Consider the following 94,590-nt stretch of genomic DNA (forward strand, 5'->3'; position numbering starts at 1 on the left):
GCCGGCGCTTTCTTCGCCGCCGAAGCCGAGCGAACCGTCGAACAGGCCGTCAGCGAACCACTTGAAGCCCACCGGCACTTCGTACAGACGACGGCCCAGACGCTTGGCGACGCGGTCGATCAGCCCGCTGCTGACCACGGTCTTGCCCACGGCGGCATCGGCGCGCCATTGCGGACGGTTCTGGAACAGGTAGTCGATGGCCACGGCCAGGTAATTGTTCGGTGCCAACAGGCCACCGCTCGGGGTGACGATGCCGTGACGGTCGTGATCCGGGTCGCAGGCGAACGCCACGTCGAAGCGTTCCTTGAGGCCGATCAGGCCTTGCATGGCGTGGCTGGAGGACGGGTCCATGCGGATCTGGCCATCCCAGTCGACAGTCATGAAGCGGAAGGTCGAGTCGACCTGCTTGTTCACCACCTCCAGGTCCAGACGGTAGTGCTCGGCGATCGCCGACCAGTAGCGCACCCCTGCTCCGCCCAACGGATCGACGCCCAGGCGCAGCTTGGCTGCGCGGATCGCGTCGAAGTCGATGACGTTGATCAGGTCGGCCACGTAGGTGTTGACGTAGTCGTGGCGGTGGGTGGTGTCGGCCTTGAGCGCTTGCTCGTAGCTGATGCGTTTGACCCCGGCCAGCTTGTTGGCCAGCAGTTCGTTGGCCTTGGCTTCGATCCACTTGGTGATGTGGGTGTCGGCCGGGCCGCCGTTGGTCGGGTTGTATTTGTAGCCACCGCTTTGCGGCGGGTTGTGCGACGGGGTGATGACGATGCCGTCGGCCAGACCGGACGTGCGTCCGCGGTTGTAGCAAAGGATCGCGTGGGACACCGCCGGGGTCGGCGTGTATTCGTCGCCGGCGGCGATCATGACGGTCACGCCGTTGGCCGCCAGCACTTCCAGGGCGCTGGCGCCCGCCGGGGTCGACAGCGCATGGGTGTCGATGCCGACAAACAGCGGCCCGGTGATGCCTTGGGCTTCACGGTACAGGCAGATGGCCTGACTGATGGCCAGCACGTGCCACTCGTTGAAACTCAAGTCGAAGGAGCTGCCCCGGTGCCCGGAAGTGCCGAACGCCACACGCTGGGTGGAGACCGATGCATCCGGTTGACCTGTGTAATAGGCCGTTACCAGTCGCGGGATGTCGACCAACAGATCTGTCGGTGCCGGTTTGCCCGCAAAAGGACTGAGTGTCATGCAAAACCTCTGAGAGAGAGTGGTTCAGGAAATACCGCGCAGTTTACTGGCACTTCGACCGCAGTGCGATGGGATCTATCCTGACAACATTTAATGTTTTTTCCGCTCACCGCAGCGGCGCCAGACGCAGCGCATCCGCCAGCAGGCCTACCGTGCCCGAGGCATCCCGGGCATCCAGGCCGAGGGGGCTCAAACGCAGGTGCTGGGCATGCAACCCTTGCAGACTGAACAGCTCTCCGGGCGCGATCACCACCTGCTGCTTGAGCAGGCGCCGAAAGACGTCGCGCATGTCCACCGGGCGCCTGGCGCGCACCCAAAGCGTCGCCCCGCCCTGGGGCTCGACCACCTGCAGACTCTCCCCCAGCCGCTCGCGCAACAGCTCGACCATGGGCGTGCGGTGCTCTCTCAAGCGGCGGCGCAACGACTCCAGGTGCTGATCGAGCCGCCCACTGTCATACAAGCGTGCGATCGCCTTCTGGCGGATAGGCGACAGGCGGAACGAACGCAACAGGAAATGCCGCTGCAGCTCCGTGCGCCACTGCCGTGACAGCAGGTAGCCGTACGGCGCCTCCGCACCGATGAACGTCTCGAAGCAGGAGAACACCAGCAGGCGGTCAGGGTCGAGCAAGTCGCGCAGGCGCAAGCGGTCGAGGCCTTCGTCGAGTTCGCTGTAGCAATCGTTCTCCAGCACCCAGGTGCCGTGCCGGGCCAGCAGGCGCGCGATGGACTGCCGGTTGTCCGCCGGCACTTGGCTGCCCCGGGGCATGCTCAACCCGGAAGACAACAGGATCAGCGCCACCGACCGGGTCTTGAGCAGATCCTCCAGCCGCTGCGCATCGAGCCCGCCTGCGGCCTGCAACGGCAACTCGATCACCTGCACCTGCGCCGACTGCAGCAGGCGCAGGATCACCCAGTCGCACGGCGACTCGACCACCAGGGTGGCATGCCTGAGATCCAGCACGGCGATCAGAATCTCCAGCACCCCGCGCAGGTCGGCGCCGACGTACACGTCGTCCGCGTGCCAGCAGTGCCGGTGCGACGTGGTGTAGCGGGCCGCCACGGCTGCCCGCAACTGCTGCTCGCCGCAAGGAGGCGCCAGCCACTGCGACGGCCGGGGATACTGGCGCAGCAGCTCCCGCTCAAGCACCAGCAGCGGGCTGTCCAAAGGCTGGATCGACGCGGGCTCGTCACCGCTCAGCACTTTCATGCCCGGCCAGCGGGCACTGACATAGACGGTCTCCAGCAGGTCGCGGTCGTCGTCCGGCGACGGCACAGACGAGACGGCGCGGGCGAAATAGCCGGACTTGGCGACCGAATACACCCGCCCTTCCTTCTCCAGCAGCGAGTAGGCGCACTGGATGGTCGATATCGACACGTTCAGACGGTCGGCCAGTTGCCGCAGGGACGGCAAACGGATGCTTTCATCCGGGCCACAGCCGGCCATCAGTCGGGTCAGGTAGCGGTACACCGCCTGATACGCAAAGTCGGTCTCCCGCCGCGCCTTCATGGGCGCCCGCCCGGCGCGATCCAGTCATTGTCGTGTGCGCCGCCCATCCTAACGTTCCTGGGAGCGGTCGCCCCCGAACGCGTCGTCACTCGTCGGCGACGCCGTTTCAAGCGGCCGCTGCGGTAGCGCCGGGACGGGCTCCATGGCATACAGCCGGCCGATGAGCCTGACGGGCAATCCGCTGACCTCCGTCATCCACTGCAACACCTGCTCCGGCGCGTGCAGGCCCTGCATCGCGCGGTGCAGATCCGGAATCGCCACCAGCATGCCGGGGTGGCAGGCCCGCAGGAAACGCTCAAGGCCTGCGCCGCTGTCGGTGAACGGCGCAAACAGCAGGCAGACGATCTGGTTTTCGTTGAGCCCGAAACGCGCCTGCAGGCCGGCCAGGGCCTTTTGCCTCAACTCTTCATACCCCTGGGGCTTGGCGAAGGTCGCGGCCAGATGCTCACAGACCGGTTCCGGCACCTGTCGGCGCCGCATGGCCGCCAGGCTGCGCTGCACAAACGCCTGGACGCCGGCCTCGTAGCTGTGCCCTTCCACGAACCGGGCCTGGAGGCCGCACAGGTAAGCGGCCACCAGCGGATCCGGGCATTCGTCGTCGAACAGCGCCGCGGACCATTCGTCCGCCTTGAACCCGAGGAACTCGCTGAGCAGGGGCCAACGGTCATCGAGCTTGGCGACGAGCATGTCGTGGACGTCGATGAACACCGTGCGCCGGCAGGCCTCGAACTGCCCTTCCGGACGCCAGGGCATGCGCTCGGGCTCGGTGTAGAGCCGGCGGTAGCAGTCGCCGTCGAGGCCGTCGAGCAGCGCGAACAATTGATCGTAGCTGCCCGAGTTGTCCGCCAGCGGCCCGATGCCGACCTTGCGCACCGCACGGTCCAGCCCGTCGATGAAGCGCCTCTGGCGCGCGGCGGAGTCGCAGCCGGCCAGCACATCGACGCCGTTGTTCCAGCGCGCCACCTGCCCATGGAACTCCGCCGTCGCCAGGTAGCGGTCGTCCCACAGCTCCAGCGCCTCGTTCCAGGTCCGGCGGTGCCCCACCATCAGCAGATTGATGCGGTTGGCCTCACTGCCGCCTTCGCTGATGGGCGCCTGGTGATCGAAAGGCATCACCTCGCGGTGATCGACCATCAGCAGCTCGACCCGCGGATCGTCGCAGAGAAACAGCGCGGCATGGCTGCGGTGCATGTTTTCGAGCGCGGCCAGGTCATTGCCTTCGTAGCGCAAGGTCGCCACCCGCAGCTGAAAGGTGGCCGGCGCGCGCCCGGCGATGCTCAACTGAGCGGCCCGCAGCATCGCCAGGGCGTAGCAACTGTCACGGGTGCCGGTCTGGACGGCCAGCACCTTGAACTCGCCGATGCGCTCGCTGCCGCCGGCCGCGACGACGAGCCGTTGAATAAGAAGTTGCAGCGCCGTGCGTTCTGCGCGGGAGAAAAAACTCAACAAGCGTTGCAGCACTTGCTGGTAGACATAATTCATTGCCTGATCATGGATTGTGCTCATCGGTCTCTTACCCGGTGCAGAAAAGTTTCATACCCCGCCGCCAAACTCAGTGGCACGGAATAATGGATCACTAATAAATAGACGCTGAATCCTAACACTTAAGATTTCGTAGTTATTTGAAACACTTGAGTGCCGCTCACCCCATGAAACCAGCGCAGGCCAAGGGCCGCAAGGGTTTTCCGGGAGCAAAAGAGAGTCCTAGGAAACTTCTTACGCAGTCCCACAAACAGTGACCACAAGAAATAAAGAACGCTTTTTGCAACCCGCCTACAACTTTTAAACAAGAATCGGCATATCGCAAAAAGACAAACAAGAGTGTTCGCCCAGAAAAAACAGAATGCACAGCCATGGCTCATTCCTTGAGATGAAAGTAATCATTCAATTATCAGGGCTTGAAGGACGATTAGAAGATACAGATCCCAGGCAAAAACCGGTTCAGTTGCTGAACGGTTGCGGGCAGACGCCGGTGAGAGTCCGGCCAGGGGCGTGAAGCAAAGGAAGGAGTCCGTGGCGGCACGGACTCCTGGGCTTGAAGATCAGGCCGTTTCGACCTGCAGGGCCACGCGTTCGCGGCAAGGGCACTCATCCATGTAGCGGTGGGCCTCGACGAATTGGTCGAACGGGAACACCCGGGTCTTGAGCGGCACCAGCACGCGGTCGGCGGTGAACTGGTTGATGTCGCGCAGGGCCCGCTGCAGCGCGTCGCCGTCCTGCTTGATGCCCAGCTCAGGCTTGCCGGTGAAGTTGCCGATGCAGTGCACGAAGAACTGGATGTTCTTCTGAAAGGCGGCACAGGCCGGGAACGGCGTCTGGTTGCCGCCCTGCAGGCCATACAGCACCAGGCTGCCGCGCGGCGCCAGCACATCACCGAGCAACGACATCTGCGGACCGCCGAGGCCGTCGAACACCATCTCGACGCCACGGTTGTCGGTGATCTTGTTGACGCGGGTCAACAGGTCTTCCTCTTCGGTGACGATGACCTTCTCGGCCCCCAGCGACAACAGGTATTCACGCTCTTCGGCCGTCTTGGTCGCGGCGATCACCTTGACGCCCAGCGCCTTGCCCAGCTGGACAAAGGAAGGCCCCGCGCAGTGGCTGGCGTCGGTGACCAGGGCGAACTGCCCGGGCTTGACCCGCGCCAGGTCCATGTAGGCGAAATAGGCGATCAGCAGCGGCGTGTAGTGGACGCTGGCCTCGATCGGCGTGAGCACGTCCGGATAGCGGGTCAGCGCGGTGCGCGGCATCACGATCAGCTCACCGTAGACCGGGTAGTCGTTGGGGCTCTCGGCCGGGAAGCTTGCGACCTTGTCGCCCACCGCCAGGTCCTCGATGCCTTCGCCGACGGCCGTGACCACGCCGGCCATTTCATGGCCCAGGCCCGAAGGCAGGCGGGCCTGGGACGACGCCAGGTTCTGGCGCCACAAGGTGTCGTACCAACTGATGCCGATCGCCTCGACGCGCACCTGCACTTCGCCAGGACCTGGCTGAGCGGCCGCATGCTCTTCGCACTTGAGCACCTCGGCCGGACCAAACTTGTGAAAACGGATCGTGCGGGACATCGCAAACCTCGTCAAAGTAACCTCTAATGCCCTGAACTCTATCTGGGCTTTCCGGCCAAGACCATCAGCGGCCATTAATAGTCGACATGCCTGTCATTGATTCCGCAGCATGGGCGGCATTGGCAAAATCCATGGGCATAAGACCGGAACCCGCTCAGTAAAGCTCAATTTTCCGGTGCAGAGTACCAGCCTTTCCCCGTACTATTCATGCCGGCCATTGTTCTCATATGGTCGCTCTCGTCAAGCTTGATGACTCTGCCAGGACTCCAGATGAATCGTAATGACCTGCGTCGTGTCGACCTGAACCTGTTGATCGTTTTCGAAACGCTGATGCACGAACGCAGCGTGACCCGCGCCGCGGAAAAACTGTTCCTCGGCCAGCCGGCCATCAGCGCCGCGCTCTCGCGCCTGCGTGGCCTGTTCGACGATCCGCTGTTCGTGCGCACCGGCCGGAGCATGGAACCGTCCGCCCGCGCCGTGGAAATCTTCGCCCTGCTCTCCCCGGCCCTGGACTCGATCTCCACGGCGGTCAGCCGTGCGGCCGAGTTCGATCCGGCCACCAGCACGTCGGTGTTCCGCATCGGGCTGTCGGACGACGTCGAATTCGCCCTGCTGCCCATGCTGCTCAAACGCCTGCGCGCCGAAGCACCGGGCATCGTGCTGGTGGTGCGCCGGGTCAACTACATCCTGATGCCGAGCCTGCTGGCCTCCGGGGAAATCTCCATCGGCGTCAGCTACACCACCGACCTGCCGGCCAACGCCAAGCGCAAGGTGCTGCGCCGCAGCCAGCCGAAACTGCTGCGCGCCGACACCGTGCCGGGGCCGTTGAGCCTGGACGACTACTGCGCGCGCCCGCACGCGCTGGTGTCGTTCGCCGGCGACCTCAGCGGCTTCATCGACGAGGAACTGGAAAAGCTCGGCCGCAAGCGCCACGTGGTGCTGGCCGTGCCGCAGTTCAACGGCCTGAGCACCCTGCTGGCCGGCACTGACATCGTCGCCACCGTGCCGGACTACACCGCCGACGCCCTCACCGCCGCCGGCGGCGTCCGGGCCGAAGACCCGCCACTGCCCACCCGCACCTTCGAACTGCACATGGCCTGGCGCGGCTCGCAGGACAACGACCCGGGCGAGCGTTGGTTGCGGTCGAGGATTCAGATGTTCTTTGGGGATCCGGATAGCCTCTGAACACCCTCCATCACCCCTCCCCAGCCTCCAGCCCCTTGGCGGCCACCCACGGTTTCAAACCTCACCAGGAACCGCCGGCCGCCACCGCGCAAGCTGGCGTTCAAGCAGCGCGGCCAGCGCCAGGAGGCGCTGTTCCTTCCAGTGAGGGCCGATGATCTGGAGGCCGATCGGCAGGCCCAGTTCCGGGTCGAGCCCCACCGGCAGCACCACCACGGGCGAACCGGAGAGGCTGAAGGGGAACACGTAGCCGTACCGTGAGCGGCCGTCCAGCGATTCGCCCGGCTTGAACGCGACGTCCGGGAAGACCGGGCAGATCAGCACGTCGTGGTCGCGGAAGAAACTGCTGAGGCCGCGGCGGAAGGTATTGATGTAGGCCAGGTCGACCTTGAACTGATCGACGCTCAGTTCCGTCTCCCTGCTCGCCTGCACCAGGCCCTCCAGGCATGCCGAGAATTTGTCGCGCCCAAGGCTGGGCAGGAATTTGTCCCAGGCCCGGGCGGCATCGCCACCGGAAAGGAAGATGTTCCACAGGCTATCGCAGGCCTGCTCCATGCCCGGCGGCGCGACCTGGCTCACTTGCCCGACCTGCGGCTCCAACAGGCCGGCGACCCGTTGCAGCGCATCGCGCACCGAAGCGCGCACCGTCACGCCCGGCAGCTCATGGAACAGCGCGACCCGGGCCTTGGCGAGGGGCAGGTCATCCTCGAACGGTACGTCGACGGTGTCCGGGTCATGGCCGTCCGCCCCGGCGATCAGTTGCCCCAGCAGCTTGATGTCATCCACGTAGCGCCCCATGACGCCATAGGCCGATGTCATGTGGATCAGGCCGGTACGCTCCACCGGGTATTGTCCGGTCAGGGGGACACGGCCCTGGGTCAGCTTGAACCCGCACACGCCGTTGAAATGCGCCGGGATGCGCAGGCTGCCCCCGGCATCCGAACCCAATCCTGCCGGGCTGCAACCTGCGGCGATGCCGGCGGCTTCCCCACCGCTGCTGCCGCCGGGGCTTCTGGACAGGTCGAAGGGGTTGAGGGTGCGTCCGTACAGGAAGTTTTCCGTCTCGAAGGACATGCACAGCTCCGGGACATTGGTGATCCCCAGGATCAGCGCCCCGGCCTCGCGCAGCCGCCGCACCACGGTGGCATCGGCCGGGCTCGGTGCGCCGTGCCATTCGGGCATACCGCAGGACATCTTGAAGCCCTCGACATGACAGACGTCCTTGATGGTGATGGGCACGCCATGCAACGGCCCCAGCGCCTCCCCCGCCGCGACCCTGCGGTCCGCCGCCTGCGCCTGTTCGAGCAACCGGGCCGGATCGGCCGGCTGGACGATGGCGTTGATCGATCCGTTGCGCTCGGCGATGCGGCGCAGATAGAACTCGACAAGCTGTCGGCTGGTGACGTGTCCCTCACGAATGGCCCGTGCCATCTGGGCAATACTCAGCGCGTCAAAGTCCGTCATGAATGGCTTCCGTAAAAACACTGTTTGAAGGGTGCGGCGGGCATCGCCGGTGCCGCCATGGCCCCCGCACGGCGGGTCGGATGGGGCGAGCGTGCGCAAGAATAGGGGAAAAACCGGCCGTCACAAAAACCGGGCCACCCAGCCGACCGAACGTCGCGCATCGGGCAAATGCCCGTGTTTGCTGGGCGAGAAAACCGAACTGATTTTTTTCTCTTTTTTGTCCGCCAAAAGAGAAATAAAAATCCCGAAGCCTTTGTCATGGCGGCAAAAAAAGCAAAAAACCTCTCACGCGGATTCAGATAATAGAGCTACAACACTTGCCGCCGGCAGCGGTTCACATGTCGGCGGCTCATAAATACTCAGGGCTCGCCTTATCGGACCGTGCCCCTGCCAGGATGGAACCTCTTCTCGCAACTTCTGCCCTTCTTCGATCATGCCGCTGCCTCATCAGCGAACGGCATCGGGCAACGTTGTCTCGCGAAAAGGCGCCACACAAGGAGTGGACATGCTTCAAAGTAAAGTCTTCAGGTACTCGTACTGGGATCTTGCGTGCTGCCTGGTGATTCCGTTCCAGATCGCCGTCTATTGGCTGCTGGCCCTGAACTACCAACACCTTTCCCTGATCGCGCTGCTGGCCATGGTGCCTGTGCTGTTCGCCTTGTCCTTGCAGAATGCCGGCGCCAACCATAACCACTACCACACCCCGTTCTTTCGCATCCGCTGGATGAACACCCTGGTGCGGATGGGCTTTTCCATGACCGAAGCGCCCAAGACGCCCTACAACATCGGGCACGGCATTCACCATGTCACCCACCAGTCGTGGAACGACACGTCCATCCTGCGCATCCTCGGCCTCAAGCGCTCGTTGCCCGGGCAACTCGTCAACTTCGGCCTGTTCGTTCTCGAATCGGTGGGCCTTAAGTATTTCGTCCTGCTGATCCTACTCAAGCACTGGCCCCTGGAACGCGTCGCGGCGCTGGCCTCGCCCGACGACCCTGAACTGGGTGTCCGGGCGCTGAAGAAACTGCTGGAGCCGTCGAAGCTGAAAGCGGCGAAGTACGACCTGGCGGCCTGGTTCCTGTTCCGTCTGGTGCTGTGCCTGACCGACTGGCAGTTCTTCTTCTTTTATTTCATCCCGGTCACCTACCTGATCGACAGCCTGCGCCAGGGCGAGAACTACTTCCAGCACTGGGGCGCCACCGACCCCTTCGACCCCAAGCGCGACTCGGTCAGCTGCTACGGCAAGCTCTACAACTGGCTGACCTTCAATCTCGGCTACCACCAGGAACATCACTACAAGCCGGGCGTGCATTGGCTGAAGCTGCCCGAGCTGACCAAGGACCTGCCCAGCGACCGCCATACCGTGCCGTACTCGCACTACCTCAATGCACCTTTGATGTTTCCGCAACGCTCGGCCCAACTGAGGGCAGAGCGCGCCGCCCAGGCGCCTCAATGAGCTGAAGGCGGCCGCGCGCCGCCGTACCACGCTCCTCAACGAAACCGCGAATTCTTCAGAGTCGTGACATGGACAAGTCCCCGATGCACACCTTCGCCACCCTCCTCGATGTCGTCCGGTTCAGGGCCTCGCCAGGCGAGCCGAGCGCCGAACGCCTGGCGTTCACCTACCTGGATGACGGGGATTCGGTCAGCGGCTCGCTGACCTACGCCCAACTGGACCACAAGGCCCGCAGCCTGGCGGCGCACCTGCAGCGCCTGACCCGCCCGGGCGACCGGGTGCTGCTGGTGTATCCGCCGTGCCTGGAATACATCATCGCGTTCTATGCCTGCGTCTATGCCGGTGTCATCGCGGTGCCGGCCCTGTCGCCGGCCAACGCCAAGACCCTGCCGCGCCTGCAACTGCTGGCGGTCGACTCGCAACCTGCCCTCGCCCTGACCCTCGACAAGGTGTCCGGCGCCCTTGACCGCATGACGGCGGACAGCGAGGCGGACTGCCCGCTGACCGGCCTCACGTGGCTGGCCAGCGACACCCTGGACGATGCCAGCGAGCACTGGCAGCACCCGCCGACCGTGGCGAGCGACATCGTGTTCCTGCAATACACTTCCGGCTCGACCGGCGCCCCGAAAGGCGTGATGGTCAGCAACGCGAACCTGTTGGCCAACGTCGAACTGTCGAAGCGCACCTACGGGATCCGCGAGCAGGACGTCTTCGTTTCATGGCTGCCCCCGCATCACGACTTCGGCCTGATCGGCGCCATCATCCTGCCGGTCTACCTGGCCAGCCACTGCGTGCAGTTCCCGCCGGCGGCGTTCGTGATGCGCCCGTTCCGCTGGCTGAAACTGATCGCCGACTACCGTGCCCGGGTCACCGGCGGGCCCAACTTCGCCTTCCAGCTGTGCGTGCAGCGCATCAGCGCGGCGCAGAAGCAGTCCATCGACCTGAGTTGCCTGGACATCGCGGTCAACGGCGCCGAACGCATCCGTCCGGCGACCTTGCGCTCGTTCGTGGAAGCGTTTGCCGAGTGCGGGCTGCAACCGCAGTCGATGATTCCCGCCTACGGCATGGCGGAGTCAGTGTTGTTGGTGAGCGCCAACACCCGCACTGCCGCCGGGCAACTGCCGAAGATCCGCAGCATCAGCAAAAGCGCCCTGGAAAGCGGCCGGGTGGAACCTCAGCCGCACGCCGCGGACGCCGTGGAAGTCGTCGCCACCGGCACCGTGGTCACCGCCGACCACCAACTGGCGATCTTCCATCCGCAGACCGCCGTCCGGCTCGGCCCGGAACAGGTGGGCGAAGTCTGGATCAGCGGGCCGTCGACCGCCCGGGGCTACTGGCGCCGCGAAGAAGAGAGCCGCGTGTTTCACACCCGCGCCACGGATGACGATGCGCGCTGGTTCCGCACCGGCGACCTGGGTTTCGTCAGCGAGGGCGAGCTGTACATCACCGGTCGCCTGAAGGAAGTGATGATCTTCAGCGGCCGCAACATCTACCCCCAGGACATCGAAATCACGGTCGAAGCCCTGGACCCGGCATTCCGCGCCAACGGTTGCGCGGCCTTCTCCATCGAGGACGGCGAGTCCACCCAGTTGGTGGTGGTGCAGGAGCTGGAAGCGCGGCATCAGCCCGACACCGACACGCTGGTGGCCCGGTTGCAGGCGGAGCTGGCCGAGCGGCATGAGGTCTTCGACCTGTCGGCGCTGCTGCTGGTCAAGACCGGCGCCATTCCCCGCACGTCCAGCGGCAAGATCCAGCGCGCCCGCTGCCGGCAACTGTTCCAGGACGCTGCCATCAGGGCCGTTTGGGCCTGGCACCGGCAAGACCGGGCCGACGACCAGGAGGCCCAGGACGACCCGGCGCTGGCCGACATCGAGGCGGCGCTGTCGGCGATCTGGCAAGCCACGCTGGATCGGCCGGAGATTTCCAGCAGCGACAGCTTCTTTCAGTTGGGCGGACACTCGCTGCTGGCCACGCAGATGATGCTGGAGGTGCGCAAGCGGTTCGACGTCGAACTGCCGCTGAGTACGCTCTTCCACTCGCCGACCCTGCGCGCCATGGCCCGCGCGATCGCCAGCGCATCGGCGCATTCGGCCCCCGCCCTGCCCGCCATCGTCCGCGCAACGGGCAACGATCCGTTGCCGTTGTCCTATGCCCAGCAGCGCTTCTGGTTCCTCGACCAATACCAACCGGAAAACCCGTTCTACTCATTGCCCTTGGCGTTGGACATCGAGGGCCCGGTGGATCCGCAGATCGTCCAGCAGGCGCTGGATCGGCTGGTGGAGCGCCACATGCCGCTGCGCACCCTGTTCGACAGCGAAGGCGGTGTGCTGCGGCAACGGATCCTCCCGGCGCTGCACATTCCCCTTGAGCGGATCGACCTGAGCCGACCGGCCGACATCGACGACGCCATCCGCCGCGAAGCCCACCGCCCCTTCAACCTCTCCCAGGGGCCGCTGATCCGGGCGTGCCTGCTGCGCAGTGCGCCGCAACGGCATGTGTTGTTGCTGACCCTGCACCACATCATTTGCGATGGCTGGTCGAGCCAAGTGCTGGAGAGGGAGTTCCTGGCGATCTACGACGCGCTCGCGCGCGGCCATGCCGTCGCGCTGCCGCCGCTGGCCATCGACTATGCCGACTACGCCGTCTGGGAGCAGCAGCACCTGACCGGCCAATGGCTCGAACAACGCCTGGCGTTCTGGCGGGAACACCTGTCGGGCGCCCCGACCGCGCTGGATCTGCCGACCGATTTTGCGCGTCAGGACGGCCACACCCAGGAAGGCGCGGTGAAAACGGTCGAGGTGCCGCCGGCGCTCGCCCGTCAGCTCGAAACCTTCGCGCAGCGCCATGACGCGACGCTGTTCATGGTCTTGCTCAGCGCCATGACGGTGCTGCTGCAGCGCATGACCGGGCAGGATGACCTGTGCCTCGGGGTGATGTCCGCGAACCGCCCGCAAGGCACCGAAGGCCTGGTGGGCAACTTCATCAACGTGGTTCCGCTGCGCAGCCGTGTGCCGGCCGACGCGTGTTTCGCCGCACTGCTGGAAAGCACCGCGCAGCGCTTGCTGAGCACCTACGACCAGCAGATTCCCTTCGAGCTGATCCTCAAGCATCTGGCGCCCTCCCGGCAGGCGACCGGCACGCCCTATGCCCAGGTGGTGATGAACTTCCACAGCGAACTGGCCCAGACCCCGCCACGCCAGGCCGGCCCGGAGGACCGCCGCATCAGCCTCACCGGTCATCACGCCGGCAGCATCCACCACGCCGCTTTCGAGCTGAAGATCGAAGTGCACAACGCGGGCGGCCGCCTGGAACTCGCGTGCGAGTACAACACCGGGCTCTACAGCGCGCAGAGCGTCGAGCGCCTGCTGGATCACTACCTCCTGTTGCTCGACGGCGCCACCACCCGGCCGCAGGTGCCGGTCGGCCACCTGCCCCTTTTGCGCGACAGCGAGAAGCAACGGCTGACGCAGCAATGGAACGACACCGCCAGGGACTACCCGACGGGGAAAACCCTGCACGCCCTGTTCGAGGCGCAGGCCGAACGCAGCCCCGACGCCATTGCCCTGGTCTTCGAGGGGCAACCGTTGAGCTACGCCCAGCTCAACGCCTCGGCCAACCAGTTGGCCCACCACCTGGTCGGGTGCGGGGTCACGCCTGATTCGTTGGTCGCTTTGTGCCTGGAGCGCGGCCCGCAAATGGTCATCGGCCTGCTGGCGATCCTCAAGGCCGGCGGCGCCTACGTCCCCCTCGACCCGCACTACCCGGCCGAACGCCTGGCCTACATGCTCGAAGACGCCAAGCCTGTGGTGCTGGTCTCCGAGCAAAGCCTGCGGCACTGCCTGCCCGCACATGCATTGCCGACCCTGTGGCTGGACACCGATCAGGCACTGATCGCCAGCCAGCCCACCGCCAACCTGCAGCGCGGCGACGCCCAATGCCTGGCGTACTGCATCTACACCTCGGGGTCGACGGGCCGTCCGAAAGGGGCGATGAACAGCCATGCCGCCGTGGTCAACCGGTTGCTGTGGATGCAGGAACAGTACGGCCTGTCCAGCGATGACCGGGTGCTGCAGAAGACCCCCTTCGCCTTCGATGTCTCGGTCTGGGAATTCTTCTGGACGCTGCTGCACGGTGCCCGGCTGGTCATCGCCAAGCCCGAGGGGCACAAGGATCCGGCCTACCTGACGGAGGTGATCCAGGCCCAGGGCGTGACCACCCTGCACTTCGTGCCCTCGATGCTGCAGGCCTTTCTCGCCGCCGGGAACGCCCCGCACGCCAGCCCGTTGCGTTTGGTGTTCAGCAGCGGCGAGGCGCTGCCTGTCACGGTGGCCAACCAGTTTCTCGCCCGCTACCCGCAAGCCCGGCTGCACAACCTGTACGGCCCCACCGAAGCGGCCGTGGACGTCACCTACTGGCAATGCCAGCCCGACTATCGCCACGCGCTGGTGCCGATCGGCCGGCCGGTGGCCAACACGCGGATGTACATCCTGGACGAAGCCTTGGCGCCCGTGCCGGTCGGGGTCATCGGCGACCTCTACATCGCCGGGGTGCAGCTCGCCCGTGGCTACCTGGGGCGTCCCGACCTGACCGCCGAGCGCTTCCTGCCCGACCCGCACGGTGCCGACGGCGGGCGCATGTACCTCACCGGGGACCGCGGGCGCTACCTGCCTTCGGGTGATATCCAGTACCTGGGCCGCAGCGACCATCAGATCAAGATCCGGGGCTTTCGCATCGAGCTGGGGGAAATCGAAAACGCCCTGCTCGACTTCCCCGCCGTGCGCGAGGCCGTGGTCGTGCCCCGCGACGATGCCAGCGGCGCCCCCTGCCTGGTGGCGTTCGTCGCCGCCAGCGCCAGCGAGGCCGACAGCGCCCGCTTGCGCCAGCACCTGGCCAAGACCTTGCCCGACTACATGGTGCCGAGTTTCTTCGTGGTGCTCGATGCCCTGCCGCTGAACGCCAACGGCAAGATCGACCGCCAGGCGCTGCCGGCCACGGACGTGCGCCTGGCCTCCTCGGACGAACGCTACGTCGCGCCCGGCACGGCCACCGAAACGGCACTGGCCGAGATCTGGCAAGACGTGCTGAAGGTTCCCCGGATCGGGGTCAACGACAGCTTCTTCGAGCTGGGCGGGCATTCGTTGCTGGCCACACAGATCCTCGCCAGAACCCAGGCGCTGTTCGCGCTGAGCCCGCCGCTGAAGGTGCTCTTCGAGTCGCCGACGGTGGCGGCCATGGCGGCCTGGCTCGACGCCCAGAAACGCACGCCGCGCGCATCGGCACCGCCGATCAAGCGCCTGGCGCGCAACCAGGCCGTCGACTGAGCAATGCCTTGAACGCCGATCCGGGCCTTGGCCTCGCCCGCCAAGGCCCGGAGGTGCCCCAGGCACCGCAAACGCCCAGCACAAGAAACCAGATGAGAGTGTGAGTCATGTCGTCAGATCAATTCAGTACCTCCTTCGCTCAACAGCGTCTGTGGTTTCTTGAGCAATATGAGCCGGGCACTGGCCTGTACAACATACCGGCGGCCTGCCGGATCGAGGGCCCGCTGCGCCTCGACGCGCTCGAACACAGCCTCAATGCGGTCATCGCACGCCACGAGGCATTGCGCACCCGCTTTGACGTGGCCGACGACCTGCCGGTGCAGGTCATCGAGCACCACGCACCGGTGCGGATCGAGTGCATCGACCTGCAAGCGTTGCATGACCGGCACCTAACACTGCAGCAGTACATCGATGAAGAAGCGGCCAAGCCCTTCGATCTGGCCCAGGCCCCGCTGATCCGCGCCAGCGCGATCAGGGTCGGCCCCCACGAGCACATCCTGCTGCTGACCCTGCACCACATCGTCTCCGACGGGTGGTCCATGACGCTGCTGCTCAACGAGTTGAGCGCGCTCTACAACGCCCGGCTGCGCGGCGACGATCCCGTCCTGCCGGAACTTGAGGTGCACTACGCCGACTACGCCCACTGGCAACGGGACTGGCTGCAGGGCGAAACCCTCCAGGCCCAGCTCGACTACTGGGCGAGCCGGCTCGAAGGGGCGCCGGGCGTGCTGGAGCTGCCGAGCGACCGCCCTCGCCCGCCTCGCCTGGACCACGCCGGCGAGCGGGTGCATTTCGAGTTGCCCCGCGACCTGACGGAGCGCCTCCAGCAGCTCAGCCAGCGCCACCAGGCGACCCTGTTCGCCACGCTGCTCTGTGCGTTCAACAGCCTGCTGTTCCGCGTGAGCAACCAAGCCGACATCAGCGTCGGTTATCCGGTCGCCAACCGTAACGACGCGCAGACTCAGGCGCTGATCGGTTTCTTCGTCAACACCCTGGTGTTCCGTAGCCAGGTCGGTGCCGGACAACCCTTCGCCGACTACCTGAAACAGGCCCAATCGCGCCTGCTCGATGCCGACGAGCATCAGGACGTGCCGTTCGAGCGGCTGGTGGAAGCCTTGTGCCCTACCCGCGAGCTCAACCACTCACCGCTGTTCCAGGTGATGTTCTCCTTCTTCAACCAGGACATCGCCCAGGCGCTGACGCTCGACGCCACCACCGCGAGCGTGCTGCCCCAGAACAGCCGCTTCGCCAAGTTCGACCTGTCGCTGGAAATGCACATACGCGACGGTGTGCTGGGCGGCTTCTTCGAGTACCGCACCGCGCTGTACGACCGGGACAGCATCGAGCGTCTGAGCAGCTACCTGCACGTCTTGCTGGCGTCCATCGTCGCCGACCCGGGCCGCCCCATCGGTGACCTGGAACTGCTGCCGCCGGCGGAGCGCCTGTCCCGGCTGGCGCCCCAGCCCGACGCCGGATTCGCCCTGTCGGCCGAGCGCTGCGTACACGACCTGTTCCTCGATCAGGCACGGCTGACACCCGACGCCACGGCCATCGTCTGCGCCGGACAGCACGTGAGCTATCGCCAGCTCGAACAGCAGGCCCAAGCCATCGCCGCCCACCTGCTGGAGCTGGGCGCCGGGCCGGACAGCTGCGTGGCCGTGTGCCTGGACCGCTCCGTCGGCATGGTGGCGGCCTTGCTCGGCACCTGGATGGCCGGGGCCGCCTATGTCCCCATGGATCCCGCCTATCCGCACGCCCGCCTGCTGCACATGCTCCAGGACTCGCAGGCGCCGATCTTGCTGACCGAGCGCCAGCACGCCGAAGCCTTCGCCGGGCACGCGTCCGCCGTCGTGACCCTGGAGGACCTTGATCCGAACCGGGCCGCCGTCGTCACCCGTCCTCCCGTCGCGGCCCTGAACACCGCTTACGTGATCTACACCTCGGGCTCCACCGGCCTGCCCAAAGGCGTTCAGGTGCCCCATCGCGCGGTGGTCAATTTCCTCCGCTCGATGACGGCGAAGCCCGGCATCGGCGCAACGGATCGCTTGCTGGCGGTGACCTCCATTTCATTCGATATCAGTGTCCTGGAGCTGTTCTTGCCGCTGGTGAGCGGCGCCAGCATCGTTCTGGCCGAGCGCGAGGCGGCGGCGGACGGGCATGCGCTGATCAAGCTGGCGATGGCCCATGACGCGACGGTCATCCAGGCCACGCCCTCGACCTACTGGCTGATGCTCGAAGCCGGTTGGCCGAGCACGCTCAAGCTCAAGGCCCTGTGCGGCGGCGAGGCCCTGGCGCCGGAGCTGGCGGACAAACTGCTGCAACGCACCGAGTCGTTGTGGAACATGTACGGGCCGACCGAAACCACCATCTGGTCGGCCGTCGGCCGGGTGACCTCGACCCACTGCCCGATCGGCGAACCGATCGCCAACACGGTGCTGCGGATCCTCGATGAAAGCGGCCACCTGTGCGCCATCGGCAGCCCGGGCGAACTGCACATCGGTGGCGAAGGGGTCAGCCGCGGCTACCTGAACCGCGCCGAACTGACCGCACAGAAGTTCGTCCCCGATCCGTACGCCAGCGAGCCGGGCGCACGGCTGTACAAGACCGGCGACCTGGTTCGCTGGCTGGCCAACGGTGACATCGAGTTCCTCGGACGGATCGACAACCAGGTCAAGGTGCGCGGGTTCCGCATCGAGCTGGGGGAAATCGAGCAGCAGCTGGATCGCCACCCCGCGGTGCTCCAGGCCGTGGTCGCCGTTCGGGAGGACGTGCCCGGCGAGCGGCAGATCGTGGCCTACCTGCGCCTTGCCGAGGGCCACACGCTGGATCCGGCGATCATGCGCCAGCACCTGGGGCTGACCTTGCCCGGCTACATGATCCCCAACCATTTCGTGGCGCTCGAACAGCTGCCGTTGACCCCCAACGGCAAGATCGACCGCAAGCGCCTCCCCGCACCGGAGCCGGTCGCCCGGACGGCAGCGGGCCAGCCGCCCTCCACGCCCCTGGAAAAGGCCATCGCCGACATCTGGCAACAGGTCCTCAAGCGGCAGGACATCGCCGTCACCGACAACTTCTTCGAACTGGGCGGGCACTCGCTGCTCGCGACCCAGGTCATCTCCCGGATGCGCAAGCACCTGAAGATCGACATCCCGGTCCGCAGCCTGTTCGAAACGCCGACCATCGCCCAACTGGTCGACAACCTCGACGCGCAGGCGGGCCGAGAGAGCCCGCCGATCCTCGCCTACACGCTGCCGCAGACGCTGCAGCCGTTGTCCTTCGCCCAGGAACGCCTGTTCTTCCTCAGCCATTTCGAACCTGACAGCGCGGCCTACAACATCGCGCTTGCCCTGGAGCTGAACGGCCCGCTGGACGCAGCGGTGCTGCAGCGCTGTCTGGATACGCTCATCCAGCGTCACGCCAGCCTGCGCACCACGTTCATCCTCGACGAGAACGGCAAGGCCCAGGCGCAGGTCCATCCGGCCGCTCCCGCCGCGCTGGCCTGCCTCGATCTGCGCCAGCACGGGCAACCGCTCGAAGAGGCCCGCCGCCTGGCGGAGGCCGAGGCCCGGCAACTGTTCGCGCTCGAACAAGGGCCGTTGCTGCGCACCACCCTGCTGCAGCTCGGCGAGCAACGGCATGCCTTGCTGTTCACCTTGCACCACATCGTCGGCGACGGCTGGTCCATCGCCCTGCTGGCCCGCGAAGTCATGGCCCTGTACCGGGCCTTCGCCCAAGGCCAGCCATCCCCGCTGCCGGCGCTGGAGATCCAGTACAGCGACTACGCCTTCTGGCAGCGTCAATGGCAGGCCCCCATCGAGTTCGAGCCCCAGACCGCCTTCTGGCGCGAGCACCTGGCCAACGCCCCCACCACCCTGGAGCTGCCCACCGACCGCGTGCGGCCGGCGATCCAGACCTACCGCGGGCACGTGATCCAGCGGTCGCTGGACGCGCAAGTGTCCGGGCAGATCGATGCCTTGGGCCAGCGCCACGGCGCCACGCCGTTCATGACCCTGCTGGCCCTGTTCAACCTGCTGCTGGCCCGCTACAGCGGCCAGCACGACATCGTCGTCGGCACCCCGATCGCCAACCGCACCCGGGCCGAGGTCGAGCCGCTGATCGGCCTGTTCGTCAACACCCTGGCCTTGCGCACCCGGCTGGAAGGCAACCCGAGCTTCAGCGCATTGCTTGAACAGGTCCGCCAGACCACCCTCGGCGCCTACGCCAACCAGGACGTGCCGTTCGAGAAAGTCGTCGAGGCCCTGGAACTGCCCCGGGACATGAGCCGCTCGCCGTTGTTCCAGGTGATGTTCGTGCTGCAGAACGCGCCGACCGAGGCGTTCACGTTGCCGGGCCTTGAGATCGCGCAGCTGGCGGTCGAGGCGACCACCGCCAAGTTCGACCTGACCCTGGAGCTGACGCCGTCGGACCAGGGCTACCGCATGCGCTGGGAATACAACCGCGACCTCTTCGACGCCGCGACCGTGGAACGCATGGCCAGCCACTTCGAGACCCTGGCCCGTTCGGCCGTGGCGGCGCCAGACCAGCCGCTGCGGCGGATCGCGATGATCACCGAGGCGGACAAACAGCAACTGCTCCACGGCTGGAACGCGACGCAGCAGGCTTTCCGTCCGCTGCCGGTGCACAGTCTGTTCACGGAAATGGCCGAGCGTTGCGCCGACCTGCCGGCGGCGGTCTTCGGCGACGAATCACTGAGCTACCGCCAACTGGAAGCGCGCTCCAACCAGTTCGCCCGCTACCTGCAACGCGCCGGTGTCATGCCTGACACCCTGGTGGGCATCTGCCTGGAGCGCTCGCTGCACGTACCGGTCGCGATTCTCGGCATCCTCAAGGCCGGTGCGGTGTGCGTGCCCATGGACCCAAGCTATCCGACCGAGCGCCTGCGCTTCATGGCCCAGGATGCCCGGGCCGACCTCATCGTCACCCTCACCAGCCTGCGCCACCGCGTCGAGGGCTGCTGCGAAACCCTGGTCTGCATGGACCGCTGCGACGACGCCTGGAACGAGTCGTCGGTCAACCCAAGCCAGCCGCAACACCTGCTGAGCCTGTGCTATGTGATCTACACCTCGGGCTCGACCGGCCAGCCCAAGGGCGCAGCATTGACCCACGAGATGCTGACCAACCTGGTGCAATGGCAACTCACCGAGTCGCAACTGGGCCAAGGCGACAACACGCTGCAATTCTCGCCCCTGAGTTTCGACGTCAGCTTCGACGAGTTCTTTTCCACCTGGGCCAGCGGCGGCACGCTGGTGATGGTCAGCGAAGAGACCCGCAAGGATCCGGTGCTGCTGCTCGAACTCATCGAGCGGCAACGCATTGCCCGGCTGTTCATCCCGTTCGTGGCCTTGCAAGGGATCGCCGACGCCGCCGCCGATCTCGATCAGTTGGCTTGCCTCCGGGAAATCGTCTGCGGCGGCGAGCAACTGCAGATCACCCAGGAAGTCGTCGAACTGTTCCAGAAGCTGCCCGCCGCGTTGCTGCACAACCAGTACGGCCCCACCGAGTCGCATTTCGTCACCGGCTACCGTCTCACCGGCGACCCGACGCAGTGGCCGGCGCTGCCCCCGATCGGCAAACCGCTGTTCAACTCACAGATGTACGTGCTCGACGCCGACCTGGAGCCGGTGCCCGTGGGCGTGCGCGGCGACCTCTACATCGCCGGCATCCACCTGGCGCGCTGCTACTGGGAGCGCACGGACATCACCGCCGAACGCTTCATCCCCAACCCCCACAGCCCGGCGCCGGGGGCGCGGATGTACAAGACCGGCGACGTCGCACGCTATCTGCCGGACGGCAACATCGAGTACCTGGGACGCTCCGACCACCAGGTCAAGATCCGCGGTTTCCGCATCGAGCTGGCCGAAGTGGAACAGGCCCTGATGACCCTCGACGGCGTGGCCGCTGCGGCGGCCACGGTCAGGGAGGACCGTCCGGGCCTGAAGAAACTGGTGGGTTATCTGGTCGCCAAGGGTGGCGATACGCTGGACATCGCTGCGCTCCGGGAACAGCTCAAGCAACGCCTGCCGGACTACATGGTCCCAAGCGCCTTCGTCTGCCTCGACACCTTGCCGCTGACCCCCAGCGGCAAGGTCGACAAGCGTTCCTTGCCGCGTCCCCAGCACGAAGCGCTGGAAGACGACCACGTCGCCCCCCGCAATGACGGCGAGCGCCAACTGGCGCAGATCTGGGCCGATGTCCTGAACCTGCCGCGGGTCGGCGTCACCGATGACTTCTTCGCCCTCGGCGGACATTCGCTGCTGGCGACCCAAGTGGTGTCGCGCATCCGCCGGCAACTGCAAGTGGACCTGGCCCTGCGCACGCTGTTCGAGGCCCCGACCATCGAACAACTGCTGCCGCGGCTGGGCCAAAGCCCGGCGGCCAACGGCCTGGCGATCCCCGCGGCCCATGCCGGCCCCGGTGCGAGGAGCGCGTCTTTCGCGCAAGAGCGCCTGTTCTTCCTGAACCGGCTTGAGCGCTCCAGCGCCGCCTACAACATCGCGCTGGCCCTGGAGCTCAACGGAGCGCTGGACCGAACGCTGCTGCAACGCTGCCTGACCGAGCTGACCGCGCGTCACGAACCGCTGCGCACCACCTTCGCCCTCGACAGCGACGGACAGGTGCTGGCGAAAGTTCATCCGGCCGGCCCGGCCGCGCTGACCTGCCTCGATCTGCGCCAGCACGGGCAACCGCTCGAAGAGGCCCGCCGCCTGGCCGAGGCCGAAGCCGGGCATCTGTTCTCTCTTGAGCTGGGCCCGTTGCTGCGCACCACCCTGCTGCAGCTCGGCGAGCAACGGCATGTCTTGCTGTTCACCCTGCATCACATCATCAGCGACGGCTGGTCCATCGCCGTGCTCAGCCGCGAGGTCATGGCGCTCTACCAAGACTTCGCCCAGGGACAGCCGGCGTCCTTGCCGCCGCTGGAGATCCAGTACGCCGACTACGCCGCCTGGCAGCGCCAGTGGCAGGCGCCCCGCGTGTTCGCGGCGCAGGCGGACTATTGGCGCAAACAGCTGGCCCACGCCCCCGCCAGCCTTGACCTGCCGACCGACCGGCCGCGCCCGGCGATCCAGACCTACCGCGGGCACGCGCTCAGCCTGTCGCTGGGCCGTCAGCTGTCCGGGCAGATCGACGCCTTGGGCCAACGGCACGGCGCCACGCCGTTCATGACCCTGCTGGCCCTGTTCAACCTGCTGCTGGCCCGCTACAGCGGCCAGCACGACATCGTCGTCGGCACCCCGATCGCCAACCGCACCCGGGCCGAGGTCGAGCCGCTGATCGGCCTGTTCGTCAACACCCTGGCCTTGCGCACCCGGCTGGAAGGCAACCCGAGCTTCAGCGCGTTGCTCGATCAGATCCGCCAGACCACCCTCGGCGCCTACGCCAACCAGGACCTGCCGTTCGAGAAAGTCGTCGAGGCCCTGGAGCTGCCTCGGGACCTGAGCCGCCCGCCGTTGTTCCAGGTGCTGTTCGTGCTGCAGAACACCGTCCCGCAGGCCCTGCAACTGCCGGGTGTGGAAGTCGCACCGTTCGACATCGGAACGACCACCGCCAAGTTCGACCTGAGCCTGGAACTGACGCCCTCGGACCAGGGCTACCAGATGCGCTGGGAATACAACCGCGACCTGTTCGACGCCGCCAGCATCGAGCGCATGGCTAGCCATTTGATCAACCTGGCCTGCGCTGCGGTGGACGATCCGGAACAGCCTATCGCCAGCCTCCCGCTGCTGTCTGCGGCGCAAAGGCACGAGATGCTTGAGCAGTGGAACGCCACCGAGGTGGATTACGAGCCCGTGGCCGCGCTGCATCAGCTGTTCGAGCGCCAGGTCGAGCGCACGCCCGATGCCGTTGCGCTCACCTTCGAAACGCAATCGCTCAGCTACCGCCAGCTCAACGAGCGGGCCAACCAATTGGCCCGCTACCTGATCGACCAGGGCGTGAAGAACGATGACCTGGTCGCGGTGCACGCCCACAGAAGCCTGGAGATGACCATCGGCTTGCTGGGCATCCTGAAGGCGGGGGCCGCCTACGTGCCGGTCGACCCGGACTACCCCGACGAGCGGGTCGCCTACCTGCTGGCCGATGCGGCGCCGGTGATGGTCCTGACCCAACAGGCCTTGCAGGCGCGCGCACCGCTGCGTGCCTTCCGGCAGGTGTGCCTGGACGCAGACGCCGCGCGGCTGGCCGAGCTGCCGCGCAGCAATCCGCAGCGGACGGTCGATCCGTTGGGCCTGGCCTACTGCATCTATACCTCCGGTTCCACCGGCAAGCCGAAAGGTTCGCTGAACACCCATCAGGCGATCATCAACCGCATCCAGTGGATGCAGGCCCAATACCCGCTGGACGCTGCGGACAAGGTCCTGCAAAAGACGCCGTTCTCGTTCGATGTCTCTGTCTGGGAGTTCTTCTGGCCGTTGAGCGTCGGTGCCCGACTGCTGGTGGCCCGCCCCGATGGGCACAAAGACCCACGCTACCTCGAAGCGTTCATCGAACGGCATGGGATCACCACGGCGCACTTCGTGCCTTCGATGCTCAGTGCCTACATGGCGTATACCCAGGCCGGCCATTGCCGCTCACTGCGACGGGTGTTCAGCAGCGGCGAAGCCTTGTCCACGGCGGTGCAGAATGACTTCTTCGCACGCTTTCCGGCGACCGCGCTGCACAACCTGTACGGGCCGACCGAGGCGGCGATCGACGTCACCTTCTGGCCATGCAGCCCCGACGAAAGCCGCCATGCCGTGCCGATCGGCCGGCCAGTGGCCAATACCCGCACCTATCTGCTCGATGCCCGTCTGCAACCGGTGCCCGTCGGCGTGACCGGCGACCTGTACATCGCCGGCGTGCAGCTCTCGCGCGGCTACCTCAACCGGCCGGAACTGACCGCTGAGCGATTCATTCCCGACCCCTACGGCGCACCGGGCAGCCGCATGTACCTGACCGGCGACAAGGCCCGTTACCTTGCCAGCGGCGACATCGAGTACCTGGGCCGCAACGACCAGCAGATCAAGCTGCGCGGCATGCGTATAGAGCTGGGCGAAATCGAAATGCAGCTGTGCGCGCACCCGCTCGTCAGCCAGGCCGTGGTCGGCGTGCAAACCCAGGGCGGCGACGCTTGCGGCCTCACCGCCCACCTGGTGTGCGTCGCCGGCGCGCAGCCGAGCGCCGCCGAACTGCGGGACTTCCTGTCCCGCACCCTGCCCGGCCACATGGCGGACATGAGCTTCAGCTTCGTTGAGCGACTGCCGCTGCTGCACAACGGCAAAGTCGACCGGCAAGCACTGTCCGCCCTGGCGGGCACGCCCCGGCAGAGCGAGCCGTCGACGCAGGCGCCGGCCACGGCACTGGAAAAGAGCGTGGCCCACATCTGGAAGTCGACCCTCAAGCTCGACGCGATCGGCCTGAACGACAACTTCTTCGAGAAAGGCGGTCATTCGCTGCTGGCCATGAAGATGGTCGATCAGGTCAACCGGGAACTCGGCCTCGCGGCCGAGGTGCGACAGGTGTTCGAGTCGGCGGACCTGGGAGCCTTTGTGCGCAAGATCAGCCAGGGCGATGCCGAACGCAGCTCGACACGCATGCAGCTTAAGGAAGGCGGGAGCAAGCACCTGTTCCTGGTGCATGCCGTGGGCGGAACCGTGTCGCCCTACATCCGGCTGGCGCACCTGTTGCCCGACGACTTCACCGTCCATGCGTTCCAGTCCGCCGGGCTCGAAGAAGGCACCTCGCCCGGCGACAGCATCGAAGCGCTGGCCACGGCCTACATCGAGCAGATGCGCCGGGTGCAGCCGACCGGGCCGTACTACTTGGGCGGCTGGTCGATGGGCGGTGTGATCGCCTTCGAAATGGCGCGCCAGCTCGAAATGCACGACCAGCCCGTGCGCCGGTTGCTGCTGATCGACGCGCCTGCCCCGGGCCTGGCGTCGCCGGCCCAGGCGTGGCCGCTGGGCGCCTACCTAGTGGATCTGGCCCGTTCGCTGTCGATGGACCTGCCGTTCTCGGCCGAGCGCCTGAGCCAGCTCATGGCGCAACCGGACCGGGACGCGGCGACCGTCGCGGCGGCCCGCCGCACCGGCCTGATCCCGGACAGCCTGGACGACGCCCAACTGGAGCGGCGCCTGGCGGTCTTCGCGGCCAACCAACAGGCGCTGTCCACGTATGCCCCCCGGAACGGGGTCAACAGCCCCGTGAACCTGCTGCACACCCAGGACAACGCGGCCAGCGAGACGCATTGGCGCCGATGGTGCGGACAGTCGTTCGCCGGCCAGGCGCTGCAGGCCGACCACTACAGCATTCTCGAAGCCGCCACCCCCTGCATCTACAAGCTGCTCGGATAAAAAAAATGATCAAGATCGGTTCGATAAGGAGTGTCCATGACCAACTTCAACAATGATGCCTATCTCCAGGCAAAAGCAGCCGAGCCACAGCAGCCTTGCGACCTGCGTGCAAACCCGGCCCACTCGGGCGGCCTGTTCATGGAGGCGCCTCACAGCGAGCTCTGGAGCCGCAATTTCGGCGCGCCCGTCACCGGTCTCTGCCTCACGGCGGATGCCGCGTGGCTTGCCGTCGCCTGCCGCAACCGCACCCTCACGGTGCTGACCCGCGATTGCCGACCGTGCTGGTCGCAGCAGTTCGCGGATGAGCTCACGTGCCTGGCGATCAGCTCCACGCCTTGCGTCGCGGCGGGTACGCAACGGGCGGCAGACGGCAGCGGTACGGTCAGCCTCTTCGATGCCGACGGCCAAGCGCTGTTCAGCGTCCCCCTGGCGTCGGCGCCCTACGACATCAGCCTCTCGGCCGACGGCGAACGACTGGTCGTCCTCTGCCAAGACCAGACCCAGCACATCGTCACCCGCAGCGGCAGCGGCTACGAGCTGCGGCAAGCCGACGCCCGCCACCTTGAGCCGGCCGCTGCATCGGCGGCTTCGAGCCACAGCGCCAGCCTGCTGAAGGTCAAGGAGCGCCTGATCAGCGTGCTGGACCGGGACGCCGGGATCGTGGCGCTGCACGAGCTGCCGCGCACGGCGGTCAAATGCGCGGTCTCCCACACTGGCCGCGCCGGCATCGTCGCCCTGGAAGACGGCTCGGCCCTGCTGCTTGAGGGCGACGGCCTGCGGCAGTGCAAAGCCACCGCCGTGGTGGCCGCGCCGGGCATCTGCAGCGTCGCGATCTCTGCGGGCGGCACAGCCGTCATCGGTTCGCCCGACGGCACCCTTCGCCTGCTCGATCGCCAAGGCAAGCCGCTCTGGGCCTGCAAGGCGGGCGGTGAGGTCTGGGCCGCCGGCATTTCGCAAGACGGCTCGATCGTCGTGTCAGGCTGCACCGACGGCACGGTCAAGCTGCTGGTCAACCATGCCCACGACAGCCACAACCAGCACATCGGCCTGCTGCAACTGAACGCAGAACAACTGGCCGACGAGGCCGAACAGCGCAACGCGGCCGAAGCGCTGCTCGCCCAGCTCGGGCAAACGGGGCTGATCGAATATGCCGTGGACTGGCTGAACGGCGGATCGCTGCGACTGAGCCAGGCAGACCGGGAGGCACTGGCGATCAAACTGCTGGCCGAGGATGTGCGGCTGTTCCCCAGCCACTGCACCAGCCATTTCCTGTTGGCGCAGGCCTACCAGCAGCGTCAGGAATGGCACCAGGCGGCGCGGCACTTCACTTGGGCGGGCCAGGACGACCGGATGAAGCTCAAGAGCTTCACCCAGGCCGGCGAGAGCTTCCTCATGGCCGGTCATCACTTCGCGGCGAAATCGGCCTTCCGACGCGCCCGCGAACTGACCGTCAGCGAAGAGGCCAAGAAAACCCTCTACACCCTGGGGCGCATCCATCAGGAGCAGGGCTCCTTCGCCGAGGCCCAGAAATACTACGAAGTGGTGTTTACCCTCTGCCCCGACTACCTCGATACCGACACCCGACTGCAGCAGCTCAGCCGCCAGGCCGCGCAACCTGACGGCCTGCGCAGCGACGACAAGGACTGGTACGCCAGCCTGATCCTGGGGCTGCTCGACCCCGCCGCGCAACGCGGTTTCGCCCCGGGCACCGCACGGGCCACCCAACTGGCGGGCGTGGCCGAACAGCGCGGGCGGCTGCTCTCGGTGATCGATGGGTTCGCGCTGGACAAAGCCGACAAGGCCGCCGATGCCGCACTGGACTACGACGTGGCGGCCTACATGCGCTACGACTGCTCCGTGCCCGAGGACGAAGCCAAGAAATCCCTTGAGCTGGTCAACATGCTCGATTGCCTCAAGCATTACGGCCCGTTCCGCAAAAGCCTGGACATCGGCGCCGCGACCGGCCGCTACCCGACCCTGCTGGCCCAACAAGGCATCCAGGCATTCGGCGTCGACCTGGAACCAAGGGCCGTCGAGTATGCCCGGCAGAAAACCGGCGGCGCGCTCAATCCGGACTTCCGTCAGGGCGATGCCAGGGCGCTGCCGTTCGAAAGCACTCAGTTCGACCTCATCACCTGCATGATGGGCACGGCAGCGCACTTCCCGAGGCAGGACTTCTCCAAGGTCATGTCCGAAATCCATCGCTGCCTGGTGCCGGGCGGGTTCTGCGTGATTTCGACCTGGGACATCGAATGCCCGCACCTGACCTACCTCTCGATCTACTCCCACGAGCAGAAGGAACTGATGCGACAGAACGCCCTCAGCCGTGGCGAGGCCAGTGAGATCGCCCGGGCGCAGGGCTTCGCGGTCGAGGAGATCCGTCCGCTGGGGCTGCTCCCCGAATCGCTGGGCTACGAACTCGACCTGCAGCAGGACGGGCCTGCCCGGATCCGCAACCTGCTGGACATGGATCTTGCGCTGAAGGCCAAATTCCCGAGCCTGCACGGCCAGATGTACATGTTGATCATCCGCAAGACCTAAGCCTGGCCGATCGCAAAACACTAGCCTTCAACTTTTCAAGGACGTTCAACCATGACCACCGAAGAACAAGACACCGGCCTCTATCTCGTCGTGATCAACGACGAAGAGCAGTACTCCCTCTGGGCGGCCGAGCGCCCCCTGCCCGGCGGCTGGCACGCGACAGGGCAACAGGGCGACCGTTCGCAGTGCCTGGCCTACATCAAGGACACCTGGACCGACATGCGGCCGCTCAGCCTGCGCCAGCGCCTGCAACCCTAGCGCCGGACAAGGCTCGGGCTCACCCGGGCGGCGCCTTGTGCGTCGTCCGGGCGGGCGAGAGCCACCGGCTGGCGCCGCTTCTCTCTCTAAAGGAATAGCCTGATGTCTGTACGCAGTCGCTTCTCCAACAAGGCACCGGTCTCGCACGAGCGTGCCTCTCTTTTGCTATTGCTCATTGCCTTCGTCGATGCTTCCGGGCGTGGCCTCTTCCTCGCCGGCGCCACGTTCTTCTATACCCAGGTGGTCGGCCTGAGCACCGTCCAGGTGGGCATCGGCCTGGCCCTGGCGGGGCTTTGCGGGCTTGTCTGCACGGTGCCCATCGGCCGGATCGCCGACCGCTTCGGCGCTGCCCGGGTGCTGGCGGTGCTGCAGGTCTGGCGCATGCTGGGCTTCCTGATCTACCCGTTCGTCAACGACTTCTACGCGTTCCTGCTCATCGCCTGCTTCATCGGCTGCGTGGAACAGGCGGTGTGGCCGATCATCCAGACCCTGGTGGGGGCGGCGGTCAAGTCCGATGCCTACGTCAAGACCATGTCCAAGGTGGCCATCGTCAGGAACGTCGCCTACATGCTCGCCGCAGGCGTGTTCGCCATCGTCGTCGGCGTCGCCAGCAGCGCCAACGCCGTGATCGGCCTGCTGATCGCCAATGCGCTGGCGTTCCTCATCTCGGCCGTGCTCCTGGTGGTGGCCAAATTGCCTCAGGCGGCTGCCCGGGAACAGGTGGACAGCGCGCCGGCGGCCGCCGCTGCGCATCCGCTGAAAAACCTCAACTTCCTCTCGCTGTCGCTGTGCAACGGCATCCTTTCGCTGCACCAGGCCGTGATGACCATCGCCGTGCCTCTGTGGCTGCTGACCAAGACCCAGGCGCCCAAAGCCCTGATCGGCCTCATCCTGGTGGTCAACGGCATCATGGCCATCACCCTGCAACTGGCGTTCAGCAAACGCGGCAACGAAGTGGTGCACGCCGCGCGCAAGCACCTCTACGCCGGGATCACCTTGGCGCTCTCCTGCGCCATGGTCGCCATGACCACGGCCGATCAGTCGCCCTACCTCGCGGCAGGGATTCTTCTGTTGGGTTGCGTGGTGATGACCTTCGGCGAACTGTGGCAATGCGCGGGCGCCTGGGGGATTTCCTATTACCTGGCGCCGGCCGAGAACCGGGCCTACTACCTGAGCGTGTATGCCTTGGGGGCGAACCTGATGACCGTGGTCTTCCCCGCGATCTTGCCGATCGCCGTGGTGGAACGCGGAGCTGCCGGATGGATCGGGCTGGGGGTCGTGTTTGCGATTGCCGGCATCGCCACGCCCCTCCTCGCCCGCGCCGCCAGCCGCCAGCGCGCAGGAACCCGTGGCGATGACCTGCAGGCCCAAGGCGCGGAGGCCTGACACACGACGCTGACCAACCGGCCATTAAAGGACGCACTATCCAAACAGCTCATTAGTTGACCGGTTGTTTTGGCGCCATATGTAACCATCCCGTGACATTCAATATAAGCCACGGGAAGGACGGCCGTGCCCATTTCAAAATGTTGCGCACCCTATCCGTTGCTGGCACCATGGCAAAGTTATAAGGACTGCACTTGCTCATGGCACGCCAGAAAGGACTCTGATTTGAAAAAGAACTCTACGGTGCTCGATGCGATCGATCTGAAGATCCTGAACATCATGCAGACCGACTGCCTGACCACCACTTCAAAACTCGCGGAAGTTCTTTCCATGAGTGAAACGCCTTGCTGGCGCAGGCTCAAACGCCTTGAGGAAGAAGGCTTCATCCAGGGTTACCAGGCCATCCTGAACAAAGAGGCCCTGGGCTTCGAAGTCACCGCCTTCGTTCATCTCTCCGTCGATACACATACCGAAGACGTCACCCGAAAACTGGAAGAAAAGATTACTTCCTGCCCGGAAGTCGTCGCTCTTTACAATGTGACTGGGGACTATGACTTCTTGATAAAGATCGTCTGCAAAAGTATTTCCCTGTACACCGAGTTCATTGAAAAGACACTTCGCAAGATCCCCTGCATTACTCAAATCAAGACTTCCATCACACTTCGGGAGGTCTATGATTCCCGACTGTTGCCTTTATCGGCACGCACATAACTTGCACACGCCACTGCTACGAACGCATACACGCCCAGGCGATCGCCCTGGCGACGACCCAGGCGCGGGCGAATCCCGTAACGATTGGCTACAGTGCATCTTCCGATGCCGCGAACGCACGGTCGCGGTCTGACCTCAGCAGTGATCCATCAACAGGATGTTCAAAGGAGCAGGATTTCATGGCAGCACTGGATACCGTTTTTCATGATCTTCATCGGCAAGGCCTGCTGATGCTCGCCAACGTGGGCGATGCCGGCGGCGCGCGCCTCGTCGAGCGCCTGGGCAGCAAGGCCGTGGCCACCAGCAGCGCAGCGATGGCCTGGTCCCATGGCTACCAGGACGGCAACAAACTCCCGCTGGAATTGCTGCGCTCCACCATCGCCTCGATGACCCGGGTGCTCAGCGTTCCCCTGACCGTGGACATCGAAGGGGGCTATTCGGATGAACCCGAACAAGTCGCCAACGTCATCGACGCCGTCCTCGCCGCCGGTGCGGTCGGGGTCAACATCGAAGACGGCGTGGGCTCCCCCGACCTGCTCATCCGCAAGGTCGACGCCGCCAAGAAAGTCGCCGACCGGCACGGGGTCAACCTGTTCGTGAACGTGCGCTGCGACGTCTACCTGAAGAACCTGCTGCCCGCCGAGCAGCGCCTGGAAGAACTGCTCAAGCGCGCCGCGCTGTATGCCAACGCAGGTGCAGACGGGCTGTTCGCCGCCGGCGTGGTCGAACCTCATGAAATCGCTGCGGTGTGCCGGGAATCGAAATTGCCGGTCAACCTGCTGTGGCGCGCTGGCCTGGCCGCTCCCGATGAACTGCAACGCCTCGGCGTCAGGCGCCTGAGCGCCGGCTCAGCCATCGCCGAGTTCCTGTATGGCGCCATGGGCGGGTTGGCCAGCAGCTTCCTGGAGCACGGGCATCTGGACACCCATGCCTTGAAGGCCCACACCTACGGCGAACTGAATTCGCTGATGGCTCCCCGGGCGCAGTGATCCAGTCCGGCTCGCTGACGCCGGCACAAGCCAAGGACATCGCCGGCAGCGAGCTGCCGGCCTACGTCACCGTGTTGTTCAATGCCGGCGAACGCGCTTCATGACGGGATGTGCCCGCTGCCTTTCGCGGCCCTGTTGCGCGAACGCAGCGCTTCGATGCCGCTGAAGAGCAACATGCCGCCGAGCATCGCGGCCACGAACAGCCAGGCCTGCCAATCCCCACCCGGCAGCAGCACCAGCGCCGGCCCCGGACAGAGGCCGGCCAGCCCCCACCCCACGCCGAACGTCAGGCTGCCGACGACGAGACGGCGGTCGATGTCGCGCCGGTCAGGCAAGTGCATCTTGGCGCCCAGCAAGGCCACCGGATGGCGACGCGCCCAGGCCATGGGCAACGCCGCCGCCCCGATGGCCCCGACCATCACCAGCGCCAGCGACGGATCCCATTCTCCGGCAAGGTCGAGAAAGCCCAGCACCTTGGCGGGGTTCGCCATGCCGGCCAGCAACAGGCCCACGCCGAACAGCACGCCTGCGAAAAAACCGATGATCCGGGTCATGTCATCCTCCTTGCATCAGATGCCGGGCAACGAAGACGGTGATGAACCCCGCCGCCATGAAGCACAGCACCGCCACCGCCGAGCGCGATGACAGCCGGGACAGGCCGCACACGCCATGACCGCTGGTGCAGCCGCTGCCATAGCGCGTCCCCACGCCCACCAGCAGGCCCGCCGCCACAAGCGTCAAGGCGCCTGCGCCGAAACGGGCCGGCGGCACCGGCGCAAACAGCTGCCAGAACAGCGGCGCGGCGATCAGTCCGAGCAGGAAACCGCCCTTGTCTCCCCGCCCCTCCCCGCCGCGCTGCAACAGCGAGCCGAGCAACCCGCTGATGCCGGCGATCCGACCGTTCGCAGCCACGAACAACCCGGCCGCCAACCCGATCATCACGCCTCCCGCCAATGCCGACCACGGCGTAAAAGCAGACATCGCAACCTCCTCCCCTCTATACAGAAAAACGGATACGCCTGCGCCTCAGGGCTCGGCCCTGCGGCTCAGCCGGCCCACCCAGGCCCATGCGCTCACGCCGTGCAATATAACGCTGAGCACGACGCAGGCAATGGTGGCGGAAATGAGCGTGTCGCGCGCCTGTAACGGCACATCCAGCACCAATACCGCGAAGACAATGGAGGCCAGGCCCCGCGGCCCGAACCAACCGATGAACAAACGGCTCTGCGTCGCCAGGGCACTGCCCGCCAGGCTGACCCAGACGGGCAGCATCCGCACCAGCGACAGGCTCAACAAGGCGTAGAGCCACACGGAAGGCGACAGGATCTGCGTGGCCTTGGGCGCCACATAGGCGCCGAACACCACCCAGGTGATCAACGAAAGCGCCTCGCCGAGGGACTCCCCAGCCTGCAGCAACGCGTGGGTTTCCCGCCTGAACAGGCAGCCGGTCAGCAGCCCCGCGCAGAACGCGGCGATGAACCCGCTGCCGCCCAATGCCTGGGCGCAGGCGAAGCTCAACAACGCCAGGCCCGGCATCACCAGTTGCTGCCATGAAGCGATCGGCGCGATATCGCGGCGCGCCCAGCGCAGCACGCCCCCCGACACCAACGCCAGGCCGACGCCGGTCAGCAGGCCGATCCCCAGCTCTTCCAGAAAGAGGTGCCCGGCCAACGTGAAAGGCAACGCGGTGTGCTTTTCCGCCACCAGCGCCATCAACAGGAGCATCAACGGCACGCAGATGCCGTCGTTCAGGCCGCTCTCGACGTTCAGGCTTTCCCGGATATCCGCCGGCACGGCGGGGTTGCTCACCACGGCCTTGCCGAGGGCGGCGTCCGTGGGCGCCAAGAGGGTCGACAGCAGGGCCATCTCCAGCCATGGCATCGCCGGGAACAGCCACCGGGCGACCAGCCAGCCGGCGATCAGGGTCAGGGGCAAACCGATCAGCAGCAGACGCAACGGCAAGTTGCGGTGCAGGCGCAACTGGGCAAGGTCGGCATTGGCGGCATCGGTGAACAGCACGATGGCCAGGGTCAGCTCAGCCAACTGGCGCAGGTCGTGACGATCCATCGCCAGGTTGAGCAGGCCCAGCCCGGCAGGGCCGGCGGCGACACCGGCCAAGAGGAACAAAAGCGGCCCGTTGACGGGTTTGGCCTCAAGCGAACCGGCGAAGGCCGCATACAGCACCAGCAATGCGCTCAACACGGCCAGGTTCTGGTACATGGCAACGCTCCTTGATCGCAACGTCTGTGCCTGACGCTATCACCGGGGCCGCGGCGCGGCGAGGCGAAACCCGGCAGAAGTTATCTCAGGTCAAGGAATCGTCGAATAAACCGCTGCGCCCTTTGCGCGCCGACCGTCGGCCGCAACCGGGCGCTCAGGAACGGAAGATCTCGAAAGGCTCGACCCGCAGCACCTTGCCGATGCCCAGGTAGCTGGACACCCCGGCGATCAGCAGCACCAGGCCGAACGCCAGGCCCAGGTTCCAGAACGTGATGATCGCCGCATAGTTGGGCAAGTACGTTCGCCCCAGCGCAATCACCACGGTGACCAGGCCCACCCCCAGGCCATAACCGGTCAAGGCCGTGGAGAGCGCCATGTACAGGATCATCAGGAGCAGGTCCCGGGGGTTCGCCCCGATCGCCTTGAGCGCCGCGAACTTGTCCAGGTTCTCGAGGATGAAGCTGTAGAAGATTTGCCCTGAAATGGATAACCCGACCAGGAAGCTGATGGTCGTCATCAACAATATGTTGGTGCCGACCCCGGTCTGGTAGATGTAGAAGTCTGCGATGCGTTGGTTGAACTGCGCCCGGGTCAGCGCCACATAGCCCAGCCGGGCGACGCTTTCCTGAATGCGCGCCACCGCCTGCTCGTCCCTGGGCTTGACCAGGATGTAGGAGATCTTGAATCGGGCGGTCGGCACGTATTCGATCGCCCGCCGATAGGTGGTGTAGAGGGTCGGCACGCCGATCAGCCCGCCGGTCAGCACCTTGGCGATGCCGACCACGGTGCCGCGGTGGTCGTTGAGCTCGAAGTCGGTGCCGATGCCAGGGCTTCCGAGCTTTGCGTATTCGGCGTCATGCACGATGACAAAGCCGTTCTCGGCGTAGAGCGCCTCGATGGCGCCCTGCTCCAGGTCCGGGCGGCCGTACAGGCTGGTGTCGTCGAGGCCTACGACGCTGACGATCTGATAGGTGCCGTCGGCCAGGCGGGCCTGGGCATTGCCGACGAACAGCGGGACTGCATAGTCCACCTGATCCAGGCTGCGCACGGCGTCCAGCAGGTAGTCCGGTAGCGCAATGACCGCGGTGGGCGTGTTCACCGCCGGATCGATCACCCACATGGGCGCGCCGATATTGGTGACCGTCGAGTAGGCCCGGGTCAGGATGCCGGCGAACATCGCCGTCATCTGCATCATCAGGAAAACCGAAAAGGTCAGGCCCACCAGCAAGGCGGAGAACTTCGCCCGGTCGCTGACCAGCAGCTTGAACCCGATGCGCAGAATCCCGGTGTATTTCATGGTGTCTCCTTGCCGGCCTGCGCCGCCGGGCCGTTCCACCCGCCACCGCCCAGGGCCACGAACAGCGCCGCTGTCGCCTGGCGGCGCTGGGCCGTCGCCTCCAGCAACGCGATGTCAGCCTGTTGCAGCTGCACATCGGCCACCAGCACATCGATGTAGGGCACCAGCCCCGCCCGGTAACTGACCTGCAGCGCCTGCAACGCAGCGTCGGCCGCCTGCGCCGCCTCGCTGCGCTTCTGCAAGGCCAGCGCATCGAGCTGCAACGCGTCGAGCAGGTCCGCCACCTGCGAGAACGCGCTCAGCACCACTTGCCGATAGGCCGCGTCCGCCTGCCGGTAAGCCTCCAGCGCCGCCTTGCGTTCGAACCACAACCGCCCGCCTTGGAACAACGGTATGTCGACGGTGGGCCCGATGGACCAGAAGCGTCCCGAAAACAAGGAACCGAGCGAAGTGCCGCCGGTGCCGTAGCTGCCCGTCAATTCGATGCCGGGAAACAGGGCGGCGGTGGCGACCCCGATGGCGGCGCTGGCCTGATGCAGCTGCGCTTCGGCCATGCGGATGTCCGGGCGCTGGCGAACCAGCTGCGAAGGCAGGCTCACCGACAGGTCGTGCGGCAGGCGCAAGCTGTCCAGGGGGATGTCGGGCAACGTCAGCTGGTTCGGCGCCGCGCCCGCCAGGCTCGCCAGCAAGTGCCCCGACTCGATGAACCGGAGGCGGACATCGGCCAGTTGCGCCTCGTTGGTCGCGATCAGGCTTCGCAGGCCTGCCTGCGCCGAGTCCGCCAGGGTGCCGCCGCGCACTTGCGCATCGGCGACGCTCAACTGCTGTTGCAGCAATCCGATCAGCCGCTCCGTTGCCTGCACTTGCGCCCCGTAGGCGGCGCGGGCGATCGCCGTGTTGACCACATTGCCCGTCAGCGCCAGGTACGCCGCCTGCAAGCGGAAGGTCTGCAGATCGGCCTGCGCCTGCAGCCCTTCGACCGCCCGCCGCTGCCCTCCGGCCACGTCGAGCACATAACGGACGGTCGCCCCCAGCGTCACGACGCTGAAGACCGAATCCGCCACCGCCAGCCCCGGCTGCTCGGCGCTGCCGCGTTGCCGGCGGCCGGCAAGGCTGGCGCCGACCTGCGGGTAGTAGACGCCCTGCCCGGCCTGCAGCAGGTCGTGGCTCTGGCGCAGGCTGGCCTGCGCCGCCTCCAGGGTCGGGTTGCGCTCGATGGCCTGGCGGACGAGGCCGTCGAGCGGCGGCGAACCGAACAGCGTCCACCAGTTCCACGCCAGGTCGCCGCCTGCGACGAACCGTTGGCCCTGCCCCTGCACCGTCTGCGGGTCGGCGAGGGTGCCCTGCCAGTAAGGCTGCCGCTCGGGGGCCTGGGGCGGCGTGAAGTCGGGCCCCACCGTGCAGGCGGCCAGCAGCGACAGCCCGCAGAGGATCGCGTACCGCAGGCCCAGGGCGCTCATGGCGTCTTCCGGCTGATGAACACGTCCACCAACTGGCCGGGATAGATGGTCGGCAGCCCTTTGCTTTCGAACCGGAACAGCACCGGCAGCACCCTCAGGTCCACCCGTTCCTGCCGCTGGTTGGACAGTTCGATCTTCGGAGTGACATAGGGCTGTATCCGCCAGAACTGCAACGGCACCCTGGTCTGGGTGCCGCGGATCGCCATTTGCGCCTCCATCTGGTCGGCCGGCGGCAACTTGTCGATCAGGATCTCGTCGACGTAACAGCGGACCACCAGGCGCTCCTGGCCGCCGGTCATGACCACCAGCGGCGTGAACCCCTGCGTGTGCAGGCTGTAGACCCCTTGCGGCGACACGTAGCTGCCCACGGCCCCGTTGAGGGTCACCACCGTTCCCTCGGCCGGCGCCTTGATCACGTAACGCGCCAGTTCGGCCGCCGATGCCTTGAGCGCCGCCCGGGCCTGCGCCGCCTGGTTCTTCGCCGTGTCCAGGGCGTCCACGCTGATCGACCGAGCATCCATGCGGTAGGCCGCCAGCCGCTTGGCGTATTGATCGGCGGCGACCGCCAGGTTGGCCTCGGCCAATTCGAGGTTCGCCCGCGGCACCGCGTCATCGAGCGCCACCAACGGCGTCCCGAGGCTCACGGGCTGTCCTTCGCGCACCAGGATCCGCGTCACGGGCGCCGCGACTTGGGGAAAGATCACGATGTCGCTGCCCCCGGCCTGTTCGCTCTCGACGATGCCGTTGGCGTAAATGGCCGCCCGCTCGCTGCTGGTCGGCGGGAAGACCGGGGGCAGCGGCTCGGGCGTGCGGCCGAACAGGTAGGCCGCGCCCAACCCGGCCAGCGCCCCCAGGAGCGCGACCGCCTGCAGCCATGGGCTTTTCATGGCATCGTCCGGTCGCGCTCGATGACCCGGCCGTCTTCCATATGCACGACGCGGTCGGCGAACATTTCGATGCGGGCATCGTGGGTGACGATCAGCACACAGCACTGCGCCGTGAGGATCTGCTGCCTGACGAACGCGATGACCATTTTGCCGGTGTCGCCGTCGAGGGACGCGGTCGGCTCGTCCAGGATCAGCAGGCTCGGGCTGCCGACGATGGCCCGGGCGATGGCGACCCGCTGCTGCTCGCCGCCCGACAACTTGGCCGGAATGAGGTCGGCGCGGCCTTCCAGCCCGACCACCGCCAGGCATTGCCGGGCCGCCGCCAGCGCATCGTTCCAGGGCCGGTGCCGCAGGATCAGCGGAATCGCGACGTTCTCGGCGCAGGTCAGCCGCGTGAAGAGGTGGTAGTCCTGGAACACGAACCCGAAATGCGCCAGGCGCACCTGCGCCAAACGCTCGCCGTCGAGGCTCCAGATGTCCTGGCCGTTGATGGCGACGGTGCCGGCGTCGGGCCGCAGGATGCCGGACAGCATGCTCAACAGCGTGGTCTTGCCGCTGCCCGAGGGGCCCACCAGATAGACCATCTCGCCGAACCGCGCGGTGAAGTCGACACCGTCCACGGCCTTGACCCGCGCGGCGCCCTCCCCGAACCCTTTGCTCAGTCCGCGTGCGGCGATGGCGGGCATGGCGTTGCGATCGACCGACAGGTTGCTCATGGGCCCTCCCGCGCAAGACCTGTGACGCAGCCATCAAGGTAGGCCGGCGGGATCCGCCAGGTTTGACCTGGATCAGGTCCGCCCAAGGCAGGCCGAATAAGGTCAGGGCGAATACCGTCACGCCCCGGCAGGTGACCCATGAGCCTCTCCGTTCCCTCAAGGCTTCGTCTGTACGATGAAGAAGACCTCGACCGCATCCTGCGTGAAATGGCCTGCCAGGCCCTGGCCCGGATGCCCGCGTCGCGGATGGCGCTGATCGGCATACAGCGGCGCGGCGAACCCCTGGCCCGGCGTCTGCAGGCTCACTTGCAGTCAATGGCCGGCGGGCCGCCGTTGCCGCTCTACCCGGTCAAGGTCAAACGTTACGCGGATGACCTCAGCGTGCTGCATGCCCAGGCGCAGCTCACGGAGAACCCCGAACTGGCCCGGCTGAACCTGGCCGAGACGTCCTTGCTGGTGGTCGACGACGTGCTCTACGAGGGACACTCGCTGCTGCGCACCTGCGCCTACCTCGCCGGGCTGGGCGCACGGCATGTGCTCAGCGCCGTGCTCGTGGACCGCCATGTGTGCCGCCAGCCCGTGCACGCGGACATCGTCGGCATCCACCTGCAGGTCGCCGCGAAAGACATCGTCGAGTGCCACGTCCCGCCCTACGAGGCAGACTTCTGCGTGGAGGTGGTGCGCCACGGCCGACCTTGACAAATATCAAGGCCCGCCGGGCCCGTCGCGTCACGCTGGGGCCTGCCGCTGCGCCTGCACCGAGGCGGCCATCGCGGCGGAGGCCATCATGAATGAATTTTCGCGACTGTTACTGATCTGCCATCCGGACCTGCACCCCTCGCCCGCCCTGACGCGGGCTCAACTGCTGGCCAAGGCCACGGGCGCCACGCTGCACCTGGTGGCCCTGAGCCAACTGCCCCCACACCTGGCGACCCTGGACCGGGTCCTGCGCAGCCACGCCCGCCAGCAGGACGCTGAGCACCGCGGCGCCTGGCTCGATGGACAGGTCCGGGCGCTGGCCAGGCAAGGCATCGACGCCTATGCCGAAACAGTGGATGACGAAGACCCGCTCAACGACCTGATCCGCCTGGCCCGGGAGCAACGGGTGCACATGGTGATCAAGGACATCCGCCACGAGACCGCCCTGAGCCGCGCCCTGCTCACACCGCTGGACTGGCACCTGCTGCGCGCCTGCCCGCTCCCGCTGCACTTGGTGGCCCAGGCCGCCCCGCGGCTGCCGGAGCGCGTGCTGGCTGCGGTGGACCTGGCCGAAGACGATCCGGCCGTCGAGACACTCAACGAACGCGTCCTGCAAGCGGCACAGGCACTGGCGCAGCGCTGCAAGGCGCCGCTGCACCTGCTGCAGGCCTATGAGCCCAGCAGCAGCTTCGTCGCCTATGCCGCCGCGCCGGTGGCCTGGACCCAAGAGCTGGTCGAGGACATCTGCGGCCGCGCCCGCGAACGCATGGCCCGGTTCGGCAGCCGCTGGGGCGTTGCACCCGAGCGCCAGCACCTGTTGCAGGGCCCTGCGCGCAGCGTCATCGGCGAATTCGCCGACCAACACAGCTTCGATGTGGTGGTGATGGGCACCCTCTACCACGAAGGGGTGGCCAAGATCATCGGCAGCACCACCGAACAGACCCTGTACAGGATCCGCTCCAGCCTTCTCGCGATCCCCGGCTGACCGCGCCGCAGCCCGCCGGCCACGGCCTTCGGGCCATGGCCGGCGGGCATCTTTCAGTCACGGTGCCAGTCGACGCTCAGGTACACCTCACTGTCGCTGTAGCGGTAGCTGCAGGTGCCGTCATAGGCGGCCTTGAGCTCATGGCCGATGAGATTGGCCAGGTGGGTGCCGGTGGTGGTCGCCACCAGGGCGTCCGGCCGGCAGTCGATGTCGATCAGCCGTTCCAGCACGTGCGTCTGCCGCTCCTGCTGCTCGGCGTTGTGCATGAGCTGGCGGATCTCGGCCTCATGCCCGGCCAGGAAATGCCCCGTCACCCGGACCTGGCCGGCAGCGGCCCGGTCCTCGATGCGCCGGCATGCCGGACAGACCGTCGATTCCACCGCCCCGGCCTCGGCCGGTGCGTGCCAATGCCATTCGCCCTCATGGTAAACGGCGCCGCATTGCGGGCAACGCGCCTTGCCGCCGGGGCGAAGCGGCGTGGCGTAGGGGTCGAACCGCTGCGGCTTGAACAGTTTGTCCTTGCGGCTTTTCTGGAATTTATCCATGGGCGTGCTCGCTGTGCAGGTGATGAGGGGCGCAGGCCCAGGCCTGCGTCGTCCTGCCCAGTGTCCGTCCCGCAGGCAGGGCCGACTTGATAATCGTCAAACCGGGGCGCCGCACCGCGCCTATGTCGGGCGTGAACTTCTTGCGGAGCCGACGCTGATGAAAGAACCGCTTGCGTTACTGTTCGCCCTGCACGGCAGCCAGGCCTACGGCGATGCCGTGGCGCGGCGCCGCGCACGGCTGAGCCGTTGCTGGCGCCTCACACCGCCAGGATGTTGCAGGGCACCTGGTACAGCACGTGTTCGGTGGTGCTGCCGAACAGGCGCTCAAGCCCCCGCGCCGCCGGCCGGCCCATGACGATCACGTCCACCGGGTGGGCCTCGATGTAGTCGTTCAGCACCGGCACCGGACGCCCGATGACGAAATGGCGGCGCTTGCCCGGCGCACCGTGGCGGTCGGCCAGTGCGTTGAAGTCGTCCTCAAGCTCTTCGCGCAAAGGCTCGGTGATGTCGTCGACGGCCCACGCGCCGTAGGCCATGTCGCCCATGTAGGCCACCGACAAGTCACAGGCATGCAGCAGGTCCAACTGCGCACCGGTCTGCAGGGCCAGGGCGTTGGCCTGCTGCACGATCGCCTCGTTGCGTGCCTCGCCTTCGGCGGTATTGTCGGCCACGTCCACCGCCGCCAGAACCTGGTGCGGCAAGGCAGGCCCGGCGGCGCCCAGCAAGTAGACCGGAATCGGACAATGGCGCAGCAGTTTCCAGTCCAGCGGCGTGAAGAAGGCGCGCTTGAGCGCCGGTTCACGCTCGACTTGCTTGAGCAACAGATCCGGCTTCATTTCCAGGGCATGCGCCAGGATGTCCTCCTCCAGGTCATCGCTCCAGGCCACCTCGACGGTCACCTCCACGCCCTTGGCGCGCAACGCGCCCGCTTTTTTTTCGAGCTGCGCCTGCCTGACTTGCAGAAGCGCCTGGCGCTTGGCCTGGTGTTCTTCGGTGTCCAGCAATCTGGGCCGGTCGTGCGCCGCCAGCAGGCCGACGATGTGCAGATGGGCCGAACTGGATCGGGCCAGGGCACCGGCCTGTTCCAGGGCGTTGGATTGATGCAGTGCCGGATTCAGGATCAGCAGCAGGGTTTGATAGTGGCTCATGATGGACTCCCGTGATCGGGCGCGCCTGACCGTTCAGGCTGCGCGGTTGCATCCGCTTTGCGCCGGACAGGACACCGCCCGGCAGGCGGGTCAGGGGCAAAGGGCCGGTGCTGGCAGCGTCCCCCAGCGCGCGCCCTGACGCTTGATTTTTATCAACCGCGCGCAGGCGCTACTTGCGCAAGGCCTGGCGCAGTTGCCGCACCTGCGCCTGGGCGTCGTCCGCCCTGCGCAAGGCCTCGTCGGCGGTCCGCTCGACCCGGTCGAGGCGGTAGCACACCTGATCGGCGCGCAGCCGGGCGGTGGCCGCGTTGTCCTCCGCCGACTCCAGGCGCGCGTCGTATTCCTGCGCACGCCAAGGCGTGCATCCCGAGGCCGCCGCCAGCAGCAGCCCCGACAGTCCCACCCACAGCAAGCATTGCATGGCCGTGTCTCCGTGCATGCCCAAGATGACCCGAGTATCGGCGCCGGCACCGGGCGGGGCCTGACATTTATCAATCGGCCCGGTGCCCGCGGAGTTTGACCTTTGTCAATCGCGCTGCCGCGCCCGGGCGTAAAAACAAAGTCCCCGGGCGATCCGGCCCGCCTTTGAACCCGATAGCGGAGACCCTCATGAACGACCTCGACTTGCGCGACCTGGTGCTCGAAGAGCTGCAGTTCCAACCCGACATCCACGCCGCCAGCATCGGCGTGGCGGTACAGGATGGCGTCGTCACCCTGTCCGGCCACGTCGACAGCTACGCCCAGAAAGTCAGCGCCGAGCGCACGGTCAAGGCCATGAAAGGCGTGCGCGGCCTGGCCGAGGAAATCGAAGTGCGGCTGAACAGGCTCGAAGGCACCGCGGACGACACGATTGCCGCCCGCGCCCTGAAGATCATCGCCTGGAGCTCGGACGCCAATGTGGAAGGCATCCAGGTCACCGTGCACAAGGGCACAGTGACCCTGGAAGGTGAACTGGACTGGCAATACCAGAAAGAAGTGATCGAGCAGGCGGTGTGGCGCCTGTCCGGCGTGGTGCGCGTGCACAACCGCATCACCCTGAAGGCCCGCGCCGATGCGGGCGACATCAAGCGCCACATCGAGGATGCGCTCAAGCGCAGCGCCGAAATCGAGGCCGACGGCATTCGCGTCACCGTCAACGGCAGCGTGGTCCGGCTCGAAGGCAAGGTGCACCTGCTGCGCGAGCGCGAAGTGGTCGAGCGCGCGGCCTGGGCGGTGCCCGGCGTGAGCAAGGTCGAAGACTTCCTGCTGATCGCCTGATCCGGCAGGTCACCGGGAGGCCCGGCCATGAACAAGGATCAACCCTGGAAGCTTTATCTGGCGGTGATCGGGGTGTCGCTGCTCGTGGCCGTCCAGCTCGGCCTGTTCAACCGCCAGGCCGAGCAGGTCATTGCCTACAGCCAGTTCCTGCAGTTGCTGGATCTGCAGAAGGTCAGCGACTTGCGGATCGAGCGCGACCGCATCGTCGGGCGGTTGCAGGAACCCGTCGACGGGCGCACGCAGTTCTCCACGGTCCGGGTGGATCCGGCGTTGAGCGGGCAGCTCGCGCACTCGGGCGTGGCCTTCAGCGGAGTGGCCGAGGACAGCGTCCTGTCCGCCCTGATCGGGCTGTTGCCGCTGCTGGTGATGTTGGTGCTGTGGTATTTCCTGCTGCGCGGGCCGGGCGAAAGGCGCGGCCTGGGCGGACTGATGAATGTCGGCAAATCCCGAGCGCGGGTGTACGTGGAGCGCGACATCAAGGTCACCTTCGCCGACGTGGCCGGCCTGGACGACGTCAAGGACGAGCTGACCGAGATCGTGTCGTTCCTCAAGGACCAGGCCTGGTATGGACGCCTCGGCGCCCATGTGCCCAAAGGCACCTTGCTGGTCGGGCCGCCGGGCACCGGCAAGACCCTGGTCGCCAAGGCCATCGCCGGCGAAGCCGGGGTGCCCTTCTTCTCGATCTCCGGCTCGGAATTCGTGGAAATGTTCGTCGGCGTGGGCGCCGCGCGGGTCCGCGATCTCTTCGAACAAGCCAGGCTGGCGGCGCCCTGCATCATCTTCATCGACGAGCTGGACGCGCTGGGCAAGATGCGCGGGCTCGGCAACCTCGGCGGCAACGACGAGAAAGAGCAGACGCTGAACCAGTTGCTGGCCGAGCTCGACGGCTTCGATCCCCGCGAAGGCGTGGTGCTCCTGGCCGCGACCAACCGGCCCGAGGTGCTGGATCCGGCGCTGCTGCGCGCCGGTCGGTTCGACCGGCAGATCCTGATCGACCGGCCCGACCGCAAGGGTCGCCTGGCGATCCTGAAGGTCCACCTGAAAAAGATCCTCAGCCAGAACGGCCTCGACTGCGAACGCATCGCCGCGATCACCCCCGGCCTGACCGGCGCCGACCTGGCCAACCTGGTCAACGAGGCCGCCATCATCGCCACCCGCCGCAACAGCCAGCAGGTCGAACTGCCGGACTTCACTGCGGCGCTCGAACGCCTGGTCGCGGGCGTGGAACGCAAGGGCAATGTCCTGCGCGAGGACGAGCGCCGGGTGGTCGCCTACCACGAAATGGGGCATGCCCTGGCGGCCAGCAGCCTGCCGGCGATGGATCCGGTGCACAAGGTGTCGATCATTCCCCGGGCCGCCGGCTCGCTGGGCTACACCCTGCAACGGCCCACGGACGACCGCTTCCTGATCAGCGCGCAGATGCTGCGCGACCGCATCGCCGTGCTGATGGCCGGGCGCGCCGCCGAAAGCCTGGCGTTCGGCCAGGTCTCGACCGGGGCCGCCGACGACCTGGGACGCGCCACCGACATCGCCCGGCAGTTGATCACCCGCTTCGGCATGAGCGCGGAACTGGGTCAGGCGGTGCTGGAGCGGCAATCGACCCGCTACCTCGGCGACGCGGTCATGCAGCAGGAGCACAAGGACTATTCCGAACAGACCGCCCGTGAAGTCGACCTGGGCATCCGCCACTTGCTCGATGAGGCCTACGGCCGCGCCCGTGCGCTGCTGGAGCAGCGGCGGCAGGATCTCGACGCCGGGGCCCGCCTGCTGCTCGCCCGGGAAACCATCACCCCCGAAGAGTTTCCGGCGCTGCTGCCCCAGGCCGGCGAACCGGCCGCCTGCACGCTGGTGAACGAAGCCAGATGACCGACCGATCCTGCCCGGGGCACCGACCATGCTGACCGTCACGCTGATCAACACGCTCGTGGTGATCCTGGTGGTGGTGATCCACTACGAATGCCTGCTGCGCCTGAACGACTGGCTGCCGCGCCTCAAGCTCTGGGCCCGGTTCCGGATCGTGGTGGGGGTGTTCGGCGCGTTGCTGGCCCATGCCATCGAAGTCTGGTGCTTCGCCCTGGTGTACTACCTGATGGCGCACGCCGAAGGCTGGGGCACGCTGAGCGGCAATTTCGACGGCAGCCTGCTCGACTGCGTGTACTTTTCCTTCACCACCTACACCACCATCGGCTTCGGCGACATCGCCCCCACCGGCCACCTCAAGTACCTGACCGGCCTGCAGGCACTGACGGGCCTGGTGCTGATCACCTGGACCGCCTCGTTCCTGTTCCTGGAAATGCAGAAGTACTGGAAGGCCAAGTAACGGCGGTTCACCGGCCTGGGCGTGCGCTCCAGCGCCACTGCGCGACCTCCGGCAGGTCCTCGCCGTGCCCGATCAGGTGCAGCTTGTGCCGCTCCATCATCGACCAGTAGCGGCTGCGCGCCTGTTCGGCCTGCGGCTGCAGGCGCGGCACGCGCTCGAACACGTCCAGCAGCAGTTGGTAGCGGTCCAGGTTGTTGATGACCGCCATGTCGAAAGGCGTGGTGGTGGCGCCTTCCTCACGGAAGCCGCGCACATGGAACCGCTCCGGATTGGCCCGCCTGTAGATCAGCCGGTGGATCAGCGCCGGGTAGCCGTGGAAGGCGAAGATCACCGGGCGGTCCGCGGTGAACAGCGCCTCGAACTCGCTGTCCGGCAAGCCGTGGGGATGCTGTTGCGCCGACTGCAAGGCCATCAGGTCGACCACGTTCACCACCCGGATCCGCAAGTCGGCGGCGCACTCGCGCAGCAGCGTCACCGCCGCCAGCGTCTCCAGCGTCGGCACGTCGCCGGCGCAGGCGAGGATCACCTCGGGATGGTCATCTTCATGGCCGGCCCAGGCCCAGCGGCCGATGCCGGCCTGGCAGTGCAAGGCCGCCGCCTCGCCGTCGAGCCATTGCCATTCGCGCTGCTTGCCGGCGACGACCACGTTGATGTAGCCGCGGCTGCGCAGGCAATGGTCCGCCACCGACAGCAGGCAGTTGGCGTCCGGCGGCAGGTAGATCCGCGCCACGTCGGCCTTCTTGTTGGCCAACAGGTCGAGAAAGCCCGGATCCTGGTGCGAGAAGCCGTTATGGTCCTGGCGCCACACGTGGGACGTCAACAGGATGTTCAGCGACGCGACCGGCTTGCGCCACGGCACCTCGGCGGCGGTCTTCAGCCACTTGGCGTGCTGGTTGATCATCGAATCGACGATATGGATGAACGCTTCGTAGCACGAGAACAGGCCATGGCGGCCGGTCAGCAGGTAGCCTTCGAGCCATCCCTCGCACAGGTGCTCGCTGAGAATCTCCATCACCCGGCCCTGCGCGCCGAGATGAGCGTCGTCGCTGCCGTGCGGGTCGAGCCAGACCTTGTCGGTGGCCTCGAACACCGCGTCCAGGCGGTTCGACGCCGTTTCGTCCGGCCCGAACAGGCGGAAGTTGCGCGACACGGCGCTGTTTTTCATGACATCGCGCAGGTAACCGCCCAGCACCCGGGTCGCTTCGGCCCGCACCTGGCCGGGGCCGTCCATCTGCACGCAATAATCGGTGTGGCACGGCAGATCCAGCGCGCGCAGCGTCAGGCCGCCATTGGCATGGGGGTTGGCGCTCATGCGCCGCCGCCCGGACGGAGCCAGCGCGGCCAGTTCCGGCAGCAGCGCGCCTTGGGCATCGAACAGTTCTTGCGGTCGGTAGCTTTCCAGCCATTGCTGCAGTTGCAGCAAGTGCAGCGGTTTGGCCAAGTCCGCCAGCGGCAGTTGATGGGCGCGGCAGGTGCCTTCTATCCGTTGCCCGTCGACGAACGTCGGCCCGGTCCATCCCTTCGGGGTGCGCAATATCAGCGCCGGCCACAGCGGCCGTTCGACACCCTCCCCGGCCTCGGCCTGACGGGCCAGGCGCTGGATGCGGCAGATTTTGTCGTAGATCACCTCCAGAGTGCGGGACAACGCCCGGTGCACCTCCATGGGTTCGTCGCCTTCGACGAAATAAGGGTCGTAACCATAGCCGCACATCAGGCTGGTGAGTTCGTCCTCGCTGATCCTGGAGAGCACGGTGGGGTTGGCGATCTTGTAGCCGTTGAGGTGCAGGATCGGCAACACCGCCCCGTCGCCCGCCGGATTGAGGAACTTGTTGCAGTGCCAGCTCGCCGCCAGCGCACCGGTCTCCGCCTCGCCGTCGCCGATCACGCAGGCGACCAGCAACTGGGGGTTGTCCAGCGCGGCCCCGTAGGCGTGAACCAGGGAGTAGCCCAGTTCGCCGCCCTCATGGATCGAGCCGGGAACATGGGGGCCGACGTGGCTGCCGATACCGTAGGGCCAGGAGAACTGGCGGAAAAGCCGGGCCATCCCCTGGGCGTCCCGCGACACCGCCGGATTGAGCTCGGTGTAGGTGCCGTCGAGGTAGGCCTGGGCCACCATGGCCGGCCCGCCATGGCCGGGCCCCGCGACGAACAGCACGTTGAGGTCGTGCTGGCGGATGAGCCGGTTCAGGTGCGTGTAGATCAGGTTGAGGCCCGGCGAAGTCCCCCAATGCCCCAACAGCCGGGGCTTGATGTCGGCCAGTTGCAGCGGGCTGGCCAGCAGCGGGTTGGCCTGCAGGTAGATCTGTCCCACCGTGAGGTAGTTGGCCGCCCGCCAGTAGGCATCCAGCCCCTCCAGTTCCTCGGTGCCCGGATAATCGCTCATGATCGCCCCCTCGGGTGATGGCCTCGGCGCGGCCGCGTTCAGATGTCTTCGGCGCGGATGTCTTCCTCCCGCAGGCTCTGTTGGCGGATCAGCAAGGTCAGTTCGTGCAGGCGGTCGGACAGCAAGGCCACCAGATCGTCCGCCGTGGCGATCCCCACCAGCAGGCCGAAGTCGTCCACCACGGGGATCCGCCGGATGTTGGCGCGGCGCATGTTCAGGATGACGTCGAACAGATCCTCGTTCTGGTTGGCCGTGATCAGCGACCGGGGCAACACGTCGACCGCCCTCAGTTCGTCCTGGTCCGGCGGGTTGCGCGCCACGATCCGCAAGGCCAGGTCCCGGTCTGTGATCAGGCCGACCGGCCGGAAGACATCGTGCTCGCGGTCGACGGGCTCGACGAGCACCAGATCGCCGACGTGGTACTGGCTCATCATGCGCGCGGCGGCATAGATGGAAATGCCGGGCGGGGCCACGACCACATCCCGGTTGCAGTATTTGCCAATGGACATGAAGTTCACCTCGGGTTGAAGGTACGGAGCCTCCCTGCTCCTGAAACGGTGTGACGCGCCGGTCATTTGCCGCCTTTGATCGGGATCACTTTTTCCGGATGGATGGCCTCGGCGCGTTTGGGCAGGTGCACCAGCAGCACCCCCTTGGCGAACTGGGCATTGATCTTCTCGGCGTCGACTTCGCGGGGCAGTTGGAAGACCCGTTCGAAGCTGCCGTAATGCCGCTCGGACAGGTGGTACTCCTTGCGCTTTTCGTCGACCTCTTCTTGCTTCTCGCCACGGATCACCAGGTTGCCGTTGGCGAGCTTGATTTCGATGTCCTTGTCGTCCACGCCGGGCAATTCGGCGCTGATGCGGTATTCCTCGGCCAGTTCGCTGATGTCCATCGCCGGCATGCCGTGGGAGAACAGGTCACGCCGCCAGAAGGGCTCGAGATCGAACGGCGTATGGCTGAACGGCATGCGCATCGGACGCCGCCCGAAATCATCGAACAGGCTGTCGATCTGGCGCCGCAACTGCTGGAACGGCCGCCACAGGTCCGGGGCTTCGACGCTGGGCGGCGACGCTTTGGCTGGCTGGGCGGCAACGGGGGTGACAGGGACTTTTTTGGCTGCTTCGGACATGACGACCTCCTCGTTTGAGTGATGCCTCCCTTGGAGACGCTTCGATCTTGCGCGGCGCCCACCCGCCCCGTTTGATCTTTATCAACCTGCGCAACGCTGCGCCCGCCCCGCGATTTGATCGCGATCAAAGTCATGCCCAGGCATGCGCCTAGGCTGGACGAACCGTGGTCAACCCCCGGCGAGCGGCGAGGTGTCTATGGATCGGGAAGACAGCGGATCCGTCCGCGTGCTGCAGACGTCATCGGGGCCGGGCGTCCAGCAATGTCTGGGCCTGGCGCTTTGCGGCCCGCCCACCGCCGAACCGATGCCGGGGCAGTATTGCTTGCTGGGCGACGGCCGGCAGCGCTGGCCTTGCAGTTATGTGAGCCTGCCGGGCGCGACCGGACGGTTCATCGTGACCGTCCACGCGGCCCGACCGCTGGCGCGGCCGGGTGAGCGGCTGGCCTATTCCGGCCCGCTGGGCAGCGCCTGGCCGCTCCCCTTGCAGAGCACGCGGCTGTTGGCCATCGCCCGGGGCGAAGGGGTGCTGACGCTGCTCGGCGCGCTGGATGAGGTGCGCTGCTGGCTGCCTGCGCTGCAACTGCGGCTGCTGCACGATGGCTTCGCTCCCGGGAAACTGCCCGACGAATGCAAGACGTGGTTCTCGGCGCTGCCTCGCGTGCCGCGCACCAGCAGCAGCGGATGGCTGCAACTGATCCACCTGCTGGACACTTACAGGCCGGACACGGTGTTCTGCTGCGCGCCGTCGCAGGTGGCCCGCCAGGCCGCGCGCCTGTGTTGGCGAAAGGGGGTGTCGCCGCAGCGCATCTGGCTGCGGCCGGATCAGGTGCAGCGCCCCACGTGGGCCGGGCCGGTGCAGCGTTATGACCGGGTGCTGGCGATGCTCAAGTGGGTTCCTCCAGATGGCTGAGGTCGATCAGGCCCTGCTCGTCGACCAACGTCACTTCACGGCCGGCGCAGCGGATGAGCCCGGCCTGGACGAACCGGGTGAAGGCCCGGCTGACGGTTTCCAGGGTCAGGTCGAGGTAGTTGGCGATGTCGCCGCGCGACATGGGCAGGGTGAAGATGTCCGCCCGCAGCCCCCGGGCGTGGTAGCGCGTCGACATGCCCAACAGGAAGATCGACAGCCGTTGGTCGACCCGTCCGTGGCAGCAGCGCAGGTGGTCGTCCTTGCCCTGGATCCCCAGGCTGAGCATATGCAGAAGTTGGTAGCGCAGGCCGGGGATGTGGCCGGACAGGTCGACCAATTGATCCAGCCTGATCGAGCAGACCAGCGAGATGTCCAGCGCCACGGCGTAGCTGCGGTAATGACTGGCGCCGATGGCGTCCAGCCCGAGCATTTCCCCCGGCAGGACGAAACCGGTGATGCGCTCGTTGCCTTCGGCATCGAGCAGGTAACTCTTGACGGCCCCTGAGCGCAGGGCGAACACATGTTCCATGGGTTCATCGGCCTTGAACAGGTATTGCCCGCGCTTCAGGGGCCGGTTGCGGCGGACGATCCGCTCCAGCCTGTCCACTTCCTCGGCGCTGAGGCTGGCGGGCAGGCAGAGCCGGCTCAAGGAGCAGGCAAGGCACTTCACATGGGGCCTTGCACCCGTGTCGGAAATGCCTGACATGGCAATGCCTCCGCTTTGATGTGCGGGCGTTCTTTCACATTAGCCCCTCGGGCCCATGTTACCGGGCATTCCGACCAAGGGTCAGGCCCGGCGCGCGAGGGTTTGACGAAGGTCAAGTCGGTGGGGGAACAGGCACCGAAACTGGCCCTGTTCATTCCGACACACGAGGACATTGCCATGGCTCCCGCCGATACCGGTCTTCAACCTTCCATCCCTGCGTTCCCGACGCCTGCGGGCGAACACTGGATCGAGTCCCTCGACAACGGCACCCACGTGCTGATCAGGCCCCTGCGGGCCGCGGACCGGCAACGGGAAAAGGCTTTCATCGAACGCCTGTCGCCGGAATCCCGGCACTTCCGCTTCCTGTGCCAGTTCAGGGAACCTGGCGAAGCGATGCTCGATCAACTGATGAAGGTCGACCAGGACCGCCAGGCGGCGTTCGTCGCCCTGGCCCATGTGAATGGTGAGCTGCAGGAAGTGGGGATCTCCCGCTACGCCGCCGGTGCCGGCAAGGATGAGTGCGAATGCGCGGTCACGGTGCTCGACAGCTGGCAACACCACGGCCTGGGCCGCCTGCTGCTCAAGCATTTGACCGACCACGCCAGGGCCAAAGGCTTCCGGCAGATGTATTCGATCGATGCCGCCGCCAATCACCCGATGCGCGATCTGGCCAAGGCCGCCGGGTTCAGCACGGCCACCGACCCGGACAACCCCAGCCAGGTCATCCACCGCCTCGCGCTGGCCTGATCCCTGGCCTCGCCCTGGCGCGCTCCGGAGCGCTTGCCCTCCAGGACCGCGCCAGGGCGCATTCGCGCCCCCCCCTGAAGGAGGATGCCCCCATGAACGGTCCTTCGCAGAAACTGATGGAAAGGCTCTACGGCAAACCGCATCAGGTCGACGCCGCCGAGATCGCGCCCCTGTTGCGCCAATATGCCGAGCCACTGCCCGATCCCGACTCGCCGGCCTTCGCCGACCTGTTCGACCGCTACGCCGACGCCCGCGTCGTACTGCTGGGCGAAGCGAGCCACGGCAGCAGCGAGTTCTACCGCGCCCGGGCGGCCATCACCCGCCGACTGATCGAGCGGCATGGCTTCAACATCATCGCCGTCGAAGCCGACTGGCCCGACGCCGGTCATGTCGACCAGTATGTCCGGGGCCTGGCCCATACGGCCTGGAAGCGCCACATCTTCAGCCGCTTCCCCACCTGGATGTGGCGCAACAGCGAGGTCAAGACCTTCGCCCATTGGCTGCACGGACACAACCATGCACTGGCCAATGACCGGCGCGTGGAGTTCCGCGGGCTGGACGTCTACAGCCTGCGCAACTCCATCCACGAGGTGCTGGCCTACCTGGACCGGGCCGATCCGCACCTGGCCCGTGAGGCCCGACGCCGCTACGGCTGCCTCACCCCCTGGCAGGACGACCCGGCCCTGTACGGCCATTTCGTCGAACGCGGCGGCGTGATGCCTTGCGAACAGCCCGTGATCGAGCAATTGAACGTAATGCTGGCCGAACAGCTGGGCGGCCTCATCCGCAACGACGAGGCGTTTTTCAACGCGACCCGGAACGCCCGGGTGATCATCGCCGCCGAACAGTACTACCGCGCCATCTACCGCGGCTCGACCGCCTCGTGGAACCTGCGCGACCGGCACATGTTCGAGACCCTGCGCTCGCTGCTGGAGCACCGCGGCCCCGACGCCAAGGCCGTGGTCTGGGCGCACAATTCGCACATCGGCAATGCCGGCGCCACGGAGATGGGCTGGAAGGGCCAGTTCAACATCGGCCAACTGTGCCGCAACGCCTTCGGCCGCGACGCCGTGCTGATCGGCATGGCCACCGACCGCGGCCAGGTGGCCGCCGCCGATGACTGGGACGGCGACATGCGGATCAAGGACATCCGGCCCGCCCGGCCCGACAGCTGGGAGCACCAGTTCCGCCTGGCCGGCGTGCCCGCCTCGCTCACCGATTGGCGCGACCCGCAGCGCCAGGAGCTGCGCCGGGCCTTGTCCACGACGCTGCTGGAGCGGGCGATCGGGGTGATCTACCGGCCGGACAGCGAACGCCTCAGCCACTATTTCGAAGCCACGCTGGCCGAGCAGTTCGACGCCTTGGTCTGGTTCGAGCAGACCCGGCCTGTCGCCGCCCTGCCCCTGCCGCAACGGGAACAGATGGAACCCGAGGACGACACCTATCCGTTCGGCGTCTGACGCGTCCGCCGGCCGGCCTCAAGGCCGCGAGGGCTTCAGGCCCCGGCCTGCTGCATCAACGCGACGACCTCCTGATCGGAGGTCTGGGGAAACGCTTCATACCAGTAGCCGACCGAGACCATCCGTTCAGGCACCAACGGGCAGACCACCTCATCCACCTCGTTGCGCAACACTTCCAGGGTGTCCGGCGGCGCAACCGGCACCGCGACCACCAGGCGCGCAGGCCCTTGCCGGCGAACGGCCTCGACGGCCGCCAGCATCGAGGCGCCGGTCGCCAGGCCGTCATCGATGAGGATCACCACCTGGTCCTTGAGGTTCAGCGGCGGGCGGCCTGCGCGGTAGGCCTGCTCCCGGCGGGCCAGTTCGCGGGTCTCCCGGTCCAGCACGGCGGCGAACGCGTCCCGGTCGACCGTGAAGGTGCGCAGTGCATCGTCGTTGAGGATCTGCACGCCGCCCCCGGCGATGGCGCCCATGGCGTACTCGGGATGGCCCGGTGCGCCGAGCTTGCGCACCACCAGCACGTCCAGGCGCACCTGGAGGGCGGACGCGACTTCGCAGGCGACGGGCACGCCGCCGCGGGGCAACCCCAGCACGATCACGTCGGGCCTTGCGCCATAGCGGCTCAGCGGCTCGACCAGGCGCCGCCCGGCCTCGCTGCGGTCGAGAAACCGGTTTTTCAACACGGGGATCTGTGACATGGGAGCACCTCCTGCGCACCGACGGGAGCGCATCGTTCAACGCACGGTCAGGCGTGCCGAGCCCTTCACGGTTCGTCCGCGCCGGACTCTTCCAGCAGCAGGTCGTACTGCGTCAGGCAATGCCGCTCATCCGCCGGCATCAGGGCCTTGAAGCCGCTGACCTCACGCAGCGGCGTGCCGAACAGCGCCAGGCGCAGCACCCCGTTGCGGTCGAGGAACGTCTGCGCAAGGCAGGTGCACACCGGTTTGCCGACCAGCGCGGTGAGCTGTCCGTCGACGGGGGTCTGCACCTGGGCCTGCAGATTGGCCTCGCAGTTGTCCACGATACGCGCCACCGAGCGGCCCGCCAGCCACAGGGTGCCCCCGCCGACCACCGCCAGCAGCACCAGCACACCCAACGCGATGTTCGACTCCCGGGTGACCGACCGGATGAAGCCAAGCCTGGCCTGCCAGCCGTTGCCCTGCCCGTCGAAGATCGTCCGTGCCACGGTGCGCTTCACCCCACGCTGCACCGTCCAGCCCAGGGCGACGCTCAAGGCCAGCAAGGACAGCAGCACCACCGGATCCTGCATGGGCAAGCGCCATGTCGGGCTGAGCGCCCGGTAGGCGGCGGCCGCGACAAGCAACGCGACGATGGCCACGATCCATCCCAGGCTGCCCTTGGGCCGGTGCCTCCAGGCCCGCAGTTTGGCCCTTGCCTGCGTTTCCATGTGAACCTCCCGCGCCCTTCTAGCGCATAGGGTCTAATGAGACGGTTTCCTGATGCTCGGGCACGCAGACCTGCCAACCCAGTTCCAGGCTGATGCGCCGGCGCAGGGTGTCGGCGGCATGCGGCTCGCCATGGATCACATAGGTCTGGCGCGGCGGCCGGGTGAACCCGCGCAGCCACGCCATGATCTCGTCGGCGTCGGCATGGGCCGACAGGGTGTCCATGGCATGCACCTGTGCCCTGATCGGCACGTCTTCGCCCTGCAGCCGCACGCTGCGGGCGCCGGCGACGATATCGGCGCCGCGGGTGCCGCCGGCCTGGAAGCCGGAAAACAGGATGCTGTTGCGCGGATTGGGCGCCAGCGCCTTGAGGTGGTGCAGCACCCGCCCTCCCGTGGCCATGCCGCTGGCGGCGATGATCACCGCCGGTTCGCGCAACTGGTCCAGGTGCCGGGACTCGTCGACCGTGCGCACGATACGCGTGCCCTTGCACATCGCCACGCATTCGTCCGGGGTCAGCCGGTGTTCGTTCCGAAATTGCAGGTACAGGCTGGTGGCATCGGTGGCCATCGGGCTGTTGAGGTACACCGGAACATCAGGTATCAGCCCGTCGCGCTTGAGTTTGTACAGGTAATACATGAGCAACTGGGCACGGCCGACGGCGAACGACGGCACCAGGGTGATGCCGTGGCGCAGGAGCGTCTGGGTGATGACCTGGGCCAGGTACTGCTCGGTCGACTCCGTCGGGTGCCGACGGTCGCCGTAGGTGGACTCGACCAGCAGCACGTCCGCCGCCGACACCGGTTCCGGCGCGCGCATGATCGGATCCTGCGGGCGACCCAGGTCGCCGGAGAACAGCAAAGTCTGGCCGTCGACGCCGAGCTGCACCGTCGCCGCCCCCAGGATGTGCCCGGCCGTGCGCAACAGCAGTTCAATGCCGGGCGCGATCGGGGTGGCCTGATGCAGTTCGACCGGACGGAGCAGCGTCAGCGCCCGCTTCGCGTCCTCTTCGGTGTAGAGCGGCCGTGCGGGCGAGTGCTTGGAGTAGCCGTGCCGGTTGGCATGCTCGGCCTGCTCCTCCTGCAGCCGGGCGCTGTCGAGCAAGAGGATCTGCGCCAGGGCGCAGGTCGCCGGGGTGGCGTAGATCGGCCCGCTGTAGCCTTCCCGCGCCAGCACCGGCAAATAGCCGCTGTGGTCGAGGTGGGCATGGGTCAGCACCACCGCATCGAGTTGACGCAGCGCCGGCGGCAACGGTTCCCAGTTGCGCAGGCGCAGTTGCTTGTAGCCCTGGAACAGTCCGCAGTCCACGAGAACCCGGGTGCTGTCGCGGGTCAGCAGGAATTTGCTGCCGGTCACGGTGCCGGTGCCGCCGAGAAAAGTCAGTTGCATGGCCAGGGCTCCCAAATGTCGGTCGCGTGAGGATGAACCGCCAGCACGCTGCAAGGCGGATGGCTGATGATGCGTTCGGTGGTGTCGCCCAGCAGCTTGTCCAGGCCCTTGGGCTGCACGACGCCCATGACCGCCACATCGATGTGCAGCGCCGCGACCTGGTCGCGGATCACCTGCGCAGGGTCGCCTTCGATGAAGTGCCGGCACGCCGGCGCGACGCCTTCCGCGTCCGCCAGGCGGTCGAAGGGTTCTTGCAGGGCAACGCGCATTTCATCGATCCACGCCTGGGTGACGTTCATGTCGGAGGCGAAGACCCCGATAAAGTCGTAGGCCGAGAGCAGGTGCAATTGAGCGTCGCATTGCAGCGCCAGGGCCTGGGCGGCCCGCACCAGTGCGCGGTTGAAGCGCGCCTGGGCATCCGGCGCATCGACCGCCGACGTGTCCACGGCCACCAGGATGCGCTGCGGCAGCGACACCGCGCCCGCCGGCACAAGGTGCGTGAGCCCCTTGAGGCCGCGCATCAGCGCGCAGTCCAGCGGCGTGCTGAACAGCCGCGCCAGGGCCGACGCCCCTTCGCTGTCCTTGATGACCATGTCGGGCTGCAGTTCGCCGATGTAATCGATGGCCTGGCCGCGCAGATCCTCCGCCCGCAGGCTGTCGACCGTCAGTGCGCAACCGCTGCCGCGGTGCCGTTCGACCAGGCTGGCCAGCCGTGCACGGTAATCCTCGAACTGGCGCTGGATCTCGGTCTCGTTCAGGCGCTCCTCGCTGAGCAGGTGCGCCTCGGACGGTTCGAACAGCCCGAGCACGTGCACCCCGGCACCGCTGGCATGCGCCAGGGCCAGAGCCCTGCGCAACGCGGCCGAATGCGGATCCACCTCGGTGAGCAGCACCAGCAGTTGTCGATATTGACCCATGGCGGACCTCCGGGCCTGCGCGGCAGGCGTGTCGATGCCTGCGATTGTCGGAACCCGGTCGTGCGTCGGCTTGACGAAGATCAGAAAATGGCCACCTGCGCCGCAACTTGACGATTGTCAGAAACGGGCCGCTGCGCCACGGTACAACGGCTTCACCCCTATCGGGCCGAGGGCCGGGAGGCGACATGGCGAGGCAGCGGATTGAACAGCCAGAGGCTGGCGAACACTGGGTGGAACAACTGGCGGACGGCGCGACCGTGCTCATCCGCCCGCTGCGGGAGGAAGACCGCGAGCGGGACAAGCGCTTTCGCAGCACCCTCGCCTACGAATCCCGGCGCTTCCGTTTCATGACCGGGCTCAGCGGCGGCCTGGCGGGGCTGGAGATGCAGCGCACGGCGCACGACCTTCCGCCCGGCCTGGCCTACGTAGCGCTGGCCCATGCCGATGGCCAGCTCCGGCAGGTCGGCGTCTGCCGTTGCGCCGCCATCCCCGGTGGCCGCCATTGCGAATGCGCGGTCGCGGTCAGCGAAGACTGGCAACGCAAGGGGCTGGGCCGTCTCCTGCTGCAACGCCTGGTCGCGGCGGCGCAACGCAACGGCTTCGAATGCATGGTCTCGATGGATCTGGCGAACAACTACGCCATGCACCATCTGGCCAAGGCGCTGGGGTTCACGTCCCGCTACGTACGGGGCGACGTCAGCGAAATTTTCCACGAACTCGATCTGCGCCCCTGAAACACCGGGCTGACGAGCGGCACGTCACGGCAGCGCGCAAATTTGACGCGGATCAAAGATCGGGGGCATCGACGGCGCACAGTAGCCCCACATCACGCCCGATCACCGTCCCCGGAGGCGAGCCATGGCACAGAAGATGAAAGCGGCAGTCTTCGTCGAGAGGCACCGCATCGTACTGGAGGAAAAGCCCGTCCCAGACATCGGCCCGCTGGATGCCTTGGTGCGCATCACCACCACGACCCTTTGCGGCACCGATGTGCACATCCTGCGGGGCGAATACCCGGTGGCCAAGGGCCTGACCGTGGGGCACGAGCCGGTGGGCGTCATCGAAAAGCTGGGTTCGCAGGTGCAAGGCTTCCATGAAGGGCAACGGGTAATCGCCGGCGCCATCACGCCCAGCGGCCACAGCAACGCCTGCCTGTGCGGGTGCGCGTCCCAGGACGGTGCCGGCACGCCGCACGGTTTCAAGGCCATCGGCGGCTGGAAGTTCGGCAACATCATCGACGGCTGTCAGGCCGAGTACGTCCGCGTTCCGGACGCCATGGCCAACCTCTGCGCGATCCCCGACCACCTGAGCGACGAGCAGGTGCTGATGTGCCCCGACATCATGTCCACCGGATTCTCCGGCGCAGAACGGGGCGGCGTGACCGTCGGCGACACGGTGGCCGTGTTCGCCCTGGGGCCCATCGGCCTGTGCGCCGTCGCCGGTGCCCGGCTGCTCGGCGCCACCACTGTCATCGGCGTCGATACGGTGGCCGCGCGTATGAGTGTGGCCCGCCAGCTCGGCGCCGATCATGTGATCGACTTCCGGCAAGGCGACGTGGTCGATCAGGTCATGGCCCTGACCCACGGCCGCGGCGTGGATGTGGCCATCGAGGCCCTGGGCACCCAAGGCACCTTCGAATCGGCCCTGCGCGTGCTGCGACCCGGCGGCACCCTGTCCAGCCTCGGCGTGTACAGCGCCGACCTGCGCATCCCCCTGGGCGCCTTCGCCGCGGGCCTGGGCGACTACCGCATCGTCACCACCCTGTGCCCCGGCGGCAAGGAACGCATGCGCAGGCTGATGGAGGTGGTCGCCAGCGGCCGGGTCGACGTGTCGCCCCTGGTCACCCACCGTTTCCGGCTCGATGACATCGAAGCCGCCTACGAACTGTTCGCCAACCAGCGCGACGGCGTGATGAAGGTGGCGATCACACCCTGACCTGTCCCGCCGGCGGCAGGGATGCCCTCGCTTTGCACCGCTTTGCAGTTGTCATGCTCATGCACGCTCAGGAGGCTCCCATGAAGGTCTACGTCGAAAAGAACACCGAACAGAACGGCTGGTGGGTCCGCCTGGACGACTGGCGGGTACGCTTCAACACCGCCGCCGAGGCCGAATCGTTCGTCGAACGCCTGACTGCCCGGCTCGATGCGCCGCATAGCCGGGACATGCTGGCCGGCGGATCACCGCTGGCCGACGCGGCGAACACCTCGCTGCCGGCAGCCCTGCGATGCGTGCAGGAGGCCTGACCATGACCCGCCAAACGACCGCCGCCCGGCTTGTCCACCCCGTACCGGACCACGGCGCTGCACCGATCCGTCTGCAACCCTTGCCCCCTGCCTGCGCAGCCTGCCGGGTCAGCGGCCTGTGCCTGCCGACCGGACTGCCGGTGGACGACAGCCAATGCCTCGGCGCGCTGATCGGCCCGCGCATCCGTATCCACAAGGGCGCCCCGCTGTTCAACGCCAATGACCCGCTGACCACCCTGTACGCCGTGCGCTGCGGCAGTTTCAAGACGAACCTGAACAACGCCGAAGGCCAGGGCGTGGTGATCAATTTCTGGATGCCCGGCGACGTGCTGGGGCTCGATGCCATCGCCACCGAACACCATGTGTGCGACGCCATCGCTCTGGAAGACAGCGAGGTCTGTCCGATCCCCTATCGCCGGCTGCAGGCCCTGGCCCGCGACTTCCCGGTCCTGCAGCAAAGCCTGAACCGCCTGATGAGCCGGGAAATCGTGCGCGAGCACGAGCGGGTGCTGATGCTCTGCAACCTCACCGCCGAAGAGCGTCTGGCCAATTTCCTGATCGACCTGTCGCGCTGCTTCGTGGATCGCGGCTACTCGGCCCAGAGCTTCATCCTGCGCATGTCCCGCGAGGACATGGCGTCGTACCTGGGGCTGCGCCTGGAGACTGTGTGCCGTTCTGTCGCCCGCCTGCGTGCCCAGGGCATCGTCAACCTGCAGGGCCGGCTCGTGGAAATCCTCGACATGACCGCGCTGCGGGCGCTCGAACAGGGCGTGGGCGACATTGACCGCAAAAGCGGCCCCAAACCCCCCGACCACCTGCCCCCCGGATAGGCTCTCGCACGGCAGGGGCACCGGACGGTTGCCCCCCCGTTGCGCGCCACGCAAGACTGTATTGCCGCCGGAACGATTGATAGCCACCTAACGAAAGGCGCATGCTAGAGGGCTTGCGCGCTGCTTATATCATTCCGAATGATAGTTACCTTCGCGCCATTCGATTCGTTTGCCATTACCCTGCCGATCATCATCCGCCCATCTTCAATACTTTGGCGGATGTATCCATGGAACAATCACTCAAACATTTGCGCTTCCCCTTGGCCCTTCTGGCCGTGCTCGTGATGAGCGCCTGCGGCAAGGCGCCGCAGACCGCCGCCAACATGCCGGCCGCCAAGGTCAGCGTGGCCAAGGTGCTGGAGCAGCCGGTCAACGAGTGGGACGAGTTCACGGGGCGCCTGGAGGCGCCGGAAACCGTCGAAATCCGTCCGCGGGTCTCCGGCCAGATCGACGAGGTCGCCTTCACCGAAGGCGCGCTGGTCAAGAAAGGCGACTTGCTGTTCCAGATCGACCCTCGCCCGTTCCAGGCCGAAGTGCGCCGCCTCGAAGCCCTGGTCGCCCAGGCCCGCGCCAACGCCACCCGCAGCGAAAACGAAGCCGTGCGCGGCGAACGCCTGCGTACCAGCAACGCCATTTCCGCTGAACTGGCCGACTCGCGCACCAGCGCCGCCCAGGAAGCCCGCGCCGCCGTCGGTGCCCTGCAGGCACAACTGGACCTGGCCAAGCTGAACCTGAGCTTCACCCGCGTCACCGCACCGATCAGCGGCCGCGTCAGCCGTGCCGAAATCACCGCCGGCAACCTGGTGACCGCCGACACCACGGCGCTGACCAGCGTGGTCTCCACCGACAAGGTCTACGCCTACTTCGACGCCGACGAGCGCGTGTTCCTCAAGTACACCCAGCTCGCCCGCCAGGGCCAGCGCGGCGCCACCACGCCGGTGTACATGGGCCTGTCCAACGAAGACGGCAACCCGCACCTGGGCCAGATGAACTTCGTCGACAACCAGGTCAACCCCAAGACCGGCACCATCCGCGGCCGTGCGGTGTTCGACAACACCGACGGCACCTACACCCCCGGCCTGTACGCCCGCCTGAAGCTGGTCGGCAGCGGCACCTACAACGCCATGCTGATCAACGACGAAGCGGTCGGCACCGACCTTGGCAAGAAGTTCGTGCTGGTGATGGATGCGGACAACAAGACCGCCTACCGCCCCGTCGAACTGGGGCCGAAGATCGAAGGCCTGCGCATCGTGCGCAACGGCCTGAACAAGGACGACACGATCATCGTCAAGGGGCTGCAACGGGTGCGTCCGGGTTCGCCGGTCTCCCCTGAAGTGGTTCCGATGGCCAGCGAGCAGACCCTCGCGGCCCTCGCTCAACAACGACAAGCGCTGGAAGCCAGCAACCTGCCCAAAGTCGCACCCGCCAAGGGCGCGCAGGGTTCGGTTGTGAAACTGGCTGCTGCGACCCCACGCGGTTAAGGGACAACAACTCCGATGAATTTCTCCAGATTCTTCATTTCACGGCCGATCTTCGCAGCGGTGCTGTCGCTGCTGATCCTGATCGCCGGTGCGATCTCGCTGTTCCAGCTGCCGATCAGCGAATACCCGGAAGTCGTGCCGCCGACCGTCGTCGTGCGGGCCAACTTCCCGGGCGCCAACCCCAAAGTCATCGGCGAGACCGTGGCCGCTCCGCTGGAGCAGGCCATCACCGGCGTCGAGAACATGCTGTACATGTCCTCGCAGTCCACCGCCGACGGCAAGATCACCCTGACCATCACCTTCGCCCTGGGCACCGACCTGGACAACGCGCAGGTGCAGGTGCAGAACCGGGTGACCCGCACCGAGCCCAAGCTTCCCGAGGAAGTGACGCGCATCGGCATCACCGTCGACAAGGCCTCGCCCGACCTGACCATGGTTGTGCACTTGACCTCGCCGGACAAGCGCTACGACATGCTCTATCTGTCCAACTACGCGATCCTGAACATCAAGGACGAACTCGCCCGCCTGGGCGGCGTCGGCGACGTGCAGCTGTTCGGCATGGGCGACTACTCCCTGCGGGTGTGGCTGGATCCGAACAAGACCGCTTCGCGCAACCTGACCGCCACCGACGTGGTGACGGCCATCCGTGAGCAGAACCGCCAGGTGGCCGCCGGCCAACTGGGCGCGCCGCCCGCGCCGAACGCGCAAAGCTTCCAGCTGTCGATCAACACCCAGGGCCGTCTGGTCTCTGAGGAAGAGTTCGAGAACATCATCATCCGCGCCGGCGAAAACGGCGAGATCACCCGCCTCAAGGACATCGCCCGCGTCGAGCTGGGCTCCAGCCAGTACGCCCTGCGCTCGCTGCTGAACAACCAGCCGGCGGTGGCGATCCCGATCTTCCAGCGTCCGGGCTCCAACGCCATCGAGATCTCCAACGAGGTGCGGGCGAAGATGGAAGAGCTGAAGAAAGGCTTCCCGCAAGGCATGGACTACAGCATCGTCTATGACCCGACGATCTTCGTGCGCGGCTCCATCGAAGCGGTGGTTCACACCCTGTTCGAAGCGCTGATCCTCGTAGTGCTGGTGGTGATCCTGTTCCTGCAGACCTGGCGCGCCTCGATCATCCCGTTGGTGGCGGTGCCGGTGTCGCTGATCGGTACGTTCGCCGTGATGCACCTGTTCGGCTTCTCGCTCAACGCCCTGTCGCTGTTCGGCCTGGTGCTGGCCATCGGCATCGTGGTGGACGACGCCATCGTGGTGGTGGAGAACGTCGAGCGAAACATCGAGCTGGGGCTCAACCCGTTCGAGGCGACCCAACGCGCCATGGGCGAAGTGACCGGCCCGATCATCGCCACCGCGCTGGTGCTGTGCGCCGTGTTCGTCCCGGCGGCGTTCATCTCCGGCCTCACCGGTCAGTTCTACAAGCAGTTCGCCCTGACCATCGCGATCTCCACCGTGATCTCGGCGTTCAACTCGCTGACCCTGTCGCCGGCACTGGCTGCCGTGCTGCTCAAGGGCCACGACGCGCCGAAGGACCGCTTCTCGCGCATCCTCGACAAGCTGCTGGGCGGCTGGCTGTTCCGTCCGTTCAACCGCTTCTTCGTGCGGGCCAGCCATGGCTACGTCGGCACCGTGCGCCGGGTCATCCGCAGCAGCGGCATCGCCCTGCTGCTCTACGCCGGCCTGATGGTGCTGACCTTCTTCGGTTTCTCCAGCACGCCGACCGGTTTCGTGCCCGGCCAGGACAAGCAGTACCTGGTGGCCTTCGCCCAACTGCCGGACGCCGCCAGCCTGGACCGCACCGAAGACGTGATCAAGCGCATGTCCGACCTGGCCCTGAAACAGCCGGGCGTGGAAAGCGCCGTGGCCTTCCCGGGCCTGTCGATCAACGGTTTCACCAACAGCCCGAACGCCGGCATCGTGTTCGTGACCCTCAAACCGTTCGACGAGCGTAAGGATCCGAGCATGTCCGCCGGCGCCATCGCCGGGGCCCTGAACGGCCAGTACGCGGGGATCCAGGAAGCCTACATGGCGATCTTCCCGCCGCCACCGGTACAGGGGCTGGGCACCATCGGCGGTTTCCGCCTGCAGATCGAAGACCGGGGCAACCTGGGCTACGAAGAGCTGTACAAGGAAACCATGAACATCATCGCCAAGAGCCACAACGTGCCGGAGCTGGCCAACCTGTTCACCAGCTACACCGTGAACGTGCCGCAGGTCGATGCCGCCATCGACCGCGAGAAGGCCAAGACCCACGGCGTAGCCGTCAGCGACATCTTCGACACCCTGCAGATCTACCTGGGTTCGCTGTATGCCAACGACTTCAACCGCTTCGGGCGCACCTATCAGGTCAACGTTCAGGCCGAGCAGCAGTTCCGCCTCGAATCCGACCAGATCGGCCAGCTCAAGGTACGCAACAACAAGGGCGAAATGATCCCGCTGGCGACCTTCATCAAGGTCAGCGACACCTCGGGGCCGGACCGCGTGATGCACTACAACGGCTTCATCACCGCTGAAATCAACGGCGCGGCAGCCCCGGGCTACAGCTCCGGCCAGGCCCAGGCCGCCATCGAGAAGCTGCTCAAGGACGAACTGCCCAACGGCATGACCTACGAGTGGACCGACCTGACCTACCAGCAGATCCTGGCCGGCAACACCGCGCTGTTCGTGTTCCCGCTCTGCGTATTGCTGGCGTTCCTGGTGCTCGCGGCGCAGTACGAAAGCTGGAGCCTGCCGCTGGCGGTGATCCTGATCGTACCGATGACCCTGCTGTCGGCCATCACCGGTGTCATCGCCTCCGGCGGCGACAACAACATCTTCACCCAGATCGGCCTGATCGTACTGGTGGGCCTGGCGTGCAAGAACGCGATCCTGATCGTCGAGTTCGCCAAGGACAAGCAGCAGGAAGGCCTCGATCCGCTGGCTGCGGTGCTGGAAGCGTGCCGTCTGCGTCTGCGGCCGATCCTGATGACCTCCTTCGCGTTCATCATGGGTGTGGTGCCGCTGGTGATCTCCACCGGCGCCGGCGCCGAGATGCGTCACGCCATGGGTGTGGCGGTGTTCTCCGGGATGCTCGGGGTGACCTTCTTCGGTCTGCTGCTGACGCCGGTCTTCTATGTACTGATCCGCAACTTCGTGGAGCGCGGTGAAGCCCGCAAAGCGGCCAAAGCCCTGCAATTGGAGGCGCAACAATGAGTCTGAAAGTCTTCCTGCCGAGTCTGCTGGTGCTGGCCTTGAGTGCCTGCGCCGTCGGCCCCGACTACAAGACCCCAGCCACGGAGGCGGCCAACATCACGGCCGCCACCGATGGCGCCGCCGGCCAGAAGAACTTCGACCGTTCGAAGTTCGAAGGCATCTGGTGGCAGCAGTTCGACGACCCGACCCTCAACCAGTTGGTGACCCAGTCGCTGCAAGGCAACCGCCAGCTGCGCGTAGCGTTCGCCCGCTGGAAGGCTGCCCGGGCGATCCGCGACGACGTCAGCAACGACGCCATGCCGACCATCACCAGCCGCGCCAGCAGCGACCTGGCCAAGGGACAGATTCCCGGCCAGACCACCCGCCGGGTCAACAGCGAGCGCTATGACCTGGGACTGGATATGGCCTGGGAAGTGGACCTGTTCGGCCGCATCCAGCGCAACCTGGAAGCCAGCGAGGCCGACCAGCAGGCGGCCGAAGCCGACCTGTACCAGTTGCAGGTGACCATGATCGCCGAACTGGTGGACGCCTACGGCCAACTGCGCGGCGCGCAACTGCGCGAGAAGATCGCGCTGGCCAACCTGGAGAACCAGCAGGAGTCGCGCAAGATCACCATCAGCCTGCGCGATGCCGGCGTGGGCGATCAGCTCGACGTGGAACGCGCCGATGCCCGCCTCGCCTCCGTGGAAGCCAGCGTGCCGCAACTGCAGGCCGAGCAGGTTCGCCAGAAGAACCGCATCGCCACGCTGTTGGGCGAGCGTCCGGACAAGCTGACCGTCGACCTGAGCCCCAAAGACCTGCCGGCGATCGCCAAGGCGCTGCCGATCGGCGATCCGGGCGAACTGCTGCAACGCCGTCCGGACATCCTCAGCGCCGAACGCAAACTGGCATCCGCCACGGCGCGCATCGGTGTGGCCAAGGCCGACCTGTTCCCTCGGGTCAGCCTCAGCGGTTTCCTCGGCTGGACGGCCGGGCGCGGCTCGCAGATCGGCTCATCGGCGGCCAACGCCTGGGCGCTCGGCCCGAGCATCACCTGGGCAGCGTTTGACCTGGGCAGCGTGCGGGCCCGCCTGCGCGGCGCCGATGCCGACGCCGAAGGCGCCCTGGCGACCTACGAGCAGCAAGTGCTGCTGGCCCTCGAGGAATCGGAGAACGCCTTCAGCGACTACGGCAAGCGCCAACAGCGCCTGATCTCGCTGATCCGTCAAAGCGAGTCGAGCCGCAAGGCCGCCGACCTCGCCGAGATCCGCTACCGCGAAGGCACCGCCGATTTCCTGGTGCTGCTCGACGCCCAGCGTGAGCGCCTGGCCGCCGAAGACAGCCAGGCCCAGGCCGAAGTCGACCTGTACCGCGGCATCGTCGCGATCTACAAGGCCCTGGGTGGCGGCTGGCAGCCGGAGACCGTCGCCAGCAAGTAATTCCGTTTTTTTAAAGAGCTCCTTTGGTTGGCCGCAACCAACCAATTCTTTGCCCCGCGTATCATTCGGTCGCGGGGCTTTTTTGTTTCTGAGGGTTCGGTTTTGGGTGATGCCCTTTGCGGCGCCAGGTCAGCCTGCGGTGTCGTTTGGACGGACCTCATCGCTGGCAAGCCAGCTCCCACAGGGGGCCGTGGGTACATGCAGAAACTGCGGCTACCGCAATAACTGTGGGAGCCGGCTTGCCGGCGATGGCGGTGGATCAGGCAATACAGATATCAGCAGTGCCGGCCTCATCGCTTGCAGGCAAGCTCCTACAGTTTTTGTGGTGTGCCTGGATATTGCGGCCACCGATGATCCCCTGTGGGAGCCAGCCTGCTGGCGATGGCGGTGGATCAGACAGCGGCAATGCCGTCTCACCAAGTTCACTTGTGCTCCAGCACCGTCACCGTCGCAGTCGTCCCCGCCCGCAGCCGGTCTTTGCCGGCATAGTCGCCGTCGATCGCAATCCGCACCGGCACCCGCTGCGCCAGCTTCACCCAGGTGTAACTGGGGTTGATGTTGGCCAGCAGCCGGCTGCCCGGTGCGTTCTCACGGTCGGCGATGGCAAAGGCGATGCTCTGCACGGTGCCCTCGAACCGCTCACCGCTCATCAACTCGACCCGTACCCGGTCGCCCTCGCTGATCCTGGGCAGTTTGGTTTCCTCGAAATAGCCGCTGACATAGAACGATTCGCTGTCCACCAACGCGACCAGTGCGCCGCCCGTCACGGCATAGTCGCCTTCGCGGGTCAGCAGGTTGGTGACGTAACCGCTGACCGGCGCCTCCACCCGGGTGCGCTGCAGATCCAGCTCCGCCTGGGTCAGCGCCGCCACCGCCAGTTGCACATTGGCCTCGGCCAGGCCGAGATTGGCCTGGTTGCGCAACAGGTCGGCCTGGGCGACGGCCACTTCGGTGCTGGACTTCTCCCATTCCTCCCCCGAGATGGCGAAGCCTTGCTTGAGGGTGCGCCGTCGCCGCTCTTCGCTTTCGCGCTGCTTGAGCAGCGCCCCGCTGGCGACGATGGCCGCCTGGGACTGCCCCAGCGCTGCCTTGGCCACCTCCACCGAGCGCCGGGCATGCTCCACCGCCAGGCTGTAGCGTGCCGGGTCGATCTCCAGCAGCAGTTGACCCTTCTGCACATGCTGGTTGTCCTGCACGGCCAATTTGACGATGCGGCCCGACACGTCCGCCGACAGCGTCACCACATCCGCCCTCACCCTCGCGTCACGGGTCCACGGGGCGCGGGTGTAATGCTCCCAGGCGAACCAGCCGAGCACGATGGCCAGCGCCACCACCGCCAATGTCGTCAATCGGGCAAGCAATGTCTTCAAGGCCTCAGGCTCCCATCAGCAGAATCAACGTCGCGCAGACGCAGGCGTACAGCGCACCCTCGAACAGCGCCTCGTGCCAGACCCGACGCAGCACGCCCAGCCGGCGCAGCACCCGGTCCAACAGGAGAAAGACAGGGATGGCCAGCAACAGCGCCTGGGCAATCGGCGGCAGGTAGACCCCGCCTATCTCGAAATCAATGGGCAAGGGCCGGCTCTCCTTCAGGGACAGGGTGTTGCAGGCGCTCACCGTGCCGTTCCAGGAACGAGACGACGATCAACAGCGCCACGCGCATGCGAAACACCGACCACACGTGTTCATGGCTGGCGACATGCAGGTCGTCGAGACCGTCGCCCAACGCGTGCAGTTCGACCAGCAACGGCTTGAGCTGCACATCCGGGCGGCCCACGACAAATCGCCCGGCTTGCCGCACCGCCGCCGTCAAACGACGGCTGAAGGTTTCCGACAGCAACGTATTGCCCTGCGCCTGCTGCCTGAGCTGATGCATCGCCACCCCCGCCGCCACGCAGGCCAGGCTGGTTTCGTACAACGCCTGCATGGCCCGGTCATTGGCCGCCGGCAGCAGCCCCAGCATCGTGGTCAACCGATCCACCATGCGGCTTTCGAACTCAAACTGTTGTTCGTCGGTGGCCGCCCCCTTCGTCAGGGCATAGACCTGCTCCCGCGCCTCGTTGTAGAAGCGACGAATCCGCAGCACCGGCCGGAACGGAAAGATCCAGGCATAGACCATGAGGGCGAGCATGGCCGCACTGACGTAGGCGCCCGCGAATTCGAACCATTGGATGGCCGAGTTCTGCCCGGTCCCGACGTTCTGCGGGCCGAGCATCAGGAAGCTCGACAGCCCCAGCCCCATGCCGATGCCGGCCGTCGCCGGGCTGGCGAGGCCGACCGCGATCACATAGAGCAACGGCGCCAGCAGCAACGCCAGCGGTTCGAAATCGCTGACCGCCGGCACCAGCATGAATTGGTAGAACGCCGACACCACGAGGGCCAGGCCCAACCCGCGGGCATAGCTCTGCGCGGCGATCAGAGGGCGCGGAAAGGTCGCCATCAGCGAACACAGGATCCCCACCAGAATCATTCCGCCGCGGGCACCGTCCCAGGCCGTCTCGATCCAGATCAGCCCCGCGATCATCAAGGCGCTGAAGGCCCGGATGGCGTTCATCGTGGCCAGCGTGAAATCCAGGTGCAGGGGGTTGGCCTGACCGCGGAACACGCAACTGGCCTCCCTTCCCTCCTGGATCGCGTCGCTCAGTTCCAGGATCTGTTCCAGTTGCTGCAACAGGCGCGCCTGTTCCCAGCGCAACGCCCAGGCCAGCGAACGCAGGGTCGCGCTCATGTCTTCGGTCAGTTGCTCGGCCTTATAGGCCAGTTCGTCGAACTGCTGTTGCAGGGTCACGAAGTGGTGACGCGCCTGGGCCGGCAGCGCACGCCCCTGCTGCGCCAGTTGGTCGAGAAAGGCCAGTTCCTCGGCGCGCAGACGCTGGATATCCGGCGGCAGTTCACCCTCCCAGCGCGCCGTGAGCAATTCGCGCTGGTGACGCAACGCGGTCAGGCGTGAGGTCAGCAGCATCAGTTGGTTGCCGAGCAGCAGCACCAGACCGTCTGCGCTGCGCAGTCTCGGGGCATCGAAATAGAGGTGGCGGCGCAACCCTTCCAGGGCACTGATCTCCCCCAGCAGGCGCATCTGCCGCTGCTGGAAGGCGGCCTCGTCCTCTTCGGTGCGCAGCACCGCCGCCGAATGCAGGGCCGCAAGCTTGATGACCTGATCGACCTTGTCGAAATAGCCCCGGGTGACCGCCTCGGGACGGGCCGTCAACAGGCTGACCACGCAGACGCAGGCCACCGCCAGCAAGGTTTCGGTGACGCGGGTGACCGCCAGCAGAAAGGTGCCGTCCTGATCCGGAATCGCCAGCAAGGCCACCACCACGGCGGTGTATCCGCTGAGCACGAAGGCCTGTGAACTGGTGTAGCGCAGCAGCGTACCGCCGGCGGTGCACAGGGCCAGCCACAGCGCCAGGGTGGCGATGAACGGCAAGGGCGCCTGGGGGAAGATCGCCATGATCAGCACCGCCACCACCGCGCCGAGCGTCGTGCCGATGACCTGGCCGAAGCTGCGGGCCAGGGCCATGCCGGCCAACGGCTGGCTGATGATGACCACCGCCATGATCGACCACTTGGGCTGGTCCAGATCGAACAGGAACGCCAGGTACAGCGTCAGCAGCCCGGCGGCGACGGTACGCAGGCCGAACAGCAGCACCGCCCGACCGGGATGGAGCACCGAATTGAAGTAATTGACCAAGGCTTGCATGGACACGCTCATCCAGACGACTCCTGCAAGCGTAGACACTGCATCGAAGGCTCGACAGGTAACGTGGTCGACACAGTCTGTAGGCCGATTCGTGCGAAGTGAAATGCCGGTCCGTCGGCATAAACGGCCACAGGGTTTGACTCATGGCGCGCACTGACCGAAGCTTGCCCCTCGCCCGTCTCCGGATCCCTGCATGCCACCGTCTCGCCGCTACCTGCTCATCAGCCTCGGTCTCGTGCTGGCGCTCGGCGTTGCCTGGCTGTCCCTGCGCAGCACCGCACCGGTCATCCCCGAAGCGATCAAGCACGGCTACAGCGAAGCCTTGTCCGCCGCCCGCGCCGGCAAGCCCGGCGCCGCCCGGGTGCTTTACCAGCAGTTGGCGCGTCCGGACCTGACGGTCAAGCGGCGCGTCTGGCTGCACGCCGAGCTGCCCAACTATCCGAGCCCCCAGGCGCTGAAGCTGGCGGATGCGGACCTTCAGAACGAGTCGCCGGACGTGCGGCTGGCGGCGATCAAGAGCATCGTCGGCCTGGTGCCCGGCGGCCAACGCAGCCTGTTGCTCGGCCCATTGCTGGACGACGAAGACCAGACGGTGCGCTTTGCGACGATCAACGCCCTGCTCGGCCTGACCCCGGACGAACTGGGCCTGTATTTCGCCCCGCTGCAGCAAGGCATCGACAGTTGGGAACAGGCCCTCAAGCTTGAGCCCGAAAGCGCCGACCGCTACGCGCAGCTGGCCCGCCTGCACCTGCACAATGCGGAACTGAAGCAGGCGCAGGAGGCGCTGGAGCAGACATTGCGCCTGGATCCGGCCAACCTGCCCGCGCTGGTGATGCAGATCGAAGTGCTGGACCGCCAGGGCCAGAGTGACGCGGCCCGGCAATTGCTGGCCAAACAGTTGAAGGCCCAGCCCGACTCCGCCTACCTGCAACATGCCCTGGGCCTGTGGCTGCTGCATCACGACCAACGCGAATACGCGCTGCTGGGCCTGTCCAGGGCGGTGGAGCTTGAGCCCGACAACAAGGATTACCGCTACGACCTGGCCACCACCCTGCACGGGGCCGAGGAACTGGAGGCGGCGCAGAAGCAGTTGCAGGAAGTCGTCCAGCGCCATCCCGCCGACCGCAAGGCCCGGGTGCTGCTGATCAGTTACTGGAAGGAAAGCGGCCAACTGCAGAACGTCCAGATCCTGCTGGCCCAGCTGGAGCAGATGAATCCGGACGACCCGTCGTTGCAGCAAGGGCTCTGAGCCCGCCGTCAGCCCTTACGCCAGCAGCTCGCGGATCTTTTCCTGCAGCACGTCCAGGTCGAACGGTTTTTCCAGGATCGGCGCCTTGCGCGTGATCGGGCTGTCGGTCTCGCGGATCTCCTGCGGGTAGCCGCTGATGAAGATCACCTTCAGGTCCGGCCTCAGCTTGACGGCCGGCTCTGCGATCTGCACGCCGTTGATGCCGCCGGGCAGACGGAAATCGCTGATCAGCAGGTCCAGATGCGGCTTGCTCGCCAGGATCTCGAAGGCCTGCTCGCCGTTTTCCGCCTCCAGGACGTGATAACCCTCGCCCCTCAGGTAGTCGGTGAGGATCATCAAGATAACGGGTTCGTCCTCGACGACGAGTACTACATCTTGTGCATCTGTGCTCATGGAAAGCCTTTGTTCGGTCAATAGCTGCTGAGTACGACCGTGCGGTCACTCAGAGGTTGCGTCCGGTTCGCCGTTTTCGCCCAGCGGCAGGCAGACGCGAAACAGCGCGCCTTCGTTGATCCGGCTCTGGACGGTGATCGAACCGCCATGGGCCGCGACGATCTGTTCGGAGATGAACAGCCCCAGGCCCAATCCGGCCACCACGGTCTTGGCCGACACCCTTTCGAACTGCTGGAAGATCCGCTTCTGGTTTTCCTCGCTGATGCCGATGCCGTGGTCGGCGACCTCGACCCGCGCCTCGTCGCCTTCGCGGTACACCCGCACCTGGATCGGGCTCTTGCCGCCGTAGCGCAAGGCGTTGGTCAACAGGTTGGAGACCACCTGCTCGATGCGGAACTCGTCCCAGTGCCCTTCCACCGGCTCCGGTGCGCTGAAGCTGACCTCGGTTTCCGCCGCTTCGATCTGCTGCGCGAAGTTCTGCAGCAGGTTGCCCACCAATTGCGCCAGGTCGAAACGGCTCGGCCGGATCGACAGCTTGCCGGTGCGGATGCGCGACACGTCGAGCATGTCTTCGATCAGGCGGATCAGGCTCTGGATCTGCCGCTCGTCGCGCTCGACCATGGCGTTCATCTTGTCCAGGGTGAACGCGGCGGCGTTGTCCCGGGCCAGGTGCATCTTGCGCAACTGCGTTTCGAGGATAAGGCCATTGAGCGGTGTGCGCACTTCATGGGCGACGATCGACATGAAGTCGTCGCGCATGCGCACCGCTTGCTGCAGTTCCGCCTGGGTGCTCTGCAACTGCTCCAGCAGCACCTGCTGTTCGCGCCGGCTCTGCTCCAGCGCTTCGAGCTGCTGCTTGAGGGCCTTGCTCTGGCGGTACAGGTCGACGAACACGTTGACCTTGCTCTTGACCGCCTGCACGTCCAGCGGCTTGTGCAGGAAATCCACCGCGCCGCTTTCGTAGCCCTTGAACGCGTAGTTCAGTTCACGGCCGGCGGCGCTGACGAAGATGATCGGGATGTTCTTGGTCTTTTCGGTGCTGCGCATCATCTCGGCCAGTTCAAAGCCGTTCATGCCGGGCATCTGCACGTCCAGGATGGCCATGGCGAATTCGTGCTGCAGCAGCAGCGACAACGCCTCGTCCGCCGACAACGCCTTGTGGACGATGCGGTCTTCGCGCTTGATCAGCGCTTCCAGGGCCAGCAGGTTTTCCGGCAGATCGTCGACGATCAGCAGTTTTGCCTGGATATTACTCAGCATGCGATTCGTTCCAGCTCGACAAGCAAACGGCTGATGCCGTGCAGGGGGAGAATGTGGTCGGGTTGATGAAGGCTCAGCGCGGCCAGGGGCATGGTGGCCACGTGTGCCTCCTGCGGATCCTGGACGACGGTCAGCCCGCCGTGGCGCTTGACCTGGGCCAGGCCCTGGGCGCCGTCGTGGTTGGCGCCAGTCAGCAGGACGGCGGCCAGCGCCGCGCCGTAGACGTCGGCGGCGGACTCGAACAGGTAATCGATGGAGGGCCGGGAATGGTGCACCCGGTCCTCCAGGCTCAGCGAAAGGCTGCGGTCCTGCTCCACCGACAGGTGATAGCCGGGCGTGGCGAAGTACACGGTGCCGGGGGCGATCTGCTGCTTGTCGATGGCTTCGACCGCCGGCAGCGACATCCGCCTGGCGAAGACTTCGGCCAGTTGGCTGCGCCGCTCTTCCGGCAGGTGCAGCACGACAATGATCGGCAGCCTGAACCCCTGGCGCAGCGGCGCCAGCAACGTCAGCAAGGCTTCGACGCCTCCGGCGGAAGCGCCCACCGCGATGGCCTCGATCCGGGGCAAGCCCGTGGCGCCGTTCATGATTTGCGGTAGATCCGTTCTTGTTTCACCAACGGGTCGAACCGGTTGGCGTAACTGGAGAAATCCAGCGTCTCTTTGCTGCCCAGCACCAGAAAGCCCCGGTGGCACAGCGACTCGTGGAACAGGCTGAAGGCCCGGTCCTGCAGCTTCTTGTTGAAATAGATCAGCACGTTGCGGCAAGAGATCAATTGGGTCTCGGAGAACACGCTGTCGGTCGCCAGGCTGTGGTCGGCGAACGTCACGTTCTCGCACAGGCTCTTGTCGAAGATCGCGTAGCCGTAGGCCGCCGTGTAGTAGTCGGCGAACGACCGCTGGCCGCCCGCCTGCTGATAGTTGGCGGTGTAGGCACGCACGTTTTCCATGGAGAAGATGCCCTGCTTGGCCTTGTCCAGCGAATGCGGATTGATGTCGGTCGCATAGATGATCGTGCGCTCCAGCAACCCTTCCTCACGCAGCAGGATCGCCATCGAATACACCTCTTCGCCGGTGCTGCACCCGGCGATCCAGATCTTGATCGACGGATAGGTCTTGAGCAGCGGCACCACTTCGCGCCGGATCGCGAGAAAGTGCGACGGGTCGCGGAACATCTCGCTGACCGGGATCGTCAGCAACTGCAGCAGCTGCATGAACGCGGTCGGGTCGTGCAGCACCTTTTCCTGCAGGGCGGAAATGGTGCTGCACTCGAACTGGCTCAGCGCGTGCAGCACCCGGCGCTTGATCGAAGCGCCGGAGTAATCGCGAAAATCATAGCTGTACTTGAGGTAGATAGCCTCGATCAACAGCCGAAGCTCAATCTCACTGTTGCGCTCGACTGAATAATGTCGTTCCACTAAATGCGTTCCATCTTCGGCAACCACACCCGAATCAACGAGAACAGGCGATCCAGGTCGATGGGCTTGGCCAGGTAGTCGTTGGCGCCCGCCTGCAGGCAGCGCTCCTGATCGTCCTTCATGGCCTTGGCCGTCACCGCGATGATCGGCAGCTTGCGCCAGCGCGGATCCTTGCGGATTTCCATGGTGGCTTCGAAGCCGTCCATTTCCGGCATCATCACGTCCATCAGCACCAGATCGATGTCCTCGATTTCATTGAGCCGTTCAATCGCTTCACGGCCGTTACGGCCGATCACCACCACGGCACCCTTGTGCTCCAGCGCGCTGGTCAGGGCGAAGATGTTGCGCACATCGTCGTCCACCAGCAGCACCTTGCGGCCCTCGAAGACCTTGTCGCGGCTGCGGGCGGTCTTGAGCATCTTCTGCCGCTCATGGGACAACTGCGATTCGACTTTGTGCAAAAAGAGTGTGACCTCATCCAGCAGGCGTTCCGGGGAGCGAGCGCCCTTGATGATGATCGAGCGCGAATACTTGCGCAGGTCGGCCTCTTCGTCGCGGGTCAGGTTGCGCCCGGTGTAGACGATCACCGGCGGGAACGAGCGGATGTCTTCGGTGGACATCCGCTTGAGCAGATCGTTGCCGAGCATGTCCGGCAGCTTCAGGTCGATGACCATGCAATCGAACACGGTGGTGCGCAGCAGCTCCAGCGCATCCTGGGCCAGCCCCACGGCGGTGATCTCGATGTCTTCGTCGCCGATCAGGCGGGCGATGCTTTCGCGCTGCAGGTCGTCGTCCTCGACCAGCAGCACGTGCTTGACCTTCTGCGTCAGCTTGGCTTCCAGGCGCGCGAACACGTCCTTGAGCTCGTCGCGGGTGGTCGGCTTGACCGCATAACCGATGGCGCCCATGTGCATCGCCGCTTCGACCCGGTCCTCGACCGAGATCACGTGCACCGGGATGTGCCGGGTTTCGGGGTGTTCCTTCAAGCGCTGCAGCACGGTCAGCCCCGAGTGATCCGGCAGGCGCATGTCCAGCAGGATCGCGTCCGGCAGGAACTCGCGGGCCAGGTCGTAGCCTTCGTCGGCGCCGTGGGCGACCAGGCAGCGGTAACCCAGTTCGTGGGCCAGGTCGTACAGGATGTTGGCGAAGTTCGGCTCATCCTCCACCACCAGGATGCTGCGGCTGTCGAACGGGGCCTTGTCGCGGTCGTCGTTGAACCGCGGCAGGTCCATCGACGGCGGTGACGCCGGCTCGGGCGCCGCCTCGGCCGGTTCGATGGAGACGGGATTGAAGTTTACCGGCACGGCCGGCGTCTCGCTGTTCTGGCGGTAGTGCTGCGGCACCACCAGGGTGAACACGCTGCCGCGACCCGGCGCGCTGCTGACGCTGATGAAGCCGCCGAGCAGGGCCGCCAGGTCGCGGGAGATCGACAGGCCGAGCCCGGTGCCGCCGTATTTGCGGTTGGTGGTGCCGTCGGCTTGGTGGAACGCCTCGAAGATGCTTTCCTGCTGGTTGGCCGCGATGCCGATCCCGGTGTCGCGGACGATGAACGCCACGCCGTCGTTCGGCTGGCCGGCGATGGTCAGGCTGACCGAGCCCTGCTCGGTGAACTTCACGGCGTTGGACAGCAGGTTCTTGACCACCTGCTCCAACCGCTGCCGGTCGGTGAACAGGGTCTGCGGCGCATCGGGCTGCACCACGACGTCGAACGCCAGGCGCTTGTCCGCCGCCAGCGGCTCGAACACCCCGCGCAGGCCCTCGGCCAGGCGCTCCACGCTGGTGCTGTCGGCCACCACTTCAAGCTTGCCGGCCTCGACCTTGGCGATGTCGAGGATGTCGTTGATCAGGTTGAGCAAGTCGTTGCCGGCCGAATAGATCGACTCGGCGAACTTGACCTGCTCGGCCGACAGGTTCTCCTGGGGGTTCTCCGCCAGCAGCTTGGCCAGGATCAGCGAGCTGTTCAGCGGCGTGCGCAGTTCGTGGGACATGTTGGCCAGGAACTCGGACTTGTACTTGCTGGAGCGCTGCAACTCTTCGGCGCGTTCTTCCAACTGCGCCTGGGCCTGGTTGAGTTCGGTGTTCTTCAGGTCCATGGCGTCGCGCTGCTCGGCCAGGATCTGGGTCTGCTCGGCGAGCTGTTCGTTGGTCTGCTCCAGCTCGACCTGCTGGGTCTCCAGATGCGCCTGGGACTCCTTGAGGATCCGTGACTGTTCCTCCAGCTCCTCGTTGGCAGTCTTGAGCTCTTCCTGCTGCACCTGCAGCTCTTCGTTGAGCTGCTGGGTCTCGGCGAGCACCTCCTGCAGGCGCTGACGGTAACGGGCCGCCTCGATGGAGATGCCGATGTTGCCGGCGATCAGCTCCAGCAGCTCGACGTCGCGCTCGTTGAGCGGGCGCAGGAAGCCCAGTTCGACCACACCGTTGACCCGGTCATCGTCGCTGGTCGGCACCACCAGCACGCTGCTCGGCACGCCCTCTCCCAGGCCCGAACTGACCTTGAAGTAGTCGGAGGGCACCGGTTCCAGACGGATCAGGCGCCCCTGCTGCGCGGCCTGGCCGACAATGCCTTCGTCGCTGTAGATCGATTGTTCCTGCGCTTCCTGGTCGCGGGAGAAGCCGTAGGTGGCCACACGCTTGAGGCCGCCGTGCTCTTCGCGCACATACAGCGCCGCCACCGCGACGCCCAAGTACTGGGCACAGAACTGCAGGATGTTGCGGCCCAACAGGTTGAGGGTGAGTTGCCCCAACACCTGCTCGGCCAGCTCCGACTGCCCGCTGCGCAGCCAGGCCTGCCGCTCCAGGCGCTGGGCGCTGGCCTGCTGGGCGTCGAGGTTGGCGCCGTAGTTCTGCGACAGGTTGAGCAAGTCCCGGCGGCCGACATAGGCCAGCAGGCCGCTGATGGCCGCGACGAACAGGATGTACAGGCTGATGCTCCAGATCGTGGTGCGGCGCACGTCTTCGTTGCGCGCGGTGCGCAATTGCTGCTCGGTGTCGATCACGTCCTCGAACTGCTTGCGGATCTCGTCGGTCAGGCGCTTGCCGCGCCCGGCCTTGACGGCGGCGCGGTAGTCGCCGCTGCTGCGCTGCAGGTCGATCATCGATTGCGCGTAGGTCGCCCACTCGGCCTGCAACGCTTGCAGGCGGCGTATGCGGTCGGTCTGCACCGGGTTGTCGGCGGTGAGTTCGAGCAAGGTGCCGAGCGCCACGGCGATCCGCGGCTTGGCCGTCTCGTAGGGATCCAGGAAGTGCTCGTCGCCGCTGAGCAGGAAGCCGCGCATCCCGGTCTCCAGGTCGACCGTGAGCTTCACCGCTTCATTGGCGTTGTTGATCACCCGGTCGGTGTGCTCCACCCACTTGATCACCGAGAGCAGATACGTGATCAGCACCACGAAGAACACCGCGCTGAGCGCGCCGACCGCCAGCGGCAGGCTGACGTTGCGGGTCAGGAGTTTACGGAACCGTAGTTCATCGACCGAAGACGTAGAGGTCATTGGACAGCCTTGTCGAACTGTTGAAATTCAGGGAGTTTGCCCGAAAACGGCAACATGGATCCATTTTTCTCTCAGCTTTAGCAGCAATTGTCCCGGTTTGCCTGCGCGATTTCGCAAATCAGCCGTTATCCTTGACGGCCGACCCGCATTCGCACCTTTTTGAGCGATGCCGGGGAACTTGTGGCATTGCGCCATTTACTCATGCTAAAGCGCGGTTGTTTCGCAAGACCGCGCTCCCCTGTCCAGTCCTTGAGAGCTTAGATTATGCCCACCATCCTAGTAGTAGAAGACGACGCCATCGTGCGCATGCTGATCGTCGATGTGTTGGCGGAACTGGACTTCCGCGTGGAGGAAGCGGACGGCGGCGAGCAGGCGCTGGACATCCTCCAGGATCCCGGCCGCCGGGTGGACCTGATGATGACCGACGTCGGCCTGCCGGACATGGACGGCCGGATCCTCGCGGAGCAGGCCCGTCTGCTGCGCCCTGACTTGCCGATCCTGTTCGCCAGCGGCTACGCCGAGACCCTCGAAGTGCCGCCCGACATGCACGTCATCGGCAAGCCGTTTTCCATCGATCAACTGCGGGACAAGATCAAGTCGATTCTCCCGGACACCTGCCGGGAACGACTCCCGGACAGCCTCAATCCCGGTTGATCGGCGCTTCTTTCTCATGTTCGGGAAGCAATGCCTCGGCCCCCTCTCCAACCTGCTTGCCGATCTCGCGGCCCAACCCTTTTCCCGGCTCGCCGCTGGCCTCGATCGCCAATCGCAGGGCTGAGGGGTTGGGTATGAACCTGCCGGCGCTGTCGTAGGCGCCGAGAATCAGGCGCGGCGAAATGTCGACGGCGTAGTTGATTTCCAGAGGCGGCAGCTGCCTCAGGCCCGATTCGGGACGGAACATCAGTTCAGTGTTGGCGTACAGATGAAAGCCTTCCAACTGCCTGGCGTCGATGAAGTAGGTGAAGCCGCCCTTGGCGCCACCGTAGACATAGGCGCCCGCACCGTCCTTTTTGTAGAACGCGGACGTGGAGATGCCGGCGCCGTCCGGCGCCAGGGCATCGTGCGCCCCGCCGTAGCCGCCCTTGAACCCGTTGACCTGATTCAGATCGGTGATGACCGTGCGCTGCCGGAAGCCTTCCTTGAACACCACGGACGTGTCACGTGTGTCGCCCCTGAAGGTGAACCCTTGATAGACAAAGCCTTTTTCCGGCCCCGCGTACCGCACCAGTTGCGTGTCCGAGGCGATTGTCTGGGCGACGCCGGGTCCGCCCGCCAGCTCATGGAGTCGACCTGCTACCAAGGCGCCTTTCGCCGACTCCGGTATTTCCTTGCCTACGGTACTGGCCAATTGATGAGAGATGCTGCCCGATGGCCGACGCAACGATGAAGGGTGATTGATCAGGTTCATTGCCTGGACGACGCGCTGCCCCAATCGTTTCTTGGTTGCCACCGACAACGCCTTGCCGAGCAGCCGTTCCCCGATCGGGCCGGCGAGTTCCGCCAGCGCGCCGATTGCGGCGGCGATGCGCAGCCGGTCTGTTTCGGCGGGGTCATCGGAGATTTCCGCGCGGATCAGGTCCGTCGCCGAGGCGCCCAGCCCCAGCAACATGGAAGCCAGGATCTTCAAGGAGGCCGACGCGAGCACCCCGCTCCCGCCCCACGGCAATGATGCGGCGAACGCCAGACATTGCAGCAGATAACCGGTTGCTTCCAGGGCCGTGTCGGTGAGCCGCTCCTCGGCGGTCGAGACCAGCGTGTCGATGTCAGCCAGCGCTCGGTCGATCTGCAAGGTCAAGAGGGTATCGGCGATGTCATTGCTGGCGAAGAAGGCGATTTGCCGACGCACCGGGCGCGTAGCGAACAGAGGGAACTCCAGACCGCGATACTTGAAGTCACGGACATGGGGCTTTTGCTGCTCACTGAGCGGCACCCGCTTGAGCAGCCTTTTCTGCAGATCCGGGTTGTTTTCCACGAACCTCCCTCTTTCGTCGGGCCCCTCCGGATACTCGATCGCTGCCTTGTCCTCTCCCAAAAAGAAGAGAATGCCCCGGCTCAGGTTGTTGGCGCCGATGAAAACGGCGTTATCGACCTTGAGCTCCGGGCGGCTGTGCAGAATCATCGTGCGTGCAGGCACCAGCCCCCTGAGGTAGTCGAAGGCCAGTTGCCGGTCCTCCATGTCCCGGGACTCGTCCTTGATGAACCGGATGACCAGATCGTGCAGCTCCGCCCTTTTCAGAAGCTTGCCGAACAGCTTGGCCGACTTGGGCTTCAGGCCATCGGTGAGATGATCCTTGAAGCCACGCTGATAATCCGCATCGGTGAACGCCTGAACCAGATCCCGAGGATACGACGAGGGCCAGAGTATCTGTTTGTATCCCACGTCCTTGAGCACTCGCAGGTGGTGATCCGTGCAGATCTCCGCCAGGGTGAACGGCTTGGTGACCCACTGCTTCGCCGGCGCCTCTCCGTTGCGCCAGTCACTGGGCCTGACCGATTCATTGGCCACGTACTTGATGCCGATGGTGGCGTCATGGGTGATCTGCGCCAGAAGCTTCTGCGACGTCACATGCCGACGCGCCGTCTTTTCGATCTGCGCCCGAATGAAGAGGATCGGATCGAACGTCCCGGGATCCATCATGGCGGCGCAACCTGCGGCAATTTCACTGCTCAACGCCTTGAGGTCGATGCCGTCGACGATTTCGTCGGATGTATCCTTTGCGGTGGTCAAGGCCCCCGTCCGCGGCAACCGGTTGTCGGAACTGGTGCCCAGAGGATCCAGCAATACAGACAAAGAGGGGTTCTCAACACTGGCATCCGCCAGATCAAATACAGGTAACTTCATGCAATAGCTCTTATTCATTGAAAATGTCGAATACATGCACTCGCAGATAAATCGCGTCGCGCCAAAAAAACACTACTCGACATTCAAGAACGCCCACACTCATCAAATGTTGAATATGTTTTCCTCGTCACCAGCAGAGACAAACAATACACAAACTTACAACTCACCCACGAACAGCAATAACGCATCGACCGAAAGTTGACGTGAGTTTCCAACGTTTGAAGCAGTCCCGCCGTTCCATGAGTTCCGGGATCCATCCAGAGTCGGCTGTGGTTTAATGACGCGCTTATTCGCACCCACCTGCCTCAAGGAATGCCCGTCCATGCATCAATCCCGCACCACTCAGGTTCTGGTCATAGGCTATGTCTGGCCCGAACCCCGTTCCTCGGCGGCCAGCGGGCATGTCATGCAGATCCTCGAGGCATTCCTGCAAGAAGGCTGGGACATCACCTTCGCCAGCCCCGCCGGCCCCGGCGAACACAAGGCGGACCTCACGGCCATGGGCATCCGCGAGGTGCCGATCGAACTCAACAGCGAAAGCTTCGATACGTTCGTCCGTGAACTGGCGCCGGACATTGTCCTGTTCGACCAGTTCATGATGGAGGAGCAGTTCGGCTGGCGCGTCGAGAAGCAGTGCCCGGACGCTCTGCGGATGCTGGAGACCTCCGACCTGCAAAGCCTGCGTCACGCCCGCCATCAGCGCCTCAAGGAGCGTTTGAAGGCCAGCGACGACGCCAACGATTTCACCGGACTGTTCGCGCCGGCCCTGCGCGAGGAGTTCGAACGGATGGCCGATACCGATCTGGCCCGCCGTGAGATCGCCGCGCTGTACCGCTGCGATCTGAACCTGATGGTGTCCGAGGTTGAGATCGAGTTGCTGGTGGAACAGTTCCACCTGCCGCGGGAGGCGGTGCACTGGTGCCCGTTGATGGTGGACGCACCCGCCGAACCGGCAAGACCGTTCGGCGAGCGGGCGCACTTCCTGAGCATCGGCAACTTTCGCCACGCACCGAACTGGGATGCGGTGCTCTGGATGAAAAACACGCTCTGGCCGCTCATCCGCGCCCGGTTGCCGAGCGCTCAACTGCATGTCTACGGGGCCTACACCCCGCCGAAAGCGACCGCGCTGCACAATGCGGCGCAGGGCTTTCATGTCATGAACTGGGCCGAGGATGCCTTGCAGGTCATGTCCGCCGCCCGGGTCTGCCTGGCGCCGCTGCGCTTCGGCGCCGGCATCAAGGGCAAACTGGTGGACGCCATGCTTTGCGGCACGCCGAGCGTGACGACCCCGATCGGCGCCGAGGCCATGCATCGCGAACGTCCCTGGCCCGGCGCCATTGCCTGCACCGCTGAGGATCTTGCCGAGCAGGCGGTGCAACTCTATTCGGATGAGTCACGCTGGCAGAACGCTCAGGCACACGGCAACACGCTACTGGCGGAACATTACCGGCGCTCGACGCATGCGGCCGCACTGATCGAGAAGATCGCTCAATGCCGGCAAAACCTGGCAAAACTAAGAAGTCACAATTTCATTGGCGGCATGTTGCGTCATCACACATTGAAGAGCACCCAGTACATGGCGCAATGGATCGAAGAAAAGAACCGCAACAAGTTACATGCCGAACAATAAGCCAACAACTTGAATCAACAACTCAATTGGCATGCCTCCCCAACCAACTTATAAATCCCTGCAAGCGCCGAAAGACAAATCGGCGCATTCATCAAACCATGAATTGCAGGAGTCGCTTCATGAGCCCCCCCTACACAAACAACGCCTGGATGGCGGCCACCCCCCGCCTCGACATTCTGTCGCTCAATGAACTTTCGCTGCCCGGCACCCACAATGCCGGCAGTGACTGGAGGGCTTCCTACCCATTCTTCGGCCCGCCCGCCCACTGGCTGGCGTGCCAGCACGACAGGTTCTACCGGCAACTGCACAACGGCGCGCGGGTGCTGGACATTCGCCTGATGGCCGACAGCAAGGAGTCGGGCCTTGAGCGGTTCCGAATCCACCACAATGGCTTCCCCAACTCTCGCCGGCTCGGCGACCTGATCACTGACGTCAAAAACTTTCTGAACGAAAACCCGGATGAGTTCGTCATCCTGGACTTTCACAAGACCGATGGCGACAGCTTCGACTATGCGTACTTCAACAAGATGATGATCCAGTTGCTGGGTCATCGGTTGATTCCGGCCACTAACGCCAACCTCAGCCTGGGCACCCTGAAACGCCTCAGCGACAAACAACGCGTGCTGGCCGCGGTCCGCCGGCATCCGGACATCGACCATTCCGTGTTCATTGATGAAATCCGCCACGAATGGAGCGGAAGCGGCACCACCAACACCCAGGAACTGTATCAGCACATCACCAACGTGCTGCGCAATCCGCCCGGCAACTGGCGCCCCTGGTCCTTGTCCGCCACCAGCTACAGCGCGCTGGGCGGGCCGGTGGACATCCATGACAAGCTCAACGAATGGTTCGACCCGGACACCAGCGACTGGGCCCGGCAGTGCAACATCATCAATGTCGATTTCATCGAGGAAACGAGGATCGTCGACTATTGCCGGACGATGAACCTGATCAAGGCCGACCAGCGCCAGCGGCAGTTTGCGCGCGAGCGCGCTGGCGCAACCGCTGTCTGACGGGGCATGATCCGCGGGCAATGACCACAAAGGCGTCCAGCCATGACCCGAACCGCTCGCGTGACCGACCCTTCCTATGAGCTGATGGATGACCACAACGGGTTGTCCATCATCTACCGCCAGCACGGGTTCCCGTGTCCGCTGGTGCGCTGGCACTTTCACAAGGAATACGAGCTGCACCTGATCGTCGCCAGTTCGGGCAAGGTGTTCATCGGCGACTACATCGGCAACTTCCACCCCCAGACCCTGTTCCTCACCGGACCCAACCTGCCGCACAACTGGATCAGCCAGGTCGCCGAGGACGAGGTGGTTGAGAAGCGCGACATGCTGGTCAACTTCACCGACGAGCTGTTCGAAAGCGGCTTTCAGGTGTTCGCCGAACTCAAGAGCCTCACCCCGTTGCTGGAACGGGCGCAGTACGGCATCGAGTTCCGCTGCCCGCACACGATCCGCCAGGCCATGCCGCTGATGCAGAAGATCGCCGACAGCCGCGGCACCACCCGCCTCGGCCATTTCTTCATCTTGATGGAGCTGCTGGCGACCTGCGACGACTATCAGCTGCTGTCCGGCGCCACCACCCCGCAACTGGCGGACGAGCACAACATCGACCGCACCAACCGCGCCGTGGACTACATCTTCGCCCACTACGCCCGGGAACTGACGCTGGAGGAAGTCGCCGACCACCTGGGCCTCAAGCCGACCTACTTCAGCCGGGTGTTCAAGCAGGCCACGGGGCGCAACTTCATCGAGTTCGTCAATCGGCTGCGGATCAGCAAGTCCTGCGAACTGCTGGCCGACGGCGACAAACCGGTGACCGAGGTGTGCTTCGAGTCGGGCTTCAACAACATCTCCAACTTCAACCGGCGCTTCCAGCAGCTCAAGGGCATGACGCCTTCGCACTACCGCCGGCTGGTGGTGCAGCGCCTGACCGAGCAGAACCTGGGCTGATTCCCGCAGGTTCAATCTTTGGCGCATCCCGGCCTCAACCGCCAGTGCAAAAAAGTATCGGTCAGAGTGCTAGGGATGATTTGTCTGCCCTGCGTTTGAAGGTTGTAATCAGTGCACATTCTTCCTGCCTTCGGAAGACACAAAAACAATAACCGTCCTTCTGCCGCCCGCCGGGCGCAGAAAAGGAGTGCACGATGCAACCCACCGCAAAAGCCCTGCTGGCCCTCACCTGCCTGACCCTGAGCGGCGTCAGCCTCGGCGCCCAGACCCTCACCATCGCCACCGTCAACAACAGCGACATGATCCGCATGCAGCGGCTGTCGAAAACCTTCGAGGCCGAGCACCCGGACATCAAGCTCAATTGGGTGGTGCTGGAGGAAAACGTCCTGCGCCAACGCCTGACCACCGACATCGCCACTCAGGGTGGCCAGTTCGACGTGTTGACCATCGGCATGTACGAAGCCGCACTCTGGGGGGCCAAGGGCTGGCTGGAGCCGATGAAGGACCTGCCGGCCAGCTACGCCCTCGACGATGTGTTCCCGTCGGTGCGCGAGGGGCTGTCGGTCAAGGGTTCGCTGTACGCCTTGCCGTTCTACGCCGAAAGCTCGATGACCTACTACCGCACCGACCTGTTCAAGGACGCCGGCCTGACCATGCCCGAACGCCCGACCTGGGAGCAGATCGCCGAGTTCGCCGGCAAGCTCAACCACCCGGACAAGGAACAGTACGGCCTGTGCCTGCGGGGCAAGGCCGGCTGGGGCGAGAACATCGCGTTGATCACCACCGTCGCCAACGCCTACGGCGCGCGCTGGTTCGATGAGCAGTGGAAGCCCGAATTCAGCGGCCCGGAATGGAAGAACGCGCTGAACTTCTACGTCGACACCATGAAGAAATCCGGCCCGCCGGGGGCCTCCAGCAACGGCTTCAACGAGAACCTGGCGCTGTTCAACAGCGGCAAATGCGCGATCTGGGTCGACGCCAGCGTCGCCGGCTCGTTCGTCACCGACAAGTCCCAGAGCAAGGTGGCCGACCACGTCGGCTTCACGTTTGCGCCGCACCAGGTCACCGACAAGGGTTCGGCGTGGCTGTATTCCTGGGCGCTGGCGATCCCGACCAGTTCCAAGGCCAAGGACGCGGCCAAGGCCTTCAGCGCCTGGGCCACCTCCAAGGAGTACGGCGCGCTGGTCGCCGAGAAGGACGGGATCGCCAATGTGCCGCCGGGCACCCGCGCCTCCACCTACAGCGACGCCTACATGAGCGCCGCGCCGTTCGCCAAGGTCACGCTGGAGTCGCTCAAGGCCGCCGATCCCGGCAAGCCGACCCTCAAGCCGGTGCCGTACATCGGCATCCAGTTGGTGACCATCCCTGAGTTCCAGGCCGTGGGCACCCAGGTCGGCAAGCTGTTCTCGGCGGCGCTGATCGGCCAGAGCACGGTCGACCAGGCGCTGGCCGCCGCCCAGCAAACCACCGAACGCGAAATGAAGCGCGCCGGGTATCCCAAATAGCCCGCGCCACCCGTTTCTGCCTCCTGTGGGAGCAACTGTCTTGCCCGGCGGACTGACGCCATCGCCGGCAGGCCGGCTCCCACAAGATTCTCCATAGGTCTGTATGACTCGGTTCCCGATGCCATGAATACTTCAACCGCCAAAGCCCATCTCGAGCTGTCCCGCCCCACGCGCAAACCGCGGGTGGCCAACCCCGGCTGGTTCCTCGTCAGCCCGTCGGTGGCCCTGTTGCTGCTGTGGATGATCGTGCCGCTGGGCATGACCCTGTACTTTTCGATGATCCGCTACAACCTGCTCTACCCCGGTGAAAACGAATTCACGGGGCTGGAGAACTTCACCTACTTCCTGACCGATTCGGGCTTCATGCCGGGCGCCGCCAACACGCTGTTGCTGGTGGGCAGCGTGCTGCTGATCAGCGTGGTGTTCGGCGTGCTGATCAGCGCCCTGCTGGAGGCCAGCGAGTTCTTCGGCCGGGGCCTGGTGCGGGTGCTGCTGATCTCGCCGTTCTTCATCATGCCCACGGTCGGCGCACTGATCTGGAAGAACCTGATCTTCCACCCGGTGTCCGGGATCCTCGCTTACATCTGGAAGCTGTTCGGCGCGCAGCCGGTGGATTGGCTGGCCCACTACCCGCTGCTGTCGATCATCATCATTGTCTCGTGGCAATGGCTGCCCTTCGCGATCCTGATCCTGATGACCGCCATGCAGTCCCTGGACCAGGAACAGAAGGAAGCCGCCCGCCTGGACGGCGCCGGCCCCGTCGCGATCTTCTGGCACCTGACCCTGCCGCACCTGGCGCGGCCGATCGCGGTGGTGGTGATGATCGAGACCATTTTCCTGCTGTCGGTGTTCGCCGAGATCTTCACCACCACCAACGGCGGCCCCGGCTACGCCTCGACCAACCTCGCCTACCTGATCTACAACCAGGCGCTGGTGCAGTTCGACGTCGGCATGGCCTCGGCGGGCGGCCTGATCGCCGTGGTCATCGCCAACATCGCCGCGATCGTCCTGGTGCGGATGATCGGCAAAAACCTGACCGACAACGCCTGAGGCCCGCCATGACCCTACAACAGTCCCGTCGCCTGCAAAGCCTGCTGCTCGGCACCCTGGCCTGGGCCATCGCCATCGTGATTTTCTTCCCGATCCTCTGGATGGCGCTGACCAGCTTCAAGACCGAAATCGACGCGTTCGCCACGCCGCCGCAGTTCCTCTTCAGCCCGACCCTGGAGAACTACCTGCACATCAACGAGCGCAGCGACTACTTCAGCTTCGCCTGGAACTCGGTGGTGATCTCGTTCAGCGCCACCGCCCTGTGCCTGCTGATCGCGGTGCCGGCGGCCTACTCCATGGCGTTCTACGAGACCCAGCGCACCAAGGGCACGCTGCTGTGGATGCTCTCCACCAAGATGCTGCCGCCGGTGGGCGTGCTGATGCCGGTCTACCTGCTGGCCAAGAGCTTCGGCCTGCTCGACACGCGGATCGCGCTGATCGCCATCTACACCCTGATCAACCTGCCGATCGTGATCTGGATGGTTTACACCTACTTCAAGGACATCCCCCGGGACATCCTCGAAGCCGCGCGCCTGGACGGCGCCACCCTGCCCCAGGAAATGCTCCGCGTGCTGCTGCCCATCGCCAAGGGCGGCCTGGCCTCCACCGTGCTGCTGTCGCTGATCCTGTGCTGGAACGAAGCGTTCTGGTCGCTGAACCTGACCTCCTCGAAAGCCGCGCCGCTGACCGCGCTGATCGCCTCCTATTCCAGCCCCGAAGGGCTGTTCTGGGCCAAGTTGTCGGCGGTCTCGACCCTGGCCTGCGCGCCGATCCTGATCTTCGGCTGGATCAGCCAGAAGCAGTTGGTGCGCGGCCTGTCGTTCGGCGCCGTGAAATGAATCCGGCCCCTACCCACTTCCACACAAAAGCCAAGACATAGCGGAGGCCCATCCTCATGGCCAACCTGAAAATCAAGAATCTGCAAAAAGGCTTCGAAGGCTTTTCCATCATCAAGGGCATCGACCTTGAAGTGAACGACCGCGAGTTCGTGGTGTTCGTCGGCCCGTCGGGCTGCGGCAAGTCCACCCTGCTGCGGCTGATCGCCGGCCTTGAAGAGGTCAGCGGCGGCACCCTCGAACTGGACGGGCGCGACATCACCGAAGTCAGCCCGGCCAAGCGCGACCTGGCGATGGTGTTCCAGACCTACGCCCTGTACCCGCACATGAGCGTGCGCAAGAACATGTCGTTCGCCCTGGATCTGGCCGGCGTGCCGAAGGCCGAAGTCGAGAAGAAAGTCGCCGAGGCGGCGCGCATCCTCGAACTGGGGCCGATGCTGGAGCGCAAGCCCAAGCAACTCTCCGGCGGCCAGCGCCAGCGTGTGGCCATCGGCCGGGCCATCGTGCGCAACCCGAAGATCTTCCTGTTCGACGAGCCGCTGTCCAACCTCGACGCCGCCCTGCGCGTGCAGATGCGCCTGGAGCTGCTGCGCCTGCACAAGGACCTGAAGGCCACGATGATCTACGTGACCCACGATCAGGTCGAAGCCATGACCATGGCCGACAAGGTCGTGGTGCTCAACGGCGGCAGGATCGAACAGGTCGGCTCGCCGCTGGACCTGTACCACCATCCGGTCAACCTGTTCGTCGCCGGTTTCCTCGGCACACCGAAGATGGGTTTCCTCAAGGGCACGGTGGCGCGCATCGATGCGCAGGGCTGCGAAGTCTCGCTGGACGCCGGCACCCGCATCAGCCTGCCGCTCGATGCCGCCAACCTGAGCGTGGGCGGCGCCGTGACCCTGGGCATCCGCCCCGAGCACCTGGAGCTGGCCCAGCCCGGCGACTGCACCCTGACCGTCACCGCCGACGTCAGCGAACGCCTGGGCAGCGACACCTATTGCCATGTCCGCACGGCCTCCGGCGAACCCCTCACCCTGCGGGTGCGCGGCGACCTGGCCAGCCGTTACGGCGAGACCCTGAACCTGCACCTGAACGCCAGCCACTGCCACCTGTTCGACGCCGACGGCGTGGCGCTCACCCGCGCCCTGCGCGCGGCCGCCTGACTGCGAGACCGATCCGATGAAACTCAACCGCCAGAACCTCAACCGCCTCGCCGCCGACGTGAACGTGCCGGCCTACGGCCTCGGCGACCTGCGCCAGGGCATCGCCCACATCGGCGTCGGCGGCTTCCACCGCGCCCATCAGGCGTATTACACCGATGCGCTGATGAACGCCGGGCAAGCGCTGGACTGGGCCATCTGCGGCATCGGCCTGCGCGCCGAAGACCGCCGCGCCCGCGATGACCTCAAGGAGCAGGACTACCTGTTCACCCTGTTCGAACTCGGCGACGGCGACGACACGCAGGTGCGCGTCATCGGCGCGATCCGCGACATGCTCCTGGCCGAAGATGGCGCGCAAGCCCTGATCGCCCGACTGGCCGATCCGCAGATCCGCATCGTCTCGCTGACCATCACCGAAGGCGGCTATTGCATCGACGACAGCAGCGGCGAGTTCATGGCGCACCTGCCTTCGATCCAGCACGACCTGGCGAATCCGCAACAGCCGACGACCGTGTTCGGCTTCCTCTGCGCGGCGCTGGCCCGGCGGCGCGCGGCGGGTACGGCGGCGTTCACCGTGATGTCCTGCGATAACCTGCCGCACAACGGCGCGGTCACCCGCAAGGCGTTGCTGGCCTATGCGGCGCTGCATGACGCAGGGCTGCACGACTGGATCGCCGCTCACGTCAGCTTCCCCAACGCCATGGTCGATCGCATCACGCCCATGACCAGCACCGCGCACCGTCTGCAACTGGCGGACAAGCACGCGGTGGACGACGCCTGGCCGGTGGTCTGCGAGCCCTTCGTGCAATGGGTGCTGGAGGACAAGTTCGTCAACGGCCGCCCGGCCTGGGAACAGGTCGGCGTGCAGTTCACCGACGACGTCACGCCCTATGAAGAAATGAAGATCAAGCTGCTCAACGGCAGTCACCTGGCCCTGACCTACCTGGGGTTCCTCAAGGGCTACCGCTTCGTGCACGAGACCATGGCCGATCCGTTGTTCGTGCGCTACATGCGCGCCTACATGGACCTGGACGTCACTCCGCAACTGGCGCCGGTGCCGGGCATCGACCTGGGCGAATACAAGGACACGCTGGTGGCGCGGTTCTCCAACCGGGCGATTGCCGACCAACTGGAGCGGGTGTGTTCGGACGGCTCGTCGAAGCTGCCCAAGTTCACCGTGCCGACCCTCAACCGCTTGATCGCCGACGGCCGGGAGACCCAACGGGCGGCGCTGGTGGTGGCGGCGTGGGCGATGTACCTCAAAGGGGTTGACGAGCAAGGCCGGACCTACTCGATACCCGATCCCCGGGCGGCGTTCTGCCAGGCGCTGGTGGCCGATGACCGGTTGATCGCCGAACGGCTGTTGGGCGTGGAGGAGATCTTCGGCCCGGCGGTCGCCCAATCGCCTGAGTTCGTGGCGGCGTTCCAGTGGTGCTGCGACAGCTTGCGGGAGGTGGGGGTTTCGCGGACGCTGGAGCGGGTGTTGGGTTGAGTCTTGCGGTGCGGCGACTGACGTCATCGCGGGCAAGCCCGCTCCCACAGTGTTCTGCGGCGACCATAGCATCTGCATTCACCTAAGATCCCTGTGGGAGCCAGCCTGCTGGCGAAAGCTTCGGCCCAAGTAGCGCGCAGTTGCTCCCGCACCATTCTGAAGTGAACGCTGACTCTGCATTCGCAGCAAATCCCTGTGGGAGCTGCGGTGCGACGATTCGACTTGCCAGCGATGGCGTCAGCCCAGGCACCGCAGGGCATGATCAACACAATGGCTCCCACACCCTGAGGATCTTCCCGTGACCCACCCGCAACTTTTCCTCGGCATCGACTGCGGCACCCAGGGCACCAAGGCCCTCATCCTCGACGCCGCCAGCGGCGCCGTGCTGGGCCAGGGCGCCACCGGACACACAATGATCAGCGGCGCCAACGGCCGCCGCGAGCAAGACACCGGCCAATGGCTGGACGCCTTCGCCCAAGCCACCCGCCAGGCGTTGCGGGCGGCCGGCGTGGACGGCCAGGCGATCCTCGGCATCGGCGTCTCCGGCCAACAGCACGGCCTGGTGTTGCTGGACGACACCGGCCAGCCGCTGCGCCCGGCCAAGCTGTGGTGCGACACCGAAACCACGGCGGAAAACGACCGCCTGCTCGCCCACCTGGGCGGCGAACAGGGTTCGCTGGAACGCCTGGGCCTCGTCATCGCGCCGGGCTACACCGTGTCGAAACTGTTGTGGACCTGCGAGCAGCACCCGGCCGTGTTCTCACGCATCGCCCGGATCCTGCTGCCCCACGATTACCTCAACTTCTGGCTCACCGGCCGCGCCTGCAGCGAGTACGGCGACGCGTCCGGCACCGGCTACTTCAACGTGCGCACCCGGCAATGGGACCTGCAATTGCTGCGCGACATCGACCCCAGCGGTCGCCTGCAAGCGGCGCTGCCGGAACTGATCGACGCCCATCAACCGGTCGGCACGATCCTGCCGGCAATCGCCGAGCATCTGGGCATCAACCCCAACGCCCTCGTGTCCAGCGGCGGCGGCGACAACATGATGGGCGCCATCGGCACCGGCAACATCCGGCCCGGGACGATCACCATGAGCCTCGGCTCCTCCGGCACGGTCTGCGCCTACGCCGACCAGCCGCAGGTCAGCCCGGACGCTTCGGTCGCCACGTTCTGCTCCTCCAGCGGCGGTTGGCTGCCGCTGATCTGCACCATGAACCTGACCAACGCCACCGGCGCCATCCGTGAACTGCTCGGCCTCGACCTCGAACGGTTCAACGCCCTCGTGGCCCAGGCCCCCATCGGCGCGGACGGCGTGAGCCTGCTGCCGTTCTTCAACGGCGAGCGCGTGCCCGCCCTGCCCCACGCCACCGGCAGCCTGCACGGCCTGACCCTGGACAACCTGACGCCGGCCAACCTGTGCCGGGCCGTCGTCGAAGGCACCACCTTCGGTTTGCGCTACGGACTGGATCTGCTGCGCCGCAATGGTTTACAAAGCCGCAGCATTTGCCTGATCGGCGGCGGATCGAACAGCGCCGTGTGGCGGCAGGTCGTCGCCGACATCATGGACACCCCGGTGATCTGCCCCGAACACAGCGAAGCCGCCGCCCTGGGCGCAGCGATCCAGGCGGCGTGGTGCGCCTCGTGGAGCAACGGCCGCGAGCAGTCGCTGGCGGACTTGTGCGAGCGCTGCGTGACCTTCGACCCAAACAGTGAAACCCTACCGGTCGCCGCCAACGTCGCGGCGTTCCAACAGGCCTATGAACGCTATCGACAGCATGTCGCAACCTTATAGAGAGCAAACAACTATGTACCTGGTGTGTGGCGAAGCGCTGTTCGATTTCTTCAGCGAAGACGATGCCGGCGGGCAGGCATCGAAAGTCAATTTCAAGGCGATTGCCGGTGGCTCGCCGTTCAACGTGGCGGTGGGCTTGCGCCGACTCGGCGTGGACTCGGCGCTGTTCGCCGGGCTGTCCACCGACTACCTCGGCAGGCGCTTGCGGCAGGTGCTGCAGGACGAAGGCGTACGCCCGGATTATCTGGTGGATTTCGCCGCGCCGACCACACTGGCCATGGTCGCGGTGGGCGCCAATGGCTCGCCGCATTACAGCTTCCGTGGCGAAGGCTGCGCGGACCGGCAACTGAGCCTGGCCCACCTGCCGACGCTCGGCCCCCAAGTGCGCGGGCTGCACATCGGCTCGTTCTCGCTGGTGGTGCAGCCGGTGGCCGACACCCTGCTCGCGCTGGTGCAGCGCGAAAGCGGCCGACGCCTGATCACCCTCGACCCCAACGTGCGCCTCAATCCCGAGCCGAACATCGACCTGTGGCGCAAGCGGATCGCGACGCTGGTGCAGTACGCCGACCTGATCAAGGTCAGCGACGAGGATCTGCGCCTGCTCTATCCGGAGCAGGATCCGCAGCAGGTGATCGAAGGCTGGCTCACGCACCGTTGCCAGGTGGTGTTCCTCACCCGGGGCGGTGAAGGCGCGACGGTGTTCAGCCGTGCCCACGGTTCATGGTCGGTGCCGGCGAGTCCGGTGCAGATCGCCGATACCGTCGGCGCAGGCGATACCTTCCAGGCCGCGTTGATCACCTGGCTGACCGGACATGAACTGGATTCGGTGGACGGCGTACGGCATCTGCAACGCGACCAGATCGACGCCATGCTCAGGTTTGCCGTACAGGCAGCCGCCCTGACGTGCAGCAAGACCGGTCCAGATTTGCCTTATCGCCATCAGTTGACCTGACCGCGTAGACTGGCGCCCTTTTTTTCACGACGGGATGACGGCTTTTGAATTCGGGGCGCACGGCTGGACTTTTGGTATTGGCGGCACTGCTGACCGGTTGCGGAACATCGCCGCCGCGTTCGCCGGACAACCTCTGCGAGATCTTCCGCGAGAAAAGCGATTGGTACGACGCCGCCCAAGTCACGCAGAAGCGTTGGGGCGTGCCGATCCAGGTGCCGTTCGCGATCATGTATCAGGAGTCCGGCTACCGCTACGACGCCAAGACCCCGCGCAAATACCTGTTGTGGGTGATCCCGTGGGGGCGCGTCACGACGGCATCGGGCTATGCGCAGGCCAAGGATGAAGTCTGGTCCGATTACCAGAAAAGCACCGGCCGCCATGGCGCCGACCGTGAAGACTTCGACGATGCCATCGACTTCGTCGGCTGGTACATGGACAAGACCACGTCGGTCAACGGCGTGTACAAGTACGACGCCTACAACCAGTACCTCAATTACCACGAAGGCTGGGGCGGTTTTCGCCAGAAGACTTATGCCGGCAAGGCGTGGCTGCCGCCGGTGGCGCGCAAGGTGCAGAACCGCTCGGACATGTACGGCCAGCAATACGCGGCGTGCAAGGACGATTTGAATCGCGGGTTCTGGAGCCGGTTCTGGCATTGGCTCTGATCGCAGGCAATAAAAAACCATCGCGAGCGAACTCGCGATGGTCATTGGCCTGAACGGTTTTACAGCACCGAAAAGTTGTAGCTCACGATCAACCGGGTCTCGTCCACGTCCCGGGCGAACTTCTCGTAGTTGGTGCGGTACGTCGCATTGCGCAGACGCAGGCTGACGTCCTTGAACATGCCGGTCTGGATCACGTACTTGAGCTCGCTGTCGCGTTCCCACTCTTTGCCTTCCTGATCGCTGCCCGGCACCTTGATGTGGTCGCCGTTGACGTAACGGGTCAGGAAGCTCAGGCCGTTGATGCCGATGGCCTTGAAGTCGTAGTCGTAGCGCAGCTGCCAGGAACGCTCCTGGGCGGCGGCGAAGTCGTTGACCTGCACGTAGTTGACCAGGTACGGGTTACTGCCATCGAGGTACGGCATCGAATTGTCGCCGTTCATGCGCTGCCAACCGGCGCTGAAGGTGTGGCCGCTGATGCCGTAGGACAGCATGCCGCTCAACGCGCGGTTGTCGATGGAGCCGGCTTTCGCGTCACCGCTGTCGGCGCTCTTGAGCACGCGCAGATCGGCCTTCAGCACGCCGTCACCCAGCGGCTGGTTGGCCAACAGGCCCACGAAGTGCTGGCGGTAGATGTCTTCCAGCTCGGCGTAGTGATACTGCGCAGTCAGGCGGTCGTTGATCTTGTAGTCCAGGCCGTACATGTCGAAATGATCGGCGGTGACGTTGCACGCATAGCGTTTGTTCTTGCAGTGCACGCGGATGTCCTGGGAATCGGTGGAGTCCCGGGCGGTGTACTTGTCCAGACGGGCGGCCATGAAGGTCAGGTCCTTCACTTCCTTCGAGGTCAGCATCGCGCCGTTGAACATGGTCGGCAGCAGACGGCCGTCGTTGTACTTGAGCAGCGGCAGGTCCGGCAGCAATGCGCCGTATTTCAGCACCGTATCCGAGACCTTCACCTTGGCGGTCAGGCCCATTTTCGCGTACTGATCCTTCGAACCCCGCGGGTTCTCGCCGCTGGACGGCAGCAAGCCGCTGTTGCTGCGGTCGGGGCTGGTGTCGAGCGCGAAGCCGACCATGCCCAACGCGTCGAGGCCGAAGCCGACGGTGCCTTCGGTGTAGCCCGATTGCAGGTTGAGGATGAAGCCCTGGGCCGACTCTTCGCGCTTGGACGCGCCCTGATCATTGGCGGTGTGCCCATCACGGAAATCGCGGTTGAAGTACACCGTGCGCGATTCGATCTTCGCCGTGGTGTCTTCGAAGAACCCGGCGGCCTGGGCCTGTGCGGAAAAACCTGCGCACAGCGCCAGGGCGCCGAAGCCGAAGGACTGGCGGGCGGTGATGAGGGGAAATGGGGGACGCATGAAAAAGCTCCAACAGTACAGCGTTTGCGCGACGGCGCAATTTGCCAGAAAAATAGCTCCCGTCCCGAGGCAACGAAGCGCCGGGAGGCAGAGGACACGCAGGGGTGTGCAGCAATGATGGCAGATGGCTTTGACGTGCCACAGGCGACTTTAGTCTGAAACCGACCGGCCACCCACAAACGGCCGCAGTGGTCCGGTTCGGCGTGGCCCCTTCAGCAAATCCCCGGATCCATTGGGCGAAACAGCCTCTCTCAGGGTTTTCCCTAGACCGTGCACAGGGATTGCCTGCAGCACTTTCGGGTTGTACGAGGTCAGCGAATCCTGCACCATCCGTACCCTGCTTATCCAAAGGACGGAATTGAAGGCATGCTGGACGCCAACGCTACGCACATCACCCTCACCCTCGAAGGCGCCAACGCGGACTTCCAGGTGCTCAGCTTCACCGGCCGCGAAGCCCTCAACCAACCGTTCCGCTTCGATCTCGAACTGGTCAGCGCCCGTCCCGACCTCGCCCTCGAAGAGCTGCTGCACAAGCCCGGCGTCCTCACCTTCGGCGCCACCGGCGAGGGCAAGATCCACGGCCTGGTGTACCGCATCGAGCAAGGCGACTCCGGCCGCACCCTCACCCGCTACAGCCTGAGCCTGGTGCCGCAGCTGGCCTACCTG

The 94,590-nt window shown here is 65.7% G+C and carries 72 protein-coding genes (1 of these 72 cut by a window edge); 39 read left to right on the forward strand and 33 right to left on the reverse strand.

Annotated features, from left to right (window positions below; all coding sequences use genetic code 11):
• The 4 genes from pgm to CAG41_RS16950 all read right to left on the reverse strand — a co-directional run.
• On the reverse strand, nt 1-1,188 hold the 5' portion of the coding sequence (gene pgm, locus CAG41_RS16935; RefSeq protein WP_085632478.1) for a phosphoglucomutase (alpha-D-glucose-1,6-bisphosphate-dependent). 459 nt of this gene lie to the left of the window's left edge; only the first 1,188 of its 1,647 coding nucleotides appear in the window; its start codon is at nt 1,186-1,188; its stop codon lies beyond the left edge, outside the window.
• Between the two features lie 106 nt (nt 1,189-1,294).
• Nucleotides 1,295-2,695, reverse strand: coding sequence for an aminotransferase class I/II-fold pyridoxal phosphate-dependent enzyme (locus CAG41_RS16940; RefSeq protein WP_085639669.1), 1,401 nt, complete (start codon nt 2,693-2,695; stop codon nt 1,295-1,297).
• A gap of 48 nt (nt 2,696-2,743) precedes the next feature.
• On the reverse strand, nt 2,744-4,201 hold the full coding sequence (locus CAG41_RS16945) for a hypothetical protein (RefSeq protein WP_085639672.1): 1,458 nt from the start codon (nt 4,199-4,201) through the stop codon (nt 2,744-2,746).
• A 536-nt stretch (nt 4,202-4,737) separates the two neighbouring features.
• A complete protein-coding gene (locus tag CAG41_RS16950; protein ID WP_085583161.1) occupies nt 4,738-5,760 on the reverse strand; it encodes a zinc-dependent alcohol dehydrogenase family protein in 1,023 nt (340 codons plus the stop codon).
• Between the two features lie 270 nt (nt 5,761-6,030).
• Here CAG41_RS16950 and CAG41_RS16955 point away from each other — a divergent pair, with 270 nt between their 5' ends.
• On the forward strand, nt 6,031-6,945 hold the full coding sequence (locus CAG41_RS16955; RefSeq protein ID WP_085583163.1) for a LysR family transcriptional regulator: 915 nt from the start codon (nt 6,031-6,033) through the stop codon (nt 6,943-6,945).
• Nucleotides 6,946-6,999: 54 nt separating this feature from the next.
• Here CAG41_RS16955 and CAG41_RS16960 read toward each other — a convergent pair whose 3' ends face one another.
• Complete coding sequence (locus CAG41_RS16960; protein WP_085707233.1) at nt 7,000-8,406, reverse strand: amidase; 1,407 nt, start codon at nt 8,404-8,406, stop codon at nt 7,000-7,002.
• Between the two features lie 91 nt (nt 8,407-8,497).
• Between CAG41_RS16960 and CAG41_RS28355 the strand changes: the two genes are divergently transcribed.
• The 9 genes from CAG41_RS28355 (at nt 8,498) to CAG41_RS17000 (ending at nt 31,417) form a co-directional block, all read left to right on the forward strand.
• The gene (locus CAG41_RS28355) at nt 8,498-8,761 is read left to right on the forward strand and encodes a hypothetical protein (protein WP_139834978.1); all 264 of its coding nucleotides are present in this window, start codon (nt 8,498-8,500) and stop codon (nt 8,759-8,761) included.
• Between the two features lie 150 nt (nt 8,762-8,911).
• Nucleotides 8,912-9,862, forward strand: coding sequence for a fatty acid desaturase (locus CAG41_RS16965; RefSeq protein WP_085583167.1), 951 nt, complete (start codon nt 8,912-8,914; stop codon nt 9,860-9,862).
• A 68-nt stretch (nt 9,863-9,930) separates the two neighbouring features.
• Complete coding sequence (locus CAG41_RS16970; protein WP_085707234.1) at nt 9,931-15,183, forward strand: non-ribosomal peptide synthetase; 5,253 nt, start codon at nt 9,931-9,933, stop codon at nt 15,181-15,183.
• Nucleotides 15,184-15,290: 107 nt separating this feature from the next.
• Complete coding sequence (locus CAG41_RS16975) at nt 15,291-25,532, forward strand: non-ribosomal peptide synthetase (protein WP_085707235.1); 10,242 nt, start codon at nt 15,291-15,293, stop codon at nt 25,530-25,532.
• Between the two features lie 36 nt (nt 25,533-25,568).
• Nucleotides 25,569-28,073 carry a methyltransferase domain-containing protein gene (locus tag CAG41_RS16980; RefSeq protein ID WP_256582606.1) on the forward strand — a complete coding sequence of 835 codons (2,505 nt, stop codon included), beginning with the start codon at nt 25,569-25,571 and terminating at the stop codon, nt 28,071-28,073.
• A gap of 51 nt (nt 28,074-28,124) precedes the next feature.
• Nucleotides 28,125-28,331 carry an MbtH family protein gene (locus tag CAG41_RS16985; protein ID WP_085583173.1) on the forward strand — a complete coding sequence of 69 codons (207 nt, stop codon included), beginning with the start codon at nt 28,125-28,127 and terminating at the stop codon, nt 28,329-28,331.
• A 102-nt stretch (nt 28,332-28,433) separates the two neighbouring features.
• A complete protein-coding gene (locus CAG41_RS16990) occupies nt 28,434-29,717 on the forward strand; it encodes an MFS transporter (RefSeq protein WP_085583175.1) in 1,284 nt (427 codons plus the stop codon).
• A gap of 225 nt (nt 29,718-29,942) precedes the next feature.
• Nucleotides 29,943-30,428: an Lrp/AsnC family transcriptional regulator gene (locus CAG41_RS16995; RefSeq protein WP_085583177.1), complete on the forward strand. Its 486-nt coding sequence runs from the start codon at nt 29,943-29,945 to the stop codon at nt 30,426-30,428.
• 179 nt (nt 30,429-30,607) lie between these two features.
• The gene (locus CAG41_RS17000) at nt 30,608-31,417 is read left to right on the forward strand and encodes an isocitrate lyase/phosphoenolpyruvate mutase family protein (protein ID WP_085583179.1); all 810 of its coding nucleotides are present in this window, start codon (nt 30,608-30,610) and stop codon (nt 31,415-31,417) included.
• 98 nt (nt 31,418-31,515) lie between these two features.
• Here the strand turns inward: CAG41_RS17000 and CAG41_RS17005 are convergent, their stop codons facing one another.
• From CAG41_RS17005 to CAG41_RS17035, 7 genes are all read right to left on the reverse strand, one after another.
• A complete protein-coding gene (locus CAG41_RS17005; RefSeq protein ID WP_085583181.1) occupies nt 31,516-31,971 on the reverse strand; it encodes a YeeE/YedE family protein in 456 nt (151 codons plus the stop codon).
• Nucleotide 31,972: 1 nt separating this feature from the next.
• A complete protein-coding gene (locus CAG41_RS17010; protein WP_085707236.1) occupies nt 31,973-32,398 on the reverse strand; it encodes a YeeE/YedE family protein in 426 nt (141 codons plus the stop codon).
• A 45-nt stretch (nt 32,399-32,443) separates the two neighbouring features.
• Nucleotides 32,444-33,637 (reverse strand): sodium:proton antiporter, encoded by a 1,194-nt coding sequence (locus CAG41_RS17015; RefSeq protein WP_085694731.1) that lies wholly within the window; start codon nt 33,635-33,637, stop codon nt 32,444-32,446.
• A gap of 154 nt (nt 33,638-33,791) precedes the next feature.
• Complete coding sequence (locus tag CAG41_RS17020) at nt 33,792-34,934, reverse strand: ABC transporter permease (protein ID WP_085583187.1); 1,143 nt, start codon at nt 34,932-34,934, stop codon at nt 33,792-33,794.
• Nucleotides 34,931-36,394, reverse strand: a complete 1,464-nt coding sequence (locus tag CAG41_RS17025) for an efflux transporter outer membrane subunit (RefSeq protein ID WP_085707237.1) — start codon at nt 36,392-36,394, stop codon at nt 34,931-34,933. The genes CAG41_RS17020 and CAG41_RS17025 overlap by 4 nt, the downstream gene beginning before the upstream one ends.
• A complete protein-coding gene (locus tag CAG41_RS17030; protein ID WP_085632454.1) occupies nt 36,391-37,281 on the reverse strand; it encodes a biotin/lipoyl-binding protein in 891 nt (296 codons plus the stop codon). Before CAG41_RS17030 ends, CAG41_RS17025 begins: the two co-directional genes overlap by 4 nt.
• On the reverse strand, nt 37,278-37,997 hold the full coding sequence (locus tag CAG41_RS17035) for an ABC transporter ATP-binding protein (RefSeq protein WP_085707238.1): 720 nt from the start codon (nt 37,995-37,997) through the stop codon (nt 37,278-37,280). Before CAG41_RS17035 ends, CAG41_RS17030 begins: the two co-directional genes overlap by 4 nt.
• A 138-nt stretch (nt 37,998-38,135) precedes the next feature.
• Between CAG41_RS17035 and CAG41_RS17040 the strand changes: the two genes are divergently transcribed.
• Complete coding sequence (locus CAG41_RS17040; protein ID WP_085583195.1) at nt 38,136-38,696, forward strand: phosphoribosyltransferase family protein; 561 nt, start codon at nt 38,136-38,138, stop codon at nt 38,694-38,696.
• 88 nt (nt 38,697-38,784) lie between these two features.
• Complete coding sequence (locus CAG41_RS17045) at nt 38,785-39,681, forward strand: universal stress protein (protein WP_085707239.1); 897 nt, start codon at nt 38,785-38,787, stop codon at nt 39,679-39,681.
• Between the two features lie 53 nt (nt 39,682-39,734).
• On the opposite strand, the gene CAG41_RS17050 is transcribed toward CAG41_RS17045, so the two are convergent.
• The 3 genes from CAG41_RS17050 to CAG41_RS17060 all read right to left on the reverse strand — a co-directional run bounded on the left by CAG41_RS17050 (nt 39,735) and on the right by CAG41_RS17060 (nt 41,795).
• Nucleotides 39,735-40,226 (reverse strand): BCAM0308 family protein, encoded by a 492-nt coding sequence (locus CAG41_RS17050; protein WP_085583199.1) that lies wholly within the window; start codon nt 40,224-40,226, stop codon nt 39,735-39,737.
• 257 nt (nt 40,227-40,483) lie between these two features.
• Nucleotides 40,484-41,374 (reverse strand): universal stress protein, encoded by an 891-nt coding sequence (locus CAG41_RS17055; protein WP_085583201.1) that lies wholly within the window; start codon nt 41,372-41,374, stop codon nt 40,484-40,486.
• A 169-nt stretch (nt 41,375-41,543) separates the two neighbouring features.
• On the reverse strand, nt 41,544-41,795 hold the full coding sequence (locus CAG41_RS17060) for a hypothetical protein (protein WP_085707240.1): 252 nt from the start codon (nt 41,793-41,795) through the stop codon (nt 41,544-41,546).
• 188 nt (nt 41,796-41,983) lie between these two features.
• Here CAG41_RS17060 and CAG41_RS17065 point away from each other — a divergent pair, with 188 nt between their 5' ends.
• The 3 genes from CAG41_RS17065 to CAG41_RS17075 are packed head-to-tail and all read left to right on the forward strand — an operon-like array spanning nt 41,984 to nt 44,951.
• Entirely contained in the window at nt 41,984-42,631 is a 648-nt protein-coding gene (locus tag CAG41_RS17065; RefSeq protein WP_085707241.1) for a BON domain-containing protein, read from the forward strand.
• Between the two features lie 27 nt (nt 42,632-42,658).
• Nucleotides 42,659-44,497: an ATP-dependent zinc metalloprotease FtsH gene (ftsH, locus tag CAG41_RS17070; RefSeq protein WP_085583207.1), complete on the forward strand. Its 1,839-nt coding sequence runs from the start codon at nt 42,659-42,661 to the stop codon at nt 44,495-44,497.
• Between the two features lie 28 nt (nt 44,498-44,525).
• Complete coding sequence (locus CAG41_RS17075) at nt 44,526-44,951, forward strand: potassium channel family protein (RefSeq protein ID WP_085583209.1); 426 nt, start codon at nt 44,526-44,528, stop codon at nt 44,949-44,951.
• Nucleotides 44,952-44,958: 7 nt separating this feature from the next.
• On the opposite strand, the gene CAG41_RS17080 is transcribed toward CAG41_RS17075, so the two are convergent.
• From CAG41_RS17080 to CAG41_RS17090, 3 genes are all read right to left on the reverse strand, one after another.
• The gene (locus tag CAG41_RS17080) at nt 44,959-47,334 is read right to left on the reverse strand and encodes a phosphoketolase (RefSeq protein ID WP_085707242.1); all 2,376 of its coding nucleotides are present in this window, start codon (nt 47,332-47,334) and stop codon (nt 44,959-44,961) included.
• A 38-nt stretch (nt 47,335-47,372) separates the two neighbouring features.
• A complete protein-coding gene (locus CAG41_RS17085) occupies nt 47,373-47,843 on the reverse strand; it encodes a CBS domain-containing protein (RefSeq protein ID WP_085583295.1) in 471 nt (156 codons plus the stop codon).
• A 62-nt stretch (nt 47,844-47,905) separates the two neighbouring features.
• The gene (locus CAG41_RS17090) at nt 47,906-48,466 is read right to left on the reverse strand and encodes an Hsp20/alpha crystallin family protein (RefSeq protein ID WP_085632442.1); all 561 of its coding nucleotides are present in this window, start codon (nt 48,464-48,466) and stop codon (nt 47,906-47,908) included.
• 196 nt (nt 48,467-48,662) lie between these two features.
• Between CAG41_RS17090 and CAG41_RS17095 the strand changes: the two genes are divergently transcribed.
• Nucleotides 48,663-49,376, forward strand: a complete 714-nt coding sequence (locus CAG41_RS17095; protein ID WP_085583215.1) for a hypothetical protein — start codon at nt 48,663-48,665, stop codon at nt 49,374-49,376.
• On the opposite strand, the gene CAG41_RS17100 is transcribed toward CAG41_RS17095, so the two are convergent.
• Nucleotides 49,351-50,082 carry a cyclic nucleotide-binding domain-containing protein gene (locus tag CAG41_RS17100; protein ID WP_085632440.1) on the reverse strand — a complete coding sequence of 244 codons (732 nt, stop codon included), beginning with the start codon at nt 50,080-50,082 and terminating at the stop codon, nt 49,351-49,353. The two genes, CAG41_RS17095 and CAG41_RS17100, sit on opposite strands and share 26 nt — an antisense overlap.
• A gap of 177 nt (nt 50,083-50,259) precedes the next feature.
• Here CAG41_RS17100 and CAG41_RS17105 point away from each other — a divergent pair, with 177 nt between their 5' ends.
• On the forward strand, nt 50,260-50,829 hold the full coding sequence (locus tag CAG41_RS17105; protein WP_085632573.1) for a GNAT family N-acetyltransferase: 570 nt from the start codon (nt 50,260-50,262) through the stop codon (nt 50,827-50,829).
• Nucleotides 50,830-50,921: 92 nt separating this feature from the next.
• Nucleotides 50,922-52,289 carry an erythromycin esterase family protein gene (locus CAG41_RS17110; protein WP_085707243.1) on the forward strand — a complete coding sequence of 456 codons (1,368 nt, stop codon included), beginning with the start codon at nt 50,922-50,924 and terminating at the stop codon, nt 52,287-52,289.
• Between the two features lie 35 nt (nt 52,290-52,324).
• Here CAG41_RS17110 and CAG41_RS17115 read toward each other — a convergent pair whose 3' ends face one another.
• From CAG41_RS17115 to CAG41_RS17130, 4 genes are all read right to left on the reverse strand, one after another.
• Nucleotides 52,325-52,987 (reverse strand): phosphoribosyltransferase, encoded by a 663-nt coding sequence (locus tag CAG41_RS17115; protein ID WP_085707244.1) that lies wholly within the window; start codon nt 52,985-52,987, stop codon nt 52,325-52,327.
• A 65-nt stretch (nt 52,988-53,052) separates the two neighbouring features.
• Complete coding sequence (locus CAG41_RS17120; protein WP_256582607.1) at nt 53,053-53,697, reverse strand: hypothetical protein; 645 nt, start codon at nt 53,695-53,697, stop codon at nt 53,053-53,055.
• 19 nt (nt 53,698-53,716) lie between these two features.
• Nucleotides 53,717-55,084, reverse strand: coding sequence for an MBL fold metallo-hydrolase RNA specificity domain-containing protein (locus CAG41_RS17125; protein ID WP_085707245.1), 1,368 nt, complete (start codon nt 55,082-55,084; stop codon nt 53,717-53,719).
• Nucleotides 55,075-56,001: a universal stress protein gene (locus CAG41_RS17130; protein WP_085707246.1), complete on the reverse strand. Its 927-nt coding sequence runs from the start codon at nt 55,999-56,001 to the stop codon at nt 55,075-55,077. Before CAG41_RS17130 ends, CAG41_RS17125 begins: the two co-directional genes overlap by 10 nt.
• A 185-nt stretch (nt 56,002-56,186) precedes the next feature.
• Between CAG41_RS17130 and CAG41_RS17135 the strand changes: the two genes are divergently transcribed.
• The 7 genes from CAG41_RS17135 (at nt 56,187) to CAG41_RS17165 (ending at nt 65,168) form a co-directional block, all read left to right on the forward strand.
• Nucleotides 56,187-56,735: a GNAT family N-acetyltransferase gene (locus tag CAG41_RS17135; RefSeq protein ID WP_085583227.1), complete on the forward strand. Its 549-nt coding sequence runs from the start codon at nt 56,187-56,189 to the stop codon at nt 56,733-56,735.
• Between the two features lie 124 nt (nt 56,736-56,859).
• Complete coding sequence (locus CAG41_RS17140) at nt 56,860-57,936, forward strand: NAD(P)-dependent alcohol dehydrogenase (RefSeq protein WP_085583229.1); 1,077 nt, start codon at nt 56,860-56,862, stop codon at nt 57,934-57,936.
• Nucleotides 57,937-58,016: 80 nt separating this feature from the next.
• Nucleotides 58,017-58,244 (forward strand): hypothetical protein, encoded by a 228-nt coding sequence (locus CAG41_RS17145; protein WP_085583231.1) that lies wholly within the window; start codon nt 58,017-58,019, stop codon nt 58,242-58,244.
• Nucleotides 58,245-58,246: 2 nt separating this feature from the next.
• Complete coding sequence (locus CAG41_RS17150; protein WP_085707247.1) at nt 58,247-59,074, forward strand: helix-turn-helix domain-containing protein; 828 nt, start codon at nt 58,247-58,249, stop codon at nt 59,072-59,074.
• Between the two features lie 227 nt (nt 59,075-59,301).
• Complete coding sequence (gene mexE, locus CAG41_RS17155) at nt 59,302-60,555, forward strand: multidrug efflux RND transporter periplasmic adaptor subunit MexE (protein WP_085583235.1); 1,254 nt, start codon at nt 59,302-59,304, stop codon at nt 60,553-60,555.
• 15 nt (nt 60,556-60,570) lie between these two features.
• The gene (locus tag CAG41_RS17160) at nt 60,571-63,750 is read left to right on the forward strand and encodes an efflux RND transporter permease subunit (protein WP_085632432.1); all 3,180 of its coding nucleotides are present in this window, start codon (nt 60,571-60,573) and stop codon (nt 63,748-63,750) included.
• Nucleotides 63,747-65,168, forward strand: coding sequence for an efflux transporter outer membrane subunit (locus CAG41_RS17165; RefSeq protein ID WP_085583239.1), 1,422 nt, complete (start codon nt 63,747-63,749; stop codon nt 65,166-65,168). The genes CAG41_RS17160 and CAG41_RS17165 overlap by 4 nt, the downstream gene beginning before the upstream one ends.
• A gap of 422 nt (nt 65,169-65,590) precedes the next feature.
• Here the strand turns inward: CAG41_RS17165 and CAG41_RS17170 are convergent, their stop codons facing one another.
• Genes CAG41_RS17170 through CAG41_RS17180 form a run of 3 tightly spaced genes read right to left on the reverse strand, consistent with a single transcriptional unit; the run spans nt 65,591 to nt 68,880 of the window.
• Complete coding sequence (locus tag CAG41_RS17170; protein WP_085583241.1) at nt 65,591-66,538, reverse strand: HlyD family secretion protein; 948 nt, start codon at nt 66,536-66,538, stop codon at nt 65,591-65,593.
• A gap of 4 nt (nt 66,539-66,542) precedes the next feature.
• Nucleotides 66,543-66,743 carry a DUF1656 domain-containing protein gene (locus CAG41_RS17175; protein ID WP_085583243.1) on the reverse strand — a complete coding sequence of 67 codons (201 nt, stop codon included), beginning with the start codon at nt 66,741-66,743 and terminating at the stop codon, nt 66,543-66,545.
• Nucleotides 66,733-68,880: an FUSC family protein gene (locus CAG41_RS17180; RefSeq protein ID WP_256575727.1), complete on the reverse strand. Its 2,148-nt coding sequence runs from the start codon at nt 68,878-68,880 to the stop codon at nt 66,733-66,735. The genes CAG41_RS17175 and CAG41_RS17180 overlap by 11 nt, the downstream gene beginning before the upstream one ends.
• A 181-nt stretch (nt 68,881-69,061) precedes the next feature.
• Here CAG41_RS17180 and CAG41_RS17185 point away from each other — a divergent pair, with 181 nt between their 5' ends.
• Nucleotides 69,062-70,117, forward strand: a complete 1,056-nt coding sequence (locus CAG41_RS17185; RefSeq protein ID WP_085583246.1) for a tetratricopeptide repeat protein — start codon at nt 69,062-69,064, stop codon at nt 70,115-70,117.
• Between the two features lie 15 nt (nt 70,118-70,132).
• Here CAG41_RS17185 and CAG41_RS17190 read toward each other — a convergent pair whose 3' ends face one another.
• Genes CAG41_RS17190 through CAG41_RS17210 form a run of 5 tightly spaced genes read right to left on the reverse strand, consistent with a single transcriptional unit; the run spans nt 70,133 to nt 76,675 of the window.
• Nucleotides 70,133-70,510, reverse strand: coding sequence for a response regulator (locus CAG41_RS17190; protein ID WP_085583248.1), 378 nt, complete (start codon nt 70,508-70,510; stop codon nt 70,133-70,135).
• Between the two features lie 45 nt (nt 70,511-70,555).
• Nucleotides 70,556-71,770, reverse strand: coding sequence for a hybrid sensor histidine kinase/response regulator (locus CAG41_RS17195; RefSeq protein ID WP_085583250.1), 1,215 nt, complete (start codon nt 71,768-71,770; stop codon nt 70,556-70,558).
• Nucleotides 71,764-72,357: a chemotaxis protein CheB gene (locus tag CAG41_RS17200; protein ID WP_085583252.1), complete on the reverse strand. Its 594-nt coding sequence runs from the start codon at nt 72,355-72,357 to the stop codon at nt 71,764-71,766. Before CAG41_RS17200 ends, CAG41_RS17195 begins: the two co-directional genes overlap by 7 nt.
• Complete coding sequence (locus CAG41_RS17205; protein WP_085583254.1) at nt 72,354-73,187, reverse strand: protein-glutamate O-methyltransferase CheR; 834 nt, start codon at nt 73,185-73,187, stop codon at nt 72,354-72,356. The genes CAG41_RS17200 and CAG41_RS17205 overlap by 4 nt, the downstream gene beginning before the upstream one ends.
• Nucleotides 73,187-76,675, reverse strand: a complete 3,489-nt coding sequence (locus tag CAG41_RS17210; protein WP_085639738.1) for a response regulator — start codon at nt 76,673-76,675, stop codon at nt 73,187-73,189. The genes CAG41_RS17205 and CAG41_RS17210 overlap by 1 nt, the downstream gene beginning before the upstream one ends.
• 264 nt (nt 76,676-76,939) lie before the next feature.
• Between CAG41_RS17210 and CAG41_RS17215 the strand changes: the two genes are divergently transcribed.
• The gene (locus CAG41_RS17215) at nt 76,940-77,329 is read left to right on the forward strand and encodes a response regulator (RefSeq protein ID WP_085583258.1); all 390 of its coding nucleotides are present in this window, start codon (nt 76,940-76,942) and stop codon (nt 77,327-77,329) included.
• Here the strand turns inward: CAG41_RS17215 and CAG41_RS17220 are convergent.
• Nucleotides 77,316-79,517, reverse strand: a complete 2,202-nt coding sequence (locus tag CAG41_RS17220; protein ID WP_085583260.1) for a hypothetical protein — start codon at nt 79,515-79,517, stop codon at nt 77,316-77,318. The genes CAG41_RS17215 and CAG41_RS17220 overlap by 14 nt on opposite strands.
• A gap of 322 nt (nt 79,518-79,839) precedes the next feature.
• Between CAG41_RS17220 and CAG41_RS17225 the strand changes: the two genes are divergently transcribed.
• From CAG41_RS17225 to CAG41_RS17275, 11 genes are all read left to right on the forward strand, one after another.
• The gene (locus CAG41_RS17225) at nt 79,840-81,147 is read left to right on the forward strand and encodes a glycosyltransferase (protein ID WP_085707248.1); all 1,308 of its coding nucleotides are present in this window, start codon (nt 79,840-79,842) and stop codon (nt 81,145-81,147) included.
• A 119-nt stretch (nt 81,148-81,266) separates the two neighbouring features.
• Nucleotides 81,267-82,160, forward strand: a complete 894-nt coding sequence (locus CAG41_RS17230; protein ID WP_085583264.1) for a phosphatidylinositol-specific phospholipase C domain-containing protein — start codon at nt 81,267-81,269, stop codon at nt 82,158-82,160.
• A 42-nt stretch (nt 82,161-82,202) separates the two neighbouring features.
• Nucleotides 82,203-83,108, forward strand: coding sequence for an AraC family transcriptional regulator (locus tag CAG41_RS17235; protein WP_085583266.1), 906 nt, complete (start codon nt 82,203-82,205; stop codon nt 83,106-83,108).
• Between the two features lie 194 nt (nt 83,109-83,302).
• Nucleotides 83,303-84,613: a sugar ABC transporter substrate-binding protein gene (locus CAG41_RS17240; RefSeq protein ID WP_085583268.1), complete on the forward strand. Its 1,311-nt coding sequence runs from the start codon at nt 83,303-83,305 to the stop codon at nt 84,611-84,613.
• A 123-nt stretch (nt 84,614-84,736) separates the two neighbouring features.
• Nucleotides 84,737-85,663, forward strand: coding sequence for a carbohydrate ABC transporter permease (locus CAG41_RS17245; protein ID WP_085583270.1), 927 nt, complete (start codon nt 84,737-84,739; stop codon nt 85,661-85,663).
• Nucleotides 85,664-85,671: 8 nt separating this feature from the next.
• On the forward strand, nt 85,672-86,502 hold the full coding sequence (locus tag CAG41_RS17250; protein ID WP_085583272.1) for a carbohydrate ABC transporter permease: 831 nt from the start codon (nt 85,672-85,674) through the stop codon (nt 86,500-86,502).
• A 56-nt stretch (nt 86,503-86,558) separates the two neighbouring features.
• On the forward strand, nt 86,559-87,662 hold the full coding sequence (locus tag CAG41_RS17255; RefSeq protein ID WP_085632414.1) for an ABC transporter ATP-binding protein: 1,104 nt from the start codon (nt 86,559-86,561) through the stop codon (nt 87,660-87,662).
• Between the two features lie 16 nt (nt 87,663-87,678).
• Nucleotides 87,679-89,151, forward strand: a complete 1,473-nt coding sequence (locus CAG41_RS17260; protein ID WP_085632412.1) for a mannitol dehydrogenase family protein — start codon at nt 87,679-87,681, stop codon at nt 89,149-89,151.
• Nucleotides 89,152-89,449: 298 nt separating this feature from the next.
• Entirely contained in the window at nt 89,450-90,946 is a 1,497-nt protein-coding gene (gene xylB, locus CAG41_RS17265) for a xylulokinase (protein WP_085707249.1), read from the forward strand.
• 13 nt (nt 90,947-90,959) lie between these two features.
• A complete protein-coding gene (locus CAG41_RS17270) occupies nt 90,960-91,898 on the forward strand; it encodes a carbohydrate kinase (protein ID WP_085707250.1) in 939 nt (312 codons plus the stop codon).
• Between the two features lie 44 nt (nt 91,899-91,942).
• Nucleotides 91,943-92,563: a hypothetical protein gene (locus tag CAG41_RS17275; RefSeq protein ID WP_085639762.1), complete on the forward strand. Its 621-nt coding sequence runs from the start codon at nt 91,943-91,945 to the stop codon at nt 92,561-92,563.
• Between the two features lie 59 nt (nt 92,564-92,622).
• Here CAG41_RS17275 and CAG41_RS17280 read toward each other — a convergent pair whose 3' ends face one another.
• Nucleotides 92,623-93,924 (reverse strand): OprD family porin, encoded by a 1,302-nt coding sequence (locus CAG41_RS17280; protein ID WP_085583285.1) that lies wholly within the window; start codon nt 93,922-93,924, stop codon nt 92,623-92,625.
• A 366-nt stretch (nt 93,925-94,290) separates the two neighbouring features.
• On the opposite strand from CAG41_RS17280, the gene CAG41_RS17285 reads away from it, so the two are divergent.
• A partial coding sequence (locus CAG41_RS17285; RefSeq protein WP_256582610.1) for a contractile injection system protein, VgrG/Pvc8 family occupies nt 94,291-94,590 on the forward strand: 300 nt, incomplete at its 3' end.

Origin of the sequence: Pseudomonas sp. B35(2017) (assembly GCF_002113645.1) — a bacterium.
In the GTDB taxonomy this organism is placed as follows: domain Bacteria; phylum Pseudomonadota; class Gammaproteobacteria; order Pseudomonadales; family Pseudomonadaceae; genus Aquipseudomonas; species Aquipseudomonas ekonensis.

Excerpts from the sequence above, each read along its gene's own strand:
- CAG41_RS16940 (WP_085639669.1), bottom strand. The coding sequence starts at position 2,695 with ATGAAGGCGCGGCGGGAGACCGACTTTGCGTATCAGGCGGTGTACCGC.
- CAG41_RS16945 (WP_085639672.1), bottom strand. The coding sequence starts at position 4,201 with ATGAGCACAATCCATGATCAGGCAATGAATTATGTCTACCAGCAAGTG.
- CAG41_RS16950 (WP_085583161.1), bottom strand. The coding sequence starts at position 5,760 with ATGTCCCGCACGATCCGTTTTCACAAGTTTGGTCCGGCCGAGGTGCTC.
- CAG41_RS16955 (WP_085583163.1), top strand. The coding sequence starts at position 6,031 with ATGAATCGTAATGACCTGCGTCGTGTCGACCTGAACCTGTTGATCGTT.
- CAG41_RS16960 (WP_085707233.1), bottom strand. The coding sequence starts at position 8,406 with ATGACGGACTTTGACGCGCTGAGTATTGCCCAGATGGCACGGGCCATT.
- CAG41_RS16965 (WP_085583167.1), top strand. The coding sequence starts at position 8,912 with ATGCTTCAAAGTAAAGTCTTCAGGTACTCGTACTGGGATCTTGCGTGC.
- CAG41_RS16970 (WP_085707234.1), top strand. The coding sequence starts at position 9,931 with ATGGACAAGTCCCCGATGCACACCTTCGCCACCCTCCTCGATGTCGTC.
- CAG41_RS16975 (WP_085707235.1), top strand. The coding sequence starts at position 15,291 with ATGTCGTCAGATCAATTCAGTACCTCCTTCGCTCAACAGCGTCTGTGG.
- CAG41_RS16980 (WP_256582606.1), top strand. The coding sequence starts at position 25,569 with ATGACCAACTTCAACAATGATGCCTATCTCCAGGCAAAAGCAGCCGAG.
- CAG41_RS16985 (WP_085583173.1), top strand. The coding sequence starts at position 28,125 with ATGACCACCGAAGAACAAGACACCGGCCTCTATCTCGTCGTGATCAAC.
- CAG41_RS16990 (WP_085583175.1), top strand. The coding sequence starts at position 28,434 with ATGTCTGTACGCAGTCGCTTCTCCAACAAGGCACCGGTCTCGCACGAG.
- CAG41_RS17000 (WP_085583179.1), top strand. The coding sequence starts at position 30,608 with ATGGCAGCACTGGATACCGTTTTTCATGATCTTCATCGGCAAGGCCTG.
- CAG41_RS17005 (WP_085583181.1), bottom strand. The coding sequence starts at position 31,971 with ATGACCCGGATCATCGGTTTTTTCGCAGGCGTGCTGTTCGGCGTGGGC.
- CAG41_RS17010 (WP_085707236.1), bottom strand. The coding sequence starts at position 32,398 with ATGTCTGCTTTTACGCCGTGGTCGGCATTGGCGGGAGGCGTGATGATC.
- CAG41_RS17015 (WP_085694731.1), bottom strand. The coding sequence starts at position 33,637 with ATGTACCAGAACCTGGCCGTGTTGAGCGCATTGCTGGTGCTGTATGCG.
- CAG41_RS17020 (WP_085583187.1), bottom strand. The coding sequence starts at position 34,934 with ATGAAATACACCGGGATTCTGCGCATCGGGTTCAAGCTGCTGGTCAGC.
- CAG41_RS17025 (WP_085707237.1), bottom strand. The coding sequence starts at position 36,394 with ATGAGCGCCCTGGGCCTGCGGTACGCGATCCTCTGCGGGCTGTCGCTG.
- CAG41_RS17030 (WP_085632454.1), bottom strand. The coding sequence starts at position 37,281 with ATGAAAAGCCCATGGCTGCAGGCGGTCGCGCTCCTGGGGGCGCTGGCC.
- CAG41_RS17035 (WP_085707238.1), bottom strand. The coding sequence starts at position 37,997 with ATGAGCAACCTGTCGGTCGATCGCAACGCCATGCCCGCCATCGCCGCA.
- CAG41_RS17040 (WP_085583195.1), top strand. The coding sequence starts at position 38,136 with ATGAGCCTCTCCGTTCCCTCAAGGCTTCGTCTGTACGATGAAGAAGAC.
- CAG41_RS17045 (WP_085707239.1), top strand. The coding sequence starts at position 38,785 with ATGAATGAATTTTCGCGACTGTTACTGATCTGCCATCCGGACCTGCAC.
- CAG41_RS17050 (WP_085583199.1), bottom strand. The coding sequence starts at position 40,226 with ATGGATAAATTCCAGAAAAGCCGCAAGGACAAACTGTTCAAGCCGCAG.
- CAG41_RS17055 (WP_085583201.1), bottom strand. The coding sequence starts at position 41,374 with ATGAGCCACTATCAAACCCTGCTGCTGATCCTGAATCCGGCACTGCAT.
- CAG41_RS17060 (WP_085707240.1), bottom strand. The coding sequence starts at position 41,795 with ATGCAATGCTTGCTGTGGGTGGGACTGTCGGGGCTGCTGCTGGCGGCG.
- CAG41_RS17065 (WP_085707241.1), top strand. The coding sequence starts at position 41,984 with ATGAACGACCTCGACTTGCGCGACCTGGTGCTCGAAGAGCTGCAGTTC.
- ftsH (WP_085583207.1), top strand. The coding sequence starts at position 42,659 with ATGAACAAGGATCAACCCTGGAAGCTTTATCTGGCGGTGATCGGGGTG.
- CAG41_RS17075 (WP_085583209.1), top strand. The coding sequence starts at position 44,526 with ATGCTGACCGTCACGCTGATCAACACGCTCGTGGTGATCCTGGTGGTG.
- CAG41_RS17080 (WP_085707242.1), bottom strand. The coding sequence starts at position 47,334 with ATGAGCGATTATCCGGGCACCGAGGAACTGGAGGGGCTGGATGCCTAC.
- CAG41_RS17085 (WP_085583295.1), bottom strand. The coding sequence starts at position 47,843 with ATGTCCATTGGCAAATACTGCAACCGGGATGTGGTCGTGGCCCCGCCC.
- CAG41_RS17090 (WP_085632442.1), bottom strand. The coding sequence starts at position 48,466 with ATGTCCGAAGCAGCCAAAAAAGTCCCTGTCACCCCCGTTGCCGCCCAG.
- CAG41_RS17095 (WP_085583215.1), top strand. The coding sequence starts at position 48,663 with ATGGATCGGGAAGACAGCGGATCCGTCCGCGTGCTGCAGACGTCATCG.
- CAG41_RS17100 (WP_085632440.1), bottom strand. The coding sequence starts at position 50,082 with ATGTCAGGCATTTCCGACACGGGTGCAAGGCCCCATGTGAAGTGCCTT.
- CAG41_RS17105 (WP_085632573.1), top strand. The coding sequence starts at position 50,260 with ATGGCTCCCGCCGATACCGGTCTTCAACCTTCCATCCCTGCGTTCCCG.
- CAG41_RS17110 (WP_085707243.1), top strand. The coding sequence starts at position 50,922 with ATGAACGGTCCTTCGCAGAAACTGATGGAAAGGCTCTACGGCAAACCG.
- CAG41_RS17115 (WP_085707244.1), bottom strand. The coding sequence starts at position 52,987 with ATGTCACAGATCCCCGTGTTGAAAAACCGGTTTCTCGACCGCAGCGAG.
- CAG41_RS17120 (WP_256582607.1), bottom strand. The coding sequence starts at position 53,697 with ATGGAAACGCAGGCAAGGGCCAAACTGCGGGCCTGGAGGCACCGGCCC.
- CAG41_RS17125 (WP_085707245.1), bottom strand. The coding sequence starts at position 55,084 with ATGCAACTGACTTTTCTCGGCGGCACCGGCACCGTGACCGGCAGCAAA.
- CAG41_RS17130 (WP_085707246.1), bottom strand. The coding sequence starts at position 56,001 with ATGGGTCAATATCGACAACTGCTGGTGCTGCTCACCGAGGTGGATCCG.
- CAG41_RS17135 (WP_085583227.1), top strand. The coding sequence starts at position 56,187 with ATGGCGAGGCAGCGGATTGAACAGCCAGAGGCTGGCGAACACTGGGTG.
- CAG41_RS17140 (WP_085583229.1), top strand. The coding sequence starts at position 56,860 with ATGGCACAGAAGATGAAAGCGGCAGTCTTCGTCGAGAGGCACCGCATC.
- CAG41_RS17145 (WP_085583231.1), top strand. The coding sequence starts at position 58,017 with ATGAAGGTCTACGTCGAAAAGAACACCGAACAGAACGGCTGGTGGGTC.
- CAG41_RS17150 (WP_085707247.1), top strand. The coding sequence starts at position 58,247 with ATGACCCGCCAAACGACCGCCGCCCGGCTTGTCCACCCCGTACCGGAC.
- mexE (WP_085583235.1), top strand. The coding sequence starts at position 59,302 with ATGGAACAATCACTCAAACATTTGCGCTTCCCCTTGGCCCTTCTGGCC.
- CAG41_RS17160 (WP_085632432.1), top strand. The coding sequence starts at position 60,571 with ATGAATTTCTCCAGATTCTTCATTTCACGGCCGATCTTCGCAGCGGTG.
- CAG41_RS17165 (WP_085583239.1), top strand. The coding sequence starts at position 63,747 with ATGAGTCTGAAAGTCTTCCTGCCGAGTCTGCTGGTGCTGGCCTTGAGT.
- CAG41_RS17180 (WP_256575727.1), bottom strand. The coding sequence starts at position 68,880 with ATGAGCGTGTCCATGCAAGCCTTGGTCAATTACTTCAATTCGGTGCTC.
- CAG41_RS17185 (WP_085583246.1), top strand. The coding sequence starts at position 69,062 with ATGCCACCGTCTCGCCGCTACCTGCTCATCAGCCTCGGTCTCGTGCTG.
- CAG41_RS17190 (WP_085583248.1), bottom strand. The coding sequence starts at position 70,510 with ATGAGCACAGATGCACAAGATGTAGTACTCGTCGTCGAGGACGAACCC.
- CAG41_RS17195 (WP_085583250.1), bottom strand. The coding sequence starts at position 71,770 with ATGCTGAGTAATATCCAGGCAAAACTGCTGATCGTCGACGATCTGCCG.
- CAG41_RS17200 (WP_085583252.1), bottom strand. The coding sequence starts at position 72,357 with ATGAACGGCGCCACGGGCTTGCCCCGGATCGAGGCCATCGCGGTGGGC.
- CAG41_RS17210 (WP_085639738.1), bottom strand. The coding sequence starts at position 76,675 with ATGACCTCTACGTCTTCGGTCGATGAACTACGGTTCCGTAAACTCCTG.
- CAG41_RS17215 (WP_085583258.1), top strand. The coding sequence starts at position 76,940 with ATGCCCACCATCCTAGTAGTAGAAGACGACGCCATCGTGCGCATGCTG.
- CAG41_RS17220 (WP_085583260.1), bottom strand. The coding sequence starts at position 79,517 with ATGAAGTTACCTGTATTTGATCTGGCGGATGCCAGTGTTGAGAACCCC.
- CAG41_RS17225 (WP_085707248.1), top strand. The coding sequence starts at position 79,840 with ATGCATCAATCCCGCACCACTCAGGTTCTGGTCATAGGCTATGTCTGG.
- CAG41_RS17230 (WP_085583264.1), top strand. The coding sequence starts at position 81,267 with ATGAGCCCCCCCTACACAAACAACGCCTGGATGGCGGCCACCCCCCGC.
- CAG41_RS17235 (WP_085583266.1), top strand. The coding sequence starts at position 82,203 with ATGACCCGAACCGCTCGCGTGACCGACCCTTCCTATGAGCTGATGGAT.
- CAG41_RS17240 (WP_085583268.1), top strand. The coding sequence starts at position 83,303 with ATGCAACCCACCGCAAAAGCCCTGCTGGCCCTCACCTGCCTGACCCTG.
- CAG41_RS17245 (WP_085583270.1), top strand. The coding sequence starts at position 84,737 with ATGAATACTTCAACCGCCAAAGCCCATCTCGAGCTGTCCCGCCCCACG.
- CAG41_RS17250 (WP_085583272.1), top strand. The coding sequence starts at position 85,672 with ATGACCCTACAACAGTCCCGTCGCCTGCAAAGCCTGCTGCTCGGCACC.
- CAG41_RS17255 (WP_085632414.1), top strand. The coding sequence starts at position 86,559 with ATGGCCAACCTGAAAATCAAGAATCTGCAAAAAGGCTTCGAAGGCTTT.
- CAG41_RS17260 (WP_085632412.1), top strand. The coding sequence starts at position 87,679 with ATGAAACTCAACCGCCAGAACCTCAACCGCCTCGCCGCCGACGTGAAC.
- CAG41_RS17270 (WP_085707250.1), top strand. The coding sequence starts at position 90,960 with ATGTACCTGGTGTGTGGCGAAGCGCTGTTCGATTTCTTCAGCGAAGAC.
- CAG41_RS17280 (WP_085583285.1), bottom strand. The coding sequence starts at position 93,924 with ATGCGTCCCCCATTTCCCCTCATCACCGCCCGCCAGTCCTTCGGCTTC.